The sequence below is a fragment of the Rhodobacter sp. 24-YEA-8 genome, assembly GCF_900105075.1.
GTDB lineage: Bacteria > Pseudomonadota > Alphaproteobacteria > Rhodobacterales > Rhodobacteraceae > Pseudogemmobacter.
Window position 1 is genome coordinate 113,619 of the sequence record NZ_FNSK01000006.1, and the last position, 106,467, is coordinate 220,085.

Below are 106,467 nucleotides of genomic sequence, written 5' to 3' on the forward strand. Positions count from 1 at the left end.
AAATCGCTGCCAGGCTGGCTGATCTGTTCGAAAGCGGCTGCTGCGACGGGTTTGTGGTAACCCCGGCTTTTCTGCCCGGAAGCTTTTCGGACTTCGCGAGGGAAGTCGTGCCGCATCTCCAGGCGCGGGGGATCTATCGCGAGGCATATACCGGGACGACCCTTCGGGAGCATCTTAATCAGACCGGACCGGCCATTTGATCGTCAGCATCAGCGGGTGCAGGGTTCAGGCGATCCATTCAATGGCGGCCTGGATCCACGCGGCTCTGCCCGGGGTGTGACCAGGGATCCGGCCAAAATCGTCCGGCCGGAAGGGGCTCGGGCTGCGCATATCATCCATCAGCAGCGAGCCCGCACAGAACAACCGCGCAAGGTCGGGATGCTGGGTGAAAGCCGCAATACAGGATTGCAGGAAGTCCTCCTGACGCATCAGAAACAGGTGAAAGCCTGGCGTCTGAAGATCTGACTGCGCGGCAGGGCTTCCGGGATTTCCGTGATACCGGAAAGCCCCCTGGATCAGCGGTTATCGGCGGTCTGGTTTACGACGGTGTCGCTGGTGCCGCGCTGGAGGCGCTGAATAGCCTGGTGGAGAATCAGCCCCGTGAGGCTGCCTGCCGCCACACCGAGACTGTCGGCCACGAAATCGGCAAGCTCGCGCGAGCGCCCGACCAGCGGCTGGATCAGCTCGATCAGCCCGCCATAGGCCACGAGGACCAGCGCGACCGGCAGGACCCAGCCCGGCCGCAACAGCGTGACGACCAGGGCAACCAGGGCAAATGCCCCAAAATGCTGCATTTTGTCTGAGCCAGGCATCTGGGGCAGTGTGCCGCCAGGCATCAGGGTGCCGATACCGATGGCAATAAGCAGCAAAGCCGCGATGATCAGGGTCAGGAGGGATCTGGAAGACATCCGCCGTTTATCCGGGGCCGGGGGTGAGAAGTCCATCGCAAGAGATATGGTTCACGGCGGATTTACCAGTCAGGGGCGAAGTTCCGCTGGCGAGGGTGGAAAAGTCACGAAACAGTACCATAAGTTCGGGCAGATCAGCGCCATGGGCCTTTATCAGAGCCTTGTCGCGGCATAAACGCCGGAAAATTCTGCGGCTGACGTGTCAGTCCATGGGTCCTGCTGCGGATCCGTACCATAACAACAGCCGAACAGGCAGCTACAGGCCGGAGACTTCCCGATGCGAACCCAATTGCGATCCACCGGAACCCGGCCACAGCGTTTTTCTCCCGCGCTCCATATTCTGGCGGCCATGCTGGTTCTCCTGCCCGCCGGCCTGTTGACGCCGCTGCCGCTTTTGCGCCCCGCGATGGCGCAGGAGGCCCCGTCTTCGCCCCCGAAGGCCGGCTATGTTGTGCTGGAACGGGCCTCGGTGCCGGTGCAGCAGCTGCTGACCGGACGAGCTGTGGCGCGCAGCGCGACACAGCTCCGGCCAAGGGTCGGGGGCGAGATCACCGCGATCCTTTATACGCCTGGGGCGCAGGTCGAGGCCGGTACACCACTTTTCACCATTGACCCGCTGACCTATCGCGCCGCGCTGGCCTCGGCAGAGGCGAGCCTCGCGCGGGCCTCGGCGGATCTGAAGGCGGCCGAAACCAGCTATGGCCGGGTCTCGGCCCTGCGCGGCTCATCGGCCAGCCAGGCGGCGCTGGATATTGCCGAAACCGACCTGCTGAAGGCTCAGGCCGGGCTGGCTGAAGCGGAATCCGGCGTGGATCTGGCCCGCGCCCAGCTGGACTGGACGACGATCCGGGCGCCGATCACCGGGATTGTCGGGGTGGCCCAGGTCTCGGTCGGGGATCTGGTAACCCAGGGCCAGGCCCAGGCGCTGGCCGAAATCGTCCAGGTCGATCCCGTGCTGGTCGATCTGTCGGAACCCTATCAGACGCGGCTTGCCATCGAGGCCCGGGCCGAAAGAGGCGAGATCGAGCTGATCACACCAGAGCTGGTTCTGGTGCTGGATGGTGGCCGGCGCATCGCAGGTCAGGCGGCGCTGGTTTCTTCGGCGGCGACAGTGTCCTCGTCCACCGGCACCCGCACGCTCAGGTTCGAGGTTCTCAATCCGGGCGGCATGATTGCGCCGGGCATGTTCGTCCAGGCCGAGCTGACGCTGGCGCGGCAGCAGGCGATCCTTGTGCCGCAGCGTGCCACACAGCGCGAACGCGACGGGCGGCTATCGGCCTGGATCGCCGTGGATGGAAAAGTCACCAAACGCTACCTGACCGAAACCGGCACCTGGGAGGCGGCCTGGATCGTGCAGGCCGGGCTGGAGCCGGGCGACTGGCTGCTGCTTGACGGGATCAACACCATGCGCGAGGGGCGCGAGATCACCCCCGTCCCGGTGACCATAGATGCGCAAGGAGTGGTGCGCGACCTTGCCCCCGCCACGGCAGGCGGCGCGGGGAACTGATCTGATGGCACAGTTTTTTATCACCCGCCCGGTCTTCGCCTGGGTTCTGGCGATCATCACCATGCTGTTCGGCAGCTGGTCGCTCTGGAACCTGCCCATCGAGCAATATCCCGATATCGCGCCGATCCGTATCAGTGTGACCGCGACCTATCCCGGTGCCTCGGCCGAGGCGACTGAGAATTCGGTCACCTCGGTTATCGAAGATGCGATGACCGGGCTCGACGGGCTTTTGTTCATGACGTCAAGCTCTTCGGCCAGTGGCCGCAGCCGGGTCGAGCTGGTCTTCAATGACACGGTGACGGCCGATCAGGCGCAAAACCAGGTTCAGAACAAGGTCGCGCTGGCGGAATCCGGTCTGCCTCTGGTGGTGCGCGAACGCGGCACCCAGGTTCAGCGCGCCGGGGAAAGCTCACTGATGGTGGGCGCATTGGTTTCGCGCGACAACCGCTATTCGACGCTGCAGCTGGGCGATCTGACGACGCAGATGGTCGAGGATGCGGTGCTCCGGGTCGACGGGGTCGGCTCGATCGACAGTTTCTCATCGGGCTTTGCGATGCGGGTCTGGCTGAACCCGATGAAGATGGCCGAATTCCAGATCACGCCCGGCGATGTCACCGCTGCAATTGCCGATCAGAATTCCACCGTCTCGGTGGGCGCGCTTGGCGCAGACCCGGCGGTGCCGGGACAGCAGCTGACCGTCGCGCTCTCGTCACAGACGCAGCTTACCGGGGTTGACCAGTTCGCACAGATCCGGCTCAGGGTCGAGGAAGGTGGCGGCGAAGTTCTGCTGGGCGATGTTGCCACCATCGAGATCGGCCAGACAAGCTATGGGCGCTCGGCCCTTTTCAACGGGGCGAATGCGGCCGGGTTCTCGGTGACGCTGGCGACGGGCGCGAATGCCGTCGAAACCGCGAAACGGGTACGTGAGACGCTTGCGGGCCTGCAAAGCGCGCTGCCCGAAGGGGTCGAGGTTGCCTATCCCTTCGACACCTCGCCCTTTATCGAGGATTCGATCCAGACCGTCTGGAAAACGCTGGCCGAAGCAGTGGCGCTTGTGTTCATCGTTATCCTGATCTTCCTGCAAAGCTGGCGCGCGACCATCATCCCGGTAATTGCCATTCCGGTGGTGCTTCTGGGCACCTTCGGCGTGCTTTCGGGGCTTGGCTATTCGATCAACACGCTGACCATGTTTGCCATGGTGCTGGCGATCGGCCTTCTGGTCGACGACGCCATTGTGGTGGTCGAGAATGTGGAAAGCCAGCTGGAGCATGAGCCGGGACTGGATGCGGTAAGCGCCACACGCCGGTCGATGGGGCAGATTTCCTCGGCGCTGGTCGGGATCGTGCTGGTCCTGTCTTCGGTCTTTCTGCCGATGGCTTTCATGTCGGGCTCGACCGGGGTGATCTACCGGCAGTTTTCGATCACGATCATTTCGGCGATGGTGCTGTCGCTGGCCGTAGCGTTGATCCTGTCGCCCGCGATGTGTGCGGCGCTTCTGAAACCGCGCGCACATGATGGCGGCAACTGGTTTGCCCGCCAGTTCAACCGCGGCATGGCCAAAGTGACGCGCGGCTATGGGCATACGGCCGGGCTGGCAATGCGCTGGCCTTTCCTTGTCCTGCTTTTGCTCTGCGCGATCAGCTGGGGCTCGTTCCAGTTGTTTCGTCAGCTGCCGTCGTCGTTCGTCCCGCAAGAGGATCAGGGCGTGATGATGGTGCAGCTGCGCCTTGTCGAAGGATCAACCACCTCGCAGACCCGTGCCGTGACCGAAGAAGTCGTTGACTGGCTGATGGAGGAAGAAGGCGCGACCGTCGACACTGTGATGACCGCGCTTGGCTTTACCTGGGGCGGGGGCGGGCCGAATACCGCCATGCTTTACATCAGGCTGAAACCTTTTGCCGAACGCCCCGGCCTGTCTGCTTCCCGGCTGGAACGGGTCGCGAATGCCCATTTCAACGGCCATCGCGCCGGCAATATCACCTTTTCCCAGCCACCGGCGATCCAGGGGGTCGGCAGTTCCGCCGGCATTTCCTTCTATCTGATCGACCAGGCAGGTCAGGGTCAGGCTGCAATGGAAGAGGCCGCAATGCTTCTCGCGACACGCGCCCAGGAGGCCGGTATCGCCTCGGGCTTTCGCGGCCATGAGCCAAGCCGGCGCCCCGCTTTGCGCCTTGATGTCGATCAGAGCCGCGCCCGGGCAATGGGGCTCACGGTCTCCGAGGTGAATGCCATGCTTTCGGTGATCTTCTCGGGCCGCGAGGTGAACGATTTCGAACTCGGGGCCGAATTGCGGCCGGTGATCGTCCAGGGCGCCGCCGAATGGCGGATGCAGCCCGAAGATGTGGCCGTGTGGCATGCGAGGAATCGCGCCGGCGAGATGGTGCCCTTTGCCAGTTTCATGACCCAGACCTGGTCTGAGAATTCCCCCACGCTGAACCGCTATGGCGGCACACGGGCGATCTCGATCTCGGCAAACCCGGGAGAGGGGATTTCGACAGGCGCGGCGATGGAGGGGCTCGAGGCATTGCTGGAAGATATGCCCGGCTACAGCATCGCCTGGACCGGCCTTTCCTATCAGGAGCGGCTTTCAGGGAACCAGGCGCCGATCCTCTTCGCCATGTCGGCGCTCGTGGTATTCCTTGCGCTGGCGGCCCTTTATGAAAGCTGGTCGGTCCCGTTCTCGGTGATGCTGGCAGTGCCGGTGGGCATCCTTGGCGCACTTGTTGCGGCCTGGGGATTCGGGCAGTCGAACGATGTCTATTTCAAAGTCGGTCTCTTAACGACCATCGGCCTTGCCGCGCGCAACGCGATCCTGATCGTCGAATTCGCCGAGGCAGGACGAAAACAGGGGATGGAGCTGCTGGCCGCCACCCGCTCTGCCGCCGAAGCGCGGCTGCGGCCGATCCTGATGACCTCTTTCGCCTTTGCCCTTGGGGTGCTGCCGCTGGCGCTCGCCACCGGCGCGGGTGCGGCTGCGCAGCATGCGATCGGGATCGGGGTATTGGGCGGTATGGTTGCCTCGACGGTGATCGCCCTCTTCATGGTCCCCGCGCTTTACGTGCTGGTGCTGCGGCTGAGTGGTCGCAGGTAATGGCCCCTGGATGTGCCGGGGCCTTACCCGGGTTTTCCACACAAGGGGGACAGGATTTTCCGCCATCAGCCCCATGGTACAGTCTGGCGTGATTGCACAGTGGAGGGGTTCTGGCTCATCCTGACCCCGGATGAAATTGAAAATGCTGAAGGAACCCGTCAAGATGAAAGCGCCTGCCGAGCGGGTTCTGACGGACATCAGGCGCGCCACGCACAGTCATCACAATGCTTCGCGGGCTCAGGAGGCATGGCACGGCGCAGGAAGGATGCCTCACTCTGGAGCCATGGAGGCAGCTTCCTGACCTCATTGACGATGTCCGGGCCTTCCGCCTGTGATTTAGGATCTCATCTCGTCTTAAGGACGGTGAGGGCGGCAACCTGGCCGATCCTGTACATGCTATGGCAGAAACCCACCCCGAAAACGGGGGGGCAGGACGATAGGGCTCATATCATCGTGAGGGCGTAGTCCACCGCCTCAATCAGGCTCGATGCCTCGGCGATGCCTTTGCCGGCAATGTCAAAGGCGGTGCCGTGATCGACCGAGGTGCGGATCACCGGCAGGCCGAGCGTTACATTCACCCCGTTCAGCGCCGTCCAGCGCCCGGTGGCCGGGTCAACCGAGAAGCCGAGCAGCTTCACCGGGATATGGCCCTGGTCGTGATACATCGCCACGACTGCATCAAAATCCCCGCCGCGCAGCCGCACAAAGACCGTATCGCCGGGAACAGGCCCGAAGACCTTCTCGCCTTTCGCCTGGTACTCCGCGACCAGCGGCGCCGTCACATCGATATCATGACGCCCGAAGATCCCCCCCTCGCCCGCATGCGGGTTCAGTGCGGCAATGGCCACGCGCGGCGCCGGCATCCCCATCCGCCTCAGCGTCGCCAGCGTCAGATCGGTGACATGGGAGATGCGGGCCGCCGTGGCGCGTCCCGGCACCTCCTCCAGCGCGCAATGGGTCGAGACATGGCTGACCCGCATGCCGCCATGCGCCAGCATCATCACGCTGCCCTTCACCCCGGTCAGATCGGCGAGCATCTCGGTATGGCCGGCATAGTGGCGCCCGGCGAGATTCAGCGCCTCTTTGTTCAGGGGTGCCGTGACGATGCCGTCAATCCGCCCCGCCATGGCAAGGCGCACCGCGATGGCTATGGCCTGATAGGCCTGCTCCCCTGCCGCCGCCGTGACCTCACCCCAGCGGATCTCAGCGTCAGGCGCCGGGGTCGGCAGGATCGCGGCCCCTTGCAGCCCGGCAAGCTGCGCCTCGCTGATCACAGGTGGCGGCTGCAATCCGGTGACCTCCGCCGCCAGCGCGAGCGCGCCGGGATCGCCGATCACCACCAGCGCGAATGCGTCCTGAGCCAGCCTGTCCTGCAGATGCGCCAGTGTGCGCAGCGTGATTTCCGGGCCAATTCCGGCGGGATCGCCAAGCGTGATGGCAAGAAGCGGGCGCGACATTGGAACCTCGGGCTGTATCAGACTGAAATCTTTTGACACTATATGAAGGATATTGGAAGTATATTCCGGCGTAATATGGAATGTATTGAAATATTCGCCGCGACATTACAGAATATCCTGCACCCCAACCGCACCGGAAAGACGCCCCATGCTGCCAGCTCTGCGCCAGGCCCGGATCATTGAATTCCTGCGCCGTGACGGGGCTGCGGGGCTGAAAGAAATGTCAGCCGCGCTCGGGGTCTCTGTCTCGACGCTGCGCCGCGATGTCGACATGCTTTTTGAAGCCGGGCATCTGGAACGCACACGCGGTGGCGCGCTGCTGACCGGCAGCCTGCGCGCCGGGCCCGAGCTCGGTCGCGCCATCGCTTCCGAGCTGGAAAGCGGGGCAAAGGCAGCAATCGGGCGCGAGGCCGCGCAGCTGATCCGCCCCGGCATGACCGCAATCTTTGACAGCGGCTCCACCACAGCGGCGGCGGCGCGGGCGGCGCGCGACAGCGGCACGGCCTTTACCGCCGTCACCAATGATCTCGCAATCGCCGCGACGCTGGCGGAGGCGCCGCAGATCCGACTGATCGTCGCCGGGGGAGAGCTTCGCCCCGGTTCCGGCACGCTGATGGGGGCGGATACGCTCGATCTGATGCGGCGACTGCGCGCCGATCTGGCTTTCGTCGGCGCCCATGCGGTCAGCGAGACCGAGATGTCGGATACTTCGGTCGAGCTGGCTCAGCTCAAACGCGTGATCCTTGCCGCCGCCGACCGGCCGGTGCTGCTGGCGGACAGCTCGAAGATCTTCTCACGCGCCTTTTGCAGCTTTGGTCTGCTGCGACAGCTGGACCGGCTGGTGACGGATGACCGGCTGGGGCTTGATCAGCTGGCGGTGCTGCAACATGCTGTTCCCCAGGTCGATCTGGCGGCACTGCCGTGAGGCTGCGGCTGATCGCAGATGATCTGACCGGCGCGCTGGATGCAGCGGCGCCCTTTGCAAGCGATTCCGCGCCGGTGCGGTTGACGCTGTCAGCCGGCGGCGATGCGCCCGCGCTGAGCCACAGCACCGAAAGCCGCGATCTGGCAGAGCCGCTCGCCTACGGGCTGGTGCGTGATGCTACACGTCGGATGGCGGACCCGTCGGCGCTCTGGTTCAAGAAGGTCGACAGCGTGCTGCGCGGCCACCCGCTGGCCGAGACGCTGGCGATGATGGCAGCCGGCGGTTTCACGCGTTGCATCTTTGCGCCGGCCTTCCCCGAAATGGGCCGGATCACCAGGGAAGGGCGCCAGCTGGTGCAGGACGGCGGGACCTGGCGCGAGACCGCACAGGGCGATCTGCGTGAGGCTTTCGCCCGGCTGGCGCCGGAGCGGGAAATCCATGTGCCGGATGCGAAAAACGCGGCGGAATTGCGCGCAGCCATCCGCCCCTGGACCGGGATGCAAGGCACGCTCTGGGCGGGAAGCCGGGGGCTGGCCGAGGCGCTGGCCACCCCCTCATCGCCGCTGCCGCGCCCGGAGGTAGGGCTTTTCATCCTTGGGACAGCGCATCCCGCCACCCGCGCGCAGGCGGCAGCACTTGCCCCCCTGACCCGTCCGGCTTCAGGGGCCGGGCTCGATGCCGACAGCGCGAAACCTGTCCTGCTGGACCCGGTGCCGCTCAGCGCCAATGCGCGCGAGACCCATGCGCGGCTGCGCGACAGCCTCGCGCGTCTGGACCCCTGCGGCGCGGGCGCGGTTTTCGTGACCGGCGGCGATTGTCTGAGCCTTGTTCTGGCTCAGACCGGCACCGAAGCCCTCGACTGTATCGGCGAGGCCGGTCCGGGCATCCCTGTTTCGCGCTTCATCGGCGGCCGGTTCGACGGGCGTTTGCTGGTCTCGAAATCCGGCGGATTCGGCGGCGCCGATCTGCTGACAGGCTTCCTCAGGCGCTGACGGGGATCTCGCGGGAGGCGGGCAGCCAATCCAGCGTTTCGGCGGTCATCCTGCCGGGCCGGTATTCCGCCCCGATGGGCGCCGTCCAGCCAAGCGCGCCGATCCGGGCCAGCACGGCAGAGTAGTCCAGCTCGCCATGATCCGGCGCGCCCCGGTCCGGCACCGAAGCAATCTGGACATGGCCAATAAGCGGCAGCAGGCGCTCGAACCGCCGGCAGATATCACCGCCGCAGATTTGCAGGTGATAACAGTCGAACATCAGCTTCAGCGCCGGATGGCCGAGGTCTGCGATGATCGACGCGGCCTGTTCAGCGCTGTTGAGGAAATAGCCCGGCGCATCATATGGGTTCAGCGGCTCGATCAGAATGGTACGACCGCCTGCCTGCGTGCAGGCAAAGGCAAGATTGGCGCGGAACGCAGCATCGGCCTCCGGCCCCGCGGCGATCCCGGCCATCACATGCACCGCCCCGGCGCCAATCGCTTCGGCATAAGCGAGCGCCTCCAGGATCGCATCCCGCGCCTCTGCCTCGCGCCCGGGAAGCGCCGCCAGCCCGTTCTCACCAGTCGCCCCGCGCCGCGTGTTGAGGCCGAGCATCCGCAGCCCGCTCTCCTCCAGCGCCGCCTTCACCTGGGCCGCCGGCGTCTCATAAGGCCAGTGGCATTCGACCGCGTCGAAGCCGGCCTTCGCGGCGGCGCGGATCGCATCGGGAAGCGGCAGATCGGCCCAGAGAAACCCGAGATTTGCGGAAAAGCGCATCCCGATCAGCCCCCGCTGCCGGGCAGCGTGACCCCGGCCCGCGCGGCGAGCACCTTCGCCACCGCCGCATCATCCTCGCGCCCGAGCCCGGCGCCTGCGGCCTCGCGGAACAAGGCGAGCGCGCTGTCGGAAAGCGGCACGCTGGCACCAAGCCCCAAAGCCGCGCCGGTTACGATACCGAGATCCTTGACGAAAATATCCACCGCCGAATGCGGCGTGTAATCGCCATTGGCGATATGCGGCGCGCGGTTGCCAAACATCCAGCTCATCCCGGCGCAATCGCCGATCACCCCGATCACCTCATGCAGATCAAGGCCGGCGGCGCGGGCCAGCACCATCGCCTCGGCCGCAGCCGCAATATGCACCCCGGCCAGCAACTGGTTGATCATCTTCATCTTTGATGCAGCCCCGGGCGCCGCGCCCAGCCGGAAAACCCGCCCCGCAATCGCGTCAAGCGCCGGGCCGGCCTTGAGGAACGCCGCTTCGGGGCCAGAAGCCATCACGCTCATCTCGCCTGCCAGCGCCTTCGCGGAACCACCTGAAACCGGGGCGTCCAGCGGCAGCATCCCGGCCTCGCGCAACCGGCGCGCCTGATCTTCGGCCCGCGCCGGATCCTGCGTCACCGAGACCGCGAAGACGGTACCAGACTGTGCCACCGCGACCGCCTGGCCGGTGCCGAACAGCACGTCTTCGGCCTGATCGGCATTGACGACGAAAAGGAAGACCACCTCCGCCGCCGCGACTGCCGCAGCAGCGGTCTCATGCGCGAGACCGCCCTGTGCGGCGAAATCCGCCCGCGCCTCGGGGCGGATATCAAAGGCATGGGTTTCCAGCCCGGCGCGCAAGAGCGACAAAGCCGCGCCACGCCCCATCGAGCCAAGACCGATCACGGCCACAGCACCCGTCCGGGTCATCATCTTCTCCATTAAAAGGCCCGGCCTCAGCCGAGCGGTCTGCCGCCATCCACGGCGATCACCGTGCCGGTCGAATAGGTCAGAAGCCCCGCCGCCGCGACCACGGCATCGGCGATATGCTCCGGCTGCGCCAGATCGCCCAGCGGCGTGCGCGCGGCCTGTTCGTCGCGCCAGTCCTGGCTCAGTGATTTGACGAAATCGGTATCGACCAGCCCCGGCGCCACCGAAAGCACCCGGATCTTGGGCGCCAGCGCCCGCGCGAGCGACAGCGTCATATTGTCGACCGCTGCCTTTGACGCGCAATAGACGATATTCGACCCCATCCCCGTCCGGGCCGCGATGGAGGAGATGTTGACGATCACTGCCTTGCCGCCCGCGCCCCGGTCGGACGCATCCAGCATCGGCCGCATGGCGCGGGTCGTGGCGATCAGACCGCGCACATTCACCGCGAGGATATCGTCGATGATCTGATCCTCCAGCGCGTCAAGATCGCCATGCGGCACGAAACGCGTGATGCCGGCGCAGTTCACCAGAATATCCAGCCCGCCAAACGCCGCCCGGATCTCTGCCGCCGCCTCTGCCAGCGCGGCGCTGTCGGTGACCGGCGCGCGCAAAGGCAGATGCCCCTCGCCCGGCATCGAAGCCGCCAGCGCCTCGGCCCCTGCGGCGGCGCTGTTATAGCCCAGTGCCACCCGCGCGCCCGAGGCCGCGAGACCGATGGCGATGGCGCGCCCGAGGCCGCCGGTCGCGCCAGTAACAAAGGCGCGTTTGCCTGTAAGGTCGATCTTCATTTCGCACCTTCCCGCGCCCTGAAAGCGGCGAGCCGCGTCAGGCGCCCGTCACGCCAGGCCCTGCGAGCCGCAAGCTCACCCTCCGGCAGCGCCGCACGGCGCTCGGCGGAAATGCGGGCGATAAGGTCGGCAGACCAGGGCTGCGGGTCGCGGCGCGATTCCGCTATGGAATGATAAAGCGGGCCAAGCCGCGCCGCATAATCCGCCACGCCCCCGGGCGCGTTGAGGTCGATGGTCTCGAACGGCCCCATGAAGGACCAGCGCAGGCCGAGCCCATGTGCCACGGTCGCATCAATATCCGCCGCCGTCGCATAGCCCGCGTCATAAAGCGCCCAGGCCTCGTTCAGCAGCGCACCTTGCAGACGGTTCAGCACAAAGCCCTCGATCTCGCGCGTCAGCGAGACGGGGACCTGGCCCACCGCCTCCATCAGCGCGCGGGTCGAGGTGACGGCATCCGCGTCGGTCCAGGGCGCCGGCACCAGTTCCACCACCGGCACCAGATGTGGCGGGTTAACCGGATGCGAGATCAGGAAGCGATTGCGGTTCGCACAGTCTTCGGTGAAAGCCGAGGCCGGAATTCCGGAAGACGACGATCCGACCACCGCACCCGGTTTCAGCAGCGGGCCGATCTGACGGCAGACCCCTGTCTTCACATCCACCCGCTCAAAGACCGATTCCTGGATATAATCGGCGGGGCTGACGGCTTGCGACAGACTTTCCACCACGCTGATCTTCGCCAGCGCGGCGCCTGCATCATCGGCCAGCCCAACCTCAGCCAGCTCGCTCAGCGCGGTCTGCGCCCAGGGGATCACCTTCGCACGCACTTCGGGCGACGGATCAAACACCAGCACCTGATGCCCGGCGCGGGCGAAGACCACCGCCCAGCCGGAGCCGACCAGCCCGGCCCCGACAATCCCAATTACAGCTTTTCCTGACATTATGCGACTTTCGAGGCCTCACCATCGGCGAGGCAGATTTCCGAGATGCGCAGCCCGTCTTTGGTGATGCGCGAGGGGAAAGTATCGCGCAGCCGCTCCTCATGGACCGGGATCACACGATGAGCGTCATAGCCGGCCTGCTTCATCATCTCTTCCGTCGCCAGCACCAGATTGGTCTGACTGCCGACGGCGAGACCAACCGGCACATAGATCTCGCCTGCATCGACGGCAGCACCCGGGCCTTTCACGTTTTCAAAGACATAGACCAGATCGCCGGCCAGCACCCAGGGGTCTGCCGACTGTGTCTGACCGTCATTCCGGACCGTGACCCACATCGAGCCATAGGTGTGGCTGTCTTCGGCCAGATGCAGATCGATCCCCGGCAGAACATTCTCGACGGCGCCATTGACGGTGATCAGCCGGCGGTCGCGTGCCAGCTCCACCCCACGTACGATATCGCCGGGATCGACCGCGACCATCATCCAGCGCATCCGCTCGGGCAGCGACATCGCCCAGACCCATTTCGCGATCTCGCGCTCCTGGATGTAGAATTTGGCGTTGGGAAAGTCTTCGACATTGCCGAAATGGTCGAAATGCGCATGGGTGATGAAGACGGTATCGACGTCTTCCGGCGTCAGCCCGATCCCGGCAAGAACCTCACGCGGGCTGCGCCAGTTCTCGACCTTGAAGCGGTCGCCCAGCGTCTTGCCGTAAGCCTTGTCATTATAGCCGACATCGACCATGGCGACGTGATCCTTGCCCTTGATCACGACATAGCAATAGGGAAGCTTCACATAGCCCTGGTTATGGGCGCCATAGAGCACGCCGCTCTTGTGATAGTCTTTCACGAACGAATATTCGCAAACCCAGATCGAATAATCGGACATCATTTCCTCCCTGAACTGTCCCGGATCAATGCCCGCCGCAGGCGCAGCAGGCATGGCTGAAATCAATCATCTGCAGTCCGGCGCGCGTCTCGGCGCAGGTTTCCAACACGGCATATGCGCGGCGGATCTGCGCATTGAGCGCGTCGAAAGTGGCGTCCGCCCCCGGCGCATCCGCCCGCCAGGCAACCAGTCCGTCAAGGATTGCGCGGCAGAGTCCGGCGCTGGCAGAAAGCCGGTCGCGATGAGGGGCAAGCGGGCCGGGGGCGGCAAGCGCGGCAATCTGCGCGGCAATCTCCGCTTCGCGCTCGCGGCAGGCTTTCACCTCGGGCAGACCGGCGTGATCGGGGCGCGAAGTGAGCCGCGCGAGGATCAGAAGTCCGGCCAGCTGCCCGACCAGCCGACGCAGATCGTTGAAAACGGCGCGGGCCGCGACGCCGTAGCGCCCGGCAGCGTCGGAGGCGAGCGCCCGCGCTATTTCGCCCTCGTCAGGCAGGATCTCAGTGGGCGGCGGCTGCATCGGGGCGGTGCAATCGGGGCGGTGCAGCACCGCGAGCCGCTCAAACAGCGCGGCACCCTGCGGGCGGGGGATAGGATGGCCGCTCATTCTTGTCTCCCCGCGGTGGTGCCACGTTCGATCAGCGGTTTCGGGGCGATGCGGTGCAATTCGACCGGCGTCGCCGGATCAGCCGCCAGCCGCGCCGCCAGATCGACGGTGACCGCCAGCATCTGGTCAATCGGCTGCGGGATCGTTGTCAGCGAATGCGATGGCCAGGAGGCCATGGCGATATCATCGAAACCGACCACCGAAATATCAAGCGGGGCCCCGATCCCCAGCCGCGCCCGCACGCCTTCGACAAAGCCGATGGCGACGATATCATTGGCGCAGAATACGCCATCCGGGCGCTCCGACAGCGCGGCGAAGGCCTCAGCGCCCGAGAACCCGGCCTCATAGCTGAAATTCCCGACCTCGACCTTTTGCGGCTCGGCCAGGCCGCGCTCCAGCGCGCGGTCTCGAAAACCCTGCCAGCGTTCGATATTGGTCGAGGCATCGGGGAAGGCCGCGACATAGCACAGCCGCTGGTGCCCCTTGTCGATCAGGTGATCGGCGGCCATGCGGGCGCCGGTGATATTGTCACAGGTGACACCATGTCCGGCCGGGTCCGAGGACAAACGGTTAAAAAAGATACAGGCGGTGCCGGCGGCGGTGCATTCCTGCACCGCGCGCGACGACATGGTGGCCGCGAGGATGATGATCAGATCAGGCTGATAGGTCAGCGCCTGTTCCACTGCCTCGTCGATCCGCTCGGGCGCCTCGGCGGAGACCAGCATGACATTCATGCCGATCTCCTGCAGCGCTGTGGTCAGCCGGGTCATCACCTCCGGATAGAAGGGGTTGGTGATGCCCGCGACCACAAGGCCGACGATCCGCGTCCGCCTTGTGATCATGGACCGTGCGAAAGGGTTGGGCCGGTAGCCCATCTCTTCCGCGGCTTCCAGAACCTGGCGGCGGGTTTCCGGGGCAACGATGGCATCGGGATAGAAGGCGCGTGAGACGGTCGAAACCGACATCCCGAGTGAACGGGCAAGATCCTTGACCGTCACCCGCTTGCGCGAACCACCCTTAATGCTGTCGTCACTCATAACCCTTCCTCCGGTCTTCAGGCTGCGTTTGAACCGCCATAGCGGCGAACGCGGATATTCGCCTGTTCTGCATGGCCCGCAAAGCCCTCAAGCATGCAAAGCCGCGAGGCATATTCACCGACCATCGCCGAAGCGGCGTCGGTGGTGACGCGCTGATAGGTGCAGGTCTTGATGAACTTGCCGACCCACAGCCCGCCGGTATAGCGCGCAGCCTTTTTGGTTGGCAGCGTGTGATTGGTGCCGATCACCTTGTCACCATAAGCAACATTGGTGCGCGGGCCAAGGAAGAGTGCGCCAAAATTCTGCATGTTTTTCAGGAAGTAATCCGGATCGCGGGTCATGACCTGGACATGCTCATAGGCCAGATCATCGGCGACTTTCAGCATCTCTTCTTCACTGTCGCACAGGATCACCTGGCCGTAAGCCTCCCAGGCCTTGCGGGCGATATCGGCGGTCGGGAGCACGCCAAGCTGGCGCTCGATCTCGGCCAGGGTGTCATTGGCAAGCTTTTCCGAGGTGGTGATCAGCGCCGCCGGGCTGGTCGGGCCATGTTCGGCCTGGCCCAGAAGGTCGGTCGCACAGATCTCGCCATCAACGGTGTCATCGGCGATCACCAGCGTCTCAGTCGGGCCGGCGAAGAGGTCGATGCCGACGCGGCCGAAAAGCTGACGCTTTGCTTCGGCGACAAAGGCATTTCCGGGGCCGACCAGCATATCGACTGGCGCGATGCTCTCGGTGCCAATCGCCATGGCGCCAATGGCCTGAACGCCGCCGAGGCAATAGATCTCATCGGCGCCGGCGAAATGCATCGCCGCGACGATGGCCGGATGCGGTTTGCCATGGAAGGGCGGCGCGCAGGCGATCACCCGCTTCACGCCGGCAACCTTGGCCGTCAGAACCGACATATGTGCCGAGGCGACCATCGGGTATTTACCACCCGGCACATAGCAGCCCACGGCTTCGACCGGCACATTGCGATGGCCAAGGAAGACGCCCGGCAGAGTTTCGACCTCCAGATCCTTCAGGCAATCGCGCTGCGCCTTTGCGAAGTTGCGGACTTGGGTCTGCGCGAAATGGATATCCTCCAGATCGCGGGGCGAAACTTCCGAAATCGCCTGCTGGATTTCAGCGTCTGAGAGGCGGAAGCTTGCCGGCGCATAGCCGTCAAATTTGCCTGCCAGCTCGCGCACGGCGGCATCACCGCGCGCCTCGATATCGGCAAGGATCGTCTCGACGGTTTCCTTAACGACGGCATCATTCGCCGAGATCGCTTCGGCCGTCTGTCCCTGCTTGAGGTATCTCATGATGGTGGTCCGGTTCCTGTGTGGTGGCCAGTCGGGAAAGGCACGCGCGGGGACGGGAGCGGTCCCCGCGCGCAGGGGTTGCGGGCCGGGTTCAGCCGGCCCGACAAGGATCAGGGCTGAACGGTCGGCTCGACTTTGGTCAGCTTGTAGAGATCAGCGGGCGGCTCGCAGTCCTGGCAGTTGATGCCCGGCTCGTTGGCGCCTGCCGGCACATCTGCGGGCAGTGCCTGGATGGTTGCGCCCTCAACCGGGGTGCCGTTCAGCGCCGAGTCGATGGAAAGCTCGGGCAGCAGCACCGGGTCCAGCACCTGGGTGACGAAGGAAGACGGCACGCGGTCGGCCGGGAAAGCATTGCAGCCATTCTCGAATTTCTCGCCTTCACAGATCTTCACATCGGCAGCCGGCACCCAGGGCAGCGGGAATTCGATATTCATCGGCTCCAGCTCGCGCTTGCCTTCAAGGATCTCCATCATCAGTTTGAACGCATAGCCCGATTGCGCCGGTGGCGAGCCAGCCGAGACACCTTTGAGGCCCTTGGCCTGCATGTCGGGATCTGCCAGCGCGAGGCGGAAGCCATTCGAGTTTTCACCGGTCATCGCGACAAGACGGTCGCCTGCATCAAGCAGCGCCTGGATGGCACCGAATTCACCGGCCTGGGCCCAGATGCCGTCGACATCCGGATGCGCGGCCAGCGCTTTGGCCGTTTCCTGCTGCGTGGTGCGGTCGTCCCAGTAGGAATAGTATTCCGCCACAACTTCGATGCCGGGATACTGGTTGAAGACATGCATTGCGCCATCGGTATGGCGCTTGTCGACCGAATTGCCAGGCACGCCGCGCGACAGGAAGATCTTGCCCTTGCCGCCCAGTTCGTTGACCAGCGCCTGAGCCGAGTTCTCACCAAAGCCCGAGGTGATATAGCTGACATTGTAAGCGCAGGGCTCGGTGACGGTGGCGTCATAGGTGAAGAACAGGACCCCCTCATCGCAACCGCGTTTGATGGTGCGGTTCAGCGCGGTCGAGGAGATCGGGAATGTGATGATCCCATCGGCACCATCCTCGATCATGCTCTCATAGGCCGAGATCTGCGCCTGGGGATCGGTGCCCGAGATCACTTCGATCAGCTCGACCGTCTCGTTATAGGGCGCTGTTGCTGCAAGGGCCTTAACGATATTCGCCGCCTCCGACTGCCAGGAGTTGCCGGAATAGGAGAGTGAAAGATAGATCTTGTATTTCTTGCCCTCTGCCGCAGCCGGATCAGCGGCAAGTACACCTGCAGTGGCCAGAGCCAGCGCCGAAAGCGAGAGTTTCGCGAATGTGGTGGTCATGGTTTCGTTTCTCCTCCTGAAAATCTGTTGGTCTCTGCATCCGGCGCCCGCTCAGGCAGGCGCCGCCCTCCCCTGACCTCAGCCCTTGCGGACCAGGGCACGGATCTTCTCGAACACCTCGTCGCGCAGCAGCAGCAATGCGACGAGGATGATGGCGCCTTCGATGATCGTGCGAAGGCCGAATTGCAGCCCGATCGCCGAGATGATGGTGCCGAGCGTCGTCAGCAGGATCGCGCCGCCGACGGTGCCGAGGAATGAGCCCGAGCCGCCAAGGATCGACGAGCCGCCGATCACCACCGCCGCAATCGAGGGCAGCATGTAATTGTCACCCATCCGCAGCGTGGCGCCGTTCGAATAGCCGGCCAACATCATGCCGGTGAAACCGGCGCAGGCGGCGCTGATCACATAGGGCGCTACCTGTGCGGTCAGCATCGGGATGCCGGCGATACGCGCAGCCTCGGGATTGGTGCCAAGCGCGTAGAGATAGCGGCCGAGCGTGGAACGCGACTGCACCAGCCAGCCGAACGCCACGAAGAGGATCAGGAACACCACCGGCAGCGGCACGCCGGCAAGCTGCGATTTCATCAGCCAGGTCAGCGCTTCGGGCGAGGCCCCGCGCGGCGTCCCTTTGGTCATGCCAAGTGCGACCGATGCCACGATGATCGAGGTGGCCATGGTCATGATGAAGGGCGGCACTTTCAGCCAGACGACGCCGATGGCGGTGGCAAGCCCCACTCCGGCGCAGATCACCACGACAAGCGGCAGAAGATACCAGGCACCGGGATTTCCCGCTCCCACGAGACTGGTCGCCAGCACCCCGCCAAGGGTGATCAGCGCCGGCAGTGACAGGTCAAGCCCGCCGGTCAGGATCACCAGCCCCTGGCCGAACGAAAGAACCACGAGGAAGGAGGCCAGCACCATCACGGTCTGCACCTGCGCCCAGGAGCCGAGATTGGGGCTGATGAAGCGCGAGCCAAGCAGCATGAGGATGCAGATCGCAAAGACCACGAGCGTCGAGATCGTCTCGCGCGAGATCCTGGCCGCGCCACGCCGGTCGGGGGCGGCTGCGTAACTTGCGGATTTTTCGGCTGAAGTGGAAGTACTCATCTGTTTCATCTCAGCGCTTCCCAATGCCTGTGCCGCGCCCGATCCCCGCCAGCACACCGCTGAAGACCACCGCGAGGATCAGCACCGCGCCCTGGAAAATCCCGGTATAGAAAGAGGCGACGCCGCTGGAGAACAGCACCTTTTGCAACAGCATCAGGGTGCCCGCCCCCATGACCGAGGCGAAAAGCCCGCCCTTGCCGCCCGTGAAAGCGGTGCCGCCAAGCGCCACGGCGGCAAAAGCCAGCATCAGCAATGGCGTCCCGGCATTGGGGTTGCCGGTCGCGGTCTGCGCCGAGAGCATATAGCCCGCCAGCCCGTAAAGCATTCCGGCGCCGACAAAGGTCAGGAAGCGCACCCGCGCCACCGGCACGCCGGAAAGCCGCGCTGCCTGCTCATCCTCGCCAATGGCGTAAAGCGCGACACCCCAGTCGGTGCGGCGGGCGAGGCTCCATACGAGGATCACCGCCAGCACGACCAGCCCCGAAACCGGCACCACACCCCAGAGCCGGTCGGTCAGCTCATAGCTCACCCAGTCGGCCACCTGGCCGCCGGGCGCATCAAGGATCACCAGTGCAATGCCCTGGCAGATGATCATCGTCGCCAAAGTCGCCGCGATGGCCTGGAGCCGCAGCCCCGCCACCAGCCAGCCATTGACCGCGCCAACCACCGCACCGATGCCGAGACAGATCCCCAGCGAGGCCAGTGCCCCTCCTGGACCCTGCAGGGGATAGACCGCCATCACCACATTGGTGAGCGAGACCACCCCGGCGAGCGAAAGGTCAAAGCCCCGCGACAATACCACCAGGGTCTGGCCTGCGGCGGCAAGCGCCAGCGGCACCGAATTGTTCACCAGATTGCCAAAGGCTCCCAGAGACCAGGCACGCGGCTGCTGCCAGACATTGATCGCGTAAAGGATCACATAGATCAGCACGATCAGCACCGCGCCCTCGGTCAGAAGGCTTTTGAGCACCGGCTTTCGTTTCATTTGTCTCTGTTCAGTCGCGGAACTCATGCCGCCTCCCCTTTTGCGCGGGAAGCATGTTCCGCTCCCTGGCCCAACATGGACGCGACAAGGCGCTGTTCGGTGATCGCCTCGCCCTCGAAAATGCCGTTCACGCGGCCGCCGTAAAACACCAGCGCGCGGTCGGCGAGCTGAACGATCTCGGGTAGTTCGGATGAGTAGAACAGCACCGAGCCGCCCTCATCGGCAAAGGCCCTGATCGCGTCATAGATCGCCTGTTTGGTGCCGACATCGACGCCCCGCGTCGGGTCATAAAGCACCAATGTGCGGGCGCCCGTCGCCATGGTGCGCGCGATCAGCGCCTTCTGTTGGTTGCCGCCCGAGAGGTCTCCGATGGCAAAACCCAGATAACGCGGGCTGAGATCGACCTTCGAAGCCGTCTCAAGCGCATGTTTCGCTTCTGCTTTCGGCCCGACAATCAGCGCGCGCGAGATACGGCCCAATACCGGCAGCACCACATTCGAGGCGGTAGAAAGGCCGGCCAGGATGCCCTCGGTCTTGCGCTCTTCAGGCAGGAAGGCGATGCCGCTGCCTGCGGCCAGCGCCTGGCGCGGGCTGCGCAGCGTGACGGGCTTGCCATCTACACGGATCTCGCCGCTGCTGACCGGCTCCAGCCCGGCAAGCATCCGGAAGAGCCCGCGCTGGCCCTGTCCCTCCAGCGCCGCGACGCCCAGAACCTCGCCCGTGCCGAGCGTGAAACCGGCGCCGTTCACGCCCCGGCCTGTTACGTCTTTCACCTCAATCCGGTGCGTGGCCGTCGCACGTGGTGCGCGGGCCGGGCGGGCGTGATCGACCTTGTGGCCGACCATCATCTCGAAAATATCGTCATCATCCGCTGCCGCCAGATCGACGCTCGCAATCGAACGCCCGTTCCGCAGCACGGTGGCCCGCGTCGCCAGTTCACGCACCTCTGGCAGGCGGTGCGAGATATAGAGCACCGCAAGGCCGCGGGCGGTACTCTTGCGGATCAGATCGAACAGCCAGTCGGTCTCAGCCAGCGAAGCAGTCGGCTCGTCAAGAATCAGCACTTTTGAGGCATGTTCCATCGCGCGCAGGATCTCGATGCGCTGACGCTCGGCCAGCGGCAGATCGGCGATCAGACTGCGCGGGCTGATGCGGCCCATATCGTATTTAGCCAGGGTGGCCGCGGCCTTTTCCTCGCCAAGGCGGCGGGAATTGATGCCAAAACCACCTTTTGGCTGATGCGGCAAATGCAGGTTCTGCGCCACGGTCAGGTTGCGCACGAGGCTCAGCTCCTGAAACGCGGTCGCCACGCCCATGCTTTGGGCCGCAAGGATCGAGCCCGGCGCATAGGCCGCCGCGCCGATCTGCATCTCGCCCTGATCCGGACGCACTGCGCCGGTCAGGATCCGCACCAGCGTCGATTTACCAGCGCCATTCTCGCCCAGAAGCGCGTGGACCTGGCCCGCTGCCAGCGAAATATCGGCATGTTCCAGCGCAACGGTCGCCCCGTAAGCCTTACGCAGGCTTTCGGCACATAGCGCCACCGCCCCCGCAAATGCCGGGCTGCCGCTTTCGCGGCCGGTCGCATCAGACATAGATCTCCTCCCTCGCCCCGGAAAAGTTTGCGTCAAACTAATGCAAACGTTCTCTGGGAACGTTTGCATATAAGAATGATTCCTTTCTTCGGGTCAAGCAGTTAAATTTTCGACCAGATCAGACTACGGCTCAGGGCCAGATCAGCGCCTCAGCCAGGATCTGACATGCCAGGGCGACGAGAAATATTATCACATGATTTCTGTATGTTACCGAATACAGGATCGCGGACTAACCAGACCCGCACCGGGTGAGTCGCAGCCTGCCACTCGCCCGTCCGGAGAAATGCCAGCTCCGCACCGTCGTTCCGCAGCGCAACCCGCCCGACCCGGGATCAGAGCAGCGAAACTCCGGATCGCGGCGGTCCAGACGCGGGGGCAAAGCACGAGGTCGGAAAACTCTGCCCGCGAGCGATCCAACCCTGGGGAGTGGATCAAATCAGCTACCGGCTCCGGTTGCTGCGGAATGAAACTTCAGCAGGTCAATCGCAGGTCTGCATTACGTCGTCTCATGGCTCGCTCTGAAACCGGCCTTGGCTCTCATCCGGGTAAAGCTGCCCGAAGTCCCGGCCGTGTTGCCCTGCGCTTGCTGGAAGCTCGGGTAACTGCCAGATAATCTGAGCAGTGGTGTTCCCCTGACACAGCCGGCCCAGCCGATGGCACCTACCAGAACTACCGGGTCTCATCGGTGACCTCGATGCCGCGCTTATGCTGCTGAAGCTTTACTCCCGGTCATGCGCCGGGGTGTAATGCTCCCTCAGAAGGACATCGATATCCTCTAATTCGCCATTGGCGATGAAATCTGCGAAGTGACGGTGGAGCGCAACTTCGCTGGTACGGTCTGCGACACGCGCCCAATCGCGCAGAAAGACAATCAGACAATGCTGGGCCAGACCTTCCCAGATCTTTGCCGCGAGCTCGTTGCCTGAATGTCTCAGAATGGCACGGTGGAAGGCAAGGTCTGTCTTCCCAAGCAGCAAAGTATCGTCAGACCCCGCCAGGTCACGCATCTGGGAAATATGCTCTTCCAGCTCCTCCAAAAGTTCAGAGCGGTCGAAATTCTCAGACATGACGCGCCGCAATACCACCCGTTCGATCGAATGGCGGACCTCATAAAGATTATCAATGAACGCATCCGAGTAATCGGCAACCTTAAGGCCCCGCTGATCGCTCTCGACCAATACGCCCCGCAGGTGAAGTTTCTGCAAGGCTTCACGCGCGGGCATCCGGCTGACATTCAGCGTCGCTGCCAGCTCGGCTTCGGTGATCCGGTCGCCCGGGCTTTTCTCTCCAAGCGCAATGGCCAGGACGATGCGTTCCTCGACCTCGTCTGCGGTGGTTCGGGGCCGGGGAATGGCCGAAAGCGCGCTTGGTCGCGCTGAGGCTGTCACCTGGGCATCTCGCGGCCGAATTCTGGTCTCCAAACCGGGAACCCCTCATTGAGTATTTCTAGATTACACGTACTGAACTCTTGGGCCATTTATGCGGCGGCAGCACCAAAATGAAAAGCGCAGCCTGAAAAACCGCGAAACCCAGCTTCTATTCGCGTTGTGTCACACGCAGGAAAGCCCTGGTCCGCTCCATTTTTGGGGTGTCAAAAAATTCCTGAGGTGGGGCGTCTTCAACGATTACCCCCTGGTCCATGAAGATCACCCGATCGGCGACCTGGCGGGCAAAACCCATTTCATGGGTGACCACCAGCATCGTCATGCCCTCGGCCGCAAGCGCCTTCATAACCTCCAGCACTTCGCCCACCAGTTCGGGGTCAAGTGCGGAGGTCGGCTCATCAAAGAGCATCGCCTTTGGCTCCATCGCCAGGGCCCTCGCAATGGCAACCCTTTGTTTCTGGCCACCTGACAGTTCCTCGGGCCATGCATCGATCTTGGCACCAAGGCCCACCCGCTCCAGCAGATCTCGCGCCTTCGCCTCCGCCTGCGCCCGCGGCAGCTTTCGGACCCGCATGGGAGCTTCGGTGACATTCGCCAGCGCATCCATATGCGGGAACAGGTTGAAATCCTGAAACACCATGCCGAATTCGCGCCTTGTTTCATCAATCTCGGCTCTTGAGCGCGAGATCATCCGACCATTCCTGAAATCACGGTAGGCCAGTTTTCCATCAAGGGTGATCTGGCCTGCCTCCGGCTGCTCCAGATAGTTCACGCAGCGCAGCAGCGTGGACTTGCCCGATCCTGACGGACCGATGATGCAAACCACATCCCCCTTCGCGACATTCAGAGAGACCCCGTTCAAAACCTTGAGCGGGCCGTAAGACTTCTCAATCCCTTCAAGCCTGATCATATCCGGCCTCCCTTTGCGCGGCGCTTTTTCGTGCCTGCATAACCCCTGGAAATGCGGGCCTCGAGTTTTCGGACAAAGATTGCAGCCGGATAGCCGACGCTGAAATACATAATCATGCAGACCGTATAGATGGTGAAATACTGGTAGCTACGCGCCGCGATGATCTGGCCCGAGAATAACAACTCCTGAACCGTCACCACCGAGGCCAGGGCGGTATCTTTAAACAGCGAGATGAAATAGTTGCCCAGGGCCGGTGTTACCGTGCGGATGGCCTGCGGCAGAATGATCCGGATGAACCCCTGCTGCCGTGACATGCCAAGGGCGGCATAGGCCTGAAACTGACCCTTTGGCACCGACAGGATGCCTGCACGATAGACCTCGCTGAGATAGGCCGTGTAGTGCAGCGTGAGCGCAAGCATGGCGGCCGTAAGCCCATTAAGCCGTATGCCCACACCGGGCAGCACGAAATAGAGATAGACCAGTTGCAGCACCAGCGGCGTGCCACGCAACACTTCGACATAGACCCCTGAAATGAAGCGGATCAGGAAGTTCTCGGACATCCGGCCGAGTGCGACAGGTATGGCAAGCGTCAAGCTCAGGGTAATCACAACCAGCGTCATGCCAATCGTGACGGCGAAGCCTTTCAGCAGGGTGGGATAATATTCCGCCACCACTGAAAAATTCAGAAGATCCATCGGGCCACCTCGGTGAACCGGGGCGCGACACACGCAAACGCGTCTGCGCGCCCCGTAATTTAGGGGTTAGTTGGAAACCGGGAAGTAGAAGAGATTACGGTCAGTCAGACCATAATTCCTCAGCACGCCCGATACTTGCCCATTGCCGCGCACTTCGGCCAGCGCCATCGACATAGCGCTGCGCAGCATGCAATCTTCCATGCGGATACCGTAACGCGCATAGCCATAGCCGTATTGGAAGATCAGCTCATCCGGGATTTCCACCCCTGCGACCATCTCAATCGACTCGTCTTTGTTTTCGGCGATATAGGTCGCCACCTTGATGTCGTCTTCCAGGATCACGTCGACGCGGCCTTGCGACAGGCTTATGAATTGGTCAGCGTCGGTCTGGAACGGGACCACGTCAACGCCCAGCGAACGCAGGTACTCATCAGCCGCCGAACCCGCGATGGCACCCACGCTATGGTCCTTCAGATCCTCAAAAGAGTGGATCGCTTTGGGATTGCCCTTGCCGACGGTGATTGCCGGACCATACCACCAGCCGGGGCCGGTGAAGCTGACAACCTTAAGACGATCGGGAGTGACGTGGATGTTGGCCGCAACCATGTCGATCCGCTCGGAAATCAGCGACGGCGTCAGAGAAGGGAACGGCGCGACTTCGTACGTGATCTTGTCAATGCCAAGCCAGCCGAGCGCTGCCTCGACGATTTCGACATCGATGCCCGACGCCTTGCCCGTCGCAGGATCAAGCGAGGTATAGGGCGGGCTGGGGCTGATCCCAAGGGTGATACCATTGGTCTGCGCATCCGACAGCGAGGTGTCACCGGCGCAGGCCTCGAAACCCGGGGTGAATTCAAAGCGGGCGGCTGCATCCTGCGCCAGCACGGGGGCCGCGAAGGTCAGCGTCGCGGCAAGGGAGAACCCTAGTTTGATTGCCGTGGTCATGGGGTCATACTTTCCTGTTGGTTTCGGTTATTTTTAACTGGACAGAAATTACGGTCAGGCCGTAGCCGGGCTTATCGCGGCGTCACGCCTCCTTTCTTCTTCAAGGGGATGGTGAAATCATCGTAATCGTCCCGGGTCCGGGCCCGGGACTCAGATGGTTATGCCTCCGTCGACATTGATGGCCTGACCGGTGATAAAGGCCCCCTCATCCGAGGCCAGGAAGGCGCAGATCCCCGCGATCTCTTCTGGCGTGCCAAGACGGCCCAGGGGCTGACGATCGACAAAGGATTTCAGCGCGGCCTCTCGAGAGTTCATCTGTTGACCCAACGCGGTGATCCGCTCTTCCAAAGATGGCGAATGAACCGTTCCGGGGCAGACAGAATTGGCGCGGATCCGGTGCCCGACATAATCCGCAGCGATGGATTTGGTCAGGGCGATGACGCCGCCTTTGGCGGCACCGTAAGCCGCCCGACGCGGGAAGCCCTTGATCGAAGAGACCACCGAGCCGATGGTGATGATCGATCCCCCGGCCTGTTTCATCCTGGGGACTGCCGCGCCAAGGACGTGAAAGGCACTGTTCAGGGTTATCGCGATGGACCGATGCCATTCCTCAGCTTCGCATTCTTCGATGCTGCCCTGATGCACATAGCCAACCGCGTGAACCAGAATGTCGACCTGTTCAAAGCCCGCGAAATAGTCAGCGACAGCATTCGCGTCGGTTGCATCCAGTTTGGTGCGTTCGCCAGCCGAGAAACTCGCCAATGCCGCCTCGTTCAGATCCGAGGCAAAAACCCGCGCGCCTTCGGCTGCCAGCCGCTCGGCGACCGCGCGGCCGATGCCCTGCCCCGCCGCCGTTACAACCGCCACTTTGCCGGCCAGACGCTCCGTCGGGACAAGGTTCAACGCGCCGGTCATTTCACGCCCCTTTGTGAGATCGGGGTCACAATCTGCCGCTGCACACCCAGTCCCTTGATGCCCACTTCCATCACATCGCCGGGTTTCAGCCAGCGTGGCTCTTTCATGCCAAGGGCCACGCCAGGAGGGGTGCCGGTGCAGATCAGATCGCCGGGCCTCAGCTCGCAGAAAGCGCTCATGTAAGAGATGATCGTGGCCGGATCGAAGATCATCTTCGCGGTCGTGCCGGTCTGCATCCGTTGACCATTCACGCTGAGCCAAAGATCCAGTGCCGCGATGTCGCCCAGTTCATCAGCCGAGGCGATAAATGGACCGGTCGGGCAGAAGTGCGGATAGCTTTTGCCCTTGATCCACTGCCCGCCGCGTTCGATCTGCCAGGCCCGCTCGGACACGTCATTGACAATCGTATAGCCCAGCACATGCGAGAGCGCGTCTTCGCGGGCGATGTTCAGGCCCCCCTTGCCGATGACGATGCCAAGCTCCACCTCCCAGTCGAGTTTGGTCATGGATTCGGACCAATAGACCGGATCATCCGCGCCGCAATAGGTAGTCGAACCTTTGCTGAACAGGATCGGTTCACTCGGGACCGGCATGCCAGATTCAGCGGCGTGATCAGAATAGTTTAACCCGATGCACCAGATGTTCGGCGGCTGTGCGATGGGCGGCAAAAGCCGCACAGTGGCGCTGTCAATGACAGGCAGGCTATCCACTGCGACTGCAGCAAGAACCGATGCCAGCTCAGCCGCATTCTCCGCGGTAAAATCCGTTACTATGCCCGAGACATCGCGCGCTGCCCCCGCATCGTCCAGCAAACAGGGGATGATGCGACCGGATTGTTCTAAGCGTTGCAGTTTCATAGGCGGTATTCCTCAGAAGCTTTTGCGGCGCGCCTTAGGGCGCGAGGTCAGGATCAATAGGTAGCGCGACCGCCGGACAGGTCGAAAACCGCGCCGGTGGTAAAGGAGTTCTCCTCCGAGACCAGCCAGGCCACCATCCCGGCCACTTCATCGACTTCGAGGAAGCGCGCTCGCGGGATTTTCGAGAGCATGTAGTCAATGTGCTCCTGGCTCATCTGATCGAAGATCGGTGTGCGGGCTGCGGCCGGGGTGATGCAGTTCACCGCAATATTCTTGCCGGCCAGTTCTTTGCCCAGCGATTTGGTCAAAGCGATAACCCCGGCTTTCGACGCAGAATAGGCCGAGGCATTGGGATTGCCCTCTTTGCCCGCAATAGAGGCGATGTTCACGATCCGCCCGTAATTCCGCGCTTCCATTCCGGGCACGATGGCCTTGTTCACATTGAAGGTGCCGATCAGGTTGATCTCAACCACACGACGCCAGTCAGCGTCGGGATAGTCGGTCAAACGGTGGTTCGGACCCGCTATTCCGGCAGAATTGACCAGAATATCGACATGGCCCAACGCGGCTTCGGTCTGTGCCATTGCAGCAGCGACTGAAGCCGCATCTGCCACATCGGCCCTGATCGCTACGGCCCCTCCGACGGCAGCCGTATCTGCATTCAGATCCCAGACCGCAACCCTCGCACCCGAGGCGGCAAGCCGCTTTGCGACCGCCAGGCCAATCCCCTGCGAGCCACCGGTGACGACTGCCGTTTTTCCATTCAGATCAATATTGTTCATTCCGCGCAGTCCTCTCTCAGGCCGAAAAGATCGTCTTGCCACCCACCCGGATCTCAACCGGAACGCGGTAGCGCTCGAGTGCCGAAACGTTGATTTCAACCCCAAGGCCTGGCCCCTCGGGCAAATGGATCAATCCCTCAGCATCCGGTGTGATTTTGGTCAGGGTCAGGTCGCGTGCCACGTCGCGCAGCTCGGTGGGGAATTCGCAGATCCGGTGCTCTTCCAGCCCTGCGAAAGGTTGCAACGAGGCTGAAAGCGCCAGGTTCGATGTGAAGGTGTGGTTCACATAGGTCACGCCCCGGGCAGCGGCGTAATCCGCCACTGCCTTGGCCGGGCCTAGGCCGCCAATCCGACCGCAGTCGATCTGGATGAAGTTCACCCCGCCGAATTCGATGAGATGTTCAGCCATTTCACGGTTATGCGCGGCTTCGCCCCCCGCTATCCCCACCCCGGTGCCCCGGGCCTTTTCAACCAGACCCCGATAGGCGACCAGTGAGGCACCGCCAAAAGGCTCTTCGAAGAAGGTCACTCTGTTGCGGGACAGGGCCTCAAGCCGGGCCGCTGCTCTTTCAACGTCATCGCCAAAGATCTGGCCGGCGTCGATCAGCAGAACACCTTCCTCTCCCAGTCCCGCGCGGGCCGCGTCGGCCTGGGCAAGATCCCCCGCGAGTGAATCGCCAAACGGAGCCCAACCGAACTTAGCAGCCCGGAACCCCCTGGCCCTGATTGCACGGGCGCGTTCAAAGGTTTCCTCCGGGGTCGTGCCGAACAGTGTCGAAGCATAGGGAAGCTTGGGATAGGCCCTTTCATAGCCCAGCAATTTCCAGGCCGGCTCCCCGCGCGCCTTCCCCAAAAGGTCCCAGAGCGCCATTTCGATACCGGACCAGGTATGCGCCGCCTGAAGCAAATCCATTGATCTGTAAGCCACCTGCGCCGCTATCTCTGCGATATCGGAAGGCTTTTCCAAGATCTGCCCAAGCACCGAAGCCGATACCGGCTGGCAGGCGCCGTGGGACATCGGGGTCACAAAGGCCGCAATCGACACCAGGGGCGAGGCTTCGCATTCCCCCCAGCCTGTCAATCCACCGGCTTGCACCCGAACGACCAGGGCGTCCTGGCTGCCATCCGCCGCGATGGTGACCTCTGGCATGGCAATATAGAAGAAATCTACCGCTTCGATCTTCATGCTGCACCTGCCAGAAGTTTTGCCGCCTCGGCATCAGCCGAAAGCTCGGCCACCGCATCCGGCAGCAGGCGCAGACCCAGGCCGGGCGTGTCCGGGATCTCAAGCAGGCCCTCGTCATCCAGCGCCCAGGGTTTCTCTACAATATCATCGATATAGGGAGATCCGCCGATGAACTCGACCATATCGGTATCGGGGAAGGCAGCCGCCAGTTGCAGGTCTGCGGCAAGGCCCACCGCCGTGTTCCAGCCATGGCCGATATATTGAATGCCGAAATCATTCGCCATCCGCGCAATGCGCAGCTGTTCGGTGATACCGCCGACTTTGGTCACATCCGGTTGCACGATATCCAGCGCCCGCGCCTCGAACCACGGCAGATAGGACTGCCGCCGGGTGAGACATTCGCCGCCGGCAATCGGGACCGGGCTTTGCAGGCGCAGCTGACGAAAATCATCCAGAGCATCAGGATGCAGCGCCTCTTCGAACCAGGTCACGTCGTAATCTCTGAGCATTTGTGCTGTGTTCAGCGCCCATTTCAGACCGTTCGGCCAATAGGCATCGCTGGCCCCTGCATCCACCATCAGCCGGCAGTCATCCCCGGCCCCTTCGCGGGCGGCGCGTATGATGGCCTCATCCAGCTTGCGGTCATTCCGACGCCCGAACGGCCCCCAACCGATCTTGATCGCCCGGAAACCCTGCGCGCGGTAATAAGCGGTCCGCTCGCGCATCAGATCCGGCTCTTCCATCAGGATCGAAGCATAGGCCATCACCCGGTTGCGATAGCTGCCGCCGAAAAGCCGGGCCAGCGGTTGGCCACAGCTCTTGCCGAACAGATCCCAAAGCGCGATGTCGATGCCCGAGATCACATGCGTCAGCGTGCCGCCGCGGCCCATCCAGAACGTGTTCTGATGCAGCTTCTCGCTGACGCGCATCGGCTCCAGGGCCGACTCGCCGATCAGCAATGCGCGCAGCACATCCAGTCCGGCCCTGACCAGCCGCGCGTCAGTAAAGACCGAGCCGATCCCTACCTGTCCGTCATCGGTCTGCACAAGGATCAGCGCATGGATCGAGTCTTCCGGCCTGATTTCATTCGACCAGCCGCCTTTCGGGGATTTTCCAAAGAGGCCGATGGCCTCCACTCGCGAAATTCTCATATGCGCCTCGGCATGAATAAGGGGGTTTCAGACCCGCAGATCTGAGCCCGCTGTCAGTACGGGCCGTGGTGAACGAGCCAGTCGGGAATCTCCCGAAGGCCGGTCGTCACGGGGACCGCGCTTTACATACAAGACACGGTATACCGTATGTCAAGTTAATTTCTGCGCCTGAGGCTGGCTGAAGTCGGCGTAAATGGCGTTGCGATCTTGATTGAGGCCGGAACGAGCATCATTCCCCACAGCATGGATCTTGCACAGCAGGTGACCCGCGGCGGCAGCAGCCCGTATTGCCGGGCGCCTCACACGTCTCGACTTCGACATGCCCGACGAATTGGCTATCTGCCCTTCGCGCAATCCGATCATCGCCAGTCAAATGCGGAACAGCCCCGAAAATCCCGCCTGACGAGTTCAGGATTTCGCCTCAGGAGGTTTGGTCGCCTGGACGTCATGGCGACAACGCGAGGAACGCCCCTCCGCCCGGCCCATGCGGCGGCAGGCGCCTGGCGGCAGAGCCATGCAGACTGGCAGCTGACATAAGCAGATCCCGCCGGGTTGATACACAGAACCGGAAGATCTGGTGCAAATCTCATCAGGAGCAAGCGTGGCCGACGCCAGCACAGATCATGAGAGCTGGTCGGTGCCACTGATTTCGGGCGGAGAAAACGCCTCAAGATGAGGCAATTCGCCCAGCCAGGGCTCTGCCCAGACCAGCGTTGTATGGGCCGTCGGCCCCTGGGCGAGACTGGAAGTCGGCAGATCACGCGTCAGCACATTGACATTGCCATGCCGGTCCAGCCCCTCGTGCGAGAGGTCAAGCCAGGCGCCGGTCGACATCTGGATCACACCATCCGCAATCGCATCCGAGATGACCAGCCCCGCCAGGCAGGCACCGCGCTCTGACCAGACCCGCACCACCTGACCCGATACGAGGCCGCGCCGCGCCGCCTCGGCCGGATTTATCCTGGCCGGTTCACGCTGACGGATCTTGGCCTCACGCGAATAACTGCCCAGGTCAAGCTGGCTGTGCAGCTTGCGGTCAGGCTGGTTCGAGATCAGATGCAGCGCATCGCCCCACCCGTTCTGCGGCGCATTGCCAAGCCATTCCCCCGGCTCGAACCAGGTGGCATGGCCAGGGCAATCCGCATATCCAAACCCTTCCACCCGCTCGGAAAAGATCTCAATGCGGCCCGAGGGCGTTGCCAGAGGATAGGCCAGTGGGTCTTCGCGGAAAGCCTGCAGCAATGCGCGCGGCGGCGTGGTGGCGGTAAAGGCAAATTCGCCATCCTGCCAGAAACGGTGAAACTCTGGCAGCGTATAGCCATTCTGCGCCGCCACCTCGCGGCTTTCATCGTAAAGCCGGTTCAGCCAGCCCATCTCATCCAGGCCACCGGTAAAATCCTCATTCATCCCCATGGCGGCGGCAATGCCCGCCAGAATGTCAAAGTCATTGCGGGACTGGGCAAAAGGCGCCACCACCTGCTTCATCGCGACAAGATGCGGCTCGCCTTTCGTGATGCCCAGATCATTGCGCTCCAGGGGCAGGGTGCAGGGCAGGACAATGTCGCCATGTTTGGCGATCGCGTTCCAGAACGGCTCCTGCACAATGACGCAGCGGGGGTTTTTCCAGACCCGGTGCAGCCTGCCCAGATCCTGCTGATGGTGGAAGGGATTGCCACCCGCCCACCAGATCAGCTCGATTTTCGGGTAGTGATAGCGGGCGCCATTATAGTCGAAGGCCGCGCCCGGCTGTTCCAGCATATCGCCCAGCCGGGCCACCGGGATAAAACTGCGGACCGGATTTTTCAGCTGAGGAAATGCAGGCCAGGCGAAAGGCAAAGAGATGTTTCCCACCCGGTTCGCCGCCGCATAGCCAGTGCCAAAACCGCCTCCGGGCAGGCCTATCTGGCCCAGCATCGCGGCCAGCGTCACGATCATCCAGACCGGCTGCTCGCCGTGATCTGCGCGCTGCAAAGACCAGGCCATCGAGAGCATCGTGCGCTTCTGTGCCATCTCGCGCGCGAGACTGGTGATCACCTCTGGCGCAAGACCAGTTATCGCCGCAGCCCAGGCGGGGGTTTTCGCGATCCCGTCGCTCTGACCCATCAGATAGGCCCGGAAGCGGTCATAGCCGGTGGTATAGCGGTCCAGAAAGGCATGGTCGGCGCGACCTTCGGCTTCCAGCACATGCGCCAGCGCCAGCATCAGCGCCACATCGGTATTCGGCCGCAGCGCCAGCCATTCCGGATCAAGCTCCGCAGGCGTGTCATCGCGCAGGGGGCTGACATTGACGAAACGGGTGCCAGCAGCGCGCGCGCGCTGCAGCTGATCGGGCACCCTGTGCTGACTGACGCCCCCGGCGCTGACCTGGGCGTTCTTGACCGCGAGCCCGCCAAAGGCCACGAAAAGCTCGGTATGGCCGACGATCAGCTCCCATGGCGTCTGGTTGTCGGCCATACCATCCTGATTGCCGATCAGATGCGGCAATACCACCTCGGCGGCGGCATGACTGTGTGTGTTGACAGAGCGGACATAGCCGCCGAGCAGGTTCAGGAAACGGTGAATCTGACTTTGCGCATGATGAAAGCGCCCTGCGCTGGCCCAACCATAAGACCCCCCAAAGATTGCCTCATTTCCATGTTCGGCAATGATCTCGCGCAGCTCTTTCGCGACGCGGGCATTGGCCTCATCCCAGCTGACCGCGACGAAACTGTCCTCACCGCGCTTTGCGCCGCCATCGCCCTCGAGAAACCCCTTGCGGATCATGGGTTGCGTGATCCGCATCGGACCGCTGACCGACCCCACGAAATTCTCGCTGATGCGCGAAGGTGAGGGATCACCTTCTGCCGGCCTCATACCGGTGAGGCGGCCCTCTTCAACTATCGGACGGTCAATTCCCCAATGGTTCAGGGTGACAGACATCGGTGCCGCTCCGCTTTTCTTTCACCTGGGCCTGCTGCCTGTCGAAACACCTTTCTGCCCGGCTGCGCAAGCGCGGACCTGAGGCCAGACGACAACGCACCGGCGACGGTGGTTCATTATTCAAAACGTCGTTCTATTTTTATTGCGGAATAATGCGGCCCAGGCTAGGCTTTTTTCAATCCGGCCGGCAACCGGCCACGAGATCCCGGCTTCGGCCTCTCCCCGTCTTTTACAGCAGGAATGCAGCATGCCATCGACGATCACCCGGCATATCAAAGACATGGTCGCCGAGGCCAATCAGCAGGTCAAAACCCTGACAACCGAAGCGGCGCTGGCGCTTTACGGCCGCGATGATGTGGTTTTTGTCGACCTGCGTGATCCGCGCGAACTGACCCGCGAGGGCAAGATCCCCGAGGCTTTCTCCTGCCCGCGCGGCATGCTCGAATTCTGGATTGATCCCGAAAGCCCCTATGCCAAGCCGGTCTTTCAGGAAGACAAGACCTTTGTGTTTTACTGCGCCTCAGGCTGGCGCTCTGCGCTGGCTGCGAAAACGGCGCAGGATATGGGCCTTGCCCCGGTCGCCCATATCCTTGGCGGATTCGGCGACTGGAAACGGGCCGGCAACCCTGTTGAGGCGGTTGAGCCAAAGGCCAAACCGTAAAAGCTGCTTGTCGGCATCCGGACCTTGTGGCTAATCATCCCCAGGAGTGAATTCCCTCAGTCGGATTTGAGCGCGTATAGATGTCTGGTACCGTCGGCAAAGCCCTAACTCTGCTTGAACATCTGTCGCGCTACGATGCGCCGGTGCGGCTGGCGGAATTGTCCCGCTCTATCGAGATGAACAAAAGCACCACCTACCGGTTGCTCGAAACTCTCTCGCAGATGGGCTATGTCACCCAGGATGAGCCCAATGGCCGCTATCTGATGACGGTGAAGATGTGGGAAGTCGGTGTGCGGGCTTTTCAGCGCAGCGATATCCGCATCATGGCACGGCCGCATCTGCAGACGATCACCGCAGCCGTGGATGAAACCGCATTGCTTGCACGCGCCGATGTCCAGGAAGTGATCATCATCGAAAAGGTGGATTGCGCGCAGCCTCTTCAGGCCATTGCGCCACTGGGAAGCCGGTCGCCGCTGCACGCCTCTTCCTTCGGCAAGGCGTTTCTGATGCAAGAGGAACCGCCGAAAGTCATGGAACTCGGTCCCGTGATGCAGCGCTTTACCGATCACACCATCACCGACCCGAAAGTGCTGCTGACGCAACTGGCCGAGATGCGGGCGGCTGGCTGTGCGATAGGCCGTGACGAATATCGCGACGGAATCTCAGGGGTCGCCGCACCGGTGATCGGCACCGATGGCAAAGCCTATGCGACCATCGGCGTCTCGATGCCCAGCTACAGGCTCAGCACAGAGAAACTGGCGGCGATTTCAGACGTGGTGCGCCGGGCTGCGATCAGCTTCTCGGCGCAGCTTGGTCATCAGCCACTGTCGTAAGCCGCGCCGCGACCTCAGCGATAGCCGCGATGCCAGGCCGGGCCGCCCTTCCAGCGGGGCCAGCCAAAACCATGCACCCAGACCACATCAATGTCTGAGGGCCGCAGCGCAATCCCTTCGCCGATGATGGCGTCTACCTGTTCCAGCATCGGTTCCAGCAGGTGATCCAGCAGCGCCTCAGGCGCGGCATCGCGCAGTTTCTCAGGGTGGCGCGCCCGGAAAGCGTCAATCAGCGCCATGGCATCCGTCGAGGGCCTGCCCTGCCCTTTTTCATCATAGTCATAATAGCCAAGGCCGTTCTTCATGCCAAAGCGGCCCGCTTCGCAGAACACCTCCTCCATCGACCGCCCGGCGCTGCCGTCGCGATCCCAGCCGACATCAAGACCCGCGAGATCCGCCATCTGAAACGGCCCCATCGGCAGACCAAAGCCGGTCATTGCCCTGTCGATATCATAGGGAGAGGCACCCGCCAGCAAGAGTTCCATCGCGGCCGTCTGCCGTGCAAGCAGGATGCGGTTGCCGATGAAGCCGTGGCAGTTTCCGACGCACACGGTGATTTTCTGCATGCGCTGCCCCATATCGACCGCAGTCCTGATCACTTCGGGACTGGTCTTTGCGCCGCGCACCACTTCGAGCAGCCGCATCACATGGGCGGGACTGAAAAAATGCATCCCCAGCACCCGATCCGGGCGTCCGGTGGCAGCGGCCATCACGTCGATATCCAGAAATGAGGTATTGCTGGCCAGAATCGTCTGTGGCTTGCAGATCGCGTCAAGGCGGGCAAAGAGCGCGGTCTTGACGTCAAGGCGTTCAAAAACCGCCTCGATCACCAGATCAGCACCGGCCAGCGCCTCCGGCTCCGCATGCCCCGAAAGCCGCGACAGCGCCGCCGCACGCGCCGCTTCATCCATCTTGCCACGCCGGACTGCGCCCGCAAGATTATCGGCCACCGCCTGCAGACCGCGCTGAAGCCCGGTGGCCAGGGAATCGCAGAGCAGCACATTAAATCCGGCAGTTGCCAGCACCGTGGCAATGCCGCTGCCCATCGTCCCGGCCCCCACCACACCCACCGTCGCGACCGGCATGCTTTGCGTTTCAGCCGGCAGGAAGGGCAGGTCTTTCAGGCGACGCTCGGCGGCAAAGACATGACGCAGCGCGCGTGACTGCTCACCCTGTTCTAGCCGGAAAAACGCCTCGCGCGCCTCTGGCCCCTGGTCGCGATCCGGCTCCTGCGCCGCCATCTCAACCAGCCGGAGGATCTCTTCGGGCGCGTCGCGCCCGGCAAGTTTCGCGGCATTCCTGCGCCGGTATTCCGCAATTTTTCTCGCGGCATCCGGATCGGCCTTGGGTCCGGCCCGCACGGGAAGCGCCGCGGCCAGCGCCGTCGCCGCCTCGCGCAGATCTGATTCTGCGATCTGGTCGATCAGACCTGACTGCCGGGCCTCTTCTGCCCCGATGCGGCGCCCCGAAAGCACCAGATCCAGCGCGACTTCTACGCCCGCCAGCCGCGTCACCTGCGCGATACCGCCACCCGCGGGCAAAAGACCCAGCGTCACCTCGGGCAAGCCCATGCCGGCTGTGGGCACCGCCACCCGCGCACTTGCCGCCAGCGCCAGTTCAAACCCGCCGCCAAGCGCCGTGCCATGCATTGCAGCCACCACCGGCCGCGACAGCTGCGACAGGCGGGTGATCAGCGCGGGCAGATCCGGCATCGCGATCTCACCACTGAATTCCGTCATATCTGCGCCGGCGAAAAAGCTTTTCCCCTCGCAAAGCAGCACAGCGGCCCGCAGATCCTCGCGGCTTTCCAGGAGGTCAAACCCCGCCATCAGCCCGCGCCGCACATCGGCAGAAAGCACGTTCACCGGCGGATTATCCGTGATGATCAGCAGGATGCCATCCCGGATCTCGGCATGGACGCTGGCGGAAAGCGGGATCTTTTGCATGATGGCTCGCCCTGATCAGAAGATTTCAAAAAGCCCGGCCGCGCCCATGCCGCCACCGATGCACATGCTGACCACGCCCCATTTTGCGCCGCGCCGCCGGCCCTCCAGCAGGATATGCCCGCTCATCCTTGCGCCCGACATGCCATAGGGATGGCCCATGGCGATAGCGCCGCCATTGACGTTCAGCCGGTCAAAAGGCAGCCCCAGCCGGTCGCCACAATAAACCGCCTGGGCGGCGAAGGCCTCATTGATCTCCCACAGATCAATATCCGCGACCGTAAGGCCAAAGCGTTTCAGCAGCGGCGGGATCGCAAAGACCGGGCCGATTCCCATCTCATCGGGTGCGCAGCCTGCGATTTCGATGCCGCGCAGCGTGCCAAGGGGTGTCAGCCCGCGCGCCGCCGCCTCGCTGCCCGACATCACTACAAGCGCGCTTGCGCCATCGGATACCTGGCTTGAATTGCCGGCTGTGACAGAAACTCCCACCGCGATATGCTGCCCCGCCTTCAGGACCGGCGGCAGCGCGGAAAGGTCTTCGGCGCGGGTTTGCGGGCGATTGCATTCATCCTGCGAGAAGTGGACCTCGGCTAGCGTCTCCGCGCCACTCTCCCGGTCGGTCCGCTTTTGCAGGACGGTGAGCGGAGCGATTTCGGCGGTGAAATGGCCCGCTGCCTGGGCCGCCGCCATCTTCTGCTGCGAGGCCAGCGCAAAGACATCCTGCGCCTCGCGTGAAATCCCGTAACGCTGCGCGACGATCTCGGCCGTCTCGATCATGCTCATGTAAAGCGCGGGGATGCGGGCGTTGAGGTCCGGGTCACGGGCGCGATGCAGGTTCATCTGCGGCGTCTGCACCAGCGAGCAGCTTTCGACCCCGCCGGCCACGACGATCCGCCGCCCCTCCAGCCGGATCTGCTGGCAGGCCAGCGACAAGGCCACCAGCCCGGACGAGCATTGCCGGTCAACCGCCATGCCCGGCACCGTCACCGGCAATCCGGCGGCCAGCGCGGCCTGGCGCCCGATATTGAAAGAGGTCGCGCCCTGTTGCAGCGCGCAGCCAAGGATCACATCCGCGACCTCAGGCCCGATTGCCCCGGCCCCGCCTGCCCGCTCCAGTGCGGCCGTTATCGCATGGCCGGCCAGCCTTTGTGGCGAGGTATCGTTCAGGGCGCCGCGATAAGCTTTGCCCACAGGAGTGCGGGCTGTGCTGACGATGACGGCTTCGGGCAAGGGCGCAGGCATTTCGACATCCTTCAGCGGCTGAGCTCAGATCCTCGACCGGCACTGATGCAGCGGTCGGTTAAAACGTTCCACTATTTGAACCCCTGTTGCAATTTTTTTCGAACAATGCAAGGCTCCGCCGGCAACAGCCCGGAATCCCCAATGCCTCTGGATCCTTCCCGCATCTTTGGAACCCCGATTGCGGATCGCAGCCTGTCCTATGAGGATCGCGACGCCATGCTTTACGCGCTGTGCTGCGGCGCAGACCGGGCGGTGGCCGAAGGCGATTTCCGCTATATCCGCGAGGACGGGCTGCAGGTTGTCCCGAGCTTTGGCCAGAATCTGTGTTTCTTTGACGACTGGATGCAACCTGCCGGGGTCGATATCGCAAAAGTGGTGCATGGCGGGCTCGATCTGCGGATGGAAGCCCCCTTTGCTGCCTCGGGCGAGGTTACGGTCAGGACCCGGATCGGCGGCCTGACCGACAAGGGCGAGGGCAAGGCGGCGCTTGCCTTGCAGATCAGCGAGGTCTGGCAGGGCGGCAAGCGTATCTTTACCTCTTATTCCAATTTCTTCGTGATGGGCGCGGGCGGCTTTGGCGGCTCGCAGGGCGAGGCTTTCGCCAGCGAGGCAATGCCTGCGGGGGAGCCTGACCAGACCCACGACCTGCCCACCCGCAGCGACAGTCCGCTGCTGTTTCGCCTGCTTGGTGATCGCAATCCATTGCATATCGATCCGGAGACAGCGCGCAAGATTGGGTTCGAGCGGCCCATCATGCATGGCGCAAATACATTCGGCATCGCCTGTCTTGAAGTGCTCCGCCGCTTCGCAGGCGGGGATGCCGCCCGGATGCGCCGCTTTACCGCCCGCTTCACCGGCCCGCTTTTCCCCGGCGAGACGCTGCGCCTGTCCTGCTGGACGACGGAGCCTGGCCGCATCCGCTTTACGGCGCGGGCCGCCGAACGCGATGCGCCGGTGCTTGATGGCGGGCTTGCCGCGATCGACCCCGTCGCGGGTTAAACGCGATCACATTCAGGACGGCAGACTGGCATATCACCCGCTGCTCCGGACCGACGATAAGGAGACGACATGACGGCAACAACTTACTGGTCTGCGCAAAGGGTGATCATCACCGCCGGCGCCAGCGGGATCGGTCTTGCCATCGCCAGAGCCTATCATGCCCTGGGCGCCGCGGTCTGGATCTGCGACATCAGCGAAGAGGTGCTGGCCGCCGCTGCTGCTGAGCTGCCCGGCATCGGCACCATGATCTGCGATGTCGCTGACCAGGCGCAATGTGATGCTTTTGTTGCCCGTGCAACCGGGGCGATGGGCGGGCTTGATATCCTGATCAACAATGCCGGCATCGCCGGCCCTGCTGCTTCGGTGGAAGACATGGATGCCGCAGCCTGGCGGCGTTGCTTTGACGTGAATGTCCATGGCCAGTTCTACATGGCCCATGCCGCGATCCCGCATCTGAAGAAGAATGCCTCCGGCTCGATCGTCTGCATGGCTTCGGTTGCGGGAAAATATGCATTCGGGCTTCGCTCGCCCTATGCCGCTTCCAAGGCTGCGGTGATCTCGCTGATGCGCGCCCTCTCGGTCGAGCTTGGCCCGCATCAGATCCGCGTGAATGCCATCGCGCCGGGCGTCGTGGCGGGCGACCGCATCAAACGCGTGTTCACCGACCGGGCCGCGACCCGTGGCATCAGCTATGAGGAAATGGAGGCCATCGCTTTGCGCGCGGTTTCCATGAAAACCATGGTTGATCCTGCCGAAATCGCCGAAATGGTGCTGTATCTGACCGGCCCGGCCGGTCGCCCGGTCACAGGCCAGGTGATGCAGATCTGCGGCGGCCTGGAATATACGGAGTGATGTGCAAATGATCCCGAAAGAAGACCGCAACAAGGTCATCATCACCTGCGCCATTACCGGCGCAACCCATACGCCAACCATGTCGCCATATCTGCCGGTGACGCCGGATCAGATCATCGAACAGGCAATCGGGGCGGCAAAGGCCGGGGCGGCGGTGATCCACCTGCATGCCCGGGATCCTGAGACCCATCGCCCGACCCCGGACCTGAATATCTGGCTGCATATTCTGCGCTCGATCCGGGCCGAGACCGATGCCATCCTGAATATGACCACCGGCGGCTCGACTTTCATGTCGATCTCGGACCGGCTGCTCGCGCCTTCGACCGCCTCGCCCGAACTGTGTTCGTGCAACATGGGCTCGATGAATTTCGGCACCTATACGATGGCCGAAAAGTATCGCGGCAAATTCATCGAGGACTGGGAAGAGGGCTATCTTGAGGCCTCGCGCGATGCCATCTTCCGCAATACCTTCAAGGATATCGAGACAATCCTTGAGGTGATGGGAAAAGGCGGCACCCGGTTCGAATTTGAATGCTATGATGTCGGCCATCTCTACAACCTCGCCCATATGCTGGATCGCGGGCTGGTTCAGGTGCCGATGTTCCTGCAGCTGATCGTCGGAACCTTGGGCGGGATCGGCCCCGGCCCCGAGAACCTCATGTTCATGAAGGAAACCGCCGACCGCCTGTTCGGCGCAGGCACCTATCAGTGGTCGGTGCTGGCCGGCGGTCGCCATCAGCTGAACATGGCCACCATGGCCGCAACCATGGGCGGCAATGTCAGGGTCGGGCTGGAAGACAGTCTCTATGCCGGTCCCGGCAAGCTGGCGGAATCGAATGCCGAACAGGTCAGCATGATCCGCACGGTGATCGAAGGGCTGAAAAAGACCGTCGCGACCCCGGCTGATGCGCGGCGTATGCTGGCGACAAAGGGCGCTGATAAGGTCAGTTTCTGAGCCCGGCGGATTCCGCCGGAAAGCCGATCTGAGAATGGGCAATGATGGTAGAAAATTTTACCAACATTGCCTCAATAAATAGAACAAACCAACCAAGTTTTGCGTGAACTGCTATATCTGGTGGAATAATTTCCCCAGAACGTCGATAGACTGGCAATCACATTCCATCGGGAGCAATCATGAATCGTCGTGCTTTTCTGGCCAGCTCGGCCCTGTTCGGTGCAACCGCGGTTCTGCCGGCGAAATGGGCATATGCCCAGGACAGGGCAGAGGCGCTGCGGGTTCTCAGCGAGGGGGCCGCGAACTCATTCGACAGCTTCTCTGTCGGGGTGAACCGCAACTCGCTGCAGATCACCTGGAACATCTATGACCGGCTGCTGAAATTCGCCTATAAGCCGCGTGAGGATGGCACCTTCTATTACGACTATTTCGACATTCAGCCCGAACTGGCCGAAAGCTTTGAAGTGTCGGAAGATCAGAAGCAGATCACCTTCCATCTGCGCAAGGATGCCACCTTCCATGACGGCGCGCCGGTCACCGCAGAGGATGTGAAATGGTCCTTCGACCGTCTCGTCGCCTCGCCGATCGGTCTGGCCCAGTTCTCGACCGGTTCGATGACCACGTCCGAGCAATTCGTGGTCGTCGACGCGCATACATTCCGCGTGGACCTGCCGCAGCCCGACCGTTTCGCGCTGCCCAACATCGCCCTGACCTATCCGATCATCGTCAACTCCAAACTCGCGACGCAGCATGCAACCGCTGAGGATCCCTTTGCCTCCGAATGGCTGAAGACCAATCCCGCAGGCGGCGGCGCGTTCAAAATCGAGCGCGCGCAAATCGGCGACCGGATCCTCTTCAGCCGGTTCGATGACTGGAAATCAGGGCCGAAGCCGGGCTTTGCGCAGGTGCTGTGGCAAACCGTGCCGACCGCCGAAAGCCGTGTCGCCTCGCTGATCAAGGGCGATGCCGATGTGGTACAGGATCTGCCGCCGAAAGACGTGATCGCGCTGTCGGACAATCCTGATATCAAGGTCGTCGGAGTGCCGACCTCGAACTTCCAGTTCATCGGCATGAACAATGCCGTGGCGCCGTTCGATGATGTGCGGGTGCGCCAGGCGATTGCCTATGCGCTGCCCTATCAAGACATGTTGCAATCGGCCCTGTTCGGCCGCGCCCAGCCGCTGTTTGGCGGCACACCCGGCAAGCCGGAAACCACCACATTCCCGCAACCGCTGGGCTATTCCACCGATCTCGACAAGGCCAAGGCCCTGCTGGCCGAGGCGGGTCTGGCAGATGGTTTCGAGACCAGCTTTGCCTATGAGCTCTCTGTCGCCACCGTCGCCGAACCGGTTGCGCTTTTGCTGCAGGAAAGCCTTGGCAAGATCGGCATCAAAGTGAACCTTGAAAAAGTGCCTGCCGGTCAGCTTGGCACGCTTTTGCAGGAGAAGAAGGTTCCCTTCTACTTCGAGGGCTCGACCTCTTATCTCGCGGATCCCGACTACTTCTTCCGCATCTTCTATTTTGGCGATACCCGCTGGAATTTCGGCAATTACCAGAACCCTGAATTCAGGGCGCTGGTCGATAAGACCCGCTACGAAACCGACAAGGCGGTTTATGATGCAGATATCCTGCGGATGATTGAGCTGGTGAAGGAAGAGGTTCCAATCATCCTGCTCTGGCATCCGACCCTGGATGTGGGTCTGGCGAAATCGGTCGATAATTATTCCTATACCTTCCACCGTCAGCTGGATCTGCGGCCACTCTCGCGCGGCTGATAGCCTGAGACACAAAAGGAAAGGCGGTCCCGGTCGGGACCGCCTTTTCCATTTCCCACCAGGCAAATTCAGTCTGCGGCGACCGAAACCGGATGGAAGCAGCGGACCAGCTGACTGCCGACATGGCCCAGAAGCTGCGGCGCGGCGCGGGTGCAGTCTGGTTGTTCCACCGGGCAGCGACCGGCAAAGCGGCAGCGATCCGGTGGCGGATTGAACGGGCTTTGCGGGTCGCCCTCCAGCTTGATCCGCTCACCTTTGCGGCCCCGCAGGTTGGGGATCGCCGAAAGCAGCGCCTGGGTATAGGGATGTGCCGGGCGGTGATAGACCTCTTCCGTAGTGCCCTGTTCGACCACCAGACCAAGATACATCACCGCGATGCGCTGACATAAAAGCCGCACGACATTCAGGTCATGGCTGACAAACAGCATCGCAATGCCACGCTCGCGCCGCAGTTTGTCCAGGAGCTGCAGCACCGTCGCCTGCACCGAGACATCCAGCGCCGAGGTCGGCTCGTCCAGCACGATCAGCCTCGGCTCGACCACAAGCGCGCGCGCGATACCAACCCGCGCTTTCTGCCCGCCAGACAGCTGATGCGGAAAGCGCTGCAACAAGGTATGCGGCAGGCTGACGGCATCAGCCGCATCCTCTACCCGGCGCCGCAGGGCCCCGGCGCTTTCCTTCGGCAAAAGCGTCCGCGCCGGGTCCGCGATCAGATCAAACACTGTAAAGCGGGGGTTGAGGCTTTCCGTCGGGTCCTGGAACACCATCTGCACCATGCGCCGCGCGGGCGAGCGGCCAAAACGCGCAGCGCTGCCGGCGGTTATATCGTCTCCCTCCAGCTCGATGCGGCCCTCGGTCGGATCAAGCAGGCGGCAGATCAGCCGCGACAGCGTGGATTTGCCGCAACCGGATTCCCCGACGAGGCCAAGCGCCTCGCCGGGTGCGATCTCAAGATCGACGCCGTCTACGGCATGAAGATGCACCTTTGGCGCAAACAGCCTGCCGGAGCGCTGCGGGAAATGCATTTTCAGGCCATGTGCGGCGATCAGCTGGGTGGTCATAGCGGGTTCCTGCAGGCGACAGAATGCGCGGGGCCGCAGGCTTCCAGCCGCAGCCGCCCGGCATCACAGACTGAAAGACGGCGGTCACACCGCTCGGCCAGCCGGCAGGGCGGCAGATCCTTGCGACGCAGATCGGGCAGCGATCCCTGGATCGGATGCAGCTCGTTCAGATCCTCCACCATTGAAGGAACCGAGCGCAGCAGCCGGCTGGTATAGGGATGGCGGGGCGCGGTTATGATTTCCGGGGTCGGACCCGTCTCGACAACATGGCCCGCATGCATGATCACCAGGCGGTCGCAATATTCTGCTGCCAGCGCCAGATCATGGGTGATCAGCGCGACCGACATGCTCTGGCTCTGCGCCAGATCGCGGATCAGATCCATGATCACCGCCTGGGTGGTGACATCAAGCCCGGTGGTCGGCTCATCGGCAATCAGCAGCCGCGGCCGGCAGGCGAGGGCAATCGCAATCCCGATCCGCTGGCACAGCCCGCCCGAGAGCTCATAGGGCATCGCCTTCATCCGGCGCTCTGGGTCCGGAATGCGTACCTCGCGCAATGCCGCGACAGCGCGGCGACGGATCTCGGCGGCGCTGGCGGGGCTGTGGCGTGCGATGACATCGGCGATCTGATCGCCGGTGGCGCGAATGGGGTTCAGCGCCGTGCGCGGGTTCTGGAAGATGATCGAGGCTTCGGCACCGCGCCAGCTGTCACGCTCCGGCCCGCTCATCCCCAGCACATCGCGCCCGTCAAACGCGATCTCGCCACTGCGGATACGGGCGGCATGATCCAGAATACCCATGATCGTATAGGCGGTCACCGACTTGCCCGAGCCGGACTCCCCGATGATGCCGATGATCTCGCCGCGGCCGATGTCGAAACTGACATCATCCAGCACATGCACATCACCATGGCGGGTGGCGAAATCGACGGTCAGGTTCCTGACGGAAAGCAGGGGTGCGCTCATGTCCGCATCCTCGGGTCAAGCAGGTCGCGCAGCGCGTCGCCGGTCAGGTTGAAGGTGAAGACCGTCAGCATCAGTGCAAGCCCCGGGAACAGAGCCACCCACCATTCGCCCGACATCATGAAGCGCGCGCCCTCGGCCACCAGGATCCCCCATTCCGGTGTTGGCGGGCTGACGCCGAGGCCGAGGAAGGAAAGCCCCGCCGCGTTCAGCACCGCCCAGCCCAGATTGACCGAGGCCTGGATCACAATCGGCGCACCGATATTGGGCAGCAGAAACCGCGTCATAATGCGAATGTCAGACGAACCGCCAACCTTCGCGGCCTCGATATAGCCAAGGTTGCGGCGCACCCGTACCTCTGTCCTGCACAGGCGGATATAGAAGGGCAGATTGATGATCGCGGTGGCGTAAATGATATTGATCACACTATTGCCAAGCGCCGCCACCAGCCCCATCGCCAGCACGAAAAGCGGGAAGGCCATCAGTACATCGACCAGCCGCGACACAACCACATCGCCAGGCCCGCCCCAATAACCGATCATGGCGCCGATCAGCGAGCCGACCACGCAGGAAAGGATCACCGCCCCGAAGGCGATGGTGAGGTCAAGCCTGGTGGCGACCAGCACACGGCTGAAAATATCCCGGCCAAGCTGATCGGTCCCGAACCAGTGCAGCGCCGAAGGCGGTTGCAGTGCCTGCGCCGAATTGGTGGCCAGTGGATCATGCGGCGCCAGCACCGAACCAAACAAAGCTGCCCCAAGGATCACAAGCAAAAGCACCAGCGCCAGAATGTTCAGCGGATTTTCCGCCAGCACATAGCGTGCGTCCCGCAGCCTGATTTTCAGGAGGGAGGCGTTCATTTGCTGGCCCTCGGATCGACGATCCCCGCAAGGATATCGGTGGCGAGATTGATCAGAATGAAGATCAGCGCCATCATCAGCATGAACCCCTGGAGCGGCGCGTAATCAAGGTTGATGATGCTGTCCATGGCAAAGCTGCCAATGCCGGGCCAGGCGAACACACGCTCCACAAGCACATTCGCGCCCAGCATATAGGAAAGTGTCATGCCCATGGTGGTGATCAGTGGCAGCATCGCGTTGCGGAAGGCATAGGTCAGCACGATCTTGCGTTTTGACAGGCCCGAGGCCCGCGCCGTGCGAATGAACTCCGCACCAAGCGCCTCAAGCATTGCCGCCCGCGTCATCCGCGTCAGCGGTGCAAGCGCAAACAGCGCCATGGTGACCGCCGGCAATACCATCTGCTTCAGCGCGGCAAAGAAGATTTCCGGATCACCGGCAATCAGCGCGTCGATGGTCAGAAAGCCGGTGACGCGGTCAGGCTCGAACATAAAGGGATCAAGCCGGCCAATCGGCTCCGGCGCGACGCCGAGCAAGAAATAGAACAGATAGATCAGCAAAAGCCCGGTGACAAAGGTGGGCATCGAGACGCCCAGTGTCGCAATGATCCGTGACAGGTGGTCGACCAGCGACCCCGGCCGCAGCGCGGCAGCAAGCCCCAACGGAATGGCAACCGCAAGCGCCAGCAGAAAAGCCATCACCGTCAGCTCTGCCGAGGCAGGCAGCCGGTTGATCAGCTCGGTCAGCACCGGCTGCCCGGTTGAGAAACTCTGCCCCAGATCGCCGCGCGCGATGGCACCGAGATAGGTCAGAAACTGTTGTGGCAGCGGCTGATCCAGCCCGAGGCTCTGGCGGACCGCCTCGATATCGGCATTGGTCATCGAGGGGTTTGAGGCAAAGAACACCGCCGGATCGCCCGGCAGAACGCGCGTCAGCAGGAAGGTGGCCAGCACAACCCCGAACAGCGTCGGGATCGCCGAAAGGAGCCGGAGCGGGATCTGATGCATCAGCTGTCACCCTCTGTTCCGCTGACGCCTGCCGGCTGCATCAGCAAAAAGATGAGATGATCGCCCCGCACCACTTCGGTGCCATCCGTCTTGACGAGATAACCGCGCTCGGTCGCGAGGCCGCGTCCGGGCTTAGAAGTCTCGCGCCGGCTGATGAATTCAAGTTTCAGACAGACCTCTTCACCGGGGTAAAGCGGAGCGGAGAATTTTATATCGCTCCAGCCCAGCGATGCAGTGACAGAGCGGTCAAAACAGCCCAGCCCGGCCTTCAGCCCCTCGATCAGCGCGAGATTGAACAGGCCATGGGTGATACGGCCCGCGAACCCGGCCTCACGCGCAAAGGCGTCATTCATGTGAACCGGATGATCCTCGCCTGTCAGCCGGGCATAATCATCAATATCCTGCACGGTGATCAGCCGCGACGCTGATTGCAGAACCGTGCCGGGGATAAAGGTCTCATACCAGATCTGTTCGGTCATGTCTTTTTCCAGGCCTCGGTCCACAGGCTGCGCCAGTCGATCTTACGCGATCCCGAGCGCGGCAGAGCATCGCGGAACTCCACTTCCCTCGGCACTTTATAGGCCGCCATCAGCCCGCGCGCGAAGGTGATAATTTCATCGGCATCCACCTTGCCGCGATATTCGGGCTTCAGGGCGATCACGGCGCGAACCGTCTCGCCACTGCGGGCATGGGGGGCCGAAATCACCGAGACCTCATGCACCGCAGGATGCCGGTACAGCAGCATCTCACATTCCGCCGGCCAGACCTTATAGCCCGAGACATTGATCATGCGCTTGATGCGGTCGACGATGAAGTAATAGCCCTCGGAATCGACATAGCCGAGATCACCGCTGCGCAACCAGGTCCTGCCGTTCAGCGCAACCAGCGTTTCAGCGCTGGCACCGGGCTGGTTCCAGTAGCCGAGCATGACCTGCGGCCCGGAGATCCACACCTCGCCCAACTCCCCCTGCGGCACTGGCAGCAGGGTTTCGGGGTCGACAATAATCGAATGGGTATTCTGTATCGGCAGCCCGAGGCACTGATCCTTTGGCGCATCCGGCGGGTTGATATGGGTGGCTGAGATGGTCTCGGTCAGGCCATAGCCCTCGCAAAAGCGCAGCCCCCATTTTCTGAACAGGCGCTCGGCCACCGCGGCCGGCATCGAGGCGCCCCCGCCAGTCAGCACCTGCAGCGAGGCGAAACAATCATCGGTGAAGTTCTCCGACCCCAGCACATCGACGATCATCGTCGGCGCTGCGGACCACCAGGTCACCTTATGGCGGCGCAGGAGGCCGGGCACCGCATCGGGGTTCCAGCGGGTCAGAAGCACAAGCGCCGCCCCGGCACAGATCGCCTCGGCCATCGAGGCGATCATGCCCGCCACATGAAACAGCGGCATGAAGCAGGTCATGACCGAGCTGTGATCGGTGCGATACCAGACCCGCTGTGCCTCGGCGACAAAACTGGCAGCGCTATGGCTGGTAAAGCAGGCCTTAGGCCGGCCGGTGGTGCCGGATGTATAGGGCAGGATCGCAAGCGTCTCGCCCCCGGGCGGCATTGGCGGCAGGCTGAGCCCCCGGCCCGCCCGGATTGCGGCCTCGAAATCGACCGAGATCGCAGGAACCTCGGCCGGTGCGGGGCGGAGCATCACGTCCGGCAGCGTATCAGATGTGTGCGGCACCCGGTCCAGATAGCGCAGGCGCAGAATCCGGTCGAGCGCACCCGCTCCGCTCAGAACGGCGAAACGCTCCAGCAATTCATCCGCCACGATCGCCATACGGGCGCCGCTGTCGCTGACGATCCAACCCAGTTCTTCCGCTGTATTCATTGGGTTGACCGGCACAACCACACCGCCCGCCCGAAGCACGGCATAGAATCCGATCACGAATTGCGGTGCATTTTGCAGGTCAAGAACAACACGGTCACCCGGGCGCAGCCCGTCGGCGACAAGCCAGGCTGCCAGCGCGCAGACATCCGCCTGCAATGCGTCATAGCGCAAAACGGTGCCGTAATAGTAAAGCGCCGGCCGCGCCGGCCAGGTCGTGGCGCTGCGCTCAAGCAAAGCGGCAAGATTCTCGCCGGTCACCGGAAGGTCAGCAGCAAGCCCGGCCGGCCAATGCGGCGATTGCAGCCCGGTCTGGAAGGCCAATGGCTCCGTACCCGGCGCAGCGGCAGGGGTATCGTCGCTGATTTCGGCCTTCGGCGTCATTGCTGTTCACGTCCTTTGGGTCTGATATATGAAATCAGGTTCCTAATAATGAAACAAGCACCTGCTTCACGGGTCAAAAGGGAATAGACAGAAAATCCCCAAACATGCCCGAATTCAGAACGAACATGCTGTTCCTGAAGCCATGTCAAAAGACAGTTCAGACCTGTCTCAGCATCCGTAACATCACCCGGATCGCCGCTTCGATATGTGCGGGGTCGCTCTCTTCTTCAGGGCAATGGCTGCGTCCGCCGACCGAGGGCACGAACAGCATCAGCGCGGGCACGATGCGCCCGATGATCCCGGCATCATGATTGGCGCCGGACAGCAGCTCGCAGGTCGCGATGCCTTCGGCTTTCGCGGCCGCAGACATCGCTGCGGCAAGGCCCGCATCCATTGGAACCGGCTGATCCGAATAGACCCGGCGGATCCGCAGATCGAGCTTTTCGTCAGTCGCGACCGCTTCCGCCAATTGCTCAACCGCGCCGCGCAGGGCCAGCAATTGCCCACCATCCGGGCCGCGCAATTCAAGGCCCATGCGCACCTCCCCCGGCACCACATTTCCCTGATTGGGTGCAACGCTGAAGACGCCGATGGTGCCGCGCAGATCCGGGTCGTTGGCGGCGCGGATCATCGCCCGGAACTCTGTCGCAAAACGCGCGGCTCCGGCCAGCGCATCACGGCGCAGATCCATAGGGGCCGTCCCGGCGTGATCGGCCTGGCCGGTGAATCGCAGCGCCAGCCGCTCCTGACCGGCAATCGCGGTGACAAGCCCCAGCGGAATGCCTGCGGCTTCCAGCACCGGGCCCTGCTCGATATGCAGTTCCAGATAGGCCGCCACATCCGAAAAATCATAGGGCGCATTGGCCGGCCTGAACCCTGCCGCCTGCATCAGCGGCGCAAGATCCGTGCCATCGGCCGCGCGGGCGCGGGCAAGGGCCGCCTCATCATGCAGCCCTGCCATGGCACGGCTGCCGGTGAAAGGGCCGAACCGCCCTTCTTCGTCGCGAAAGGCGATAACCTCGATGGCGCGGCCCTGCCAGCCTTCGGCTTTCAGTTGTTTCAGAACCGAAAAGCCTGCAAGCACCCCGATGGCGCCGTCAAACGCGCCGCCCCGCTGCACCGAATCCAGATGCGATCCGATCAGGAATTTGGGGCCCCTGCCCTCAAGGCGCAAAATGGCATTGCCGAACGCGTCATAACGCGCGCCAAGGCCCGCCGCGCGCGCTTCGGCCAGCAGCCAGTCATGCGCCTGATTATCTGCCGCGCTGAAGGCAAGCCGGGACCAGCCACCGTCAGGATCTGCCCCAAAGCCCTTCAGCCGCGCGAAATCCGACCGGAAGTCCATCGCTCAACCCGGGCGGCGGGGCGAGGCCCGCATGACAAAACGTCCCTGCCCTTCGTGACCGAGGAAGACCCCATCCTCGACCACGAGCTTCCCCCGAAGGATTGTGGCGGTGGCAAATCCGGTCAGCTCCTGCCCGCTATAAGGGTTGTAGCCAATGTCGCCATAATCGCTGGCGGGCGTGATGGTGCGACGCGTCACCGGGTCGATCAGCACCAGGTCGGCATCATAGCCCGGGGCGATAACACCCTTCTTTTCAAAGCCGAAAATCTGCGCCGGGAGGGTCGAGAACAGCTCGACAAACCGCATCAGCGACAACCGGCCCTGATCGACGCCGCGGGTCCAGAGCACCGGCAGCCGGAACTCGATTCCGGTGGTGCCATTGGCGACGGTGGTGAAAGATGGCAGGCCTTTGCGCTTGGCCTCGGCGCTGTAGCTGACCTCATCCGAGGCCACGAGGCTGAGACCGCCCTGCGCAAGCCCCCGGAACAACGCATCCTGATTTGCCTGATCGCGCAGCGGCGGCGACAGGATGTAGTTATAGCCATCCTCGCGCTCCAGCGCCTCTTCGGTCAGCGCCAGATAATGCGTGCAGGTCTCGGCCGTGATCTTTACCCCTTCGGCCCTGGCGCGCACGACCAGATCAATCGCCTCGGCGGCGACCAGATGCAGGATATGAACGCCGCAGCCGGTCGCGCGGGAGAAGGTGATGGCCCGCGAAACGGCTTCGATCTCGACGATCTTCGGCCGGGTCAGCGCGTGATAGCGCGGATGTTCATGGCCTGCCGCAACCGCCTCGGACCGCAGCCGTTCGACAATATCGGCATTCTCCGCATGGAGGACGACCGAGAGGTCATTCTGCGCCGCCGCCTGCATCAGCGCATAAAGCGCGCCGTCAGTCAGCTTCAGCCCGTCTTCCTCGTAGACAGTATAGACCTTCAGCGTGGTGACCCCCGCCGCGCGCAGCGCGGGCAGTTCGGCAAGCGTCTGCGCATTCACATCGGTGACGATCACATGCAGCCCGTAATCCACCGTCACATTGGCATCGGCCTGACCCCGGCGATGGTTCAGCCCCTTCAGGATCGAGCCGCCGCGCCGTTGCAGCGCGAAATCGACCACCGCCGTGGTGCCGCCGCGCAAGGCCGCAATCCCGCCCGAGCCGAAATCATAGACCGAACGCACGCCCATGAATCCGACCATCAGATGCACATGCGGATCGACCCCGCCCGGGATAACGATCCGGCCGGTCGCATCGATCACACTTGCATCCGGTGCAACAAGGCGTCCCTCCCCCTGCGGCAGCACAGCGCGAATGCTTTCGCCTTCGGTCAGCACATCGGCAAACTGCACGCCATTCGGGGTGACAACGCGGCCCCCGGTGATCAGGATCGACATCAGCAGCCCTCCAGCGCCTGGGAAAGATCGGCGATCAGGTCTTCCGGATCCTCGATCCCGACAGAGATCCGCACCAGGCTTTCACTGATCCCCATGGCAAGGCGCTGCGCCTGCGGCACCGAGTAATGCGAGGTATTGCCAGGCTGGGAAATCAGGCTTTCCACACCGCCGAGCGAGGCCCCGATGCCAAAGAGCCGGGTGGCATCCACCACATGGCGGGCGGCATCCGGGCTCTGCGCCTCAAAGGACAATAGCGCGCCAAAGCCGTTCATCTGGCTGCGGGCGAGCGCGTGATCGGGATGGGAGGTGAGGCCAGGGTAATGCACCTTTGCCACTTTGGGATGCGCGGCGAGAAATTCAGCCACTTTCTGGCCGCCGGCATTATGGGCTGCCATGCGCAAAGCATAGGTGGTCATGCCGCGCAGCAAAAGCCATGCGGCATGCGGGTCGACAATGGCGCCTGAAGCCTGCTGATTGCTGCGCAGCCTGCGCGTCAGATCCCGGCTGCCGCAAACCGCCCCCAGCAAGAGATCGCCATGCCCGTTGAGGTATTTCGAGGCGGAATGCACCACCAGCGCCGCCCCAAGATGCAAAGGCCGCTGGTTCATCGGCCCGCCCAGGGTGCCATCCACCACTACAGGAATGCCGCGCTGTGCCGCCAGCTCTGAGATCGCCCGCAGATCAACCACCCTGAGCAGCGGATTGGTCGGGGTCTCGACATAGATCGCTTTCGTCCGCTCTGTCACTGCAGCCAGCACATCCGCCACCGCGCCCGAGGCCGCCCAGACCACATTGACGCCCTGGCGCGGCAGCACATCGCGGAAATAGCGGATGGTGCCGCCATAGATATCGGGCAATGCCACCAGCTCGTCGCCGGCTTCCAGCAATGGTGCCAGCGCCCCCGCAATCGCCGCCATGCCCGAGGCGTAAAGCACGCAGGACTGCGCCCCTTCCAGCGCCGCAACCCGCTGTTCCGCCGCCAGAACAGTGGGGTTGCGCACCCGGGAATAGACATAGCCGCGCTTTTCGCCGCTGTTGATCGCCATCAGCTCGGCGGTGTCTTTCGCGACAAAGGTGCCGGTCTGATAGACCGGCGGCGAAACCGCCCCCATTGCCTCCGCCGGGTCGTGACCGGCGTGAACCGCGATCGTGGCCAGGCGACGTGCGGGGGCTTTTGTCATTTCGTCAGCTCTTTCGCGATGATGATGCGCAGGATCTCGGACGTGCCGCCGCCGATTTCGGCCAGCTTCGAATCGCGGAAATGGCGCTGCATGTCGAATTCCATCAGATAGCCCCAGCCGCCCATCATCCGCATCCCGTTCAGCGCGGCGCGGACATACATCTCAGACGAGTAGAGATTGGCCATCGCGGATTCCTTGTTGTTCGGAATGCCGCGATCCACCAGGTTTGCAGAGCGATAGAGCAGCAGGCGCGCTGCCTCGATCTCCATATCCATATCGGCGAGCTTCGCCTTGGTCAGCTGGAAGCTGTTGATCTTCTGACCGAACTGCTTGCGCTCATCGGTATATTGCAGGATTTTTTCCAGCACCGACTGCGCGGCACCGACATTGACGCCGGTCAGGCAGCAGCGCTCATAATCCAGCGTCTTCAGCGCGTTCATCCAGCCGCCATTCACCTCGCCGATCACATTCTCTTTCGGGATGCGGCAGTCGGTCAGGAAGATCTCGTTCAGATCCATCGGCTTCAGGCCCAGCTTCTTCAGCCGCCGGATTTCCATGCCCTTGGTGCCGGTCGGCACCAGCAGCATGGTGATGCCTTTATGTTTCGGTGCCTCCGGGTCGGTCCGGGTCATCAGAAGGATGTAATCCGCCACCTGGGCGGCAGAGCAGAACATTTTCTGCCCGTTGATCACCCATTCCTCACCGTCCAGCTCGGCCCGTGTCACCAGCGAGGCCGCGTCAGACCCCGAGCCCGGCTCGGAGAGCGAGAGCGCAAAACGGATCTCGCCGCGCGCCAGTTTCGGCAGCAGCTCTTTCTTCTGTTCTTCGGTCGCGAAATGCGTCAGCGCATCGGTCGCGATGACCACGGTTGTGTAGTAAAGATTGGCACCGGCCTCGAAATGGCGGGCGAATTCTTCCAGAAACACCACCAGATCGGTGCAGCTGCCACCCATGCCACCATATTCGACCGGGATCGGCAGCGAGAGCCAGCCCTCCGCCGCAAGCTTGTCGTAAAGCTCGGTCGGGAAGCGCTCGGCCTCGTCACATTCGCGCACATATTCAATCGGGCATTCACGCGTCAGGAAGCTGCGCAGATTGTCGCGCATCAGCCGCTGTTCTTCGCTAATCTCGAAATCCATCTTACTTCCCCGTCCAGCGTGGTGCGCGTTTCTCTGCAAAGGCCCGCGGACCTTCTTTGTAATCTTCCGAGGCCCGGACGCGGTCACGCGCCGGCAGGCCAGAGTAAAGCTTTTCAAAAGCCTCGCGGTCCGAGAGGCCCTCGACCTCCCGCGTCACCTCGAGCAGCGCGGCAACCGCCAGTGGCGCGGCCGAGACGATCTGCGCAGCCAGCGCGCGGGCCTCATCCATCAGCGCCTCAGAAGTGGTGATCCGGTTCACGAAACCGTATTTATGCCCCTCTGCCGCCGTCAGACGCCGCCCGGTCAGCAAGAGTTCAGAGGCGATATTCACCGGCAGCCGGCGATGCGCGCGCCACAGCCCGCCCGCCTCGGGGATGAAACCGCGTTGCAGTTCGGGCAGGCCAAACTCGGTCTTTTCCGTGCAAAGGACCAGTGTCGCGGAAAGCGCGAATTCAAAGCCGCCACCGACCGCAAGCCCGTCAATCGCCGCGATCACCGGCTTGACCATGTCCTGGCGGTTCAGGCTCATGAACCCGTTCGGGCCGAAATCCTCGCCATCATCGCCCGCGGCGACCGCCTTCAGATCCCAGCCCGCCGAAAAAATCTTCCCCCCTGCCGCAGAAACGATCCCCACGCGCAGATCAGGGCTTTCATTCAACAGCGTCAGCGCCGCGTCGAAATCGCGGCTGGCCTGCTGGTCAAAGGCATTGGCGGGCGGGTGATCAAAGACGATCTCCAGCACCTGACCCCGGATTTCGGTTCTGATGCGGCTCATGCCGGGAACTCCCGCAGCACGTCTTTCGAGATGATGTCGCGATGGATCTCAGAAGTTCCCTCCCAGATCCGCTCGACGCGGACATCGCGCCACATCCGCTCAATCGGCCATTCTTTTGAGACGCCCATGCCGCCCAGCATCTGCAGCGCGTTATCGGTCACGCGCCCCGCCATTTCCGAGCCGTAGAGGTTGACGATCGAGGCCTCCCGCTGGGTGATCAGCCCATCCTCCATCCTCGCGGCGCCGTTCAGCACCAGAAGGCGGGTCGCCTCGATCTCCATCGCCATATCGGCCAGCTTGAACGAGGTGCCCTGGAACTGGCCGATGGTCTTGCCAAAAGCGCGGCGCGTATTGGCATATTGCGCGGCGATGCCCATGGCGCGCTCGGCAAGGCCCACCATATTGGCCGAGAGCATCACCCGGCCCGAAAAGATCCAGCTTTTCGCAATGGCAAATCCGCCGCCCTCTTCGCCGATGATATTGGCGGCCGGCACGCGGACATCCTCCAGCGCGATAGAGCAGGATTTGAAACCCCGGTTGCCGACCAGCTCCAGCGGGCTGACACTCACGCCAGGCAGGCATTTGTCGACGAGGAAGCAGGTGATCCGCTTTTGCGGCCCTTTCGGAGTGTCATCGACGCCGGTAACGGCGAAAAGGATGATGAAATCGGCCACCATCGCCATGGTGATGAAAATCTTTTCACCATTGATGATGTAATCATCGCCGTCGCGCACCGCCCTGGTTGCGATCTGGCGCGCGTCAGAACCCGCGCCTGGTTCGGTCAGGCCAAAGCATTCCCAGCGTTCGCCGCGGATCACCGGTTTCAGATAGGTCTCGATCTGATCACCGGTGCAGGCTTTCAGGATCGGCGCCGGGCGGTTGCAGATGATGTTAAGCGCCCTTGTGGTCCGCCCGAACTCAATCTCCGCCACCGCGCGCAGCCGCTGCCCAAGGCCGCCACCGCCCAGCTCTTCGGGCATGTTCAGCGCGTAATATCCGGCATCTATTGCCTTCTTTTTCAGCTCGCGGAACAGATCTTCCGGGACCTTATCGGCCTTTTCGATCAGATCCTCATGGGGCATCAGCTCTTTTTCGACAAAGGCACGCACACCCTGGGCCACCATACGCTGATCTTCGCTGTAGGCTGCATAGCTCATCATTGAAACCCGTGTTGCCGATCCGAATGATCGTTTCATTATTTGGCATGACGTTTTATTAATTCGCAAAACTTGTCAATATAGCAACGCCTGGAATGGCGCGCGCATTGTCGCCCGGCAGGCCGAACATCTGAAGCGCTTATCCAGGCTGCTCATGGATGAGACGGCAGCCCCGGTGCCGGATCCGGAGCGCGGGACATCAAAGACCGCACCCACTGACCCGGGGCGCCCGCAGCGCCAGGCACAACGCATCTTCGGTTTCCTGCAGGAGCAGGGCGTCGGGCGCCTGATTAGGGAGATCGGAGAGGCCGGCCTATAGCCGCCACACAGCATCGCCTGGTGCTGCAATGCCCCATTTCCGAGTCGCATATGAAGATCAGGCTCGATGCACTTCCACTCAACAGCGAGCTGGCCCTGTTCGCATCGAAACTGGGCGATAATGACAGCATGATTGCGGATTGATCACGCATCGCAGGGCCGGTTTAAGAGCCGGCCCTCAAGCCAGGTTCAGGCCTCAGCCTGATCCTGCCCCGCCCTGATGAGCAGGTCTGCACCGGAGCCGCTGCAGGGGAGTGACCAGGCTTTGGCCTGGCTCCCCCTGCCCCGACGTCCTTTCCTTTTCCCCGATCCGCCTGATATCCCATTGCCGGGATATACAGGGGCCGCGGTGCCGCGCCAGGGCAGCGTTCAATAGGCCCGACGGTAAAGGGCCAGCGCGGCCTCCTCGTCCACCGTGACCGGATTATTCTGCAGCAAACGTGTCTGCAGCATCGCGTCCCTGGCGAGCATTGGCAGGCTGTCTTCCGGCACGCCGACATCACGCAGGCGGCGTGGTGCGCCGGAGCGATCCATCATATCCTCCATAAAGTCGACAAAGGCAGCGGCACGGGCCTGCACGCCCTCCCCGGTGGGACCTGTCACCACATCTGCCAGTTCGGCATAGAGGGGTGCAGCGGCGGTCATGTTGTAGCGCAGGACCGGACCCAGCATCAGCGCATTGGTCAGGCCATGCGGAAGATGGAAATGACCGCCCAGCGGATAGGCCAGGGCATGGACCGCACCCACGGGGCTGTTGGAAAACGCCTGACCCGCGAAATTCGCGCCGATCAGCATCCCCTCGCGCGCGGCGCGGTCCTGGCCGTTCCGGCAGGCATTGACCAGATGCGCGGACAGAAGGCGCAGCGCTTCGCGCGCGAAAATGTCAGAGAGCAGGTTCTTCTTGTGACGGCTGGTATAGGCCTCGATCGCATGGACCATGGCGTCGATGCCGGTCGCGGCCGTCTGCACCGGCGGCAGGCCCGTCGTCAGCGCGGCATCCAGCAGCACCCGGTCCGCGTAAAGCTGTTGCGAGACGATGCCCATCTTGGTCGTCTCGCCCGTGGTAAGGATGGTGATATTGGTCACCTCCGACCCGGTCCCGGCGGTGGTGGGGACCTGCACCAGCGGCAGGCGCTGGCCGGTTACTTTCCCGATGCCGTAAAGCTCGGACAGGGGCTGTTCACTGACCAGCATAACCGCCACCAGCTTTGCGATATCCATCGAAGAGCCGCCGCCCAGCCCCATCACGATATCCGCGCCGGCAGCCCGTCCCTGCGCGACACAGGCCATCAGCACCGCCTCGGGCGGGTCGGCGACCACATCGTCGAACACCGAAACCGCGAAGCCATGCGCCAAAAGCGAGTCCTTCGCCGCATCAAGCAGCCCGGCGTCATGCAGGAATTTATCCGTCACGATCAGCAGTTTGCGCGCCGGGAACCAGCCCGACAGCAATTCACCCATTCGGGCTGCACCGCCCCATTCCACCAGCGTCGAGCCGGGGGTATCAAATGAAAAGGCTTTGATCAGATCCGTCATCTTTCGTTCCTTCCCTTGAGGAAAGCGGAAGGGGGCACCTGGCCCCCGGGGGCTGGCAGCTCAGAACGCGCTGCAGAGATATTTCAGTTCGAGATAGTCCTCGATCCCGTATTTCGAGCCCTCGCGGCCAAGGCCGGATTGCTTGACCCCGCCAAAGGGCGCGACCTCGTTTGAGATCAGGCCGGTATTATGGCCGACCATGCCATATTCAAGAGCCTCCGAGACGCGGATCACCCGGCCATGGTCACGGGTGAAGAAATAGGCGGCAAGGCCGAAAATGGTGTCATTCGCCATGGCGATGGCCTCCTCTTCGGTGTCGAAGACAAAGACCGGTGCCATCGGGCCGAACGTCTCTTCGCGGGCGACGGCCATGTCCGGCGTCACGCCGGTCAGCAGCGCGGGTTGCAGATAAAGCCCGCCGAGGCGCTGGCCGCCGGTGACGAGTTCCGCGCCCTTTTCCACCGCGTCGCGGATATGGCTTTCGACCTTATCGATGGCCTTTGCCTCGATCATCGGGCCGACATCGGTGTCGGGCAGCATCCCATCGCCCACCTTCAGGCCCGCAATCCGTTCGGACAGACGCGCGACAAAGGCATCATGGGTGCCGCGCTGCACCAGGAGGCGGTTCGCACAGACGCAGGTCTGACCGGCATTGCGGAACTTCGAAAGCATCGCCCCTTCCACCGCCGCGTCCAGATCGGCGTCGTCGAATACGATGAACGGGGCATTGCCGCCCAGTTCCAGGCTCAGCTTCTTGATGGTGGGCGCGCATTGCGCCATCAAAAGCCGGCCCACCTCGGTCGAACCGGTGAAGGAAAGTTTGCGCACCACATCGCTGTCAGTCAGCACTTTGCCGATTTTCGTGGCCGAACCGGTGACGATCTGGAACACGCCCGCAGGCACCCCGGCGCGCTGCGCCAGCTCACCAAGCGCCAGCGCCGAAAGCGGCGTCAGATCGGCAGGGCGCAGGATCATCGCGCAACCCGCCGCCAGGGCGGGGGCCGCCTTGCGGGCGATCATCGCTGCCGGGAAGTTCCAGGGCGTGATGGCCGCCGTCACACCAATGGGCTGGCGCAGCACGGTGATGCGCTGATTTGCCTTCGGCGCCGGGATCGTATCGCCATAGACCCGCTTCGCCTCTTCGGCGAACCATTCGACAAAACTGGCGGCATAGGCGATCTCGCCTTTGGCTTCGGCCAGTGGCTTGCCCTGTTCGGCGGTCATGATACGGCCCAGATCGTCCTGGTGCTGCAACATAAGCTCAAACCAGCGGCGCAGGATCCTGCTGCGATCTGCGGCAGGGCGTGCCGCCCAGGCCTTTTGCGCCACCTCGGCCGCAGCGATCACAGCCGGGATCCCGGCGGGATCCATCTGCGGCACCTGACCGACCTCGCTGCCATCGGCAGGGTTGGTGACCACAGTCATCGCGGCAGAGGCCGCACCGACCCATTCCCCATTGATCAGACAGGCGGATTTCAACAGGCCGGGGTCTTGCAGAACTGGCATTTTTCGTCCTTTGGGCAAACAGAGGGACAGCAACGAGCCGCCATTGGCACGTTGCGAAAGAGGTCAGGATCGGGTGGTAAACCGGCTGAAGTCAGTCAGGCGGATCGTGCGGCGGCCCCTGGCCGGATGTCTCTGCCATGATCCCGGCAATCACACGCTCTGCCGCAGCTTCGATTGAGATGCGGCCATCCATCGCGGCCTTTTGCAGATAACGATGGGTCTGGCCCATTTCGATGTTGCGGACCCTGCAAAGCAGGGTCTTGGCGATATCGACAACGGAACGCGCGGCCTGGCGCTGTTCGGCGGCCGCGATCCGTTCCAGGTTCTTCCGGCGACGTTTCCAGATGTCCCGACTGATCATCAGATTGGTCAGTAGACCAAAGGGTTTCACCGGTCGTTCAATCACCGCAGCCGCACGCAATTCCAGTACCAGTTGCAGAGTCGAGGGATCCTCATAGCCGACAAGTACAATGATCGGCGGGCTCAGTTCGGTCAGGCTGGTGATCAGAACCCGGACATCGGCGCGCGCATCGGAATCGACAGTGACGATTGCCACATCGATATCCTCGGGCAGCCTCGCAGGGATCGGCCAGTCAAGACGCGGCAGGCAGCCAATACGGATCAGGTGGGTCATCAGCCCCTCAGCCTCGCGCCCGGGCGGCAGCAGCACCAGAACCCTGGTGCCTTTCAGATCGCTGATCTTTGGCTGGCCGCTGGGCTTAGGCATGGCTGATCAGATCACCCCCAAAGCTGTGCTCGACCATATAGGGTTCGGGCTTTACCGGCGCTGCGGCGTCTTCGATCACTTCAAAGGCATTCCGGGCATTGACCCTGCCGATCCTAGGCCAGAGCCAGCAGTGATGGGTCGCAGCGTCAATGCGAACCTCGCCTTCGGGTGCAGAAAAACGCACATCTGCCAGCCGGGCCAGCACCGCATCCAGCGCAGGCAGCTCCGCCTGCCGTGCCGCCTGTGCGAAAAGATGAACCTGGAAATACGCGGCTTCTGCCCCGGAGGTCAGCGCGATATCCCCGCCAAAACGGGCCTCCATCCCGGCGCGGAAGGCCTGGCTTTCCGGGTTTTGCAAAGTGGAAAACCAGGGCGCCGCGGCAAGGAAGCCTTCGGACAGCTCTGCATCCATCTGTGCCAGATCCGCCTCGTTGGTCGCGAGGCTGGCGATCACCGCCCCCTCTGCCCGGCTGCGGGTGCCGGCAAAAGCCCGGTGAAGCCGGATCGTGTCGCTGCCGACCACGGTCGAATAGATCACATCGGGGCGCAGGGCCTCGATCTTTGCGATCACATCCGCCAGGTCGTCATCCGAGGCGCCGAAGGGCAGGTAAACCTCACCCACCACCTGACCCTCGGCCTGTTCGAACAGGTCGCGCATGATGCGGTTGGATTCATGGGCAAAGACGTAGTTATTGCCGATGAAGAAGACCCGCCTGCCATGATGGCGCAGCAGATGCCGCGCCAGCGGGACCGAGTTCTGGTTCGGCGCGGCCCCGGTATAGATGCAGTTCTGAGAGAATTCGAACCCCTCATAAAGCGTGGGGTAAAACAGCAGCGCCTCGCGGCTTTCAACGACAGGCAGCACGGCCTTGCGTGAATGCGACATATGGGTGCCGAACAGCACCCGTACGCCATGCTCATCGGCCAGCTTTTCCGCCGCGAGACGGTAATCATCCGGGTGCGGCCCGACGGGCAGCCGGCAGGGCTCCAGCGGCAGGCCGTTGATGCCGCCCGCCGCATTCACCTCGTCTATCGCCAGCAAGGTGGCGCAGGCCTGACTGTGTTCGACTGCCGAAGTCTGGCTCGTCTCTGAAAAGAGCAGTCCGACCGGCCAGCTTTCCCGCCGCGTATTGAGAAGCTGCATCACAGCGTCTTCCAGTCAAAACCCGCTTCATAGGCCGCAGCCGCGCGGTAAAGCAGGGCCTCGGCATGTTCGCGCCCGACCAGCATCATCCCCACCGGCAGGCCTTCGGCCCGACCGCAGGGCAGACTGATCGCGGGCAGGCCCGTGGCATTGAAGGGCGCGGTATTTGCATTCATCTCCAGCGCGCGTCCGACCCATTCCGCCGGACCGCATCCTGGTTCGGGCAGTTTCGGGGCCTTGAGGGGAACGGTCGGCATCAGGAGCATATCGTAATCCGCAAGCACCGCCAGATAAGCCGCCTTGAGACGGCGGACCAGGTTCTGTGCCTTGCCATAGGTCTGCCCATGATACTGACCCCGGAAGTAATGCGCCGCAAGCAGAACCGATTTCACATCATCGGGAAAATCCGCCGCATGATCGCGCCAGTCGCTTTGCGCCCGCATCAGGCTGGTGACGTAAAGCCCCTTCCAGTTGGAGCCGTAATTCAGCCCTTCCATCTGGGCGACGGTGCCTTCGGTGGCAATCGGTGTCCAGATCGCATGGCCCTTGCGGTGCAGCGGAATTGAGACTTCGTCAACAGTGGCACCCAGCGTGGCAAGGCGTTCTGCCCCCGCCCGGACCGTCGCGTCGATATCGGGTTCGGAATTCGGCCAGCCAAAGCCCTCGGGGATAACTGCGATACGCAGACCTTTGGCCCCCGCCGCAATCCCTTCGCTGTAATCCGTGGCGGCTGGCAGTGCCTGCTGGCGCGGATCAAGCCCGTCCGCCCCGGCAATCGCGGTCAGAACCCGCGCATTGGTCGCGACATCTCCCGACATCACGCCCGCATGGTCCAGCGTCATCTCGACAGGCATCACCCCGGTATAGGGCACCAGCCCATGCGTCGGTTTCATGCCGACAAAACCGGCATAGGCCGCCGGGATCCGCACGGATCCACCCTGATCGGTACCGATAGCGGCATCGACCAGACCCGCAGCCACCAGCGCCGAACAGCCCGAGGAAGACCCGCCCGCCGAGCGCGTCTCGTCATGGGGGTTGCGCACCGGGCCCTGCGCGCCGGTATGGCTGCTGCCCGAGACGCAGAAATATTCGCATTGCGCCTTGCCCTCGATCACCGCGCCGGCATCCAGCAGCCGGGTGACCAGCGTGGCATCCACGTCCGGCACATAGCCGCGCAGGCTGGACGCACCGTTCATCATCGGCACACCTGCCAGCATGACATTGTCTTTCAGCGCCATGCGCAGCCCCGAAAGCGGGCCGCCGGGCCGCCCCTCAATCCGGGTTTTCACATACCAGGCGTTATAGGGGTTGTCTTCGGGGGCGGGGTAATGGCCGGGGGTGCGCGGATAGCGTACCTCGGGCAGTTCCGGGGTCAGCGCATCGACGATGGCGTAATCTTCGGCCACGGCCTCCATCAGGGTGGTGAAGGTCGTCAGCTCGTCTTCGCTCAGCCCGAGGCCCAGATCCTGATCTGCGGCCAGCATATCGTCGAAATTGGGTTTGCGGATGGTCACGTCTCAGCCCTCGATCCCGATAAATGCCTTGGCTTCCTCTTCCGATCCGGCGGCTTTCGGGTCGATGGTCTTCGACACGCTGCCCTTGTCGACCGCCAGAACGCGGTCACAGATCGACCAGAGGAAATCGATGTCCTGTTCGACCAGAATGATCGACAGGTCCTTTTCTTTGCGCAGACGGATCAGCACATCGATGATCTCGTCGCAGATATTGGGCTGGATGCCCTCGGTCGGCTCATCCAGCAGGATCAGATCCGGCTCGCCGCAAAGGCAGCGGCCAAGCGCCAGAAGCTGCTGCTCGCCGCCCGAAAGCATGCCCGCAGGGCGTTCGAGCAACGGCACGAGGCGTGGCAGGAGGTCCAACACCTCGGCGATCCTCTCGCGGGCGGCGCTGAATTTCTTCACACAGCCCATGCGCAGGTTTTCCTCGACGCTGAGCAGTTTGAAAAGCTGTTTGCCCTGCGGCACATAGCCGATCCCGGCGCGGGCGCGGGCCTGCACCGGTTTGGCCGTCAGCACCTGACCATCCTTGCGGATCTCGCCTGACCAGTTCGGCAATTCGCCCATGATGGCGCGCAAAAGCGTCGTCTTGCCCATGCCGTTGCGACCGAGAAGCCCGATGCACTCACCGCGACCAAGCGTCAGATCGACGCCGCGCAGCACCGGCACGCGGCCATAGCCCGATTTCAGCCCGGCTACCTCAAGCATCGGCATTCTCCTTGCGGCCAAGATAGGCGGCCCGCACCTGCGGATCCTTTGAGATCTCGGTGAAACTTCCCTCGGCGATCACGGCGCCGCGCTCGAATACCGTGACGCGCTCGCCGATCAGGCGGATGAAATCCATGTCATGTTCGACCACGATCACCGCGCTGTGCTGCGTGATGTCGCGGATGATTTCGACGGTCTTCAGACTCTCGCTATGGGTCATGCCCGCCGCCGGTTCATCAAGCAGCGCGACCGCCGGCTTCATCGCCAGCATCTGGCCGAGTTCGACCCATTGGCGCTGACCATGGGCCAGTTCGGCACAGGCGCGGTGGCGCAGATCCCCAAGGCCGATATGGTCCAGCACATCGCTGACCACTGGCGCAACAGCGCGGCCGCGCAAACGCCGGCGCGCCGCCATATCGATGTTTTCCTGAACGCTCAGCCCCTCGAACAGGCTGGGCACCTGGGTCTTGATGCCGATCCCGAGCCGCGCGATCTGCCAGGGCTTCAGCCCCACCAGCGGCTTGCCCCGGAATGTCACCGCGCCACGCGTCGGCGCATATTGGCCCGAAAGCAGCCGGAAGAAGGTGGTCTTGCCCGCGCCATTCGGGCCGATCAGGCAGCGCAGCTCGCCCTGGCGCAATTCAAAATCAACCGCCCTGACCGCATCTACACCGCCAAAGCTGATGCCAAGGCCCCGGGCCTGAAGGATGATCTCGCCGCTCATGCACTCTGCTCCGCTTCAGCTTTGGGTTTGCGGCGCAAAAGCCCTGTGATCATCGGCACGATCCCCTGCGGCACCACGAGGACAAAGAAGGCGAGCACCAGCCCGAGCACCAGATTGACCTGCACCACCTGCTGCGTGCCCAGCTTCATCGTCGCCCATTGAAGCGCGATACAGCCCAGAATCGGCCCGATCAGCGTGCCGCGCCCGCCCACGATCACCCAGATGATGATCTGTGCCGATTGCACAAGGCTGAAGATCGTCGGGCTGACAAAGGCGCCCCAATTGGCGAAAAGACAGCCGCCAAGCCCCGCCAGCGCCCCGCCCAGCGTAAAGGTGATCAGCTTCGATTGCGCCACATTATAGCCCAGCAGTTCGGCCCGGACCTCGTTTTCACGCACGGCGATGGCGGTCTTGCCGGGGGTCGTCTTCAGGTAAAGCGTGATGGCGACGATGGAGGCGACGATCACGATCACCGTCAGGCGGAAGATCTCTGCCGGATCAAGCGGCATCCCCCCCGGCCAGGCCAGCGTTGGAATGCCGGTCATCCCGTTGAAGCCTCCGAGCAGCGCCGATCCGATGCGGTATTGCGGCCCGGAGGTGGAGTTGATCAGGTTGAACAGGATCAGTGTCACCGCCAGTGTGATGACCCCGATATAGATGTCATTGATGCGGCCATAGAACATGAAATAGCCAAGCACCGCCGCGAAAGCTGCGGGCACCGCAACCGCGATGGCCAGCGCAGCTATGCCTGGGCCGAAATTAATCGCCCCCACAGCCCAGGCATAGGCGCCCAGGCCGAAAAAGGCGGCCTGGCCGAGGCACATGATCCCGCCTTTTCCCCAGACAAAGGCGAGGCTCAGTGCCAACACCGCCATGATGAGATAGGCGGTGAATTCGTAGATGGTGAACAGCTCGAGCCAGCCCGGGGCCAGAAGCCCCAGCACCAGAGCAGCGAAAAGCAACGCGGGTTGCAGGATGCGGGACATCAGATCGACCTCTTGAAGAAGCGGCCGGTGATGCCCTGCGGCAAGATGCGGATCAGCACGATCGCGGTCAGCAAAAGCGTAACCTCGCCGATCACCGGGGTATAGATATAGGTGAAGATCTGCCCGACCGACCCAAAGAGGACCGAGGCGGAGAGGTTGCCGGCGATCACCGCCGCGCCGCCGGAAATCACCGTGATGAAGGCCTTAGCGATATAAGAAGCCCCAATCGTCGGGATCACCCCGGTCAGCGGCGCAAGGGCCGCACCGCCAAGACCTGCAAGGGCTGCGCCCAGCCCGAAGGTCAGCGCATAGATCCGGCGCGGTTTGCCGCCAAGAGCCGCAACCATATCGGCATTTTGCGTGGTTGCCCGCGCCTGCAGCCCGAAGGTGGTCAGCTTGAAGAGACAGAACAGCCCGGCGAACACCGCCAGCGCCAGCATGATCAGAAAGATCACATAGCCGCTGACGGAGTATTCGCCGATGCTGACGCTTGGAAGCGGCGTCGGAATCCCCGTGGTCGTATTGCCAACCAGCATGGTCATGCCACCGATCAGCGCAAGGCTGATGCCCCAGGTTGCCAGCATGGTATCGATCATCCGCCCGTAAAGGTGGCGGATGACCAGCCATTCCAGCGCCAGACCGACAAGCCCCACCACCAGGGGCGCAAGGATCAGCGCGCTGATCCAGAAGTTCAGACCGGCATGGTTGGTGCCATAGATTGCCACATAGCCGCCGAGCATGAGAAACTCGCCATGGGCCATGTTGATGACTTTCATCATCCCGAAAACCACTGCCAGACCGATGCTGATCAGCACCAGAATGGCAATGGACCCCAGGATTTCGATCACGAGGACGGACGCGAAATCCATGCTTTTTCCTTAGAAATCGATGACGTATTGCTGGTTGTCATCCGGGTTTGCGACCAGATCGCAGACCAGCGCGGTATCAGCCGGGGGCTGCTGCTCGAAGGTCTCGACCGGAATCAGGCCGCCGTTTTCGACCCGCGCGATATGCACATCCATTGTGGTGTGATGGGTTTTCGGATCGATGGTGACGCGACCGCTGGGCGCATCCAGCGAGATGCCGGTTTCCAGCGCCTCGATCACCGGCAGACGGTCGATGGTGCCGGCCTTTTCAACGCCCGCCGCCCAAAGACGGAAGCCCTGATAGGCGCCCATGCCCAACTCGGTGATATAAGGGTAATCCGCGCCGAATTTCGCGTGGAAATCAGCCACGAACTGCTGGTTCAGCGGATTGTCCAGCTCTTGCAGATAGTTCTGGCAGACCATGATACCATCGGATTCCTCGGGCGTCAGGATCACATGTTCATTGCCGCCCGCGAAGGTGGTCGAGGACATCGGGATCTTGCCCAGCATCCCCGCGGCCTTCCACTGACGATAGAAAGAGATATGCGCGCCGCCGACAAGCGCCGACCAGACATAGTCCGGCTTTGCCGCCTGGATCTTCGAGATCGAGGTCTTGAAATCGGTCACATCCATCGGGAAGAACTCGACGCCCAGCACCTCGCCGCCGTGGTCGGCGGTGTATTTCTTCACCCAATCGGCGATGATCTGGCCATAGTTGTAATCGGCCGCGACGATATAAACCTTGCCGCCGTTGTTCTTGACCGAATAATCGACCAGCTTTTCAACGGTCTGGCCCGGGGTCACGCCGGTTGCGAACATATTGCGGTCGCAGACGCCGCCCTCATACTGGTTCGCGTAAAAGTAAAGCGTGTTGAACTGACGCATGATCGGGCGCACGACTTCGCGCGAGGCCGAGGTGATCCCGGCAAAGACCACCGCCGGCTTGTCCGACAGCGCCGCCTGACGGGCGAATTGCGCGTAAAGCTGCATATTCGTCTGCGGATCATAGACGTTGAGCTTCACCTCACGCCCAAGCAGCCCGCCTTTCGCGTTCTGCTCATCCACGGCAAATCGCAACGCGTCGACGATGGGCTGGCCATAGGACTCAAGCCCCCCCGACTGGTCGTAAAGGGCGGATACTGTGATCGGCCCCTCCTGCGCAAAGGCACGGGCCGAGGTGAGGCTGAGGGCAGTTGCAGCGCCAAAGGCACCCAACGCCTGACGGCGGTTCATGGACATGGAAGCTCCGATGTTGGGGGGAAGGGCCGGCAACGGGCCGGGTGCTGCGCAAGCAACAGACGGCAACGCAAATGGTGCCTAACGCCCTGATCAATGTGGTACTTTTGATTTTGAAGCCAGATTTACGGACCCGTTTGTCCTGATCCTGGCTCAATTGAACGGTGCGACGCAGTTGTCGCGGCAGAAACAGGATTCTGCCTTGTTCGCCGCGCATCCTAGTTATCTTGCTGTCAGCTGTAAAGATACCGACAGAAAATTTCCTCAGCCAGGCTCAGGACCCTTTGATGAGCAACCTGTTCTTACTGACTGACGCGCGAATGGGGCGGCTTTCGCCGTTCTTCCCAAAAGCCATGGCAATCCGCGCGTCGATGATCGTCGTGTTCTAAGTGACATAATCTTTGTGAATCGCAATAGTTTGCGGTGGCGGGGTACCCCGGGGAAGTATGGCCCCACGAAGACCCTCTACACCGCTGGCAGCGGTGGAGTATCACGGGCAAAGCGTCACTGGTTCGAGCGCGCCTGTGATGCGCCGGGTTTTTGCCCGGATGATGTACGGGCTTGCTTCCGGGGCAGCCGTTCCGAAGACGGTGATGATCGATGTGAGCAGGCGAACGCCATGCGTTCGGGTGAGCCTGCACAAGTGTCTCAAGGCGCACCGCACGGCTTCGAATCTGCGGTCAAAAAAGGGGACCCGAAGCCGATCCGGACAGGCAGGCCGTAGTCCCGCAAGATCGCGATGAGCCGCATGAAGTCATCAGCGCTGTTGGCAATCGTCAGGCGCCGGCGGCGCGTCTTGCCCGGCACCTGAACACCATCTCCTCCCGGCCGATGCGCTTTGACACGATTTGCGAAGCCAACGCCATCAAGCACCATCTGACGAGGCCCAAGCATTCCTGGACCAACGGCCAGGTCGAACGGACGAACCGTACCATCAGGAACACCACCGTAAGACGCGTTCATTACGACAGCCATGACCAGATGCGAGAACATCTGACGGACGTCATGGCGGCCTGCAACTTCGCTCGACCGCTCAAGACCCTCGGAGATCTCACCCCTTACGACTACACCTGCCAGAGTTGGACATCAGAGCCAGACAGATTCATCCTGAACCCGATCCACCAGATGCCTGGGCGGAACGTCTAGAAGAACAGACCGGCGGGCAGCGCCCGGCCATTGACCAGATGATCGCCGAGGATGCGGGCCTTGTAGATCGCTGGGTTGTGCACCGAGATTGCGCGCGCATTGCGCCAGTGGCTATCAAGCGCCGCCTCGGCGCGGATGCCGCGACCGCTCAGCACCTCGAAGATGCGCGCAATCACCGCCTGCGACAGCCGGTCGACGAAGACCTTGGTTTGCACTGCCTCGCGGATGCCATAGACATCGGCCGAGATCTCACCCAGCACCAGCTGGATCTCGACCTCGTCGGCAGGGCGATCGTTCAGCCCATGGTAGTAATTGCTTTTACGGGCAGACACTTGCGCTGTGGCCTCCTGCAGCGCGGACGTCGCCACCCCCGCCACCACTGTGGTCAGGTAAAGCTGGGTGAAGGAACTGGCATAGGGCGGCGGCGGCGGTGCCCCCGGCTGCCGGTCGATGATGTCTTCAGGCCTGATGGCCACATCGACAAACTCGGTCGTGCCCGAGCCAGTGCCACGCTGGCCAAAACCGTCCCAATCGTCGGGAATACTGACACCTGCGCGTGTGACCGGAACCACCAGCTGGACGACATTGTTGCCTTCGTCCGAGGCGGTGACCTGCAGATGGTCGGCATAGAGGTTTCCGGTGCTGTAATGCGTCACCCCGTCGAGGCGCAGCCCCGCCGCCGTTATCCGCAGCCGGGGGGAATCGCGCCGCCCCTCGCCGCGATGGATGGTCAGGCCAAGGGCCGGATCGCCCGCTGTCTCTCCCAGCGACCAGCCGAAGATCTCGCCCGCCGCCACCTTCGGCAGCACCTTGCGCGCGAGCGCGCTGCCCGGGCCAAGCCGCAGCACGGTTTCGACCAGCGCGAAATGGTTGCGGCGGGCGGCACCTGCGCGCAGCTCGTCCAGCACCGGGGCAAGGCCCAGCTCGATGATGATCGCCGAAAAGGTCTGGCTCGTCATGTCAGGTAACCGTCGTTGTGTGGGGGAAAGGGGGAAGCGGCGTGGCGGGATCGCGGGCGCGCAGGTCGAACAGCCGCTCGGTCGCGATGTAATCGCCGGCATAGCCGCAGCGGGCGACGGGCCGGGTGCGTGACAGGTCATAGATGCCGTCCACGAGATGCTCCTGACGGATATGGATGCGCAGCACCTGGCCGATCACAATGCGGCTCTCCAGCTCATGGCCGGACAGGTCCCGCAGGCGCTGCGAGTCCACCACCCTGCATTCAAGCGCGACCGGCGCATCGCGCAGGCGCGGCGCTGCCACCAGGTCGCTGGCCTGTTTGGCCAGCCCAAGCGCCTCGAATTCATCAACCTCCGGCGGATAGGGCCAGGCGCTTTGCGCCATCGCAGGTGCCAGCGCGAGCGAGGCGATGTTGCAGACGAATTCGCCGCTGGCGATCGCGTTGCGGAACGTGTCCTTCTCGCCAATGCTGCCGAAGATCAGGATCGGCGGATCATAAGAGAAGATGTTGAAAAAGCTGTAGGGAGCAAGATTGGCCCGCCCATCCGTCCCAAGCGTCGGGATCCAGCCGACGGGCCGGGGGGCCACGATCGCGCGCAACGGGTCATGCGGCAGGCCATGGCCCTTGTCCGGGTCATAGCTGTGATAAGGCGACATCGCTGTCCTCCTGATGGCGGTTCTCTCGCGGTCCGGGGTCGGCAGGCCCCGCACCAGGCCAGGGCGCGGCGTAGCGGTCGCGCAGGGTTTCGTCCCGGTATGCGGTGCGGAACAATCCGCGTCTCTGCAGGATCGGAATCACACCATCCACAATTGCGGTCAGTCCCGAAGGATAGACATCGCCTGAGATGTTGAATCCGTCGACGATGCCGCGTTCGAACCAGTCGGCTATCTGATCCGCCACCTGCTCGGGCGTACCGACCAGCCGTTTATGGGCGGTATATCCTCCGGCGCTGATCTGACGCACCGTCAGCCTGTCCTTGCGGAGCAGATCCCGCACGCCATGCTCCAGCGGGCTTGCAACGGTTTCAAGCCCATCAAGCAGATGCCCGGGCACTGGCTGGTCCAGGTGCAGCGCCGCCGGATCAAGGCCAAGCGCCCTGGCCACGCTGGCGATCCGCGCCGCGGCGAGGATCAGCTCCTCCAGCGCGTTCAGCCGGTCCCAGGCCTCCCTTTCGGTGTCGCCCAGGGTGATGTGCAGCCCCGGCAGGATCGCGACCGCCCGCTCGGCCCGCCCGGCGGCGCGGCTTCGGTTGCGGATATCGGCATGGAACAGGGTCGCTGCCTCGAGGCTGTGCTGGCCGGTGAAGATCGGATCGGCATGGGCAGAGGCGAAGGCACGCCCACCCTCGGAAGGACCGGCCTGCACGATCAGCGGCCGCACCTGGGGCGAGCGCGGCAGTTGCAGCGGCCCAGTCACCGCGAAATGAGGGCCGCGATGGTTGATGGCTCGTATCCGCGTGGTATCGGCAAAGGTGCCGCCCGCACGGTCGGCCTGCAAGGCTCCCTCGTCCCAGCTTTCCCATAGCGCACCCGCCACCGCCAGAAACTCATGCGCGCGCGCCCAGCGGGTTGCAGAATCCGGATGCCGGTCCAGTCCGAAATTCCCCGAGGTATGGGCATGCATCGAGGTCACGACGTTCCAGCCGATCCGCCCGCGCCCGGCGTGATCTAGGCTCGACAGCGCGCGGGCCAGCGCATAGGGCTGGTGATAGGTGGTCGAGGCGGTGACGATCACCCCGATCCGCGACGTCCGTGCCAGGATCGACGCCGCGACCACCACCGGGTCAAGGGCAAGGCTGTCCTCGGTCTCCATCGCCTCGCCGATCGCCATGTAATCGGCCAGGAACACCGCATCGAACAGACCCTTTTCGGCCAGAGCCGCCGCCTGAAGGTAATGGTCAATCTCGACAAAGCCAAAGCGGTGACCGTCCGGTGCGCGCCAGGCAGCGCGATGAAAGCCGGTTGTGTTGAGGTTCAGGTTGAGATGCATCTGTCTGGACATGGCTGAGCACCGTCAGATTGCGAGGGGGGCGGCACGCGCCCGTTCAGCCACCAATCACCGACAAAGGCCTGCCGCCAGCGCACCGGGTCATGCAGCGAATGGGTGCGGGCTCGCGCCAATAGCGGTCGGCGGCCAGCGCCTCGTCCCCGGACCCCAGCAGAGCGGCCAAAGTCTGACTGCGCGCCGGGCCATATTCATAGGCGATGGATTTTGCCTCATCGACGGCCAGGGCCGCGGCGGTCTCGTCGACCGGGCTGTCCGCCAGCGCCGCATCCACTGCCAGATCGAGCGCGCCATCGCCGATGCCGGCCTGCAACGCCGCATGTGCCAGCTGGTTCTGCGCAAACAGCACCGCACCCCCGCAGTGGATCGGGGGTAAAGCTGCCGTCATCCACCCAGGCAGCAGGCACCACCACATCGCGGAATCGGACCGAGACACTGAAGGTTGAACGTTGCCCCACCACATCCCAGTCGCCGCCAAATTCCATCCCGGTAATTCCGGCCGGCAGGATCGCGGCGGCATAGGCCCCATCCGCATGTCGCGCCGGAACCAGCGTCCAATGCGAGGTCAGCGCGCCGGCGCAGAAATGCTTTTCGCCATTCAGCAGGTAATGTCCGCCCTCGGGCACCAGCTGAGTGGCATTGCCCCAGCGGGCACCCGCAAGCGCTTCGGCGGCAAAAAAGGCGGCCTCGGGCGCGGGCATCTCGCCGATGAACTGGCCCTTGATCAAATCGACATAGTAAAGCTGGGCAAGCGAGGGATCGGCCCCGCCCAACCGGGCAGGCAGCCGGATCGCCGCCAGACCCGAAGCCGAAAGGTATTGCAGCGCCTGCCAGGGCACCTCGCCCCCCAGGTCACGATCACGGGCACCGGGGACGAGCCAGGCGGCCACCTCATCGGCGATCCGCAGCGCTTCGACTTCATCCACAATGATGCGGGCGGGTCCGAAAGGGTTGTCAGTCAGTGCTTCGGGTCCGGTGGCGACAGTCATTCCTCGGCGCTCCATATCCAGGCGGGTTGTGCCGGGCGGGCAGCCCATCCGCGCCAATGTCGGTCAAGTTCGCGGTCACGACGCATGGCGCTCGCCCCGGTCAGCTCGAAAACCTCGTTGAAAAGCCGGCTGCCAAGGCGCGCGACATGGGTCTCGGCTAGGGTCAGAACCGGGGTTGCGGCCCGCAGGGCGGCATCGTCGGACAGGCCTGCGACCAGGTTCGAGAACAGCTCGTCGGCCGCGCGCAAGCCGACCCACCAGCGACCGAACTCACGCAGAACCAGCGGATCCTCGCGCACCGGGCCGGGCCAGGCGTCATACCAGCGGCTGGCACGCAGCCGGATATGGCTGTGCGCTTTCCAGAGGGCCGCCTTCAGCCCGCCAAGCGCCACTGCCAGAGACAGAAGCCGCGCCAGGGCCACCTGCGCCGCGGCAAACCCCTCCAGCGTCGGCGATTCCGGCCAGAGCGCGCGCACGGCCAGCGCCGCCTGATCGGCCACTACGATCCGGCCTGGCAGCAGGCGACGCTCGCCAAAAGCCTGCGGATCGAGCTGAAACCCCGTGTCTGGTGTGAAGCCCGCCGCCAGCCGAGGCGCAGCAAACTGACCGGCCGGGTCCCGGCCCAGCACAATGACCCGCGCGGGCGGCTCGATCAGCGGCGCAGGGCGCAGGCTGTCGGTGACCCGCCAGACCCCGGATCTGCCGGGCTGCAAGGACACCTGCGGACCGGCGAGTACCGTCGGCCCGAGCGCGGGCTGATCAAACAGGATGGTCCAGGCCCGCGCGCCTTGCCAGCGATGCGCCGCATCACGGCCGGCGGAGAGGTCCAGCACCGCAAGCCGCAGCACCTGCTGCGCCGCCTCGGCCGGCATCAGGGTTGAAGCGAGCGGAGGCAGGGCATGGCGCGGGTTCGGATCGCGTCCAACCTCGCGATCCGCATCGCGAAAGCTGTCGAAATCATCGGCGCTCCAGCCGGCCAGCAGCAGTTCTGCGGCAGCGGTGTCGGCGGCGGCGACCCCGGCGTGGCTTTGGGATCGGTCCAGCATTGTCATTCCTCAAGCTCTGGCAACAGGGGGTGGCGCGGATCTGACACTGCGGCTGACAGGCCCTGGCCCGGGATCGCCGCCAGAAGATCACGGGTATGACCCTGCCGGGGACGGTCGAAGACGTTATGGGTCGGGCCTGCTTCAACCAGCTGGCCCGCGCGCATCACCAGCACCCGGTCCGCAATGCGGCGCACCACCGCCAGATCGTGCGATACAAACAGATAGCCGATGCCATGCCGCGCCCGCAGCTCGGCCAGCAGCCCGAGCGTGGTTTTTCCCGAACCGGATTCGCCGACCAGCGCCACCGTTTCACCGGCGTGCACCGACAGCGAAATGCCATCCACCGCGCGCAACTGCCCCGCGCCCTGGGCGAAATCCTTCACCACCGCTTCGACCTGCAGGATCGGCGCCGCGCCGGCCTGTACAGAGGACGGCACGGTGGCAGACACCGGCCCGTGTTGTGGCGCGCTGTCGATCAGCAGCCGCGTATAGGCGGCGCGGGGATGGCGCAGCACCTGCGCCACCGGCCCTTGTTCGACACGACGCCCGTCCTTCAGCACGATGACCCGGTCCGCCCGATCCGCCGCCACCGCCAGATCATGGGTGACCAGCAGCACCGAGAGTCCCTCGGCCCGGAGCAATGCGCCCAGATCATCGAGAATGCGCTTCTGCACCGTTACATCCAGTGCTGTGGTCGGCTCATCCGCCAGAAGCAGCGCAGGCCCAGAGGATAGCGCCGAGGCGATCAGTACCCGTTGGCGCATGCCGCCCGACAGCGCACCGGGATACTGGCGCACCCGCGCCTCGGGCTGGCCAATGCCGACGCGGGCCAGCAGCTCGACGGCGCGGGCAGACAAGGCACGCGGCTCGCGCAGCAGGCCATGGATGCGCAGCGGCTCGACCGTCTGGCGACCGATCCGCTGTAACGGGTTCAGCGTCATGGTCGGATCCTGCGGGATCTGCGCCACCTTGCGGCCATGCAGGCGGCGGCGCGCCGCCTCGTCCAGATCCGTGACATCCACGCCGTCCAGCAACATGCGCCTGGCCGAGATCTCCGCCGTCTCGGACAAAAGCCCCAGCAGCGCATGGGCCAGCGTGCTTTTTCCCGACCCGCTTTCGCCGACCAGCGCCACGACCTCGCCCCGGCCCACCGAGAAGGAAATGTCATGCAGCACCGCCACCAGCCCCTGACGGGTGCGATAGCCAAGCGTCAGGCCGCGGATCTCTGCGGCGGGCGGCAACGACGTATCGGTCATTCCGCCCCCCGTTCAGCGATGGAGCCGCGATGGTGTTGAGCGCGATTACGCTGATTGCCACTGCCAGCCCCAGAATGATCGCGACCCACCAGACCGTGCCGAGGTAGTCGCGCCCCGTGGCGATCAGCAGGCCCCATTCGGGTGCCGGGACGGGCGCGCCAAAACCCAGAAAGCTGAGCGCCGAAATCGAAAGGATCGACCAGCCTGCCTCGATCGTGGCCAGAACCGCGATGGGACCGAAGGCATTGGGCAGGAGCTCTATCAGCACCAGACGCCACTGCGCAGAAAGCGCTGGCCTCGATCCAGTCGGCGGCGCGCCGCCGCAGGATTTCGCCTCGCATCACCCGCGCGAAAGAGGCGACGCTGCCGATGCCCACTGCAATCGCCAGATTAACCGTGCCGAACCCCAGTACTGCGATGATCGCCAGCGCGATCATCAGCGTCGGCACCGACAGCAGCACATCGACCAGCTGCATGATCGCATCATCGGCCAGACCGCCATACCAGCCGGCCACCAGCCCGAGGGTCGAGCCGAGCAGCAGCCCGACCAGCACCGCAATGATCACCGCCTTGACGGTTTCCTGCGCGCCAAAGACGACACGGGCAAAGAGATCACGGCCGAAATTATCTGTGCCAAACAAATGGTCGCCGACAGGGGGCAACAGGCGGTCGAGTTCGCCGAACAGCGGGTCATTAACCGTGATCCGGCCGGGGACGAAGGCCGCCAGCAGCAGAAGGGCGGCAATCGCCCAGGACAGCTGCAGGAAGGGCCTGGTCAGCGCCCGGCGCGCCAGTCCGGTGGCCCTGGTCAGCCCGGGCCGTGCCAAGGAGGCGGGGCTGTCTTGCGAGGTGAAATCGTGATGGGTCATCTTATGCCTCTTGCCCGCGCCGCCGCCCCGAAGCCGCCAGATCGACGCGCGGATCAATCAGCGGATAGGCCAGATCCACCAGCAGGTTGATCAGAACAAAGACGCCGGCGGTGAACAGCACGACGGCCAAGACGACGGGGTGTCCTGATAGCTGACCGCCCGCATGATCACTGCGCCGATGCCAAGCCGTGAGAACACTGTCTCGAGCACCACTGTGCCGCCGATCAGCGTGCCCGCCGTCACGCCAAGCGCCGTGACAACCGGAAAGACTGAGCCGCGCAGCTCATGGATATAAAGCACGTAACGCCGGCTGCCACCCTTGGCGCGGGCCATGGCGATGAACGGCTCGTCCAGCGTGGAGCGCAGACTGGCAACCAAAAGCTGCACCGTGGTTGCCGCCGTCGGCACTGCCAGAACCAGCGCGGGCAGCACCAGGCTGCTTGCGCCCCGGTTGCCGCGCGGCGACAGCATCCGCGGCGGCCAGAATTCCGAACTCCAGCGGTGCAGTTCATAGGCCTTGCTGTTCACCACATTGGCGAAATCCGCACCGGTTCGCGGACGCAGGGTGATCTGGATGCCGATCTGGGCCAGCTGCTGCTGCACCGCCTCGGTGGTCACCAGATTGTAGGCATTCTCGCGGAAAGTCAGCTCGATCTCGAGTGACTTGCCGTCCTTCTCACGGATCTTGGCACCTTCTGGCAGGGTCCAGCCAGCGGCATCGAGGATCTCACGCGCCTTCGCCTGATCCTGCACCAGAAGATCGCCCAGATCGTTGTAAATCGGCGAGCCCGAGGCCACGAGATTGCGCGCCGGAACACCGATCCCGTCGAAAGCGTAATCGATGACCTTCTGCCGGTCGATACCCAGCTGGATCGCCCGGCGCACCGCCGGATCGACCAGATTGCCACGCGTCGTATTGGCAAAGAAGCCGACGCTCAGGGCATTCACCGTATCTGTATGGACCGTGAAACCTTCCCGATTGAATGACGGCACATCCTTGGTCGAGGCCTGGAAGATCAGATCCACCTGACCCGAGCGCAAGGCACCGCTGCGCACCGTGCCTTCGGGAATGACCGTCCATTCGATTGTCTCGACATGGTCCAGGCCTTTGGGAGCCCAGTTGTAACCCTCGCGGCGCTTGAAAGTGACTGTGCTGTTAAAGTTGACCGCGCCATCCTGGACGAAGGGGCCGGAGCCTATGATCCCATCGACGCAGCGCTGTTCGGCAGTTTTCTGCAGCGTCTGCGGGGCCACGATACCAGGTATGCCGCTCCAGCTGCGGAACAGGAAATCGGCACGCGGGTGGTCGAAGGTGATCACCACTGTTCTTGCATCGGAGGCCACCGCCTGCGCGATCAGCTTCTCTTCATTGCTGAATGTGACATCGTCACGCAGGGTGAAGTTGAAGACCTGCGCCGCCTCATCCACCGTCCAGGCGGTGGCAAGCCAGGGCTCTGGCGCACCGCCACTGGCCACCGAGGCAAAGGTCAGCGTGTCGATCAGCTGCCGCCCCGGCCCGAGCCCGAAGCCGTAGCCATAGATGTCTTGCTGCGGATCGACGCATTCGGGCAGGAGTGCAATCGCTGCGCGCAAGGTGCCGCCTGCCTGAGGTGTTTCCGCATACAGCAGCGCGGGTGATACGGGGGCCGTAGCCGCCACAAAGGCAAGCACGGCCGACCCGCCGGAACGGCGGGGACTGCGAGAAGTTTCAGCCTGTAGCTTCGGCCTCGACGATGGCACGCGCCCGGTCGAGCGGGCCATGTGCGACCCAATCGGCGACCTCGAAATCATTGGAGATGATCCCGAATCGCAGCAACAGATCCTTCTGGCGCGACAGCCGTTCGATCAGGTCCGGCGCAAGCGATGCTTCCAGCGTCTCGGCGATCTGCGGGTTGAAGGCCAGCGGCACGGTCTCTTCGGGCATGCCGGTGTCACGACCGATCCTGCGGCGGGCCTCACCTGGGTTTGCCTTTGCCCAGCGGGCGGTGCGGATCACCTGTGCCACATAGTCGTCGACCAGATCGGGATGGTCGCGCAGCAACTCGCCTCGTACCGTCAGCACCATTGGATTCGAGCCCTGCACCCGGTCGCTTGCGGGCAGGCTCTCCCGCAGGTCGAACAATGTGCGGGTACCGAGGAGCCAATGCGCCTCTATATCCCAGGCCGAAATATGGATCGCGTCGACCTCGCCCGCCAGCAGGGCGCGGAATTTCTGCCCCTTGGCCCGCAGTTGCTTGGCCACATCGAAGGAGGACCCGCTAAGCGAACTGGCCAGCGGTTCGGTGATCGGCACCTCTACGATTTCCACCTCGGAAAGCGCGGCCCCGATGCTGCGCAGCGCCTGATGGAAAGCCCCAAGATCATCCGCCTTCACATAGTCGATCTTGTCATTAGGACGGGTGGCAATGCCGATGCGGCGCCCCGCCAGCCCGGCCAGATCGCGGATATCAGAATTCGGACCAACAGCGATCTGGTCAACCCGCTCGACCGGCAGGATGCCCAGTACCCGGACATCCTCGCCCTCAGAGCGCGCCCACATCAGGGGCACATTGCCGCCCTCACGGAAGCCGTTGCGCTGGCTGTGGTTGTAATTCGTTTCGCGCACTGCCCTGTCGGCATGGGTGCGGATGTTGTTCAGCTTCACCGGCCGGTCGGCAAAGGCAGCAGCGAAATCGCCGCGCCCGAGGCCAATGCTGTACCCTGCAGGCACCGGGCAGACCGTGTACCAGATATCGACCTGGTGCGTGGATTGCTGGTCTTTCGGCATGACACGCTCGTGCCCGTGACGCGCAAAAGTCGATGCGTGAAAGGTGGTAAATTTATATTAATTATCTTTGTAGACATATAAGACGATATGGAAGGGAACCTGCATCCAAATTCACATCCCTGCAGAACGGTTTCTTCGCTCTTCCCGCCCGTCACCGATATACAAGACGCAATGTACACAGGAGATATCGGAACCGGGAGGTACGTTTCAGCCTGAACGGCAGAAGGGGCCCGGAGCACAGCGCAGCCCTGAGTCTTTCGCTGTGCGGACAAGTAAAAGCTGGACCATATACGCCGGGCAGCCGCCGTTCAGTGGCAAAGCTGGATCTGCCCCCCGGCGCAGCCTGCGCGCCGAAAGCGATCCCCGCGCTGAGCACCACGGACGGTTCGATCCGCGCCCCCGCCGCCACCGATGATCGCCACGCTGTTCATCGCCGCGCCTCCACCGCAGCGTGGCCGGGCGCGGGGGTTACCCCGCCAGAAGCGCCGAGATGCCGTAGCCCTCGTCCTCAGTTTCGGGAATCTTGCCATCCGCCACGTCGCGCAGCTGCGCCAGGCTGCGGGTGTCGAGTACCGAAACGATGGCCTCGCGCACCTCCAGCATCAGAAGCCGCACCGCGCAGCGGTTCTCGTCCGCGCAATCCTGACAGGGTGCATAGCCGGTGCGGCGCGCACAGGGGATCGGTGCCAGCGGGCCATCGAGCGCGCGGATGAGGTGGCCGACCATGATATCCTCGGCCGGCCGGATCAGGGCATAGCCGCCGTGACGGCCCTTGCGCGTCATCACGAATCCGGCCACCCGCATATCCGCCAGAATGGCATCCAGAAACTTCTTGGAAATGCCGCAGGTCTCGGAAATGTCGGATGACTGGGCCACCTCGCCCGGCGCGATACCGGCAAGATGAATCGCGGCCTTGAGGCCGTATTTGCCCTTCATCGTCAACATATCTCGGTCCTTCCCGGCGCCTGGTCACCTGAACTCCAGTATATATGTAGATATTAAAGACGAACAATGACCGTCGGTGCCGTCACCCGGGCGGGTGCCGGCTTGCGGCCGGATCAGTAAGGTTGGCCCCCCCGTCGACATAAAGCCGGGTGCCATTCACAAAGGCCGCCTCGCCCGACAGCAGATAGGCTACGGCGTCCGCCACATCGCGCGGCCTTCCGGGACCGGGCAACGCCGTGCGCCGACTGCGCGTCAGTTCCTCGGTGACACTGCTCAGGCTGTTCAGCCGGGGCGATTCAATCGGGCCGGGATCGACCGCATTGCTACGCAACCCCTGCGGCCCGTAGCGACGGCCAAGCCCCTGCACCAGCAGGTCGAGCGCGGCATTGACGCTGGCACCGGGGAAATGGTTGGGCGGCGGCTCGATCCCGCCACGGCCGCTGATCAGCACAATGGCCCCGACTGCTGCGCAAGGAGCGCAGGCAGGGCCGCCCGAACGGGCCGCACCGAGCCAAGCAGCTTGGCCTGGATCACCGTCAGCCAGTCGTCATCGCTCAGGTCGATGAACTCGCCGAAGGTCGATACATTGGTGCTGGTGACCACAGCATCGATGCGGCCATGCCGCGCGAACAGCGTATCGAAACCCCTGCGGACATCCCCGTCATCGGTGACATCGACCGGCAGCCTGTCCACCGAGAGGCCGGGAAATTCCGACTTCTCGATGCTGCGTGCCGAGGCCACCACCGTCGCTCCGCGCTGCGCGAGCAGCGTCGCAGTCGCATGGCCAAGCGCCCCGGATGCCCCGGTCACCCAGATCACCTTGCCCTCAAAATCGCGCCTCGTCGTCACATCCGACATTGCCGGTACCTTTCGTCGGTTTTTGGGACCCTGGCCGGTCCTAGAAGAACGCCGCCGAGGGCAGCGGCGTATTGTTGAGGATCAGATCGCCCAGAGCCCGCGCCTTATAGGCCACCGGGTTGTGCGACGAGATCGTGCGGATGTTGCGCCAATGCCGGTCAAGCCGGGCGCGCTGCGTCGCAGCCGAAGCCCCACCCACATCGAAAAGCCGGGTAGCGGCCTCAAGCGCCAGCCCGTCCACCACCACCTTGGCCTTGGCGGCGCGCAACGAGGCCTCGCGGAACAGGCCCGCCTCGGCGCTGGCCTGGGCTTCCGCCAGAGCCTCTGCCGCGCGCAGCACGCTGGCCTCGGCCACATAGGCCGTACTGGCCAGTCTGCCGATAATTTCCTGCAGCAGCGGATCCTCGGCAGGCCGGGCGGCCACGGCATGGTAATAGTTGCGCCCCCGGCCCAGCACCAGTTCCGCCGCATCGCGCACCACTGCGCGCAGGATGCCGGCGATGATTGCCGAAAGGTAAAGCTGCGGGAAGGTCGCCTCGACGGGCGCACGCCGGTCCTCACCCTCAAGGAAAACAACATCCTGCGCCGCGATCCGCACATTGGTGAAGACCGTGGTGCCGCTGGCGGTCTGCCGCTGACCGATGCCATCCCAATCCTCGGCAATCACCACACCCGGGTCGCGCACAGGCACCAAAGCAGTGGCGAACTGCCCGTCGAGGGTCACCGCACTGACCAGAATATGGTCGGTATAGAGATTGCCGGTGCTGTAGTATTTCTCACCGTTCAGCACAAAACCGTCCCCTTCCGGGGTGAGAGTGGTGTTGAACGAGGGGCCGCCGATGCCATGGACGCCCAGCTCACTCGCCCCGGTGCCAAGCAGATCGCCGCGCTCAACCAGCTCCAGCCAGCGGCGGTATCGGACTGTATTTTGAGCGCAGCAACCGGTCGGCGTTGAAGAAATGGTTGCGCAGGATATGGGCGATGTTCGAGTCCGCTTCGGCCAGATCGATCACGAATTCGAACAACTGCGGCAGGCTGGCAGCTGCACCCACCGGCTGCGGCAAACGAAAGGTGCCGATGCGCGGCTGGCGCAGAAGGTCGATCGCCTGGCGGGGCGAAGTCTCGCCCCGGTCCCGCGCCTCGGCCCCAGCGGCGACGGCGGCGACGGCGGCGACCAGCGCGCGCAGCTCCGGCGATCCCGGCAAGGGCACGCCGGCCTGCAGCGGCTTGCATTCAAAGGTCATTTCTGCCTGTCCCGTCCCTGCATGCCGGGACTGTTGATCGTTGCGGACGAAATCGGTAGCGCACCAGTCGCGCCGGGGCAGGCCCGCATACCCGACAGGCGCCCGGCCCTACCCCGGCCCGGGATCCGACGCGACCCCGGCTGCAGCCCGCCCGCCGCCAAAGTACAGTAGAAGACAGAAAGACGCCCATGACGGAATATCGGCAGCTTGGCAGGACGGACCTGCGCATCTCTTCCCTCATGACATGGCGGTGGTCGAACGGATCAGCCACCGCGTCGCGGTGATGTATCTGGGCGAAATCGTCGAGATCGGACCGCGGGCCGAGATCTTCGCCAATCCGCAGCATCCCTATACCCGCAGGCTTCTGGAAGCCGTGGCGATCCCTGATCCGGCCCGCCGCAGCCTGCGCCGACCTGTGCTTTCGGGCGAGCCGCGCAGCCCGGTCTTCCCGCCTGGCCACCGCCCGATTGCAGCGCGCTGGCGCGAGGTCTCTCCCGGGCATCGCGTGCAAATCCATGACGGGCAAAACAGCGATCCGGGGCAGAGCGCCGCATCGGAAAACCAGGGGGCAGCATGACGGCAGCACAGAATTTCAACACCCGGCCGCGCTGGAGCGAGCCGGCCTTCACTTCTCTGCTGGCACGGATCGCCGAAGAAGCGCCCGCCCGCGACCGGGACCGCGACCTGCCGCATGAGCCGGTTCTGGCGCTGCGGCGCGCGGGCTTTGGCCTGTTGCGCCTGCCGGTCAGCGCCGGGGGCCTCGGGCTTTCACTGCGCGAGACCCTGTCGCGCGTGATCCGGCTGGCCGAGGCCGATGCCAATATCGCGCATATCTTCCGCACCCATTATGTCTTTGTCGAAACCTATGCCCGCAGCCCGATCGGGCCGGCGGAGACCCGGCTGCGCGATGCGATCCTTGGTGGCGCGCTGGTGGGTTTTGGCTCTGGCGAGCTGGGAATGGTGGTCAGAACGCGGGATTTCGCGACCACCGCGACGCCCGATGGCAGCGGCTTCCGGCTCAGCGGTCAGAAGTTCTACTCAACCGGCACGCTTTATGCCGATCTGGTCATGGTGCGGCTGCGCACCGCCGATGGCGATGAAGGCGTGGCGGTGTTGCCCACAGACCGGCCCGGCATCCGGCGCATCGATGACTGGGACGGGATGGGTCAGCGTCTGACCGGCAGCGGCACCACCTTGCTCGACAATGTCCGGGTCGAGGCGGATGAGATCCTGTTGCACAAGACCCGCCCCGAGGCGGCGCAAGCCTATCCCACGACCATCGCGCAGCTTTATCTGACGGCAGCGGTGGCCGGTATCCTCGCCGCCATCGCGGCGGATGCCGCCCGCTTGCTGGTGACACGCGGGCGCAGCTTCACCCATGCCTCGGCCGACCTGCCGCGCGAGGATCCGCTGCTGCTGGCCAGCCTCGGCCAATTGTCGGCGCTGGCCTTCTCGGCCGAGGCGACAGTGCTGGCCGCTGCCGATGCACTGGATAGCGCCACCGACAGCACGGATGAGGCGGGCCTGCGAGACCGTGCACTTGCCCATGCGGCGGCACTGGCGGCCGCGCAGGCCAAGATTGTCGTGGACGAGGACGCCGCCCGTGCCGGATCACTGATCTTCGAGGTGGGCGGTGCATCCGCCACGCGCGAAGGGGTGAACCTTGGCCGCCACTGGCGCAACGCCCGCACATTGGCCACCCATAACCCCGGCCTCTACAAGGCGCGCGCCATCGGCAGCCATCTGATCGATGGCACGCCGCTGCCGGAAAACGGATTCTTCTGAACCGACAGGGGGCGACACTCCCTGTCGCACCGGCTTGCTTCAGCCCAGGCCGCCGTCTGACCCGCCAGCCGCCCGAACAGCAGGCTTCGGCCCAGACCATGCCGGGAAAGCCACCCTGGCTTTCACCCGCGCAGTAAAGCCCCGGGATCGGCTGCTGGTCGAGGCCGATCACCCGTCCCCTGGTATCGGTGCGCAACCCTGACAGGCTGTCATGGATGATCGGTGTCGCCCAGGCGGTATGGAACGGCCCGCGCGCGATGGCATGGCGCAGGTCGGGGCGGTGGAAATCCGCGTCCTGGCCGGCTGCGACAAAGCCATTGTAATGCGCCACTGTCGCAGCGAGCCGCGCCCCGTGGACTGGCCACCGGTCGCGCGGGGTCGTTCGATTGTGGCTGGTGTCGTCGGCGGTCTGCTCGGGCGTCCCCAAGATTTGGCGCGCCGCCCGGCCCGGGCCCGCGCGAGGGTCGGGCACAGGAAGCCAGCAACTGTCTGCACGATGACCCGACGACCGTCTGTGCTACGCGGCACAAGCACGCACTCCCAACGCCATGGATATAGCCTGTCGCGCTGAATTTTCGGCAACAATGGCGTCGAACGCCGGGTTATAGGCCCTGGTGACATCGCGCTGGTGTTTCAGCGTGCCGTTCTTGACCGCAAGATCGACGATACGCTGTTTCTTGGCGATGAACGCGGGATTGCCGACCGGATAGAGCCGCATCACCGCATAATTGGCATAATTGATCGCCGCGACCCGGGGCCTCTGCTTGTTCATTGTCTGCTGGATCTGCAGATAGGCTGCCTCATGCGCGGGCACCCATTCGGCGTGGAACTTCTTCAGCCGGGCATAGAAATCCTGCAGGGCCGCCAGCTTGCCCGGATCGGCCAGCACATCCGGGCGCGAGATGAAACCATGTCCCCCCGGCACGCCCAGATCGGTGTAGCTGGCGATCAGCTTGACCTCCCCGCTGTCGACCAGATCCTGGACGAAATTCGCGCCGGTCACCGCAACCTCGACATTGCCGTCCTTGAAAGCCTGAGCCACCAGTGGATTGCTTTCAAACAGGATCGGCTGGACCTCGGCCTCAGTTACCCCGGCCCCGGCCAGCGCCGAAACATAGGCGGAATAGATATTGCCGCCGAAATTGTAACCCACGGTATGGCCTTTCAGATCGGCGAGCGAGGTCACCCCCGACGAAGTCCAGGCATAGACCCCGTTGGGAAAGGGTTGTTGGTCGCTGGTCGCACCGGCGATGTTGTAGATCGCCGGGACCGCGCCCTCGGCCGACCAGTCGGTATAGGCATTGGCCCATTCAAAGCCTGCGGTGTTGTCGCCGACATGACCCACGTCGAGATTATGGGCATAAAGGGCGGCGATCTGTGCTTGCGGCCCCGAGATAATCGGGATGTCCAGCTTGTAGTCGATGTCGTCGAACAGGCCGGATTCCTTCAGAAGATAGGGATATTCCGGGGTCTGGTAGCCGTGGATGATGCTGACGGCGGCATCTGCATTCTTCGGATTGTCGAAGCTGACCTGCGCCGTCAGATCGGTCTTCAGCCCCTCGGCAAGGCCTGCGGTCGCAAACAGCGCCGAAGCCAGAAAGGTTGCCGAAAGGGCAGAGACGCGCAGGGGGCGGGGAACAAGAGGAAGGGTCATCGGAAGAATGGCTCCGTTGCTGTTTGGTTCAAAAGGGGAAAGCGAGTTACCGCGGCTCAGGGCGGTACCACCTCGAACGTCTCGGACCGGACACCAAGCTGTTCCAGAAGCCGCCTGCGCAGGGCGAGAAAGCGCGGGTCATGCTTGCCGCGCGGCTTTTCAATATCGATCTGCAGGTCGAGCCCAACCTTGCCATCCGCCAGCACCAGCACCCTGTCTGACAGAAGGATCGCCTCGTCCACATCATGGGTGACCAGAAGCACGGCGGGCCGATGTCGGTTGACCAGCCGCACCACCAGATCATGCATGCGGATCCGGGTCAGCGCGTCCAGCGCCGCGAAAGGCTCGTCCAGCAGCAAAAGCCCCGGCTCGGAAACCAGCGCGCGGGCCAGTGCCACACGCTGTGCCTCGCCACCCGACAGGGTAACGGCCAGGCCCCGGCATGGCTTGCCAGCCCGACTTCGGCCAGGGCCGCAATGGCCTTCTCGCGGGCCGCGCGCATCGCAGGTGCGCCGATGACCACATTGCGCCAGACCCAGCGGCTGGGGACGAGGCGTGGTTCCTAGAACACCACCGAGCGGGCCCTGGGTACGGTCACACGGCCGCTGGTCGCCTTGTCGAGCCCGGCAAGAATGCGCAGCAGCGTGGTCTTGCCTGTGCCCGATGGCCCGAGCAGGGCCACGAAATCCCCCCGGCGCAGGTGCAGATCGACGCCGTCGAGCACGGTGCGCCCGCCAAAGACCCGGCGGATATCGCGCGCAGCGACCACCGCCCCGTTCACGCTCCCGTCGGAGACAAAGGCCTCGATATCGTCAGAGCTGGACATGCGGCCTCCAGGGCAGGGCGATCGTTTCGATGAGCCGCATCACGATGTCGACGACCACCCCGAACAATGCGTAGACAATGATGCCCGCGATCACGATGTCGGTGCGCTGGTTCAGGTTCGCGACCATCAGAATGCTGCCGATCCCGTCGCGGGCGTTGATCTGTTCGGCCAGCACCAGCGCCAGCAGCGAAACCCCGAGCGCGTAGCGCAACCCTGTCAGGATCTGCGGCATGGCCGTGGGCAGAATGACCCTCAGCGTCAGCCTCAGGCCGCTGAGGCCGAAGGTCCGCGCCGCCTCGATCAGCCTGGCATCAACGCCGCGCACCCCGTGATAGGTGTTCAGATAGACCGGAAAGATGGTCGAAGCGGCGATCAGGATGATCTTGGGCTGTTCATAAATGCCGAACCAGCTGACCAGCAGCGGCATCACCGCGATGAAGGGAATGGTGCGCAAAATCTGCAAAGGAGCATCGAAGATCTCTTCGCCAAGCCGCCACAGCCCGGCCCAATGACCAATGACCAATGACCAATGACCAATGACCAATGACCAATGACCAGCCCAAGCGTGGCGCCGATCAGCAATCCAGTGCCCGATCGTTGCAAAGAGACCGGCAGCGCCCGTTGCAGATCGCCATTGCGGATCAGCTCAACGAAGGCGGTGGCCACTGTGGCCGGCGAGGGGAGTGTGCGCGCGCTGACCCAGCCGGTGGTGCTCGCGAATTGCCAAAGCGCAACCATGGCCAACGGAACCGCAATCCGCAGAAACCTGCCGCGCCAGAGGGCGAGCTGTTGGCCCAAGCGTTCGCCCGTATTTGCGTGAGGGGTAAGGTCTTCGAGCAAGGTGGCGCCCTGTCCGAGAAGGTTATGGCGCGAAACCTCCTCAGCCCGCCCGCCAGAATGGATGTCCGAGGCGGTCACGACAGACCCTTGCGTTCAGATCAGCCGTGGGCCGCCTGCCCCTCGCGCGTGATCGTGAGGCCGAAGCCTGGTCGCATGGGCGCAGCGGTGCTGCATATTCGCAGCCCTGTATCCTGCCCCGGACCAATCCCTGCAATCAGGTGATCGCGCAGGGCATCGGAGGGTGTCCACGAAGAGACAGCGAAAATGGCATCTTGCGATCCGGAACATGGGAAGGTTGGTTCCGGCGGAGGCTAGGCCCAAAACACAGATTTATCTATTTTGTATATAGACATTAATTGAAAAGATTATTCCCATCGCCCCTGACGCCGAGGGATTGCGCTTATCAAACAATGCGGATCCCCCCGCCTGTGGCGCAAAACGTGCAGCGGCCGCACTGGACGGCAGTTTGGCACGATCCGCGTATCGCGGGCCCGGTCCTGGAACCCATCATAGTCCGGCCGGGGCAGGCGACGCGGCGCACAGCAAGACCTGCGCAGATCAAGCCGGACATTCAAAAGGTAAGGCCGCGTTAACCGGCAATCAAAACGCTCGCGGCTCAGGCCCGCCACTGTCTTCCGGATATCAATAAATTATTATATTTCAATATGATCACTGTTATGCCCGCACAGAAGTCATAAGCGGCAATGAGGGTGAGTTTCAGGACAGCTTCACTGCAGTTGAATGGCGGCAGGTGAAAGAAATTCGGCGGATTATTTCATAAAATATGCAATAATCCGCCGCTATCTGTTGTTTGTAAATATATCCAATAAGGTTTCATTATCGGACTTATGTACATTTCCCATGAAACCCTGAAGAACAACGGCATAGCAAAGCCCCGACCGGAGCTGTTCCAGCGGATTTGCGCTTTCAGGCTAACCGGCTGCCCCAGAACCGCCGGGACGCCAGGGCCTTCTCCCGGCTTTGGATGTGGCTGCGCGTGATCCGGACAATCCACTCCGGTAACGTTATTGCGCCGGATCATTGTAGGATTCGCATTCCACCTCAGGCCGCGACAAGAATCGTCCGGGGGTTTTCCGGAACACGCCCTGGGTGGAAAACGGCCTGCCTTGCGTTACCGGGCCTGCGGGGCTCACTCAGGGAGCGAGAGGTCAGAACAGAGCCCCTTCCCCCCATCCTGTGCATAACTAAATATTTTAAAAACAATGCATTGAGTAAATTTACTCAACAGTCCCCTGAGGAAGAAAGCAAAATCTGGTAGGATTGGTCACGATCAACGCAAAATGCCCATGAACGATTTTTCTTGAGAACTGAGGACCGCGCAGGCATACGTGTAACGACAAAAGTAAGAAATGATCGCAAACTGCGTTTCTGAGGCAGGATAAAGCACCGGCTTCACCGAGTAACGCAAACCTGCGACAGATCACGAGCGGACCATGACCCTACCTGTTCTTCACGACAAACTGAAGGCAGATGCCCACCGCCTTTCCGAGGCCCTGGAGCGTATGTCGAAGCTGTTCCTGGCGCCAAAAGAGGAAAAAGCCCTCCGCAGCTTTACCTCTTCAGAGGTCGCAGAGCTTTTGCGGGTCAGCGATGGCTATCTGCGCAAGGCCCATTTCGACGGCAAGATCCCCGAGGTCGAGCAGGGTCTGAGCGGGAAGCGCCAGTATACGGCCGCCTCGATCATCGATATCCGCCGCATTCTGGCCCAGACCGCCAAAGACCCGTTTCAGTTCCTGCCCGGTCGCCGCCAGGGCGACAAGCTGCAGATCTGGTCCACCGTGAACTTCAAGGGCGGGTCATCGAAAACCACGACGACCGTCACCCTTGCCATGCGGCTTGCGCTCCGCGGCTATCGGGTGCTGGTGGTGGATGCCGATCCACAGGCCTCGCTGACGACATTCTTCGGCTATCAGCCAGAAATCGACTTCCGCCAGGGCGGCACGCTTTATGATGCGATCCGCTACAATGATGGCGATATAACGCGTGCGTCGATCACCACTGTCTTGCGAAGCACCTATTTCCCGGGGCTGGATCTGGTTCCGGCCGGGATCCTGCTCTCCGAGTTCGAAACCGAGACGCCAACGGCGCTCAGCCGGGGCGAACAGCCTGTCTTCTTCAACCGTATCCGGGATGCTCTGCGGCAGGTCGAAGATGATTACGACATCGTTCTGATCGACTGCCCGCCGCAGCTCGGATACCTGACAATGTCAGCGGTTTGCGCCTCCACCTCTCTCCTGATGACGATCACCCCCGAGCGGGTGGACCTGGCTTCGGCCAGCCAGTTCCTCATGATGGCCTCCGGTGTCATGGAGGTGCTGCACACCAACGGCGCCGCCGGCGCCTTTGACAATTTCGCCTATCTGCTTACCCGGTTCGACACTTCGATCAGCACCCAACAGGATCTTGCAGAGTGGATACGCGAACTCCTCGGGACAAGCGTGATACCGACCCCCTTCGTAAAGTCATCGGCCGTCAGCGAGGCGGGATTGTCGCAGCGCACTATCTTTGAGGTCGATCTGTCTTCGGTCAAAAACCGTAAGACCTTCGAACGGGCGCTGGATTCTGCGACCGGGTTTTCCAACGATATCGAGAAACTCATTCAGGCGGCCTGGGGCCGGGAGGTGTCCGATGCGAAATAACATCCTGGCTCAAAGCCTCCGGAAAAGTCTTGAAGGCAGCGATAAGACAGCAGAGGTCGCAGCGCCCTCCCCTGCCCCCAATGCGGACGGCCCGAAATCCCTGAAATCGATGGCAGATGTGCTGTCGAGTGTTTCCGCGCAGGCCCCCCAGGATGTCGATCCCGCAGAGATCGCCAATTCCGAAATCGCAGACCGGTTCGACGTACAGGACGGGCTGAGCGATCTGGTCGAGTCAATTCGCTCCTCAGGCCAGCAACTTCCGGTCATGCTGCGCCATCGCCGGGGCGCGGGACCCAGATACGAAGTGGTCTATGGCCGGCGCAGGATTGCCGCCTGCCGTGCCCTAGGCATCAGGGTCACCGCCTATATCAGAGAGATGAGCCTCGATGAGGCCCTCATGTCCCAGGCGCTTGAAAACTCCGCAAGGCTCGAACGAAGCTTCATTGAACAGGCTGTTTTCGCCGCCAAGCTGGAGGAGGCAGGGTTCACCGCCGAGCGCATCTGCCAGGCGCTTGCCATCGATTCCAGCACCCTCAGCCGGTTGCGGACCGTCGTGCGCGACATCCCTGATCAGCTCATTCAGCGCATCGGAGCGGCCCAGGGCATCGGGCGCCGTCCCTGGATGGAGCTACGCGACCTGATCAAGGGCGCCAGCGACAAGGTCGTCAAAAAAGCGGTCAGCATCGTCCCGGAAAGCGGATCAGCGGCAGAACGGCTGGAAGCGGTCATCAGCGCCCTGTCTTCGGGCACAATCAATGACGAGCCCAAAGCCCAGCGGCCCCGCCCGGTGTCACAGCGGACCGTCATTGCGGGTTCTGTCAGCTGCCATCTTGCGACCGGAAATCTGGTTCTGCGCGCAGATCGAAAGCAGGATCGCGCCTTCCTCCGCTATGTAGAGGAGCAACTGGCCCAGCTTTATTCTGATTGGTCCAGCGCGCAGGCGGAAACAACTAACCCATTGATTTATAAAGATTGACCATGGTCAATCGGTGAAATCACCCCCTCAGGCAAACCACGAGAAAAGGAGCAGACTTCAGGCAAAAAGAAACCCCCCGAAAGCGGTGAGCTAACGAAGGGTCCCTGTAACTTCAGCACTTACTAGGTACCCCCAAAATCGAATCAGCGCAACACCGATTTCGGTGAACGGACCTTATTTGCCGTCTGAAATCGCATGAAGCACATCACATCCACGGCCCTTGCGGCCGGGGCACAGGAAACTTGTGCCAAATCCGCGGAGCATTCGCTTCCCGGGATGGGAACGATCACCCTGCAGCCGGCGTTCCGCCCGATCTCGCGGCGTGAGATCATGGCCGCGGTCAATACCTGCGGCCGCGATCTCGGCATTCGGCAAGGCGCAGTTGTTGTCCTGGACGCTCTGCTGAGCTGCCTGCCCTGCCAGGGCGCGGATGGGCGCGAGACTCTCGTGTCCCCTGCCACCCTCCTCACCATCTATGCCAGCAACGACACCCTGTGCTTTCGCGCCAGGGGGCTTACCGACCGTCAGCTGCGCCGGCATCTCGAAACACTGGAAACCGCCGGCCTGATCCGCCGCCGCGACAGCGCCAATGGCAAACGCTTCCCCGTGATGCAGCAGGGCAAACCGATCGGTGCCTTTGGGCTCGACCTCTCCCCCCTCTTCGCGCAATCCGACACATTGCTCGCGCTTGCCCGGCGGCGCCGCGAAGAAGCGGATGAGCTGCGCGGGCTGCGGGCGCAGATCCTCAGGCTCCGTGCGGCCTGCGCCGAACTGCATCTGGATGAGACGCTCACCGCCTTCCTCGACGGATTGCGCAACCTGGTGCGCCGCACAACGCTTACCCTTTGTGAGGCCCGCGCAGCGCTCGCCCGGCTGACCACGGTCTTTTCATCTGATAGCCCGCCTCAGTCAGCACAGGATCCTCAGGCAGGTCGGGATGAGACCCGCCTGCCCCCGGATGCCGGTCGCACGCACCCTGCCTGCCCCTCGGAAAATGCTGTCGACCACGACGGAGCTATGGCTGTAGAGGAGGCCCCTGCCCCTACCACACAAGACGCCCGCTTCGCCGCGCTGACCAATCAAACGCCCGCCTCTGACGGACAGATTGTCCGCCACATAGAGCATGAGTCAGATACAAAAAAAAGAAAACGGGAACCTGGACAGCTTGCCAGCTGGACAGCCTTGACCGAGGTCAGCACCTTTTACCCCGAACCAGCCACGTCCAGAGACGCCACCCGCATCGCCTTTGAATTCGGAAAGATTCTGAGAATAAGTCAGGACATTCTGGCAAGTGCTGCGAACCGGCTCGGGCTATGGGGGCTTCTGAAGCTCGAAGACCGCATGGCAAAACAGATCGGATCCATCCTCAACCCTGATGCCTATGTCAGGTCCGTCCTGCAGGCCTGAACCCCGCACCCGGATCAGATCGGACAGATAGACCACCCGAAAGGAATCAGATAGGTTCTTTGATTGTTCTCATGCGGGAACATTGCGAGGTGAAATCATGTGCAACCTTTACGCCCAGACCAAAAGCCAGGACGCGATGCGCCAGGTCTTTCGTCACGTGCTGGACGAAGACGAGGAGCTTATCGATACCACGGGCAATCTCGCGCAAGCTCCCGGTCTATTTCCCGACTATCCGGCACCGATCATTCGCCACGGTAATGGCCGCAACTGGACCCTGACCACGGCCCGATGGGGCATGCCGACCCCATCAGTCTATCTGACCGGCAAGCGCACGGATCCGGGCGTCACGAATATCCGCAATATCGGATCGCCCCATTGGCGCCGCTGGCTCGGAGCAGAACATCGCTGCCTCGTTCCCTTCACCAGCTTCTCCGAACCTGATGGCCGACCGGGAGCACCTCGCAACAGCCCGGTCTGGTTTGCCCTCGGCCAGGACCGGCCGCTCGCTTTCTTCGCCGGCATCCGTACCGAATGGACTTCGGTCAGGAAACTGAAAGAGGGCGAAGTGACCGCGGACCTTTTCGGTTTCCTGACCTGCGAGCCCAATGCCGAGGTTCGGCCCGTGCATCCCAAAGCCATGCCGGTAATCCTGACGCGCCCCGAGGACTGGCGCCGCTGGCTGACCGCGGACACGAATACGGCGCTGAAACTGCAGCGCCCGCTCCCCGACGGACAGCTTCAGATCGTGGCGGAGGGGCACCATGCAGACCCTGCGTAACCGGCTTACATATGAGAGCCATGCGGACCCGCTGCACCTTCTGAACAGCCGCGTTCATGAAGTCGAAGGGCGCGGCCGGATCGGCTTCGCTCTCTTTCAGGCCGCCCGGCTGGCGGGGCCAGTCTTCTGGATCATGCTTGCGCATGACCGGGACAGGCTGTTGCCGGGATCCCTGCCGGAAGGCGTTGCCGGGCGGCTGCATTTCATCGAGGCCCCGGGTGAGACGGATCTGCTCTGGGCCGTTGAAGAGGCTTTGCGGGCGCGGCCGGTGTCTCTGGTCATCGCGGCGCCGGAAAAGCCCATCACGCTGACCGCGGGCAGGCGGCTCCAGCTTGCCGCCGAGGCCGGGCACACCACGGGCCTCATGCTGATCCAGGAAGGCAAAGGCAGCAATGCCGCCGAGACGCGCTGGAAATGTGATCCGCTGCCTTCACCTCTGGACTCGACTCGCCATCGCTGGATCCTTAATAAGAACAAAAAGGGAACAACCGTATTCTGTGATGTGAGCTGGAATGGCGCGACGGCTGCTGTCCATCTGGTTCCCCAGGCTCGCGAGCGATGTCAGCCTGAGGATCCGCCCGCTTGACGGGCCTTTTGCGTTGACGCTCAGGGCGTCGAACGCGGAACATCTGCATTGTCTGAACAAGGCCGCCACGGCGGCAGGCCTCCATCCCGGCATGCCGCTCGCCGATGCGCGCGCGGTTTGCCCTGCGCTTTCCACCCGTCCGGCCGATCCGATCCGCGAGGGCAGGGCGCTTGAGGGCCTGCGACGGTGGGCGAGCCGTTACGGACCACATGCAGCGAAAGACGGAACGGATGGCCTGGTCGTCGATGTCTCGGGCGTGCCGCATCTTTTTGGCGGCGAGGCAGAGCTGCTTGCCGATCTCGAGGCGCGGTGTGAGCGGACAGGCGTTTGTGCAAAGAGCGCCATAGCGGAAACCCGTGGCGGAGCCTGGGCCCTTGCCCGCCATGGCGGCGGTGTGATCCCGGAAGGCGGGCTCCTGGCCCGGCTCGGGCCGATGCCGGTCAGCGCGCTTCGGATCGAACCTGCAGTTGCCGAAGCTCTGATCCGCCTTGGGCTGCACAGGATCGCTGATCTGACCACCGTTCCCCGGCCGCCCTTGGCGCGGCGGTTCGGCGCGGATCTTCTGCGCCGCCTTGATCAGGCACTCGGGGCACAGTCTGAGCCGGTGGCGGCCGGGGCGGAGGCCCCGCATTTCGGGGTGCGGATGACCCTGCCCGATCCGATCGGGCTGACGGCGGATGTCATGGGCGTGCTCGACCGGCTGCTCATCCGGCTTTGCGACAAGCTGGCATTGGCCCGGATGGGCGCGCGCGCGGTCCGGCTGGAGCTGCAGCGCGTGGACCGCTCGGCGGCGGTGGTCGATGTGGGGCTTGCCCGCGCAATGCGCGACCCGGCCCGGATCTCGGCTTTGTTCCTCAAAGGGGTCGATGAGGTCGATTCCGGTTTCGGGATCGACGGGTTGCGTCTCACCGCCACAATGACCGAGCCGCTGGCCCCCGAGCAGATCGGCAATACAGAAGCGCGGGCCGGGGATGAGCTCTCAGATCTGATCTCCCGGATCGGCAACCGGCTCGGGTTTGATGCCGTGCAGCGCTTCCTGCCCGCCAGCAGCCGCATTCCCGAGCGGAGTTTCGTGACCGTTCCGGCCGCCTCTGCGCCGCCGGTGCCGTTCCCGCAGGGGCGGCGCCCCCGCCGGCCCGTCACCCTCTTTCCGGCAGAACTCCTGACCCAGGTCTCGGGCAACCCGCCCGCGCGGTTCAGCTGGCGCAGGATGGGTTTCACCACATTGCGGGCCCATGGCCCGGAGCGGATCACGCCGGAATGGTGGTGCGACGACCCCGCCTGGCGTTCCGGCGTGCGGGATTACTGGCGGGTAGAAACCAGTGAGGGGCCACGGCTCTGGCTCTTCCGCACGCCGCAATCGGGATCACCGGACTGGTATGCCCAGGGAGTTTTCCTGTGACCGCTTATGCCGAACTTTGCGTGACCTCGAATTTCACCTTCCTGCGCGGGGCGTCTCACCCCGAGGAACTGGTGAAACGCGCGGCCGATCTTGGCCTCACGGCCATCGCCATCACCGACCGCAACTCGGTCGCGGGGGTGGTCCGGGCTTTTTCTGCTCTGAAGGAACTCGCGCGGGTTGCGCAGGAGGCGGGCCAAAGCCAGGCAGGGCAGGAGGCTTCTCTGCCCCGCCTGATCCCCGGAGCACGCCTCGTGCTGACCGACAGTCCTGTGGAATGGCTCGCGCTGCCAACCGATCTGGCCGCCTGGTCGCGGCTCACACGGCTGTTATCGCTCGGGAAAAGGCGCGCTGAAAAGGGCAGCTGCCATATTGGCCTGGCCGATCTCGAGGAATGGGGCAGGGGGATGATCCTGATTGCCCTGCCGCCCGATCCGCTGGAAGAGAGCGGCTTCGAGCGGGATCTGCTCCGGGTTTCCGCCCGCTTTTCCGGTCAGTGCTTCCTTGGTGCGGCCCCCGTCTATGACGGGCAGGATCAGGAAAGGCTTGATTGTCTGGCCGGGATTTCGCAGGCGACCGGCCTGCCCAAAGTCGCGGTCGGCGATGTGCTGATGCACCGATCAAGCCGGCGCCCTGTCGCTGATGTGCTGACCTGTATCCGCGAGGGCTGCACCATCGACAATATCGGTGACCGGCGCCTTGCCAATGGAGAACATCGCCTGAAATCCGGCGAGGAACTGTCCCGTATCTTCCAGCGCTATCCGGCGGCGCTGCGCCGCACGGTCGAAATTGCCGACCGCTGTACCTTCCGCATGGACCAGCTGCGCTACCGCTATCCTGATGAGACAAAAAACGGCGAGCCCGCCCAGGCCCGTCTTGAGCGGCTGACCCGCGAGGGGCTGGCCTGGCGCTATCCGGACGGCGCGCCCGAAAAAGTCATGTCCGGCATCGAAAAGGAGCTGCGCCTGATCGCCGAGGTGGAATATGCGCCCTATTTCCTGACGGTCTATGATATCGTCAGCTTTGCGCGTTCGAAGGGGATCCTTTGCCAGGGCCGGGGGTCTGCCGCCAATTCCGTGATCTGCTACCTGCTCGGCATCACCGAAGTGCCTCCCGAGAGCATCACCCTGATTTTTGAACGCTTCATTTCGAAAGAACGCGGCGAGCCGCCGGATATCGATGTCGATTTCGAACATGAGCGCCGCGAAGAGGTGATTCAGTGGATCTATAAGCGCTACACCCGCGAATGCGCCGGGCTGACCGCTGTGGTGATCCATTTCCGGGCCCGTGCCGCGATCCGTGAGGTCGGCAAGGTCATGGGGCTGAGCCAGGACGTGATCGCCCGGCTTTCCGGCCAGATCTGGGGCTGGTCGTCAGAAGCCCCCGGCGAGGACCGGCTGCGCGACGCGGGCCTCAGCCCCGAGGACAACCGCGTGGCTCTTGCGGTGAAGCTGATCGCCGAGATCATCGGCTTCCCCCGGCATCTCTCGCAGCATGTCGGGGGCTTCGTCATCACACAAGGAAGACTGGACGAACTCTGCCCGATCGAGAATGCCGCGATGGAAAACCGCACCGTCATCGAATGGGACAAGGATGATATCGACGCGCTCGGGCTGTTAAAGGTCGATGTGCTGGCGCTCGGGATGCTGACCGCTATCCGCAAGGCCTTCGGCCTGATCAGTCATCACCGGCAAGAGCAGCTGACGCTCGCGAATATCCCACCCGATGATCCTTCGGTCTATGACATGCTCTGCCGCGCGGATGCGATCGGGGTGTTCCAGGTCGAAAGCCGGGCGCAGCTGAATTTCCTCCCCCGGATGAAGCCGCAGAAATTCTATGACCTCGTCTGCGAGGTGGCCATCGTCCGGCCAGGCCCGATTCAGGGCGGCATGGTCCATCCCTTCATCAACCGCCGCCAGGGCCGTGAGAAGGTTGAAGATCTTTGCCCGGCCATGATGGAGGTGCTGGGCCGCACATATGGCGTGCCACTGTTTCAGGAACAGGCGATGCAGATTGCCGTTGTGGCGGCGGGTTTCACCCCGGCCGAGGCCGACAGGCTGCGCCGCTCGCTTGCCACCTTCAGACGAATGGGCACCATCGGCGGCTTCCGCGACCGTTTTATCAACGGCATGGTCGGGCGTGATTATGGCGCGGATTTCGCGGCCCGCTGCTTTGCCCAGATCGAGGGCTTCGGTTCTTACGGCTTCCCCGAAAGCCATGCGGCCAGCTTTGCGCGGCTGGTCTATATTTCGGCCTGGCTCAAGCGCCACCATCAGGCGATCTTCACCTGCGCGCTGCTGAATGCCCAGCCGATGGGATTCTACGCACCGGCCCAGCTGGTGCGCGATGCGCGCGACCACGGTGTCGAGGTGCGCCCCGTTTCGGTGAACGAGTCCATCTGGGAGTGCACCATCGAGCCCCGGGCCGATGGGTCGCACGCATTGCGGCTTGGATTTTGTCAGGTGAAGGGGATGCGCGAAGAGGATGCGGAATGGATCAAGGCCGCGCGTGGCAATGGCTATCCCGATGTCGAAAGCGTCTGGCGGCGTGCGGGGCTCAGGCCCGACGTGCTGGACCGGCTGGCAGAGGCCGATGGTTTCGCAGGACTTGGTCTCTCGCGGCGCGATGCCCTCTGGCAGACGAAAGCGCTGAAGGCGCCAAAGCCGCTGCCGCTGTTCGGCCCCGATGGGGAAGGCGGGCAGGAGCCGGTGGCGCATCTGCCCCGGATGACGCTCGGCCAGGAGGTGATCGAGGATTACCTGTCCCTGCGCCTCAGCCTGCGGGCGCATCCTCTGGAACTCCTGCGACCCAATCTGCCCGAAAGCCTGCCGGCGGCTTCGCTCCTGCACGCGACAGGCCGCATCCGGCTCACAGGGCTGGTCATCACCCGCCAGCGCCCGGGCACCGCCTCGGGCGTGGTCTTTCTTACCCTTGAGGACGAGACCGGCACTGCGAATGTCGTGGTCTGGAAGAAGATCTATGACACCTTCCGCCCCGCCGTGGTGGCAGGGCGGCTGTTGCGGGTGACGGGGCGGATCGAGCGCGACGGGCAGGTCACCCATCTGATCGCGGAAGCAATCGAGGACCTGTCAGCGCGGCTTTCAACCATCGGGCATCAGCTGCGGATCGGGGCTGAAACCGAGAGGGCAGGGGAGACCGTCAGACCGACGCGGACAGCGGGCAGGGCGCGGCACCCCAGAGAGCAGGCGAAGAAGCTGTTCCCGAGCCGGGATTTTCACTGAGGGACGTGGCTGATATTCGCCCCTTTTGAACCGGGGTTTCGCAGCCCATATCGCAAACCGGCCTGTAGTGCCTTTTGCACCAGGCTGTCTTCCGTCGATGCGGGCGGATCGGATATGGAACATGCGGCGAGCCACCGGGGTCCGGAAGAGCCGGATCCCGGCTGCGATGAGCTGATCGCGGGATCTGCCTTCAGGGATCAGGGCTCAGCGCCCGCCCCCGTGCGGCGAGTTCGAGGGCATTGCGTACCCCCATCTTGCTCAGCACCTTTTCGCGATGCGCCTCGACCGTGCGGATCGCTATCCCAAGCTGATCGGCAATCTGCTTGTTCATCGCGCCGGTCAGCATCAGGTCCATCACCTCGGCCTCGCGCTGCGACAGCGAGGCGCGGCGATGGTCGAAATCGCGCCGATGCGCCGCCTGGGTCTGCGCGGCCAGGCCGGCGGCAATCGCGCGCAAAGCGAGATCGACGATGTGATTGTCATTGAAGGGTTTTTCAACAAAATCAAAGGCCCCGGCCTTCAGGGTCCGCACCGCGATCGGTACATCGGCATGGCCGGTCAGAAAGATCACCGGCACCACCGAGCCCATGGAACGCAGCCGTTCATAGACCTCAGGCCCCGACAGGCCCCCCATGCGGACATCCATGATGATGCAGGTCATATCCTCCAGCGGCTGCGCGGCGAGAAAATCCTCGCCCGAGGCCCAGAGCCGGGTTTCGATATCGCGCGAGGCCAGCAAAAAGGCCAGCGCGTCGCGGATCGCCTCTTCATCGTCAACGATGTCAACCAGTCCGGTCATGCATCCCCCCTGCTCCCCTCAGCTTTTCCCTCGTCTTCCCCGGATCTCATGGCCGGCAAGGCGACCGTGAACACCGTTCCTCCGTCCCGCGCTTCGCGCCAGGTCAGGCTGCCGCCATGCAGTTCTATGATCGAGCGGCAGATTTTCAGACCCATTCCCATACCCTGCGGTTTGGTGGTGGCAAAGGCTTCGAAAATGCTTTCGCGCAGATCGGCAGAGATGCCGGCGCCGCAATCGTCGACCTCAAGCACCACTTTGCCTGGCTCTTCCGACAGCCGGACGGTGACCGTATCGCCATGGCGGGTCTCGGCCATGGCTTCCATACCGTTGCGGATCAGATTGATCAGCACCTGTTCCAGCAGGATACGGTCAGCGGCCACCGCATGTCTGGCCGCGCCGTCGCGCAGAAGCCTGACCCGGTGTTCGCGCGCATCGGCCTGCAAAAAGCCCAGCGTTTCATCGACCACTGCGCTCAGATCAAGCGGCTGGAAATGCGGCTCGCGCTTTTTCACCAGATCCTGGATCCGCCGGATGATCTGACCGGCGCGGTCGGCCTGACGGGCCAGTTTTTCCGTGGCGGTTCTGAGCACCTGAGGATCGGCCTTCTGGCGTTCCATCAGGTTCAGCATCCCCGCCGCATATGAGGCGATGGCGGCCAGCGGCTGGTTCAGCTCATGCGCCAGCGTCGAGGCCATTTCGCCCAAAGTCACCAGCCGGCCGGTTCGCGCCAGGGTCTCATCCTGCAGCCGGGTGCGACGGGCCGCGCGGCGGGCTTCGGTAATATCGATCACCGAGCCCATCCAGCCGCGATGCGCGCCCATCGCGTCGATCAGCGGTGCCTCATAGACTTCGATGTCAATCTCGCGCCCGTCGCGTGCGACAAAACGGGTTTCGAAGCGCTGGCTGACCGCGCCACCGGCGGCAAGCTGGCTATGGCGCTCCTGCGTTTCGGTCAGGATCGAGGGGTCCCAATAGGGCATTGGCGGCTGATGCCCTATCAGCTCCTCCGCCTCCCAGCCGACCAGATTGCAAAAGGCCGGATTGACGAACAGGATCCGGCCCTCATGGTCCTTGGCGCGCAGACCCACGGTCAGGCTTTCCTCCATCGACCGGCGAAAGGCGGTTTCACTCCAGAGCCGCATCTCGGTCTCGCGGCGCCGTTTCGACGAACGGTAGAGCACGCCAAGCGCCAGCACCGCAAAGGCCGCAAGGGCGGCAATGGCGCCGAAAAGCGCGGTGGCGCGAAAGGCTCCGGGCGCGGTATAGGCGCTGATATGCAGCCAGGTTCCCCGCAGCGGAGGGTCGAAGCTGATGATATGTTTCGGATTTTGAGGGTCTGTTTCAATGCGCTGGCGGCTGGCCAGAACATTGCCGGACAGATCGACCAGTATGACGCCATATTGTTCGGCGATCCACCAGGGCAGATGGCGCTCGAGCACACGGGGCAGGGAAAGCGTCGCGGTCACCACGCCCTGGCGCTCGGCCAGCGGCACGCCGATGGTCACCAGACCGTCGCGCCCGACCGCGCCGTAAACCGGGCGGATCACCCCTGCGGGGCTGGCAAGGATCCGCCCGACCAGCGCGCCATCCGCCTCCGAGCCGATGGGGGGCACTGCCGATCCGGGCGCGCCTTCGGCATCATACCACAGGATCGAAACCACTTCGGGATTTGACATGATATGGCTGCGCGCCCTTGCGGCGATCACCTGATCCGACACGCCGCCGGCATGATCCAGCGCCAGCCGGACCAGCATATCCTCATCCACACCCAGCTGGAATCGCAGGGTCTGCTCGACCCAGAGCGCATCGGTCGCCAGTTTGTCGCGGGCTTTCCCGACATCGTCGCGGGCCACCAGCCAGACCAGCGCCCAGACCATACCAACCAGCGCGATGATCGCCAGCAGCGGCACGAGAGACAAAAGATCCACACGCCTGCGCGGCGGATGCGCGATCTCCAGCGCCCAGGAGCCGCCACGCGGGGCCGCCCGCCCGGCCTGATCGGTAGAACCGGGCCGGGCGCGGGCATTCAAAGGCGCGGCCTCAGTCATTGACGGGTCCGTGACCGCATCGCCTCACCCTTTGCTCCTGTTGCCGGGATCCTGTGTTGCCATATCTGTTTGCCCCCGCGCCCCATACGCAACTTTCTTGCCTTATTGCGGGAATCCACAATAGCGAAACCGTGATCACGCTGGCAAGGAAGCAAACGGAAATCCCACGGCAGGAGGGCGGTGGGATCTGAGGAGGATATCATGATCACTCGTCGTTCACTTGCCACTCTGGCCGGCGCTGCTGCTCTCGCCCTGTCCGCGGCCTTCCCGGCCCTGGCCCAATCTGTCACCATCAAATTCAGCCATGTGGTTGCCCCCGACACGCCCAAGGGCAAAGGGGCCCAGAAATTCAAAGAACTGGCCGAGAAATACACCGAAGGCGCGGTGCTGGTCGAAGTCTACCCCAACAGCCAGCTTTACAAAGACAAGGAAGAGCTGGAGGCGCTGCAGCTTGGCGCCGTACAGATGCTCGCGCCCTCGCTTGCGAAATTCGGCCCATTGGGCGTGCAGCAGTTCGAGCTGTTCGATCTGCCCTATCTGATGGCGGATTACGACGATCTGCGGAAGATCACCGATGGCGAGATCGGCCAGGAGCTTCTGGGCCTCCTCGATCCCAAGGGCATCAAAGGACTGGCCTATTGGGACAATGGTTTCAAGATCATGTCCGCCAATTCGCGGATCGAAAGCACCGATGATTTCCTCGGTCTGAAGATGCGCATTCAGTCTTCGAAGATCCTTGAGGCGCAGATGCTGGCGCTGGATGCGGTGCCGCAGGTGCTGCCTTTCTCCGAGGTCTATCAGGCGTTGCAGACCGGTGTGGTCGACGGCACTGAAAACCCGCCCTCGAATATGTTCACCCAGAAAATGCATGAAGTGCAAAAGCATGCAACGCTCTCGAACCATGGCTATCTCGGCTATGCGGTCATCGTGAACAAGGCCTTCTGGGACGGTCTGGATCCTGCGATCCGCGAGCAGCTGGACCGCGCGATGGAGGAATCGACCATCTATGCCAATTCCATCGCCCGCGAAGAGAATGAATGGGCGATGGCCGAAATGGTGAAGGCCGGCTACACCACCTTTCATGAGCTGACCGAAGACGAGCGCGCCGAATGGATCGCGCGGTTGCGTCCGGTTCATGATGAAATGGCGTCTCGGATCGGCGCCGATCTGATTGCCAAAGCGCATGGCGTTCTCGGCATCGAATAATCCCGTCTGACAGATTTCCCTGCATGAACCCGGGGGCGCGGTCTCTTCGCGCCCCTTTTTTGGTCCCCTGACACGAGGTTTTGCCATGTTTCTGCGCATCCTCGACCGTTTCGAGGAGGTTCTGATCTCGGTGCTGATGGCAGCCGCCGTGATCCTGATCTTTGTTGCGGTCTTCCATCGCTTTTCGATCGGCTATGCCGCCGATCTGGTGCGCTATGCGCGTGCCAATGATATGCCCGAACTGCAAGCCTGGGCGCGTTCGGTCTATTCCTCGATCAACTCGATCAAGCTGACCTGGGCCCAGGAAGCCTGTATCTATCTCTTTGTCTGGATGGCGAAATTCGGGGCCGCCTATGGCGTGCGGATCGGCATCCATGTCGGCGTCGATATGGTTGTGCTGAAGCTTGATGCCAAATGGCAGCGGATCGTGACGATCATTGCCATGTCGGGCGGCATCCTGTTCACCGCGATCCTTGTCTGGATCGGCTCGACCTTTGTCTACCATGTGGGTGTCGGCGGCCAGATCTCGGCCGACCTCGAAATGCCGATGTGGATCGTCTATCTCGCGGTGCCGCTCGGCTCGGCGCTGATGTGTTTCCGCTTCATCCAGGCGCTGCATCTCTATGTCACCACCGGCCAGATCGTGCATCACGAGCATGGTCATGTCGACGGCATGGATGACGCGCCGGCACCCGCAAATGGAGGTGCCGCGAAATGACCGCACTTATCATCTTTGCCATTCTGACCGTGCTGCTGGCGACCTCGATGCCGGTGTCTATCGCGCTTGGTCTGACGGTGTTCAGCTTCCTCTATTTCTTCACCTCGATCCCGATGGACAGCATCGCGCTGAAGCTGTTCACCGGCATTGAGAAATTCGAGATCATGGCGATCCCCTTCTTCATCCTGGCGGGGAACTTCCTGACCCATGGCGGGGTCGCGAAGCGAATGATCGCCTTTGCCACCTCGATGGTCGGGCACTGGCATGGCGGCATGGGTCTTGCGGCCGTGGTGGCCTGCGCACTTTTCGCGGCAATTTCGGGGTCAAGCCCGGCGACCGTGATGGCAGTGGGTTCGATCATGATCCCGGCCATGGTGAAAATGGGCTATCCGCCGCAATTCGCGGTCGGCCCGGTGGCGGCGGCCGGGGGGCTTGGCATCCTGATCCCGCCGTCCATCGTCATGGTGATGTATGCGGTGGCCACATCGGGGATGATGGCGACCGGGCCGGATGGAGAGGTCGTCTTCTCGCCCTCGATCGGGCAGATCTTCATCGCGGGCGTGGTGCCCGGGCTGATCCTGGCTGCGATGTATGCGGCCACCACCGTCTGGCGCGCCTGGAAGAACGGCTATCCGCGGCTGCCGCGTGCCGGCTGGGGAGAGCGCTTTGCCGCGTTTCGCAAGTCGATCTGGGGTCTTTTGCTGATCGTCATCATCATGGGCGGCATCTATGGAGGTATCTTCACCCCCACCGAAGCCGCAGCGGTCTCGGCCGTCTATGCCTTCGTCATCGCGGTCTTTGTCTATAAGGATATCCGGATGCGCGATGTGCCGAAGGTGCTGCTGACCTCGGCAGCGATGTCGGCAATGCTGCTTTACATCATCACCAATGCCGTGATGTTCGCCTTCATCCTGACTTCCGAGCAGATCCCGCAGCATATGTCGGACTGGATCGTCAGCCTGGGCTTTGGCAAGATCGGCTTCCTGCTGATGGTCAATATCATGCTGCTGGTGATCGGCATGGTGATGGAGCCCTCGGCGATCATCCTGATCATGGCGCCGATCCTCTATCCGATTGCGGTAAAGCTGGGGATCGATCCGGTCCATTTCGGCATCATCCTGATCGTCAATATGGAGATCGGTCTGGCGACACCGCCTGTCGGGCTGAACCTTTATGTCGGATCGGCGATCTCGAAACTGGGCCTGACCGAGGTTTCGAAATCGGTGGTGCCCTGGCTGCTGACCGCGCTCGTTTTCCTGATGATGATCACTTACATCCCGGAAATAACGCTGTTCCTGCCACGTCTGATGGGGATGTAGCGACGATCTCCGGCAGATTCTGTCTGTGACCTGAAATCCCGCGGCCTGCCCTGAGCAGGTCGCGGGATTTGCATATCTACCCCGGCGCATCGCCCTCATATGAAGCCAGCGATGTTTCCGCAATCATCATGCCACGACGCGCCGAGATCATCATCGCCCGCGTCAGATGCGGCCGCAGCTGATCAAGCAGCACGACATGTTCGGGCTGATGCGGTCAATTGTCATCACGGCAAGCTCCTGCGTCAGCAAAGGCGCCACGGTGCCGACCTGCCAGCCCAGCCCGAAGCTGCGACCTTGTCGGATGCAACAAAGCGGGGCGGGGCCGCAGGCGCGCCGGCAAAGATGACGCCGCCCTCGGATCCCGTCAGCAGCACCAGCTGCTCCAGAACATCTGTCCAGACCGAAGGGACGAAAGCGGCTTCATAAATGCGGTCAATCAGACGCGATAAAGGCATGTCCTTTCCCCGGACTTCTGCGCTTTTCGCAGTGAACAGAACTCGCTCAGATGTGTCAAATTCGTTCTGACAGGGCCGTCTTTACCCGGCTGGCAGCCAAGCCTGTCGAGATCCGCAGATCGCAGCTACCGGCGAGATCAGTCTGCCGCCCGGCCCATCCCGGCCAGATACCATTCGACAAAGCGGCGCTGGCGCCCCTCCATCACAGCCAGCGGGCCGGGCTGGTAATAGCGCGAATTGACGCCTTTCTGGTTGTCCTCGGTGATGCGCTTATCTGCCTCGGAGGTCACGACCCACATCCAGGACAGCGCTTCGGGATCGTAGTCGCGCCCGGCCTCGGCCTCGCCATGCACCAGCCAGAGGATCTCCATCTCGCATTCGTTCACGCCATGGGGGATGAACCGGTAGATCACCGTATGATCGGGATAGGACAGGCTGTAGCTGACCGGCCCCATATTCAGATACGTGGTGCCGCCGTCATAGCGCGTGAACTGGCCCATCAGCGGCGCGACCGGCTCTCCGCCCGCACTGCCGCTGCGCGCGCCGTCAAGCAGGGCAAAGCGCTTGCACCAGACCGGTTCGCGGCCCTCACCGGCTGCAATGCCCCAAAGATCCGTCTCGGGCAGATCAAGGCCCTGGGCCGCTGCCTCGGCCTGCATCGCGGCAAAAAGATCGGCGACCTTTTCGGGCGACTGATCATTGGAATGGATCTCGCTGAATTCGGGATGCGAGGGGCCGCAATGATAGCATTCCAGATAATTCTCGACCGCGAGCTTCCAGTTTGCCGCGATGCGCCAGCTTTTGCGCAGAGCCACTTTCGCGGTCTCCCAGCCATAGGCGCGGGCGACGGTGGCGATCACCTCCTGCGCCGCAGAAAAATCCGGCGGCTGATCGGCGAAGGTGAAGAAAATCAGCCCGCCCGCGATCCTGACCTGCAATTGCCGCAGCCCATGATCCTCGCGTCCGAATTCCGGGCCCATGTCACGCGCCGCCCGGAGCGAGCCGTCCAGATGATAGGCCCAGGCGTGATAGGGACAGATGAACAGCCGCGTATTGCCAGAACGTTCCAGACAGACGCGCGATCCGCGATGACGGCAGACATTGGCCAGCGCGCGGATCTCATTGTCGCGGCCCCTGACCAGGATCACCGACTCCCCCGCGAATTCAACGGTGAAGAAATCGCCGGGTGCGGCCAGGCTGCTGACATGGCCGGCGCAAATCCAGTGGCGGAACAGGAAGCGTTCCAGATCCTCGGCATAGATCGCGGGATCGGTGTAAAACGGCTGCAAAGGCGAGCGCCCCGGCGGCTGCAGTGCCAGGAGCTTTTCGATCCGGGAACCGATGGTGGTGGCAAGCGGGCTGATTTCGGTCATCGCGGTCATTCCTCGCGAAGAGGGTGAAGGGGGATGCTGGCGGGTGGGACAATCAGAACAGACGGAACTTTTTATCCTTCGCGACGGTGTCTGTTCCGGCGCATCGGGCCGCGCCTCGCGCAAATAATGGCTGTTACGTATCAGATTAACGCGCTGCGCCATTGTTTCCTATCAGCAGATCCGCGCATTCTCGATCAGTACAGATTGAAAGATCCCAGCTGATGACCAGGTATGAGAAAGTGGCCGGGATGATCACCGCGCGCATCGGTTCGGGCGCTTTGCGGCCGGGGGATCGCCTGCCTTCGGTGCGGCAGATGAGCCGGATCACCGGCTTCAGCGCGGTCACAGTGCTGCATGGCTATGAGCTTCTGGAAAGCCGCGGCCTGTGCCGGGCGCAGCCGCGCTCGGGCTATTTCGTCACAGCCGTTCCGCCTGCGCCTGTTACCACGCCCGATCCGCCCCCTGACGACAGGGCAGAGGATCTGCACAGCCAGCTCCTGCGTCCGCAGCAGGATCGCCGGTTCGAGACCTTCGGCGCCATGTGGATCTGTGACGATCTCATCCCGCGCGCTCAGGCCGACCGCATCATGCGCCAGTCACTGCGCACCGGCAGCCGCCGCCTTGCCGAGGGGCTGGAACCCGATGGCGATCTGCGGATGCGCGAGGAGATCTGCCGTCATATCGCCAGGCGCGGCACCTTTGCCCAGCCGGGCGAGATCCTTATCACCGGCTCGGCGATCCAGGCCTGCAACCTCTGTCTCGACAGCTTTACCCGGCCGGGTGATACCGTGCTGGTCGAAAGCCCCGGCTATTTCCCACTGCTGGCCACGCTGCGGCGGCGCGATCTGAAGGTGATCGAAATCACCCCCGATCCGCTGCGCGGCCTTGACCCGGAGGAGTTTGCCCGGCTGCTGGCGGCGCATCCGGTGCGCGCAGCGATCCTGACAGTGACCAACCACTTTCCGACCGGTGTCACCTGTCCGCCAGAGGTGATGGAGCGGCTTGTCGCCATCGCCGCGCGGCATGGCACCGTGATCATCGAGAATGATATGTTCGGCGACCTTGGCTACCGGCCGGGCCCGCGCGTCACGCTGCGGCATTTCGATCAGGGCGCCACGGTGGTGCAGATCGGCAGTTTCGAATTCACTCTGCCGCCGGAATATGGCTATGGCTGGGTGGTGGGGGGGCTGCACAAGCGCGACCTGCTGGTGACCCATTACATGAACGGGCACCGCCTGCGCGATGGTTTCGTGCAATGGGGCATCGCGCGCTATCTCTCGGGGCGCAGCTATGACCGCCAGCTGCGCAACCTCAACCGCACGCTCGCGCGCCGGATGCAGGAGGGCCGTGCGATCCTGACTGAAGCCCTGGGCGGGCGGGGCGCGCTTTCCGATCCGGCGGGGGGCTTCACCTGCTGGCTGAGCCTGCCCGCGCCGCTGGACCAGGGCGTGCTGTTGCGCGAAGCGGGGATGGCCCGGACCAGTTTTCTGCCCGGTACGATCTTCGCGCCCGCAATGCCCGATGCCGGGGGCAATTTCGCTGCGGCGCTGGCGCTGAATTTCTCATTCCGCTGGACCCAGGAGACCAGCGCCAGGCTGCGCCATCTCGCGTCGCTTTTATCTGCCCGCTGACACTGCCTGTTTTCGGTGTCGCGGATCCTGTCTTCAGGGGCGCCGCGAAGCGCAACCGCCTCGCGGCAAGGCATGGTCATCCTTTCAGCCGGCCATTTCGCCCCGTCCCGGGCGGCCATTGTACCGTGCCTGCGCCAGAAGGAGCAGACGCATCAGCCCCATGGCAGCCAGCACGGTCAGCATGATCAGCACCGAGAAGGC

Annotated in this window: 96 protein-coding genes and 4 pseudogenes (1 of these 100 cut by a window edge); 26 read left to right on the forward strand and 74 right to left on the reverse strand. The window is 63.2% G+C overall.

Going from position 1 to position 106,467, the window contains the following annotated elements:
* Positions 1 to 200: the final stretch of an NtaA/DmoA family FMN-dependent monooxygenase gene (locus BLW25_RS23190; protein ID WP_092904627.1), read on the forward strand. The gene continues 1,132 nt to the left of window position 1, outside the view; only the last 200 of its 1,332 coding nucleotides appear in the window; its start codon lies beyond the left edge, outside the window; the stop codon is at positions 198 to 200.
* 25 nt (positions 201 to 225) lie between these two features.
* Here the strand turns inward: BLW25_RS23190 and BLW25_RS23195 are convergent, their stop codons facing one another.
* Entirely contained in the window at positions 226 to 429 is a 204-nt protein-coding gene (locus BLW25_RS23195; protein ID WP_092904629.1) for a hypothetical protein, read from the reverse strand.
* An 86-nt stretch (positions 430 to 515) separates the two neighbouring features.
* Positions 516 to 908, reverse strand: a complete 393-nt coding sequence (locus tag BLW25_RS23200; RefSeq protein ID WP_216279507.1) for a VanZ family protein — start codon at positions 906 to 908, stop codon at positions 516 to 518.
* A gap of 277 nt (positions 909 to 1,185) precedes the next feature.
* On the opposite strand from BLW25_RS23200, the gene BLW25_RS23210 reads away from it, so the two are divergent.
* Positions 1,186 to 2,415: an efflux RND transporter periplasmic adaptor subunit gene (locus BLW25_RS23210; protein WP_092904633.1), complete on the forward strand. Its 1,230-nt coding sequence runs from the start codon at positions 1,186 to 1,188 to the stop codon at positions 2,413 to 2,415.
* 4 nt (positions 2,416 to 2,419) lie between these two features.
* On the forward strand, positions 2,420 to 5,506 hold the full coding sequence (locus tag BLW25_RS23215; RefSeq protein ID WP_092904815.1) for a multidrug efflux RND transporter permease subunit: 3,087 nt from the start codon (positions 2,420 to 2,422) through the stop codon (positions 5,504 to 5,506).
* A 443-nt stretch (positions 5,507 to 5,949) separates the two neighbouring features.
* Here BLW25_RS23215 and pdxA read toward each other — a convergent pair whose 3' ends face one another.
* Positions 5,950 to 6,963: a 4-hydroxythreonine-4-phosphate dehydrogenase PdxA gene (gene pdxA, locus BLW25_RS23220; RefSeq protein ID WP_092904816.1), complete on the reverse strand. Its 1,014-nt coding sequence runs from the start codon at positions 6,961 to 6,963 to the stop codon at positions 5,950 to 5,952.
* 148 nt (positions 6,964 to 7,111) lie between these two features.
* On the opposite strand from pdxA, the gene BLW25_RS23225 reads away from it, so the two are divergent.
* On the forward strand, positions 7,112 to 7,888 hold the full coding sequence (locus BLW25_RS23225; protein WP_092904635.1) for a DeoR/GlpR family DNA-binding transcription regulator: 777 nt from the start codon (positions 7,112 to 7,114) through the stop codon (positions 7,886 to 7,888).
* On the forward strand, positions 7,885 to 8,880 hold the full coding sequence (locus BLW25_RS23230; protein WP_092904637.1) for a four-carbon acid sugar kinase family protein: 996 nt from the start codon (positions 7,885 to 7,887) through the stop codon (positions 8,878 to 8,880). Before BLW25_RS23225 ends, BLW25_RS23230 begins: the two co-directional genes overlap by 4 nt.
* Here BLW25_RS23230 and BLW25_RS23235 read toward each other — a convergent pair.
* The 22 genes from BLW25_RS23235 to BLW25_RS23340 form a co-directional block, all read right to left on the reverse strand.
* Positions 8,870 to 9,637 carry a hydroxypyruvate isomerase family protein gene (locus BLW25_RS23235; RefSeq protein WP_092904639.1) on the reverse strand — a complete coding sequence of 256 codons (768 nt, stop codon included), beginning with the start codon at positions 9,635 to 9,637 and terminating at the stop codon, positions 8,870 to 8,872. The genes BLW25_RS23230 and BLW25_RS23235 overlap by 11 nt on opposite strands.
* A 5-nt stretch (positions 9,638 to 9,642) precedes the next feature.
* Positions 9,643 to 10,551, reverse strand: coding sequence for an L-threonate dehydrogenase (ltnD, locus tag BLW25_RS23240; protein ID WP_216279508.1), 909 nt, complete (start codon positions 10,549 to 10,551; stop codon positions 9,643 to 9,645).
* A gap of 26 nt (positions 10,552 to 10,577) precedes the next feature.
* Entirely contained in the window at positions 10,578 to 11,342 is a 765-nt protein-coding gene (locus BLW25_RS23245) for an SDR family NAD(P)-dependent oxidoreductase (protein WP_092904643.1), read from the reverse strand.
* Positions 11,339 to 12,280 (reverse strand): 3-hydroxyacyl-CoA dehydrogenase, encoded by a 942-nt coding sequence (locus BLW25_RS23250; RefSeq protein WP_092904645.1) that lies wholly within the window; start codon positions 12,278 to 12,280, stop codon positions 11,339 to 11,341. Before BLW25_RS23250 ends, BLW25_RS23245 begins: the two co-directional genes overlap by 4 nt.
* On the reverse strand, positions 12,280 to 13,167 hold the full coding sequence (locus BLW25_RS23255; protein WP_092904647.1) for an N-acyl homoserine lactonase family protein: 888 nt from the start codon (positions 13,165 to 13,167) through the stop codon (positions 12,280 to 12,282). The genes BLW25_RS23250 and BLW25_RS23255 overlap by 1 nt, the downstream gene beginning before the upstream one ends.
* Positions 13,168 to 13,192: 25 nt before the next feature.
* Positions 13,193 to 13,771: a hypothetical protein gene (locus BLW25_RS23260; protein WP_092904649.1), complete on the reverse strand. Its 579-nt coding sequence runs from the start codon at positions 13,769 to 13,771 to the stop codon at positions 13,193 to 13,195.
* Positions 13,768 to 14,808, reverse strand: a complete 1,041-nt coding sequence (locus tag BLW25_RS23265; protein ID WP_092904651.1) for a LacI family DNA-binding transcriptional regulator — start codon at positions 14,806 to 14,808, stop codon at positions 13,768 to 13,770. Before BLW25_RS23265 ends, BLW25_RS23260 begins: the two co-directional genes overlap by 4 nt.
* 17 nt (positions 14,809 to 14,825) lie before the next feature.
* On the reverse strand, positions 14,826 to 16,112 hold the full coding sequence (gene hisD, locus BLW25_RS23270) for a histidinol dehydrogenase (RefSeq protein WP_216279509.1): 1,287 nt from the start codon (positions 16,110 to 16,112) through the stop codon (positions 14,826 to 14,828).
* Between the two features lie 110 nt (positions 16,113 to 16,222).
* A complete protein-coding gene (locus tag BLW25_RS23275) occupies positions 16,223 to 17,437 on the reverse strand; it encodes a sugar ABC transporter substrate-binding protein (protein WP_092904655.1) in 1,215 nt (404 codons plus the stop codon).
* 78 nt (positions 17,438 to 17,515) lie between these two features.
* Positions 17,516 to 18,544, reverse strand: coding sequence for an ABC transporter permease (locus BLW25_RS23280; RefSeq protein WP_171909734.1), 1,029 nt, complete (start codon positions 18,542 to 18,544; stop codon positions 17,516 to 17,518).
* A gap of 10 nt (positions 18,545 to 18,554) precedes the next feature.
* Positions 18,555 to 19,556, reverse strand: a complete 1,002-nt coding sequence (locus tag BLW25_RS23285) for an ABC transporter permease (protein WP_092904659.1) — start codon at positions 19,554 to 19,556, stop codon at positions 18,555 to 18,557.
* The gene (locus BLW25_RS23290) at positions 19,553 to 21,124 is read right to left on the reverse strand and encodes a sugar ABC transporter ATP-binding protein (RefSeq protein WP_092904661.1); all 1,572 of its coding nucleotides are present in this window, start codon (positions 21,122 to 21,124) and stop codon (positions 19,553 to 19,555) included. Before BLW25_RS23290 ends, BLW25_RS23285 begins: the two co-directional genes overlap by 4 nt.
* 719 nt (positions 21,125 to 21,843) lie before the next feature.
* Positions 21,844 to 22,512 carry a GntR family transcriptional regulator gene (locus BLW25_RS23295; RefSeq protein WP_171909735.1) on the reverse strand — a complete coding sequence of 223 codons (669 nt, stop codon included), beginning with the start codon at positions 22,510 to 22,512 and terminating at the stop codon, positions 21,844 to 21,846.
* 148 nt (positions 22,513 to 22,660) lie between these two features.
* Positions 22,661 to 23,419: an amino acid ABC transporter ATP-binding protein gene (locus tag BLW25_RS23300; RefSeq protein ID WP_092904665.1), complete on the reverse strand. Its 759-nt coding sequence runs from the start codon at positions 23,417 to 23,419 to the stop codon at positions 22,661 to 22,663.
* Positions 23,416 to 24,114 carry an amino acid ABC transporter permease gene (locus tag BLW25_RS23305; protein ID WP_092904667.1) on the reverse strand — a complete coding sequence of 233 codons (699 nt, stop codon included), beginning with the start codon at positions 24,112 to 24,114 and terminating at the stop codon, positions 23,416 to 23,418. The genes BLW25_RS23300 and BLW25_RS23305 overlap by 4 nt, the downstream gene beginning before the upstream one ends.
* Before the next feature lie 66 nt (positions 24,115 to 24,180).
* Positions 24,181 to 25,059 carry a transporter substrate-binding domain-containing protein gene (locus tag BLW25_RS23310; RefSeq protein WP_092904669.1) on the reverse strand — a complete coding sequence of 293 codons (879 nt, stop codon included), beginning with the start codon at positions 25,057 to 25,059 and terminating at the stop codon, positions 24,181 to 24,183.
* Positions 25,060 to 25,209: 150 nt separating this feature from the next.
* Positions 25,210 to 25,974, reverse strand: a complete 765-nt coding sequence (locus BLW25_RS23315; protein WP_092904670.1) for an SDR family oxidoreductase — start codon at positions 25,972 to 25,974, stop codon at positions 25,210 to 25,212.
* Positions 25,971 to 26,831 carry a fumarylacetoacetate hydrolase family protein gene (locus BLW25_RS23320; RefSeq protein ID WP_092904671.1) on the reverse strand — a complete coding sequence of 287 codons (861 nt, stop codon included), beginning with the start codon at positions 26,829 to 26,831 and terminating at the stop codon, positions 25,971 to 25,973. Before BLW25_RS23320 ends, BLW25_RS23315 begins: the two co-directional genes overlap by 4 nt.
* Before the next feature lie 53 nt (positions 26,832 to 26,884).
* On the reverse strand, positions 26,885 to 27,613 hold the full coding sequence (locus BLW25_RS23325) for an SDR family NAD(P)-dependent oxidoreductase (protein ID WP_092904673.1): 729 nt from the start codon (positions 27,611 to 27,613) through the stop codon (positions 26,885 to 26,887).
* 16 nt (positions 27,614 to 27,629) lie between these two features.
* Entirely contained in the window at positions 27,630 to 28,799 is a 1,170-nt protein-coding gene (locus BLW25_RS23330; RefSeq protein ID WP_092904675.1) for a mandelate racemase/muconate lactonizing enzyme family protein, read from the reverse strand.
* The gene (locus tag BLW25_RS23335) at positions 28,796 to 29,950 is read right to left on the reverse strand and encodes a mandelate racemase/muconate lactonizing enzyme family protein (protein WP_092904677.1); all 1,155 of its coding nucleotides are present in this window, start codon (positions 29,948 to 29,950) and stop codon (positions 28,796 to 28,798) included. The genes BLW25_RS23330 and BLW25_RS23335 overlap by 4 nt, the downstream gene beginning before the upstream one ends.
* A gap of 621 nt (positions 29,951 to 30,571) precedes the next feature.
* Positions 30,572 to 32,869 carry a molybdopterin-dependent oxidoreductase gene (locus tag BLW25_RS23340; RefSeq protein WP_092904679.1) on the reverse strand — a complete coding sequence of 766 codons (2,298 nt, stop codon included), beginning with the start codon at positions 32,867 to 32,869 and terminating at the stop codon, positions 30,572 to 30,574.
* 247 nt (positions 32,870 to 33,116) lie between these two features.
* Here BLW25_RS23340 and BLW25_RS23345 point away from each other — a divergent pair, with 247 nt between their 5' ends.
* Complete coding sequence (locus BLW25_RS23345) at positions 33,117 to 33,530, forward strand: rhodanese-like domain-containing protein (protein WP_092904681.1); 414 nt, start codon at positions 33,117 to 33,119, stop codon at positions 33,528 to 33,530.
* Between the two features lie 80 nt (positions 33,531 to 33,610).
* A complete protein-coding gene (locus tag BLW25_RS23350; protein WP_092904683.1) occupies positions 33,611 to 34,363 on the forward strand; it encodes an IclR family transcriptional regulator in 753 nt (250 codons plus the stop codon).
* A gap of 14 nt (positions 34,364 to 34,377) precedes the next feature.
* Here BLW25_RS23350 and BLW25_RS23355 read toward each other — a convergent pair whose 3' ends face one another.
* Together BLW25_RS23355 and BLW25_RS23360 are read right to left on the reverse strand one after the other, a co-directional pair.
* On the reverse strand, positions 34,378 to 36,309 hold the full coding sequence (locus tag BLW25_RS23355) for a 3-hydroxyacyl-CoA dehydrogenase NAD-binding domain-containing protein (protein WP_092904685.1): 1,932 nt from the start codon (positions 36,307 to 36,309) through the stop codon (positions 34,378 to 34,380).
* A gap of 15 nt (positions 36,310 to 36,324) precedes the next feature.
* Positions 36,325 to 37,536 (reverse strand): acetyl-CoA C-acyltransferase, encoded by a 1,212-nt coding sequence (locus BLW25_RS23360; RefSeq protein WP_092904818.1) that lies wholly within the window; start codon positions 37,534 to 37,536, stop codon positions 36,325 to 36,327.
* Positions 37,537 to 37,689: 153 nt separating this feature from the next.
* On the opposite strand from BLW25_RS23360, the gene BLW25_RS24140 reads away from it, so the two are divergent.
* The 4 genes from BLW25_RS24140 to BLW25_RS23385 all read left to right on the forward strand — a co-directional run bounded on the left by BLW25_RS24140 (position 37,690) and on the right by BLW25_RS23385 (position 42,129).
* The gene (locus BLW25_RS24140; protein ID WP_171909736.1) at positions 37,690 to 38,547 is read left to right on the forward strand and encodes a MaoC family dehydratase; all 858 of its coding nucleotides are present in this window, start codon (positions 37,690 to 37,692) and stop codon (positions 38,545 to 38,547) included.
* Between the two features lie 69 nt (positions 38,548 to 38,616).
* On the forward strand, positions 38,617 to 39,399 hold the full coding sequence (locus BLW25_RS23375; RefSeq protein ID WP_092904687.1) for an SDR family oxidoreductase: 783 nt from the start codon (positions 38,617 to 38,619) through the stop codon (positions 39,397 to 39,399).
* Positions 39,400 to 39,406: 7 nt separating this feature from the next.
* Positions 39,407 to 40,354: a 3,5-dioxohexanoate:acetyl-CoA acetone transferase gene (locus BLW25_RS23380; RefSeq protein WP_092904689.1), complete on the forward strand. Its 948-nt coding sequence runs from the start codon at positions 39,407 to 39,409 to the stop codon at positions 40,352 to 40,354.
* 179 nt (positions 40,355 to 40,533) lie between these two features.
* The gene (locus BLW25_RS23385; RefSeq protein ID WP_092904691.1) at positions 40,534 to 42,129 is read left to right on the forward strand and encodes an ABC transporter substrate-binding protein; all 1,596 of its coding nucleotides are present in this window, start codon (positions 40,534 to 40,536) and stop codon (positions 42,127 to 42,129) included.
* Between the two features lie 68 nt (positions 42,130 to 42,197).
* Here BLW25_RS23385 and BLW25_RS23390 read toward each other — a convergent pair whose 3' ends face one another.
* The 22 genes from BLW25_RS23390 to BLW25_RS23495 all read right to left on the reverse strand — a co-directional run bounded on the left by BLW25_RS23390 (position 42,198) and on the right by BLW25_RS23495 (position 66,482).
* Positions 42,198 to 43,190: an oligopeptide/dipeptide ABC transporter ATP-binding protein gene (locus tag BLW25_RS23390; protein WP_092904693.1), complete on the reverse strand. Its 993-nt coding sequence runs from the start codon at positions 43,188 to 43,190 to the stop codon at positions 42,198 to 42,200.
* Positions 43,187 to 44,155 carry an ABC transporter ATP-binding protein gene (locus BLW25_RS23395; RefSeq protein ID WP_092904694.1) on the reverse strand — a complete coding sequence of 323 codons (969 nt, stop codon included), beginning with the start codon at positions 44,153 to 44,155 and terminating at the stop codon, positions 43,187 to 43,189. Before BLW25_RS23395 ends, BLW25_RS23390 begins: the two co-directional genes overlap by 4 nt.
* Positions 44,152 to 45,012 (reverse strand): ABC transporter permease, encoded by an 861-nt coding sequence (locus BLW25_RS23400; protein ID WP_092904696.1) that lies wholly within the window; start codon positions 45,010 to 45,012, stop codon positions 44,152 to 44,154. The genes BLW25_RS23395 and BLW25_RS23400 overlap by 4 nt, the downstream gene beginning before the upstream one ends.
* Complete coding sequence (locus BLW25_RS23405; RefSeq protein WP_092904698.1) at positions 45,009 to 46,016, reverse strand: ABC transporter permease; 1,008 nt, start codon at positions 46,014 to 46,016, stop codon at positions 45,009 to 45,011. Before BLW25_RS23405 ends, BLW25_RS23400 begins: the two co-directional genes overlap by 4 nt.
* Complete coding sequence (locus tag BLW25_RS23410) at positions 46,016 to 46,495, reverse strand: MaoC family dehydratase (RefSeq protein ID WP_092904700.1); 480 nt, start codon at positions 46,493 to 46,495, stop codon at positions 46,016 to 46,018. The genes BLW25_RS23405 and BLW25_RS23410 overlap by 1 nt, the downstream gene beginning before the upstream one ends.
* Entirely contained in the window at positions 46,492 to 48,225 is a 1,734-nt protein-coding gene (locus BLW25_RS23415; protein ID WP_092904702.1) for an AMP-binding protein, read from the reverse strand. Before BLW25_RS23415 ends, BLW25_RS23410 begins: the two co-directional genes overlap by 4 nt.
* Positions 48,226 to 48,382: 157 nt before the next feature.
* Positions 48,383 to 49,570, reverse strand: a complete 1,188-nt coding sequence (locus BLW25_RS23420; protein WP_092904704.1) for a M20 family metallo-hydrolase — start codon at positions 49,568 to 49,570, stop codon at positions 48,383 to 48,385.
* A 3-nt stretch (positions 49,571 to 49,573) separates the two neighbouring features.
* On the reverse strand, positions 49,574 to 50,962 hold the full coding sequence (gene hydA, locus BLW25_RS23425) for a dihydropyrimidinase (RefSeq protein ID WP_092904706.1): 1,389 nt from the start codon (positions 50,960 to 50,962) through the stop codon (positions 49,574 to 49,576).
* On the reverse strand, positions 50,962 to 52,143 hold the full coding sequence (locus tag BLW25_RS23430) for a trans-sulfuration enzyme family protein (protein ID WP_092904708.1): 1,182 nt from the start codon (positions 52,141 to 52,143) through the stop codon (positions 50,962 to 50,964). Before BLW25_RS23430 ends, hydA begins: the two co-directional genes overlap by 1 nt.
* Positions 52,140 to 53,282: an acyl-CoA dehydrogenase family protein gene (locus BLW25_RS23435; RefSeq protein WP_092904710.1), complete on the reverse strand. Its 1,143-nt coding sequence runs from the start codon at positions 53,280 to 53,282 to the stop codon at positions 52,140 to 52,142. The genes BLW25_RS23430 and BLW25_RS23435 overlap by 4 nt, the downstream gene beginning before the upstream one ends.
* A 1-nt stretch (position 53,283) precedes the next feature.
* The gene (locus BLW25_RS23440; protein WP_092904712.1) at positions 53,284 to 54,057 is read right to left on the reverse strand and encodes an enoyl-CoA hydratase-related protein; all 774 of its coding nucleotides are present in this window, start codon (positions 54,055 to 54,057) and stop codon (positions 53,284 to 53,286) included.
* Positions 54,054 to 55,214 carry an acyl-CoA dehydrogenase family protein gene (locus tag BLW25_RS23445; RefSeq protein WP_092904822.1) on the reverse strand — a complete coding sequence of 387 codons (1,161 nt, stop codon included), beginning with the start codon at positions 55,212 to 55,214 and terminating at the stop codon, positions 54,054 to 54,056. Before BLW25_RS23445 ends, BLW25_RS23440 begins: the two co-directional genes overlap by 4 nt.
* 687 nt (positions 55,215 to 55,901) lie before the next feature.
* The gene (locus BLW25_RS23450; RefSeq protein ID WP_092904714.1) at positions 55,902 to 57,068 is read right to left on the reverse strand and encodes an iron-containing alcohol dehydrogenase; all 1,167 of its coding nucleotides are present in this window, start codon (positions 57,066 to 57,068) and stop codon (positions 55,902 to 55,904) included.
* A gap of 60 nt (positions 57,069 to 57,128) precedes the next feature.
* Positions 57,129 to 58,574 (reverse strand): NAD-dependent succinate-semialdehyde dehydrogenase, encoded by a 1,446-nt coding sequence (locus tag BLW25_RS23455; RefSeq protein ID WP_092904716.1) that lies wholly within the window; start codon positions 58,572 to 58,574, stop codon positions 57,129 to 57,131.
* A 91-nt stretch (positions 58,575 to 58,665) separates the two neighbouring features.
* The gene (locus tag BLW25_RS23460) at positions 58,666 to 59,301 is read right to left on the reverse strand and encodes an ANTAR domain-containing response regulator (RefSeq protein ID WP_092904718.1); all 636 of its coding nucleotides are present in this window, start codon (positions 59,299 to 59,301) and stop codon (positions 58,666 to 58,668) included.
* Positions 59,294 to 60,445 (reverse strand): transporter substrate-binding domain-containing protein, encoded by a 1,152-nt coding sequence (locus BLW25_RS23465; protein ID WP_092904721.1) that lies wholly within the window; start codon positions 60,443 to 60,445, stop codon positions 59,294 to 59,296. Before BLW25_RS23465 ends, BLW25_RS23460 begins: the two co-directional genes overlap by 8 nt.
* Positions 60,445 to 61,959: an amidase gene (locus BLW25_RS23470; RefSeq protein ID WP_092904723.1), complete on the reverse strand. Its 1,515-nt coding sequence runs from the start codon at positions 61,957 to 61,959 to the stop codon at positions 60,445 to 60,447. The genes BLW25_RS23465 and BLW25_RS23470 overlap by 1 nt, the downstream gene beginning before the upstream one ends.
* Positions 61,960 to 61,962: 3 nt before the next feature.
* The gene (locus BLW25_RS25155) at positions 61,963 to 62,667 is read right to left on the reverse strand and encodes an ABC transporter ATP-binding protein (protein WP_092904725.1); all 705 of its coding nucleotides are present in this window, start codon (positions 62,665 to 62,667) and stop codon (positions 61,963 to 61,965) included.
* On the reverse strand, positions 62,660 to 63,391 hold the full coding sequence (locus BLW25_RS23480) for an ATP-binding cassette domain-containing protein (protein WP_092904727.1): 732 nt from the start codon (positions 63,389 to 63,391) through the stop codon (positions 62,660 to 62,662). The genes BLW25_RS25155 and BLW25_RS23480 overlap by 8 nt, the downstream gene beginning before the upstream one ends.
* Positions 63,388 to 64,377 carry an ABC transporter permease subunit gene (locus BLW25_RS23485; protein ID WP_092904729.1) on the reverse strand — a complete coding sequence of 330 codons (990 nt, stop codon included), beginning with the start codon at positions 64,375 to 64,377 and terminating at the stop codon, positions 63,388 to 63,390. The genes BLW25_RS23480 and BLW25_RS23485 overlap by 4 nt, the downstream gene beginning before the upstream one ends.
* Positions 64,377 to 65,246, reverse strand: coding sequence for a branched-chain amino acid ABC transporter permease (locus tag BLW25_RS23490; RefSeq protein ID WP_092904731.1), 870 nt, complete (start codon positions 65,244 to 65,246; stop codon positions 64,377 to 64,379). The genes BLW25_RS23485 and BLW25_RS23490 overlap by 1 nt, the downstream gene beginning before the upstream one ends.
* Positions 65,247 to 65,255: 9 nt before the next feature.
* Positions 65,256 to 66,482 (reverse strand): urea ABC transporter substrate-binding protein, encoded by a 1,227-nt coding sequence (locus BLW25_RS23495; protein ID WP_092904733.1) that lies wholly within the window; start codon positions 66,480 to 66,482, stop codon positions 65,256 to 65,258.
* A gap of 284 nt (positions 66,483 to 66,766) precedes the next feature.
* Here BLW25_RS23495 and BLW25_RS23500 point away from each other — a divergent pair.
* Both BLW25_RS23500 and BLW25_RS23505 read left to right on the forward strand, forming a co-directional pair.
* Positions 66,767 to 67,183: pseudogene (locus BLW25_RS23500) on the forward strand (transposase); the annotation flags it as partial.
* Positions 67,184 to 67,343: 160 nt separating this feature from the next.
* Positions 67,344 to 67,625, forward strand: a pseudogene (locus BLW25_RS23505) (integrase core domain-containing protein); the annotation flags it as partial.
* Here the strand turns inward: BLW25_RS23505 and BLW25_RS23510 are convergent.
* From BLW25_RS23510 to BLW25_RS24830, 16 genes and pseudogenes are all read right to left on the reverse strand, one after another.
* On the reverse strand, positions 67,622 to 68,584 hold the full coding sequence (locus tag BLW25_RS23510) for an acyl-CoA dehydrogenase family protein (protein WP_092904735.1): 963 nt from the start codon (positions 68,582 to 68,584) through the stop codon (positions 67,622 to 67,624). The pseudogene BLW25_RS23505 and the gene BLW25_RS23510 sit on opposite strands and share 4 nt — an antisense overlap.
* 1 nt (position 68,585) lies before the next feature.
* The gene (locus tag BLW25_RS23515; protein ID WP_092904738.1) at positions 68,586 to 69,242 is read right to left on the reverse strand and encodes a flavin reductase family protein; all 657 of its coding nucleotides are present in this window, start codon (positions 69,240 to 69,242) and stop codon (positions 68,586 to 68,588) included.
* The gene (locus tag BLW25_RS23520) at positions 69,220 to 70,587 is read right to left on the reverse strand and encodes an NtaA/DmoA family FMN-dependent monooxygenase (protein WP_092904740.1); all 1,368 of its coding nucleotides are present in this window, start codon (positions 70,585 to 70,587) and stop codon (positions 69,220 to 69,222) included. The genes BLW25_RS23515 and BLW25_RS23520 overlap by 23 nt, the downstream gene beginning before the upstream one ends.
* 215 nt (positions 70,588 to 70,802) lie before the next feature.
* Positions 70,803 to 71,579, reverse strand: a complete 777-nt coding sequence (locus BLW25_RS23530; protein ID WP_092904743.1) for an acyl-CoA dehydrogenase family protein — start codon at positions 71,577 to 71,579, stop codon at positions 70,803 to 70,805.
* Entirely contained in the window at positions 71,576 to 72,625 is a 1,050-nt protein-coding gene (locus tag BLW25_RS23535) for an acyl-CoA dehydrogenase family protein (protein ID WP_092904745.1), read from the reverse strand. The genes BLW25_RS23530 and BLW25_RS23535 overlap by 4 nt, the downstream gene beginning before the upstream one ends.
* A gap of 2 nt (positions 72,626 to 72,627) precedes the next feature.
* Positions 72,628 to 73,881: an ATP-binding cassette domain-containing protein gene (locus BLW25_RS23540; protein WP_092904747.1), complete on the reverse strand. Its 1,254-nt coding sequence runs from the start codon at positions 73,879 to 73,881 to the stop codon at positions 72,628 to 72,630.
* Positions 73,790 to 74,149: an ABC transporter permease subunit gene (locus tag BLW25_RS25440; protein ID WP_366268883.1), complete on the reverse strand. Its 360-nt coding sequence runs from the start codon at positions 74,147 to 74,149 to the stop codon at positions 73,790 to 73,792. Before BLW25_RS25440 ends, BLW25_RS23540 begins: the two co-directional genes overlap by 92 nt.
* A 76-nt stretch (positions 74,150 to 74,225) precedes the next feature.
* Positions 74,226 to 74,750 (reverse strand): annotated as a pseudogene (locus BLW25_RS23545) (hypothetical protein); the annotation flags it as partial.
* Position 74,751: 1 nt separating this feature from the next.
* A complete protein-coding gene (locus BLW25_RS25260; RefSeq protein ID WP_290438718.1) occupies positions 74,752 to 74,880 on the reverse strand; it encodes a hypothetical protein in 129 nt (42 codons plus the stop codon).
* A complete protein-coding gene (locus BLW25_RS23550; protein ID WP_171909737.1) occupies positions 74,841 to 76,343 on the reverse strand; it encodes an ABC transporter substrate-binding protein in 1,503 nt (500 codons plus the stop codon). The genes BLW25_RS25260 and BLW25_RS23550 overlap by 40 nt, the downstream gene beginning before the upstream one ends.
* Positions 76,344 to 76,458: 115 nt before the next feature.
* Entirely contained in the window at positions 76,459 to 77,517 is a 1,059-nt protein-coding gene (locus tag BLW25_RS23555; protein ID WP_092904750.1) for an ABC transporter substrate-binding protein, read from the reverse strand.
* 468 nt (positions 77,518 to 77,985) lie between these two features.
* Positions 77,986 to 78,462: an RrF2 family transcriptional regulator gene (locus BLW25_RS23560; RefSeq protein ID WP_092904752.1), complete on the reverse strand. Its 477-nt coding sequence runs from the start codon at positions 78,460 to 78,462 to the stop codon at positions 77,986 to 77,988.
* Between the two features lie 82 nt (positions 78,463 to 78,544).
* A complete protein-coding gene (locus BLW25_RS24815) occupies positions 78,545 to 78,913 on the reverse strand; it encodes an SDR family NAD(P)-dependent oxidoreductase (RefSeq protein WP_216279511.1) in 369 nt (122 codons plus the stop codon).
* Positions 78,907 to 79,320, reverse strand: coding sequence for an SDR family oxidoreductase (locus BLW25_RS24820; protein WP_216279512.1), 414 nt, complete (start codon positions 79,318 to 79,320; stop codon positions 78,907 to 78,909). Before BLW25_RS24820 ends, BLW25_RS24815 begins: the two co-directional genes overlap by 7 nt.
* Before the next feature lie 40 nt (positions 79,321 to 79,360).
* Entirely contained in the window at positions 79,361 to 80,326 is a 966-nt protein-coding gene (locus BLW25_RS24825; protein ID WP_366268885.1) for an acyl-CoA dehydrogenase family protein, read from the reverse strand.
* Positions 80,211 to 80,564, reverse strand: coding sequence for a hypothetical protein (locus tag BLW25_RS24830; protein ID WP_216279514.1), 354 nt, complete (start codon positions 80,562 to 80,564; stop codon positions 80,211 to 80,213). The genes BLW25_RS24825 and BLW25_RS24830 overlap by 116 nt, the downstream gene beginning before the upstream one ends.
* Positions 80,565 to 80,814: 250 nt before the next feature.
* Here BLW25_RS24830 and BLW25_RS23575 point away from each other — a divergent pair, with 250 nt between their 5' ends.
* The gene (locus tag BLW25_RS23575; RefSeq protein ID WP_394328457.1) at positions 80,815 to 81,141 is read left to right on the forward strand and encodes an ABC transporter ATP-binding protein; all 327 of its coding nucleotides are present in this window, start codon (positions 80,815 to 80,817) and stop codon (positions 81,139 to 81,141) included.
* On the forward strand, positions 81,138 to 82,349 hold the full coding sequence (locus BLW25_RS23580) for an acyl-CoA dehydrogenase family protein (RefSeq protein ID WP_092904757.1): 1,212 nt from the start codon (positions 81,138 to 81,140) through the stop codon (positions 82,347 to 82,349). The genes BLW25_RS23575 and BLW25_RS23580 overlap by 4 nt, the downstream gene beginning before the upstream one ends.
* 109 nt (positions 82,350 to 82,458) lie before the next feature.
* Here the strand turns inward: BLW25_RS23580 and BLW25_RS25445 are convergent.
* The 5 genes and pseudogenes from BLW25_RS25445 to BLW25_RS23600 form a co-directional block, all read right to left on the reverse strand.
* Positions 82,459 to 82,821, reverse strand: a pseudogene (locus BLW25_RS25445) (FAD-binding protein); the annotation flags it as partial.
* A 45-nt stretch (positions 82,822 to 82,866) separates the two neighbouring features.
* Positions 82,867 to 84,003, reverse strand: coding sequence for an ABC transporter substrate-binding protein (locus tag BLW25_RS23590; RefSeq protein ID WP_092904759.1), 1,137 nt, complete (start codon positions 84,001 to 84,003; stop codon positions 82,867 to 82,869).
* A 56-nt stretch (positions 84,004 to 84,059) separates the two neighbouring features.
* Positions 84,060 to 84,401 carry a hypothetical protein gene (locus BLW25_RS25160; protein WP_253188634.1) on the reverse strand — a complete coding sequence of 114 codons (342 nt, stop codon included), beginning with the start codon at positions 84,399 to 84,401 and terminating at the stop codon, positions 84,060 to 84,062.
* A 164-nt stretch (positions 84,402 to 84,565) separates the two neighbouring features.
* On the reverse strand, positions 84,566 to 84,829 hold the full coding sequence (locus tag BLW25_RS25165; protein ID WP_253188635.1) for an ATP-binding cassette domain-containing protein: 264 nt from the start codon (positions 84,827 to 84,829) through the stop codon (positions 84,566 to 84,568).
* Complete coding sequence (locus BLW25_RS23600; protein WP_216279515.1) at positions 84,816 to 85,352, reverse strand: ABC transporter permease subunit; 537 nt, start codon at positions 85,350 to 85,352, stop codon at positions 84,816 to 84,818. Before BLW25_RS23600 ends, BLW25_RS25165 begins: the two co-directional genes overlap by 14 nt.
* A gap of 1,771 nt (positions 85,353 to 87,123) precedes the next feature.
* Here BLW25_RS23600 and repA point away from each other — a divergent pair.
* The 7 genes from repA (at position 87,124) to BLW25_RS23635 (ending at position 96,717) form a co-directional block, all read left to right on the forward strand.
* Entirely contained in the window at positions 87,124 to 88,329 is a 1,206-nt protein-coding gene (gene repA / locus BLW25_RS23605) for a plasmid partitioning protein RepA (RefSeq protein WP_092904761.1), read from the forward strand.
* 109 nt (positions 88,330 to 88,438) lie between these two features.
* The gene (gene repB, locus BLW25_RS23610) at positions 88,439 to 89,305 is read left to right on the forward strand and encodes a plasmid partitioning protein RepB (RefSeq protein ID WP_253188636.1); all 867 of its coding nucleotides are present in this window, start codon (positions 88,439 to 88,441) and stop codon (positions 89,303 to 89,305) included.
* 276 nt (positions 89,306 to 89,581) lie between these two features.
* On the forward strand, positions 89,582 to 90,712 hold the full coding sequence (locus BLW25_RS23615) for a helix-turn-helix domain-containing protein (RefSeq protein ID WP_290438719.1): 1,131 nt from the start codon (positions 89,582 to 89,584) through the stop codon (positions 90,710 to 90,712).
* 97 nt (positions 90,713 to 90,809) lie between these two features.
* The gene (locus BLW25_RS23620; protein ID WP_092904767.1) at positions 90,810 to 91,490 is read left to right on the forward strand and encodes an SOS response-associated peptidase; all 681 of its coding nucleotides are present in this window, start codon (positions 90,810 to 90,812) and stop codon (positions 91,488 to 91,490) included.
* Positions 91,474 to 92,076, forward strand: a complete 603-nt coding sequence (locus tag BLW25_RS23625; RefSeq protein ID WP_249497209.1) for an ImuA family protein — start codon at positions 91,474 to 91,476, stop codon at positions 92,074 to 92,076. The genes BLW25_RS23620 and BLW25_RS23625 overlap by 17 nt, the downstream gene beginning before the upstream one ends.
* Positions 92,003 to 93,478, forward strand: coding sequence for a Y-family DNA polymerase (locus tag BLW25_RS23630; protein WP_092904769.1), 1,476 nt, complete (start codon positions 92,003 to 92,005; stop codon positions 93,476 to 93,478). The genes BLW25_RS23625 and BLW25_RS23630 overlap by 74 nt, the downstream gene beginning before the upstream one ends.
* The gene (locus tag BLW25_RS23635; RefSeq protein ID WP_092904771.1) at positions 93,475 to 96,717 is read left to right on the forward strand and encodes an error-prone DNA polymerase; all 3,243 of its coding nucleotides are present in this window, start codon (positions 93,475 to 93,477) and stop codon (positions 96,715 to 96,717) included. Before BLW25_RS23630 ends, BLW25_RS23635 begins: the two co-directional genes overlap by 4 nt.
* Before the next feature lie 190 nt (positions 96,718 to 96,907).
* Here the strand turns inward: BLW25_RS23635 and BLW25_RS23640 are convergent, their stop codons facing one another.
* Together BLW25_RS23640 and BLW25_RS23645 are read right to left on the reverse strand one after the other, a co-directional pair.
* A complete protein-coding gene (locus tag BLW25_RS23640) occupies positions 96,908 to 97,516 on the reverse strand; it encodes a response regulator transcription factor (protein WP_092904773.1) in 609 nt (202 codons plus the stop codon).
* The gene (locus BLW25_RS23645; RefSeq protein ID WP_092904775.1) at positions 97,513 to 99,564 is read right to left on the reverse strand and encodes a PAS domain S-box protein; all 2,052 of its coding nucleotides are present in this window, start codon (positions 99,562 to 99,564) and stop codon (positions 97,513 to 97,515) included. The genes BLW25_RS23640 and BLW25_RS23645 overlap by 4 nt, the downstream gene beginning before the upstream one ends.
* 201 nt (positions 99,565 to 99,765) lie before the next feature.
* On the opposite strand from BLW25_RS23645, the gene BLW25_RS23650 reads away from it, so the two are divergent.
* The 3 genes from BLW25_RS23650 (at position 99,766) to BLW25_RS23660 (ending at position 102,807) form a co-directional block, all read left to right on the forward strand.
* Complete coding sequence (locus BLW25_RS23650) at positions 99,766 to 100,770, forward strand: TRAP transporter substrate-binding protein (protein WP_092904826.1); 1,005 nt, start codon at positions 99,766 to 99,768, stop codon at positions 100,768 to 100,770.
* Positions 100,771 to 100,855: 85 nt separating this feature from the next.
* Positions 100,856 to 101,488, forward strand: a complete 633-nt coding sequence (locus tag BLW25_RS23655; protein ID WP_092904777.1) for a TRAP transporter small permease — start codon at positions 100,856 to 100,858, stop codon at positions 101,486 to 101,488.
* A complete protein-coding gene (locus BLW25_RS23660) occupies positions 101,485 to 102,807 on the forward strand; it encodes a TRAP transporter large permease (RefSeq protein WP_092904779.1) in 1,323 nt (440 codons plus the stop codon). Before BLW25_RS23655 ends, BLW25_RS23660 begins: the two co-directional genes overlap by 4 nt.
* A gap of 242 nt (positions 102,808 to 103,049) precedes the next feature.
* Here BLW25_RS23660 and BLW25_RS23665 read toward each other — a convergent pair whose 3' ends face one another.
* Both BLW25_RS23665 and BLW25_RS23670 read right to left on the reverse strand, forming a co-directional pair.
* Entirely contained in the window at positions 103,050 to 103,262 is a 213-nt protein-coding gene (locus BLW25_RS23665; protein WP_092904781.1) for a hypothetical protein, read from the reverse strand.
* Positions 103,263 to 103,399: 137 nt separating this feature from the next.
* The gene (locus tag BLW25_RS23670; protein ID WP_171909739.1) at positions 103,400 to 104,635 is read right to left on the reverse strand and encodes an aromatic ring-hydroxylating oxygenase subunit alpha; all 1,236 of its coding nucleotides are present in this window, start codon (positions 104,633 to 104,635) and stop codon (positions 103,400 to 103,402) included.
* Between the two features lie 221 nt (positions 104,636 to 104,856).
* Between BLW25_RS23670 and BLW25_RS23675 the strand changes: the two genes are divergently transcribed.
* Positions 104,857 to 106,266, forward strand: a complete 1,410-nt coding sequence (locus BLW25_RS23675) for an aminotransferase-like domain-containing protein (protein WP_092904784.1) — start codon at positions 104,857 to 104,859, stop codon at positions 106,264 to 106,266.
* Positions 106,267 to 106,467: the final 201 nt, after the last annotated feature.

Coding starts and splice junctions, on each gene's coding strand:
- BLW25_RS23195 (WP_092904629.1), bottom strand. CDS start 429: ATGCGTCAGGAGGACTTCCTGCAATCCTGTATTGCGGCTTTCACCCAG.
- BLW25_RS23200 (WP_216279507.1), bottom strand. CDS start 908: ATGTCTTCCAGATCCCTCCTGACCCTGATCATCGCGGCTTTGCTGCTT.
- BLW25_RS23210 (WP_092904633.1), top strand. CDS start 1,186: ATGCGAACCCAATTGCGATCCACCGGAACCCGGCCACAGCGTTTTTCT.
- BLW25_RS23215 (WP_092904815.1), top strand. CDS start 2,420: ATGGCACAGTTTTTTATCACCCGCCCGGTCTTCGCCTGGGTTCTGGCG.
- pdxA (WP_092904816.1), bottom strand. CDS start 6,963: ATGTCGCGCCCGCTTCTTGCCATCACGCTTGGCGATCCCGCCGGAATT.
- BLW25_RS23225 (WP_092904635.1), top strand. CDS start 7,112: ATGCTGCCAGCTCTGCGCCAGGCCCGGATCATTGAATTCCTGCGCCGT.
- BLW25_RS23235 (WP_092904639.1), bottom strand. CDS start 9,637: ATGCGCTTTTCCGCAAATCTCGGGTTTCTCTGGGCCGATCTGCCGCTT.
- ltnD (WP_216279508.1), bottom strand. CDS start 10,551: ATGACCCGGACGGGTGCTGTGGCCGTGATCGGTCTTGGCTCGATGGGG.
- BLW25_RS23245 (WP_092904643.1), bottom strand. CDS start 11,342: ATGAAGATCGACCTTACAGGCAAACGCGCCTTTGTTACTGGCGCGACC.
- BLW25_RS23250 (WP_092904645.1), bottom strand. CDS start 12,280: ATGTCAGGAAAAGCTGTAATTGGGATTGTCGGGGCCGGGCTGGTCGGC.
- BLW25_RS23255 (WP_092904647.1), bottom strand. CDS start 13,167: ATGTCCGATTATTCGATCTGGGTTTGCGAATATTCGTTCGTGAAAGAC.
- BLW25_RS23260 (WP_092904649.1), bottom strand. CDS start 13,771: ATGAGCGGCCATCCTATCCCCCGCCCGCAGGGTGCCGCGCTGTTTGAG.
- BLW25_RS23265 (WP_092904651.1), bottom strand. CDS start 14,808: ATGAGTGACGACAGCATTAAGGGTGGTTCGCGCAAGCGGGTGACGGTC.
- hisD (WP_216279509.1), bottom strand. CDS start 16,112: ATGAGATACCTCAAGCAGGGACAGACGGCCGAAGCGATCTCGGCGAAT.
- BLW25_RS23275 (WP_092904655.1), bottom strand. CDS start 17,437: ATGACCACCACATTCGCGAAACTCTCGCTTTCGGCGCTGGCTCTGGCC.
- BLW25_RS23280 (WP_171909734.1), bottom strand. CDS start 18,544: ATGAGTACTTCCACTTCAGCCGAAAAATCCGCAAGTTACGCAGCCGCC.
- BLW25_RS23285 (WP_092904659.1), bottom strand. CDS start 19,556: ATGAGTTCCGCGACTGAACAGAGACAAATGAAACGAAAGCCGGTGCTC.
- BLW25_RS23290 (WP_092904661.1), bottom strand. CDS start 21,124: ATGTCTGATGCGACCGGCCGCGAAAGCGGCAGCCCGGCATTTGCGGGG.
- BLW25_RS23300 (WP_092904665.1), bottom strand. CDS start 23,419: ATGATCAGGCTTGAAGGGATTGAGAAGTCTTACGGCCCGCTCAAGGTT.
- BLW25_RS23305 (WP_092904667.1), bottom strand. CDS start 24,114: ATGGATCTTCTGAATTTTTCAGTGGTGGCGGAATATTATCCCACCCTG.
- BLW25_RS23310 (WP_092904669.1), bottom strand. CDS start 25,059: ATGACCACGGCAATCAAACTAGGGTTCTCCCTTGCCGCGACGCTGACC.
- BLW25_RS23315 (WP_092904670.1), bottom strand. CDS start 25,974: ATGACCGGCGCGTTGAACCTTGTCCCGACGGAGCGTCTGGCCGGCAAA.
- BLW25_RS23320 (WP_092904671.1), bottom strand. CDS start 26,831: ATGAAACTGCAACGCTTAGAACAATCCGGTCGCATCATCCCCTGTTTG.
- BLW25_RS23325 (WP_092904673.1), bottom strand. CDS start 27,613: ATGAACAATATTGATCTGAATGGAAAAACGGCAGTCGTCACCGGTGGC.
- BLW25_RS23330 (WP_092904675.1), bottom strand. CDS start 28,799: ATGAAGATCGAAGCGGTAGATTTCTTCTATATTGCCATGCCAGAGGTC.
- BLW25_RS23335 (WP_092904677.1), bottom strand. CDS start 29,950: ATGAGAATTTCGCGAGTGGAGGCCATCGGCCTCTTTGGAAAATCCCCG.
- BLW25_RS23340 (WP_092904679.1), bottom strand. CDS start 32,869: ATGTCTGTCACCCTGAACCATTGGGGAATTGACCGTCCGATAGTTGAA.
- BLW25_RS23345 (WP_092904681.1), top strand. CDS start 33,117: ATGCCATCGACGATCACCCGGCATATCAAAGACATGGTCGCCGAGGCC.
- BLW25_RS23350 (WP_092904683.1), top strand. CDS start 33,611: ATGTCTGGTACCGTCGGCAAAGCCCTAACTCTGCTTGAACATCTGTCG.
- BLW25_RS23355 (WP_092904685.1), bottom strand. CDS start 36,309: ATGCAAAAGATCCCGCTTTCCGCCAGCGTCCATGCCGAGATCCGGGAT.
- BLW25_RS24140 (WP_171909736.1), top strand. CDS start 37,690: ATGCCTCTGGATCCTTCCCGCATCTTTGGAACCCCGATTGCGGATCGC.
- BLW25_RS23375 (WP_092904687.1), top strand. CDS start 38,617: ATGACGGCAACAACTTACTGGTCTGCGCAAAGGGTGATCATCACCGCC.
- BLW25_RS23380 (WP_092904689.1), top strand. CDS start 39,407: ATGATCCCGAAAGAAGACCGCAACAAGGTCATCATCACCTGCGCCATT.
- BLW25_RS23385 (WP_092904691.1), top strand. CDS start 40,534: ATGAATCGTCGTGCTTTTCTGGCCAGCTCGGCCCTGTTCGGTGCAACC.
- BLW25_RS23390 (WP_092904693.1), bottom strand. CDS start 43,190: ATGACCACCCAGCTGATCGCCGCACATGGCCTGAAAATGCATTTCCCG.
- BLW25_RS23395 (WP_092904694.1), bottom strand. CDS start 44,155: ATGAGCGCACCCCTGCTTTCCGTCAGGAACCTGACCGTCGATTTCGCC.
- BLW25_RS23400 (WP_092904696.1), bottom strand. CDS start 45,012: ATGAACGCCTCCCTCCTGAAAATCAGGCTGCGGGACGCACGCTATGTG.
- BLW25_RS23405 (WP_092904698.1), bottom strand. CDS start 46,016: ATGCATCAGATCCCGCTCCGGCTCCTTTCGGCGATCCCGACGCTGTTC.
- BLW25_RS23410 (WP_092904700.1), bottom strand. CDS start 46,495: ATGACCGAACAGATCTGGTATGAGACCTTTATCCCCGGCACGGTTCTG.
- BLW25_RS23415 (WP_092904702.1), bottom strand. CDS start 48,225: ATGACGCCGAAGGCCGAAATCAGCGACGATACCCCTGCCGCTGCGCCG.
- BLW25_RS23420 (WP_092904704.1), bottom strand. CDS start 49,570: ATGGACTTCCGGTCGGATTTCGCGCGGCTGAAGGGCTTTGGGGCAGAT.
- hydA (WP_092904706.1), bottom strand. CDS start 50,962: ATGTCGATCCTGATCACCGGGGGCCGCGTTGTCACCCCGAATGGCGTG.
- BLW25_RS23430 (WP_092904708.1), bottom strand. CDS start 52,143: ATGACAAAAGCCCCCGCACGTCGCCTGGCCACGATCGCGGTTCACGCC.
- BLW25_RS23435 (WP_092904710.1), bottom strand. CDS start 53,282: ATGGATTTCGAGATTAGCGAAGAACAGCGGCTGATGCGCGACAATCTG.
- BLW25_RS23440 (WP_092904712.1), bottom strand. CDS start 54,057: ATGAGCCGCATCAGAACCGAAATCCGGGGTCAGGTGCTGGAGATCGTC.
- BLW25_RS23445 (WP_092904822.1), bottom strand. CDS start 55,214: ATGAGCTATGCAGCCTACAGCGAAGATCAGCGTATGGTGGCCCAGGGT.
- BLW25_RS23450 (WP_092904714.1), bottom strand. CDS start 57,068: ATGACGGATCTGATCAAAGCCTTTTCATTTGATACCCCCGGCTCGACG.
- BLW25_RS23455 (WP_092904716.1), bottom strand. CDS start 58,574: ATGCCAGTTCTGCAAGACCCCGGCCTGTTGAAATCCGCCTGTCTGATC.
- BLW25_RS23460 (WP_092904718.1), bottom strand. CDS start 59,301: ATGCCTAAGCCCAGCGGCCAGCCAAAGATCAGCGATCTGAAAGGCACC.
- BLW25_RS23465 (WP_092904721.1), bottom strand. CDS start 60,445: ATGCAGCTTCTCAATACGCGGCGGGAAAGCTGGCCGGTCGGACTGCTC.
- BLW25_RS25155 (WP_092904725.1), bottom strand. CDS start 62,667: ATGCTTGAGGTAGCCGGGCTGAAATCGGGCTATGGCCGCGTGCCGGTG.
- BLW25_RS23480 (WP_092904727.1), bottom strand. CDS start 63,391: ATGAGCGGCGAGATCATCCTTCAGGCCCGGGGCCTTGGCATCAGCTTT.
- BLW25_RS23485 (WP_092904729.1), bottom strand. CDS start 64,377: ATGTCCCGCATCCTGCAACCCGCGTTGCTTTTCGCTGCTCTGGTGCTG.
- BLW25_RS23490 (WP_092904731.1), bottom strand. CDS start 65,246: ATGGATTTCGCGTCCGTCCTCGTGATCGAAATCCTGGGGTCCATTGCC.
- BLW25_RS23495 (WP_092904733.1), bottom strand. CDS start 66,482: ATGTCCATGAACCGCCGTCAGGCGTTGGGTGCCTTTGGCGCTGCAACT.
- BLW25_RS23510 (WP_092904735.1), bottom strand. CDS start 68,584: ATGACGAGCCAGACCTTTTCGGCGATCATCATCGAGCTGGGCCTTGCC.
- BLW25_RS23515 (WP_092904738.1), bottom strand. CDS start 69,242: ATGTCGCCTTATCACAGCTATGACCCGGACAAGGGCCATGGCCTGCCG.
- BLW25_RS23520 (WP_092904740.1), bottom strand. CDS start 70,587: ATGTCCAGACAGATGCATCTCAACCTGAACCTCAACACAACCGGCTTT.
- BLW25_RS23530 (WP_092904743.1), bottom strand. CDS start 71,579: ATGACTGTCGCCACCGGACCCGAAGCACTGACTGACAACCCTTTCGGA.
- BLW25_RS23535 (WP_092904745.1), bottom strand. CDS start 72,625: ATGCTGGACCGATCCCAAAGCCACGCCGGGGTCGCCGCCGCCGACACC.
- BLW25_RS23540 (WP_092904747.1), bottom strand. CDS start 73,881: ATGACCGATACGTCGTTGCCGCCCGCCGCAGAGATCCGCGGCCTGACG.
- BLW25_RS23555 (WP_092904750.1), bottom strand. CDS start 77,517: ATGCCGAAAGACCAGCAATCCACGCACCAGGTCGATATCTGGTACACG.
- BLW25_RS23560 (WP_092904752.1), bottom strand. CDS start 78,462: ATGTTGACGATGAAGGGCAAATACGGCCTCAAGGCCGCGATTCATCTT.
- BLW25_RS24820 (WP_216279512.1), bottom strand. CDS start 79,320: ATGTCGGATGTGACGACGAGGCGCGATTTTGAGGGCAAGGTGATCTGG.
- BLW25_RS24830 (WP_216279514.1), bottom strand. CDS start 80,564: ATGACCTTTGAATGCAAGCCGCTGCAGGCCGGCGTGCCCTTGCCGGGA.
- BLW25_RS23580 (WP_092904757.1), top strand. CDS start 81,138: ATGACGGCAGCACAGAATTTCAACACCCGGCCGCGCTGGAGCGAGCCG.
- BLW25_RS23590 (WP_092904759.1), bottom strand. CDS start 84,003: ATGACCCTTCCTCTTGTTCCCCGCCCCCTGCGCGTCTCTGCCCTTTCG.
- BLW25_RS25165 (WP_253188635.1), bottom strand. CDS start 84,829: ATGTCCAGCTCTGACGATATCGAGGCCTTTGTCTCCGACGGGAGCGTG.
- repA (WP_092904761.1), top strand. CDS start 87,124: ATGACCCTACCTGTTCTTCACGACAAACTGAAGGCAGATGCCCACCGC.
- repB (WP_253188636.1), top strand. CDS start 88,439: ATGGCAGATGTGCTGTCGAGTGTTTCCGCGCAGGCCCCCCAGGATGTC.
- BLW25_RS23615 (WP_290438719.1), top strand. CDS start 89,582: ATGGGAACGATCACCCTGCAGCCGGCGTTCCGCCCGATCTCGCGGCGT.
- BLW25_RS23620 (WP_092904767.1), top strand. CDS start 90,810: ATGTGCAACCTTTACGCCCAGACCAAAAGCCAGGACGCGATGCGCCAG.
- BLW25_RS23625 (WP_249497209.1), top strand. CDS start 91,474: ATGCAGACCCTGCGTAACCGGCTTACATATGAGAGCCATGCGGACCCG.
- BLW25_RS23630 (WP_092904769.1), top strand. CDS start 92,003: ATGGCGCGACGGCTGCTGTCCATCTGGTTCCCCAGGCTCGCGAGCGAT.
- BLW25_RS23640 (WP_092904773.1), bottom strand. CDS start 97,516: ATGACCGGACTGGTTGACATCGTTGACGATGAAGAGGCGATCCGCGAC.
- BLW25_RS23645 (WP_092904775.1), bottom strand. CDS start 99,564: ATGACTGAGGCCGCGCCTTTGAATGCCCGCGCCCGGCCCGGTTCTACC.
- BLW25_RS23650 (WP_092904826.1), top strand. CDS start 99,766: ATGATCACTCGTCGTTCACTTGCCACTCTGGCCGGCGCTGCTGCTCTC.
- BLW25_RS23655 (WP_092904777.1), top strand. CDS start 100,856: ATGTTTCTGCGCATCCTCGACCGTTTCGAGGAGGTTCTGATCTCGGTG.
- BLW25_RS23660 (WP_092904779.1), top strand. CDS start 101,485: ATGACCGCACTTATCATCTTTGCCATTCTGACCGTGCTGCTGGCGACC.
- BLW25_RS23665 (WP_092904781.1), bottom strand. CDS start 103,262: ATGCCTTTATCGCGTCTGATTGACCGCATTTATGAAGCCGCTTTCGTC.
- BLW25_RS23670 (WP_171909739.1), bottom strand. CDS start 104,635: ATGACCGAAATCAGCCCGCTTGCCACCACCATCGGTTCCCGGATCGAA.
- BLW25_RS23675 (WP_092904784.1), top strand. CDS start 104,857: ATGACCAGGTATGAGAAAGTGGCCGGGATGATCACCGCGCGCATCGGT.